This is a genomic window from Domibacillus mangrovi (assembly GCF_001906925.1).
GTDB lineage: Bacteria > Bacillota > Bacilli > Bacillales > Domibacillaceae > Domibacillus > Domibacillus mangrovi.
Window position 1 is genome coordinate 230,687 of the sequence record NZ_MRWQ01000005.1, and the last position, 115,343, is coordinate 346,029.

Below are 115,343 nucleotides of genomic sequence, written 5' to 3' on the forward strand. Positions count from 1 at the left end.
GAAGCTTTGTTGCAGCAGCTTGAATCCGCATCACCACGGGATATCGAAGAAATTCGCGAAGAACTCGCTGAAGAAGGTTACATTAAAGCACGTCATGTGAAAAAGAAAAAGAAACCTGAAAAACCAGTGATCGAAGAATATGTATCATCCGACGGTACACTCATACACGCTGGCAAAAATAATCGACAAAACGATTATTTAACGAATAAAGTGGCAAGACGTGATGATATATGGCTCCACACCAAAGACATTCCAGGCTCACACATCGTTATCCAATCAGCCGAACCGTCAGACGAAACTATTTTGGAAGCCGCAATCATTGCCGCCTACTACAGCAAAGCGAAAGAATCTTCTTCCGTGCCTGTTGATTATACGAAAGTGCGCCACGTCAAAAAACCATCCGGTGCTAAACCCGGCTTCGTTATTTACGATCAGCAGCACACCGTTTACGTGACACCTGACGAAGGTAAAGTGATGGAGATGAGGAAATAAACAAAAGGAACTTTCCACTCATTGTCGGAAAGTTCCTTTTGTTTTATCTTATTTTGTACCCCATGCATCAGGATTTTGTTTCCATTGTTTTAATGTTTCAATGTCGCTAGCTTCTACATATTCTTTTTCCGCTGCAACTTCAATCAGTGCATCATAGTCGCTCAGCGAAGCTGCTTGTATTCGAGCTTCCGCAAGTCGAGAATCTCCTTTTGGCAATCCATATGTAAAGATCGCTGCAACACCAAGCACATCACAACCTGCTTCACGCAACGCTTCTGCCGCTGTAATCGCACTGCCGCCTGTTGAGATTAAATCTTCAATAACGACAACTTTCGCACCTTCTGCAATTTTACCCTCAATTTGGTTGCCTTTTCCGTGTTCTTTCGCTTTGGAACGAACGTAACACATTGGCAAGTTTAACACGTCTGATACCCATGCAGCATGCGGGATACCAGCCGTTGCTGTTCCTGCGAGAATTTCCGCTTCTGGGTAGTTCTTCTTAATTAATTCGGCTAATCCTTTAGCAATTTTTTGACGCGTTTCTGGATAAGACAACGTCAAACGGTTATCGCAATATATTGGTGACTTCATGCCAGAAGACCATGTAAATGGATCATTGGGCTGCAAATATACCGCACGAATTTTCAATAATTCTTCTGCAATTTCTTTTTTCATGTTAAGATCGTCCCTCCCACAATGCTTTCACTTGATGATAGGCAGCGACTGGATCGTCTGCTTTCGTAATCGGACGGCCTACAACGATCATAGTGGAACCTATTTCGCGTGCTTCCCTTGGATCAGCAATTCGCTGCTGATCATCCACATTCCCATCTTTCAGGCGGATGCCCGGTGTTACTTTATAAAAACTTTCACCGCACGCATCTCGAATGGCTGATGCTTCAAGAACTGAGCAGACAACACCATCGCAGCCTGCTTCTTCCGCCTTTTTCGCATAATGAAGAACGGACTTATGGAGTGGTACAGAAATTAACTGATCAGCTTGCATGGCTTCTTCTGATGTAGAAGTCAACTGTGTCACTGCCAGCAAAACTGGACGTTTGCCGTTAATAGACCCTTCATCCAGTCCCGCACGCGCCGCCGCCATCATTTGAACACCTCCTGCTGCATGAACGTTAATCATGTCCACGCCGAGTGATGCAAGTCCTTTCATCGCCTGGTGTACTGTATTTGGAATATCATGCAATTTTAAATCAAGGAAAATACGATGATTCATTTCTTTTAATCGTTCAATAATAAACGGGCCATTTTGCAAATAAAGCTCCATACCGACTTTGACGTACAGTTGTTCTTGATCAAAAAGGGCAAGAAATTGTTCTGTTTGCTCCCATGAAGGGAAATCAAGTGCAATAATTGGTTCTTTCTCCATTACTTCCAGCTCCGCCCCTTCAGTTCGCTAATATGATCTACGTTATGTGCTTCTAAATATTGATCTAACTGCTCAATCAATTCCGGACATATAAACGGATTGACAAAGTTCGCTGTGCCAACTGCGACTGCATCTGCACCTGCAAAATAAAATTCAATTATATCTTCTACACTTGAAATACCGCCCATGCCGATAATCGGCAAATTTGTGTTTTGGCTTACTTCGTAGACCATCCGAACAGCGACCGGTTTTACAGCAGGACCCGATAATCCACCTGTACGATTTGATAATATTGGACGCGCCGTTTTTAAATCAATGCGCATACCGATTAATGTATTAATCATTGTAAGCCCATCTGCACCGCCATCTTCTACTGCCTTTGCCATTTCAACAATGTTCGTAACATTTGGCGAAAGCTTCACGTAAACAGGGACATCTGATACTTCCTTTACACGCTTCGTCAGCTCTTTCGCTGTTTCCGGGACGGTACCAAATGCGATGCCACCCGTTTTGACATTTGGACAGGATATGTTTAATTCAAGCGCATGAACATTATCCGCTTTGGAAATTTCTTTCGCGACCTGCACATAATCTTCCGTCTGTGATCCGGCTACGTTCGCAATAATCGGAACATCAAATTGTTTCAACCAATCAAGTTCATTTGCGATGACTTTTTCAAGACCCGGGTTTTGAAGACCGATCGCATTGAGCATGCCCGCCGGTGTTTCTGCGACACGCGGCGTTGCATTGCCGTAGCGTGGTTCTTCTGTTGTTGCTTTAATCATGATTGCGCCAAGAGAGCTTAAATCATATAGATGGCTGAATTCACGGCCAAATCCAAAGCAGCCTGATGCTGGCATAATGGGATTTTTTAACGAAAGACCGGGAAGCTCAATATTTAATCTGTTCAAAGCGCTACCTCCCCGGCTAAAAACACAGGGCCATCGCTGCAAACTTTCAAATATGCAGTTCCCGATTCATCTTCTTTCGGATGACACACACAAGCGAAGCAAGCACCAATCCCACAGCCCATTCGCTCTTCAAGCGAAATGTAACCGCTAGGGGCTGCATGAAGCTGCTCAACTGCTTTTAACATGACTGTTGGACCGCACGAATAAAAAATATCCGCTTTTAACCCGTGATTATTCACAATATCTGTGACAAATCCTTGCTCACCGAGTGAGCCGTCTACTGTGGATACATATGTATCGCCAAGTGATATAAATTGCTCTGTATAAAACGCTGCTTCTTTATTTTGAAAGCCAAGTACATGAATTGTTTTGACCCCATTTGCATTTAAACGGCGCGATAATTCATACAGAGGAGGAACACCGATACCTCCTCCAATTAAAAGCGCTGTTTGCCCTGGTTGTGCTTCCTCAACTGGAAAACCATGACCGAGTGGACCGAGTACGTCAACAAAGTCGCCTGTACGTTTTTTCGCAAGTGCCTTCGTACCTGTCCCCTCTGCCCGGTAAATCATCGTAAATTCCTGTTTTTCCTGTTCAATGCGGGCAATGCTAATTGGGCGACGCAAGAGCGGAATCATTTCTTCTCCTGCTTTCAAATGAACGAACTGACCTGGTTCGTTCATTTGATCAACAAGTGTACCTTGCAATGTCATTTCATAAATATTATGGGCGATTTCCGTTTGGTTTGTTACGGTCATCAACTCTTTTTGAATCATAAATCAGCCGCCTCCAATGCCGGTTTTGGCATTGCTTCCGCGTTAAAGATCATCGATTCAAGTACTTGTAAAATCGCATCGGCTGTATCCAGTGATGTTAAGCAAGGAATACCATTTTCAACCGTTTCACGGCGAATTCGGAAACCGTCACGCGCCGGTTGCTTGCCTCTTGTGAGCGTATTAATGATAAATTGTGCTTGTCCGCTGCGGATTAAATCGAGCATATCAGGACCTTTCGCGCCAATTTTCGATACCGTTTCAACCGGTACACCGGATTCACGCAAGTAGTTCGCCGTGCCATATGTCGCAAGCAGCTGAAAACCAATGTTGTGAAAGCGTTTTGCAAGTGCAAGTGCTTCGCCTTTGTCTTTATCCGCTACAGTTAACAGGACAGCGCCTTTTACTGGAATTTTCATACCAGATGCCACAAGGCCTTTGTACAAAGCTTTTTCAAGCGTATCATCTTTCCCCATTACTTCGCCTGTCGATTTCATTTCAGGACCGAGCGTTGTATCAACGCGGCGCAATTTAGCAAATGAGAATACCGGTACTTTCACATAGACGCCTTCTTTTTCAGGTACAAGACCTGTCTCATAGCCCATTTCTTTCAATGATTGTCCCATAATGGCTTTTGTAGCAACATTCGCCATTGGAACATTTGTAATTTTGCTCAAAAATGGAACAGTACGACTTGAGCGTGGGTTCACTTCGATAACAAATATATCGCCTTTAGAGATGACGTATTGAATATTTAATAGACCGATAATATTCAAACCTTTTGCGAGTCTCACTGTGTAATCAATGATTTGTGCTTTTTGATCTTCTGTTAATTTTTGTGGTGGATAGACTGCAATGGAGTCGCCTGAATGAACACCAGCACGCTCAATGTGCTCCATGATACCTGGAATGACAACATCTGTACCATCCGAGATTGCATCGACTTCGATTTCTTGACCTGTTAAATAACGATCAATCAATACTGGATGTTCCGGGTTAATCTTCACTGCATTTGTCATGTATTGAAGAAGTTCTGCTTCTTTATAGACGATTTCCATCGCACGTCCACCGAGTACATAAGATGGGCGGACAAGAACCGGATAGCCAATGTTGTTCGCGATTTCAACCGCTGTCTCAACAGAGAACGCCGTTTTACCGAGCGGCTGCCGCACATCAAGTTCCTGCAATGCTTGCTCAAATTTATCGCGGTTTTCAGCACGGTCTACGTCTTCTAGGCTCGTACCAAGAATTTTTACACCATGTTCAACTAACTTATCGGCAAGATTGATCGCTGTCTGTCCGCCGAATTGTACGATAACGCCTTCCGGTTTTTCATGATCGATAATGTGCATCACATCTTCAATTGTCAGCGGCTCAAAGTATAGTTTATCGGAAATACTGAAGTCCGTTGAGACCGTTTCTGGGTTATTGTTAACAATGATTGCTTCGTAACCCGCTTCTTTTAACGCCCATACAGAGTGAACAGTGGCATAATCAAATTCAACACCCTGACCAATACGGATTGGACCTGAACCAAGAACAACAACGGATTTACGTTCGGTCACGATTGATTCGTTTTCTTCTTCATACGTACCATAATAATACGGTGTTTCGGATTCAAATTCAGCGGCACACGTATCAACGGTTTTGAATACAGGCACGATGCCGTTTTCTTTGCGCCAGTCGTAAACTTCTTTCTCTGTTTTCGCCCACATTTTTGCGATTGTTTTGTCTGCAAAACCGAGCTCTTTCGCTTTTTTTGCCACAACGGCATCAAATGGATTCTTTTCTACCTCTTTTTCAAAACGAACGATGTTTTCAAATTTTTTCAAGAAAAACAGGTCAATCTGGCTCCATTCGTGAATGGTTTCAATCGTGATACCACGGCGTAATGCTTCACCTAGATAAAACAAACGCTCATCGCCTGCTTTACGAATACGTTTTTCAATAAAAGCATCCTCTTTATCTGCAAGTTCATCAAGTTCAAGATGAAAAACGCCGCTTTCAAGTGAACGTACTGCTTTTAACATGGATTCTTCAAAGGTACGACCGATGGCCATGACTTCGCCTGTTGCTTTCATTTGCGTGCCTAGTGTCCGGTTAGCATTTTCAAATTTATCAAATGGCCAGCGCGGAATTTTCGATACGATGTAATCAAGTGCAGGCTCAAAGCATGCGTACGTTTTTCCTGTAACTGGGTTCATCATTTCATCAAGTGTCAATCCGACCGCAATTTTTGCTGCAAGTTTGGCAATCGGATAGCCTGTTGCTTTTGACGCAAGAGCAGATGAACGGCTTACACGCGGATTCACTTCAATAATGTAATACTGAAAACTATATGGATCAAGTGCTAGCTGTACGTTACAGCCACCTTCAATACCTAGCGCACGAATGATTTTCAAAGACGTGTTACGAAGCATTTGATATTCACGGTCCGTCAATGTTTGGCTTGGCGCTACAACGATCGAGTCACCTGTATGAACGCCGACCGGATCGATGTTTTCCATGTTACATACAACAATGGCATTATCGCTTGAGTCACGCATCACTTCGTATTCAACTTCTTTAAAGCCGGCTATGCTTTTCTCAAGAAGACATTGCGTTACAGGGCTATGCTTCAATCCACTTGTAACAATTTCAATTAATTCTTCTTCGTTCTCGCAAATTCCCCCGCCTGTGCCACCGAGTGTATAAGCAGGGCGTACGATCACTGGATAGCCGACACGTTCAACAAATGTATATGCTTCTTCTAAATTATGAATGATATCACTGTCCGGTACTGGCTCATTTAAATCATTCATTAAGTTACGGAAAAGGTCTCGGTCTTCAGCTTGTTCAATCGCAGACAGTTTCGTCCCGAGTACTTCTACTTTATATTCTTCAAGCACGCCTGCATTTGCCAATTCAACCGCCATGTTCAAACCTGTCTGCCCGCCAAGTGTCGGCAAAATTGCGTCTGGACGTTCTTTTTGAATAATGCGGCTTACAAATTCAAGCGTGATTGGTTCGATATAGACAGCATCTGCAATTTCTGTATCCGTCATAATGGTTGCCGGATTCGAGTTAACAAGAATAACGCGATATCCTTCCTCTTTTAACGCAAGACATGCCTGCGTTCCTGCGTAGTCGAACTCTGCTGCCTGGCCGATTACAATTGGGCCGGAGCCAATGACAAGTATACTTTTAATATCTGTGCGTTTAGGCATTTTGTTTCTCCTTTGCAACGTTCTTTTTCATCATATCGATAAAACGGTCAAATAAAATATTGTCATCTTCCGGTCCCGGTGATGCTTCTGGATGATATTGAACCGTGAACGCTGGATATGTTTTATGAGCAAGTCCTTCAACTGTTCCATCGTTCAACGCAAGATGCGTCACTTTCAAGTCTGTGTTTTTAATCGTTTCTTCATCTACCGCATAGCCATGGTTTTGTGAAGTCAGCGCTGTTCGTCCCGTTTGTAAATCCTTAACCGGGTGGTTCGATCCGCGGTGACCAAATTTCATTTTAAATGTGTCCGCTCCTGATGCAAGCGCAAACAGCTGATGGCCTAGACAAATACCGAATACCGGCACTTTTCCGATCAAATATTTAACCGTTTCAATTGCATATGGCACATCTTTTGGATCACCAGGTCCGTTTGTCAACATAATACCATCTGGTTTGAACTGCATAATTTGTTCTCCTGTCGTATCATGCGGCACGACGGTGACATCACAGTCACGGTTGTTTAACTCGCGTAAAATGCCGTGCTTCATACCAAAATCAATGAGCACAACGCGGAATCCGCGGCCTGGACTTGGATAGGCAGATTTCGTTGACACCTGTGCCACCTGGTCTGTCGGCAATACAGTTGCCTGTAAACGGTGAACCACTTCTTCCGCATTTGCATCCGCAGAAACAATGGCACCTTTTAACGCACCATATTGACGAATAATACGTGTTAATTTACGTGTGTCGATGCCAGAAATGGCTGGAATGTCTTTCATTTTTAAATATTCATCAATTGAAAATTCACTTCTGAAATTAGAAGGAAAATCAGCTGCTTCTTTAACAACAAGTGCTTTTACCGCTGGTTGGATCGTTTCAAAATCGTCACGGTTTATGCCATAGTTTCCAATTAGCGGATATGTAAATGTGACAATTTGTCCGCAAAATGACGGATCAGATAATGTTTCCTGATAGCCTGTCATTCCTGTTGTAAAAACGACTTCGCCTGTAATATCTTTGTTGCTTCCAAACCCCTCACCAATAAATACTGTACCATCTTCTAAAATCAGCTGTTTTTTCATGATTGTTTCGTTCCTTCCTGCCATACAAGATTTCCTTCAAAAAATGTTGCTGTCGGCCACCCAGTTAACTTGCGGCCTGTAAATGGCGTGTTTTTCCCTTTAGATAAAAATGTTGCTGGATCTACTTCTTTTTCTGTCTCAAGGTCAATAACTGTAATATCTGCCACAGCCCCTACTTCTAAACGGCCAAATGGCAAATTAAATGTTTCAGATGGCTTGATCGTCATCCAATCAACAAGTTGTTTCAATGTCATCACATTTTTTTGCACTAGTTCTGTATATAGAAGCGGGAATGCTGTTTCAAACCCTGTAATGCCGAATGGTGCTTTTTGAATACCGGCTGCTTTTTCTTCTGCTGTATGAGGTGCATGATCCGTTGCGATGAAATCGATTGTCCCGTCAAGCAGTCCTCCGATTAACGCCTCTTTATCTGCGGATGAACGCAGTGGTGGATTCATTTTAAAATTGGGATCTTGACCTGGAATATCGAGATCTGTTAGCACGAGATGATGCGGTGATACTTCTCCTGTCACACGAATGCCAGCTTTTTTCGCATCGCGGATGACACGTACCGATTCTTTAGTGCTCACATGACAGACGTGATAGTGACAGTTTGCTGCTTCAGCAAGCAATACATCACGAGCAATTTGCACCGACTCACAGATCGCAGGAATACCTGGAATGCCTTCACGTTTCGAATATTCTCCTTCATGAACGGCACCACCATAGATTAAACTGTTATCTTCGCAGTGTGCAACGATCGCCATGTCAATCGCTGCTGCTTTTTTCATTGCTGCATGCATCATGCCTGCTTCTTGAACGCCCACGCCATCATCTGTATACGCAAATGCGCCGTTTTCTTTTAATGGGGAGAAGTCAACCAGTTCTTTTCCAGCTTGGCGAATCGTAATCGATGCATATGGTAATACGCGAATATGCGCTTTTTCGTCGATTAGGTTGTTCACTTTTTGGATGTTTTCTACTGTATCGGGCACAGGGCGTGTGTTTGGCATGGCAGCAATTGTCGTAAATCCGCCTTTTGCTGCGGCCATTGTACCTGAATCGATCGTTTCTTTATGCTCACCGCCCGGCTCCCGCAAATGAACGTGCAGATCAACAAGTCCTGGTGCAACGAGGCTGCCGCCTGCATCGATCACTTCTTCATTAGATGCTGTAAGAGCTGTTCCAATTTCAGCAATTTTACCGTCTTGAATACGAATATCCGCACTCAATAATTCACCAATTTCGTTTAAGATTTGTCCATTTTTAATTAACCAGCTCATCTGACAGTCTCCCTTCAAGTACTTCTTTTAATACGGCCATACGTACATATACCCCATTTTCCATCTGTTTAAATATACGCGATCGTTCGCATTCAACCAAGCTATCCGCAATTTCTGCGTCGCGGTTTACCGGTGCTGGATGCATAATAATACTTCCATCTTTCATGCGGCGCTCCCGCTCTTCTGTCAACCCAAAGCGAAGGTGATATTCTTCTTTCGTCATCGTAGACGCCACTTGATGCCGTTCATGCTGAATGCGCAAAAGCATAAGTACATCTACCTGCTCGATCAGTTTGTCGATTTCAACAAATCCGCTCGATTTCATAAACTCCTCTTCAAACCATTCCGGTGGTCCTGAAAATTTCACATTTGCGCCAAGTCTTTGCAATGCTTCTGCATTCGAACGAGCGACACGGCTATGACGTATGTCACCGACAATGCCAATGTTCAAACCTTCAAACGAACCAAATTCCTGTTGAATAGTGAGCAGGTCAAGTAAACATTGTGTCGGATGCTGACCGCAACCGTCGCCTGCGTTAATAACTGGAATGTTAATATGACCGACAAGTTCATCATAATACGCATCTTCTTCGTGACGGATAACAACTGCATTTACACCTATTGCTTCCATTGTGCGCACTGTATCATAGAGTGTTTCCCCTTTTAAAACGCTCGAGCTGCCGACATCAAATGGAATGACATTAAGCCCCATTTTTCGTTCTGCCATTTCAAAACTTGTTTTCGTTCTCGTACTTGCTTCAAAAAACAAATTTGCGACAAATAATTTTTCATTTGGCGACCATACTTCGCCTTCCGCAAATTTCTGTGCCTGCATTAATATTAACAAAATTTCATCTTTATGCAAATCTCTAATTGAAACTATATTTTTCATCATCGATTCCCGCCTCCGTTTTCATGAAAAAAACACCCTCAAGAACGGGGTGTTTTTTCGTCTTTACAGCATAACGAAGCTGTACTGCACAAATGTGCAGAACGATTTCACCCTTAAATGCCTCTCGTGCATTTTTAAAAGGTTGTCAATGTTCATAAAGCCTCTCAGGACTTTCATTTAACATTCATCTTTATTCATATATACTAATACGATCAAATTCATCTACTTCTTCAAGTGTAACGACAATACGTTCACTTTTTGCCGTCGGGATATTTTTACCGATGTAGTCGGCCCGAATCGGTAATTCCCGGTGACCTCTGTCAACAAGCGCCGCCATTTGAATATGCGATGGCCTTCCGATGTCCATAATGGCATCCATCGCCGCTCGTACGGTCCTTCCTGTATACAGCACATCATCCGCTAAAATAACGGTTTTACCATTGATATCAACTGGAATATCTGATCCTCTCACTTCTGGATCGTGACTTTTCATTTCATGCGTCAAGTCATCACGATAGAGCGTAATATCAAGCTCACCAACTGGAATGTGCAGCCCTTCTATTTGAAAAATACGTTCTGCCAGCCGCTTTGCAACATAAATACCTCTTGTTTTAATCCCGATTAATACACAGTTGTCAATGCCCTTATTCCGCTCAATGATCTCATGTGCAATTCTCGTCAATGCCCTATGAATTGCTTGCTGATCCAGCACTACTGCTTTTTCCACAAAAAAAGCCTCCTCACCCGTGATAGTGAGAAGGCATACTGATCCCATGATGCGGTATTACATATGCCGCATTTTATCCGATCCCTTCCCAGCCTCTCGGGACTGTTCTTAAAGGTTCTTATTCAACTGCATTTATTTTAACGATAATCGCACAGATTGTCAATTATTTTTCTTCAGTTCAATAAGAATGTCGTCAAATTCTTTTGGAGCAGGTGCTTCAAACTCCATATATTCACCTGTACGGGGATGAACAAACCCAAGAATACCAGCATGAAGCGCCTGTCCATCAAGGTCGAGCGTTTTTTTCGGTCCATATTTAGGATCACCTGCTAGGGGGAAACCAATATATTTCATATGTACGCGAATTTGATGTGTACGCCCTGTTTCAAGTTCACATTCAACGAGCGTAAAGTCTTCAAATCGCTCGATCACATGAAAGTGAGTGACCGCGGCTTTTCCCGTATCAACGACCGCCATTTTTTGACGATCTTTCGGGTCACGGCCGATTGGTGCTTCAATTGTGCCGAAATCATGTGGAATCACACCATGCACAACAGCTTTATATTTTCTTGTGACTGATTTGTCAACGAGTTGATTGACAAGCTTTTCATGCGCCATATCGTTTTTCGCGACCATTAATAGTCCGGACGTATCTTTATCAATCCGATGGACAATCCCTGGGCGCATAACACCATTGATGCCCGACAAATCTTTACAGTGAAACATTAACCCATTCACAAGCGTACCGCTCACATGGCCAGGTGCGGGATGGACAACCATGCCGCTCGGTTTATTCACAATAATAACATCCGCATCCTCATAATACACATCGAGGTGTAAATCTTCTGCTTCAATTTTCAATTCTGCTGGCTCCGGAATATGAATCGTCACTTCATCACCAGCGACGGCTTTATAGTTTGCTTTTACAGGCTTACCGTTGACGAGTACATACCCTTCCTTCAACCAATCCTGCACTTGTGTCCTTGAAAACTGTTCATCTTGTGCCGCGGCTAATTTATCAATCCGGCTGCCGCTTTCTTCTTCCATTACGGTAAAATTTATATTTCCCACTTTATTCCCTCTTCCTTTTTTGATCTTCAATAAACATAGCGCCAAATAATAAAAGGACACCTATCGTTAGTGCTGCATCCGCGATGTTAAAAATCGGAAAATGGTAGCCAAAAATAAACGTCTGTATGAAATCAACGACTTCACCGCGAAACAACCGGTCAATAAAATTACCAATCGCACCACCAAGCAAAATTGCGAGCGATGTTTTCATTAATGGTTTTCCTTTTGCCTCTGTCTGCATAAAATACACAAGTGCCACGACGACCACTGCGGTAATGATATAGAATAGCCAGAATTGGCCTTCAAGCATCCCCCATGCCGCACCTCGATTTCGATGAGATGTTATATGAAAGATATCGTTCATCACTTTTACACTTTCGCCCATTTCCATTGATGCAACAATAAGCCACTTCGTCCATTGATCTAATAAGATTACTAACAGTGTCAATACGTAATACATCTATACGTTCCTCCATCTGCCTGGATAACGGTGAAAAGAGGCTAGCGGTTGCTAACCTCTTTTTCTTATCCTTTAATTTAATTCTGGATAATGCTCATCTACAACCTTAGCACAGCGCAGGCAAAGTGTTGAATATGCTGAATCCTGTCCAACTTCTTCCGTCACCGTCCAACAGCGTTCACACGTTTCACCGGACGCTTTCTCAATGACAACAGATGCTGTATCAAGCTTCACTGCATCGTCTGGTGCCTCTGCTTTAGAACCGGCTACTTCAAATCCAGATACGATAAACAATTGTTTCAAATCTTCCTGAATAGATGCAAGAAGGTCCGTTACATCACTGTCAGCGTATAAACGTACGTGTGCTGTAAGTGATTTACCAATCACTTTCTCATTACGCGCTTTTTCCAGCGCTTTTAACACATCGTCACGTACATTCATAAATGCTGTCCATTTCACTGTTAAGCTTGCTGCATCCGCAATCTCTTGATACTCCGGCATATCTGTCAATTGAACATATTGTTCTGTTGCGCCCGGTACTTCTGCCCATACTTCATCTGCTGTATGCGGCAAAATTGGTGAAAGAAGTTTTGCAAGAGCTGTTAACGTTTCATAAAGAACCGTTTGAATTGCTCGGCGCTCCGATTGATTTTCCGCTTCGATATAAAGAACGTCTTTAGCAAAATCTAGATAGAACGAACTCATATCTACCGTAAAGAAATTATTAATTGCATGATAAATAGCTGCGAATTCATAGTTTTCATAATAGCTGCGGACATTTTTAATTAATTCATTTAATTTCACAAGCATAAATTGATCAACTTCACGCAAGTTTTCATACGAAACAGCATGCTGTGTGGGATCAAATCCATCAAGGTTTCCAAGCAGGAAACGGAATGTATTGCGGATCTTCCGATATACTTCTGTAACCTGTTTCAAAATGGCATCAGATACACGCACATCCGCCTGAAAGTCAACAGAAGCTACCCATAAACGTAAAATATCCGCCCCCAGCTGGTCCATCACTTTTGATGGGATCACCGTATTTCCTAGTGATTTGCTCATTTTACGGCCTTCGCCATCAAGCGCAAATCCGTGGCTAAGAACACCTTTATATGGCGCTTTTCCTGTTACAGCCACACCCGTAATGAGAGATGAATTAAACCATCCCCGATATTGATCTGATCCTTCCAAATAAAGATCGGCTGGACGCTGTGCATCATCGCGAAGTTCAAGAACAGCTTGATGAGATGAACCTGAGTCAAACCAAACATCCATAATATCATTTTCCTTCGTAAACTCACCATTCGGGCTGCCTGGATGTGTAAAACCTTCTGGCAATAAATCTTTTGTTTCACGCTTAAACCAGATGTTAGAGCCATGTTTACGGAACAGATCGGATACATGAGCGATTGTTTCATCTGTAATGATAGGATCACCGTTTTCTGCATAGAACACAGGTATTGGCACACCCCACGCGCGTTGGCGGGAAATACACCAGTCGCCTCGGTCACGGATCATATTAAATAGACGCGTTTCACCCCATGATGGTACCCATTTCGTTTCTTTAACAGCTTCTAATAATTCTGGACGGAATGCATCAATTGACGCAAACCATTGGGCTGTCGCACGGTAAATAACCGGTTTTTTCGTCCGCCAGTCATGTGGGTATGAATGTGTAATAAATTCCATGCTCAAAAGCGCACCAACTTCTGTAAGCTTTTCAGTGATCACTTTGTTTGCTTTGTCATAGAAAAGACCTTCAAAACCCGGTGCTTCTTCTGTCATCACACCGCGGTCATTCACTGGGCAAAGAACATCAAGACCGTATTTTTTACCAATGATAAAGTCATCTTCTCCATGTCCAGGTGCTGTATGAACGCATCCTGTACCGGAATCGGTTGTCACGTGTTCGCCGAGCATAACGAGTGAATCACGATCGTAAATCGGGTGAGCAGCCACAATGTTCTCCAACTCTTCCCCTTTGATCATTTTTTCCTTCGTGTAGGAGCTCCAGCCAATTTTCTCGGCTACTTCTTCAAGAAGAGCTTCCACCACGACAAAACGATCGCCGCCTGTGTTTACAACAGCATAAGACAAGTCCGGATGAACTGCGATTCCAAGGTTTGCTGGAATCGTCCACGGTGTTGTCGTCCAAATAATTATTTTCGTGCCTTCTTCAAGTACACCATTGCCTTGTTTTACGTTAAACGCCACATAAATGGATGCGGATTTTTTATCTTGGTATTCAATTTCAGCTTCAGCAAGTGCTGATTCAGATGAAGGTGACCAGTAAACAGGTTTCAGCCCTTTATAAATATAGCCTTTCTTCGCCATTTCACCGAATACTTTAATTTGCTGAGCTTCATATTCTGGCTTCAACGTAATGTATGGATTTTCCCAATCACCGCGAACGCCAAGACGTTTAAACTGTATACGTTGACTGTCAATTTGTTTATAAGCATAGTCTTCACAAAGTTGGCGGAACTGGGCCACTGTCATTTCTTTTCGATTCACACCCGAGTTTGTCAATGCCTGTTCAATTGGCAAACCATGTGTATCCCAGCCTGGAATATAAGGTGCATAATAACCGCTCATTGATTTAAAGCGGACAATAAAGTCTTTCAATATTTTATTCAGCGCATGTCCGATATGAATGTCGCCGTTTGCATAAGGAGGGCCATCATGTAAAACAAACATCGGACGGTCTTTCGTACGATCAAGCACTTGCTTGTAAATATCTGTTTCATTCCATGCTTTTTGCATATCTGGTTCACGTTTTGGCAAATTGCCTCGCATCGGGAATTCTGTTTTCGGCATTAGTAATGTCTCTTTATAATTCATATCCCATTCTCCTTTAAACTAAATGTAATAAATACAAAAAACCTTTTACATCCCCTAAATAAGGGACGAAAAAGGTTTCCGCGGTACCACCCTGATTGACAGCAACTACACTGTCCGCTCACCATCCGTAACGTGGATGAGCCGCTTGTCCGCTACTATTCGTTCACGAAAAGCACTCAAGGGTGATCTTCCGTCAACAATCAGCAGCCGGGCTTTCACCCTCCCCGGTTCGCTTCAACACTGATTTATGTAAACGTACTGTCCCCATCATCGTTTTTGCTTATATAGTTATTTGAATAAATCCATTATAGAAATGAAGCGGTCATCCGTCAAGTTTACATGTCGTCTTCGCTTAATTGCTCAATTTCATCCGTATCCACTTCAAAACCCATTAATGCATCCCAATCGTCGTTGCTCAATAAATCTAGCTGCGCTTCCATCAACATTTTAAATCGTGTCCGGAATACTTTTGACTGTTTTTTCAATTCTTCAATTTCAACTGCAATACGACGCGCCTTTGACAGAGACTCTTCAACAATACGATCCGCATTTTTTTCAGCTTCCCGCACGAGCAGTTTCGCTTCTTTTTGGGCATTGCGTTTCACATCTTCCGCTGTTTCCTGCGCAATGACAATCGATTTGTTTAATGTTTCTTCAATATTGGAAAAATAACTGAGCCGTTCCGTTTGTGAAGCAAGCTTTGTTTCCAATTCTTTTTTTTCACGAATAATGAGTTCATAATCTTTTATGATTTGGTTTAAATAATCATTCACTTCGTCCTCATCATATCCACGAAATGAACGTCCGAATTCTTTTTTATGTATGTCCAACGGCGTTAAGGGCATACAGTCACCTCCAAAGCGTTACATTAACAACTGTGTTTTATTATAAAGGTTTTTCCACTCTTTTGTATGGAAATTTCTTTATTTTCTTAATTTTATTTCAAAATGCCCAGTGTCAGGCGCCATTTTTCTTTTTTCGTTTGTCCATCAATCGATAATATTTTCATTCGTCCGCTACCACGCACAGACAATACATCTTGTTCTGCACATTCAAACGATGGATTGTCGACTGCTTTCCAATTTACCTTCACAGCACCGCTTTTAATTAGCTGCTGTGCTTTTTGCCTAGACATCGCAGGTAATGAAGCGATGACAGTATCTAAACGGATCGATGTGACCGTAACAGACTGTTCGTACCATCTTTCTATCGATTGAATGGCTTCCTGAAACAATTTTTCTTTCAACTTGACTGGTACTTTGCCAACATGTTCAAAATGCGTATCCATATAACTAGCTGTTTCTTTTACGACAAAAAGCTGAAAACGGCTGCCATCTGTCATAATGTCGCCAAACTTTTCCCGTTTCAATCCGAGCCCCATTAAACTGCCGAGAATCTGAGGATGGCTGATGGTTGAAAACTTTTCCGGATAATCAATTTCGTATAATACGACATCGTAATCCGTTACATCCGGCTCATAGTAATCCGGATGAATAAGAGCTCGCTTCCGTTCTGACGATTCCATACCACCAAAGAAAGATACTCGCACCTCTTCATCCGAACCGACTACAGACCGGATCATCTGCCTTTCACGCGGATCAAGAAATCCGGTCAACTTTGGTGCATACATTTCCGTCACTTGCTGTTTCCATTCTATCGCTTTATCAATAAACTCTTTTTCTTCCGGTCTGAAATGCTGATAAATTCCGCTCAATCTATTCTCTCCTTATACCCACTGTAACAGCTGCAACAGACCACTTTCCGCTAAACGCAGCACGATTAACGCAACGATAGGCGAAATGTCGAACATGCCAATAGCTGGGACAAAGCGGCGAAACGGTTCAAGATAAGGTTCACTGACCTTTGTTAAAAAGCGTCCGATAGCTGTATCACGTGCATTCGGAAACCACGACATCAAAATATAGGCGATCAACACCCATGAGTATAATTCTAGCGCTCTGTAAATAATAAAAATAATTGTATCCATTCGACTTATTGCCACCTCGTTTTATCATGATCGTTATTGTTAAATTGCGCAATACTTCCACTAATTTCAATGTTTTCAGGTGCGCAGAAAAAGATTTTTTCACCGATTTGCTGTATTTCTCCACCAATGGCATACACTGTACCGCCTAGAAAGTCAACAATACGGCGTGCCTGATCAGTTTGAATACGTTGCAAATTGACGATGACCGCTTTTTTCATTTTTAAATGATCAGCAATTTCCTGTGCTTCCGCGAAAATGCGCGGTTCAGCCATAATGACTTTTGCTGGCTTTTGCGCACTTTTCAAGCTGACAACATTCTTTTTCCCCGTTGTAGAATGCTCACGTTCTTCTTCGTATACATCTTCTTCCACCATGTCATAATCTTCTTCGTCTAAAAGAAAAAATGATTTAAATTTCGATTTCACTCCCACGGTTCCACCTCCGCTCTCATTCTTCACCAACAAGCGCTGTGCCAATCCGAACCATCGTTGCTCCTTCTTCAATTGCAATTTCAAAGTCGTTGCTCATACCCATTGAGAGCTCATTGCATGGTGCATATTCAAGTTGTAATGCCTGCACATGGCGTTTGCATTCCGCTAACCGGCGAAAACAGGCACGAAGTACTTCTCGATCTTCTGTAAGCGGTGCCATCGTCATCAATCCACACACACGCACATTTTTATATACAGCCAATGCTTCAATAAATGGAATAACCGCTTCCGGCTCTAAGCCATGTTTTGATTCTTCACCCGACACATTGACCTGTACAAAACAGTTTACCGTTTTATTCGTACGGCGGTCAATTTCTTTAGCGAGCGATTCACGGTCAAGCGAGTGAATATAGTCGACTTTATCAATGACTAATTTCACTTTTCTCGTTTGCAAAGAACCGATAAAATGCCACTTTGCTCGGTCACCGATCGCTTTATATTTCGCATTCAATCCTTCATCCCGGTTCTCACCAAGATCGATGATACCTGCTTCAACAGCTTCTTCTGCTCGTTTCACAGACACGTATTTCGTCACCGCAATGATTTTTATTTCATTAGGGTTCCGTCCCGCACGGTTTGCGGCCTTCTCAATACAATTTGTAATGGTTGCTAAATTTGCACTGACTCTCATCATTTCATTCCTTCCAGCCAATATAACTCATCATTCTGCCTGTATGACCTCCGTCACGCCGATAAGAAAAAAAATCGGGTGAACAGCTTGTACAAAGGCGTGTTATATAAATATTTTCTTCCAACACACCAGCTTTTAAAAAAATGTCCTTATTAAAGTTCTGCAATGAAAAATAAAATGTATCCGGTTCATCTGAATCGGGCAAAAATGACTTTATCTCATAATCGCTATACCATTTTTCCGCTTTATCTACGACCATCTTCCCCACTTTATAGCAATCTCCACAAATGGACGGCCCAATGACGACCTCGATATCTTCAAGTCTACTCCCTTGTTTTTCCCACTTTTCAATCATTGCAGAGCCAATGCCTCCAACTGATCCTTTCCAGCCAGCATGTGCTGAACCAATCCGTTTTGACGATTGGTCATAAAAATAAAGGGGCACACAGTCTGCATAGCAAAGCGTCAATAAAATGCCTTGGTCATTTGTATATAGACCATCTGTAGACGTAAGCGCACTATCATAATCAAGTGCGCCTCGTCCACCGTCTTCTTTTGATACTTGTTCAATATGCGTGCCATGTGTCTGATCACATCCGACCCACTGTCTTACCTGGATACCCATTTTATCTCCCATACGCATTCTATTCTGTTGAACAGCTAATGGGTCATCATTCACGTGAAATGCCATGTTTAATCCGTTAAAAGAACCTGAGCCCCCATGCTTTGATGTGAATCCGGCTGTTAATCCTGGGGACTTTTTCTCCCAACGTTCAATACGATACAGGCCATCTACTGATTTTTTAAAAGGTTCTACCATTATCTTCTCCTGCACATTTTCCTCTAGTGTACCACATCGGACCATTTTTCGTCATTGTTCATCTTCTCCTGTTGGTTTTTCACCATGACGAACTAAAATAACATCTCCACCAATTTTCACAATATTCATCCAAAAAATAGTGATTTCTTCTTCTTTACCGAATAAACCGAATTTTTTCCCACCTTGTTCAATAATCAAGGCAGAAATGGCTCCCGTGGCACTGTTTAATTCAATGTCTGAGAGCCTGCCGAGTTTTTTTCCATCTGTCACATTGACAATATCTTTTAATTGAAAATCAGAGATGCGCATGATCATGCCTCCTTTCTTTCATATGTATGTATCAAGACAAAGAAAAAAAACAGGAAGTGAAAATCTCCTGTTTTCAATTAGTCGTTTATTCTCTTTTTCATTTGTTTAATGGCCCCTTTTTCAAGACGGGACACCTGTGCCTGGGAAATACCAATTTCATCCGCAACTTCCATTTGGGTTCTCCCACTGAAAAATCGTCTTTCCACAATCATTTTTTCTCTCTCTGACAATCTGTCCAATTCATCGGTGACCGTCATGGAATCGACCCATTCTTTTTCACGATCTTTTCCATCACTTATTTGATCCATCATATAAATTGGATCGCCGCCATCTTGAAATACAGGTTCAAACAGCGATACAGGATCTTGAATAGCATCAAGTGCAAAGACCATCTCTTCTTTTGGCACATCAATCGCCCGGGCAATATCCTCAGCAGCCGGCTCTACAGATCGTTCTGCTGTCAATCTCTCTCTTGCCTGTAATGCTTTATACGCAATATCGCGAAGCGACCGCGAGACACGGATCGGATTATTATCTCGCAAATAGCGTCGTATTTCACCAATAATCATCGGCACCGCATACGTCGAAAAGCGGACATTATGACCTAAATCAAAGTTATCAATCGATTTCATTAAACCAATACATCCAACCTGAAATAAATCATCCGCCTGTTCATTGCGATGATTGAACCGTTGAATAACACTTAAAACAAGACGCAAATTCCCTGTAACAAGTTCTTCTCGCGCACTTTTGTCACCGCTTTGATATTTTATAAATAGAACTTTCATTTCAGGGTTTGTTAAAACAGGAAGCTTTGATGTATCGACGCCGCACAGTACAACTTTATTCCGGGCCATCACTGTTCCTCCTCATGATGTCTGTTTCTTAGAACAGTATTTCCGGCCCGAAAAATTTTATTCAGCGCAATTTATTCAATTCTTTCTTCAGTCGTCCAATGATTTTCTTTTCTAGACGTGAAATGTATGACTGTGAAATGCCAAGTAGATCAGCCACTTCTTTTTGCGTTTTTTCTTCTTGCCCATTTATCCCAAAACGCATTTCAATAATCTGCTTTTCACGGCCTTCTAGATCTTCAAGTGCTTCCGCCACTAAATGTTTGTCAACATCTTCTTCAATCCCTTTCGTAATAATGTCATTCTCTGTGCCAAGCACATCTGATAAAAGCAACTCATTTCCATCCCAGTCGACGTTTAATGGCTCGTCAAATGAAATTTCTGAGCGTATTTTATTGTTGCGGCGTAAATACATTAAAATTTCGTTTTCAATGCAGCGTGATGCATATGTTGCGAGTTTAATTTTCTTTTCAGGATTAAATGTGTTCACCGCTTTAATTAACCCAATTGCCCCGATGCTAATTAAGTCTTCAATATGGATACCGGTGTTTTCAAATTTACGAGCAATGTAGACAACAAGACGTAAATTACGTTCAATCAGCATCGCCCTAACCGCTTTATCACCGGATGGAAGCTTTGTAAGCAAGTGTGCTTCTTCATCACGAGACAGCGGCGGCGGCAGTGCTTCACTTCCACCAATATAGTAAATCGCTTTCGACTTCATTCCTGCTTTTTGAAGCACATTATACATCACATACATCCATTTTGTTTTGACAGGCCGCATATAAAATCACTCACCTTTCCATTCATTGTCGAACCATATTCGGATGCAAAATAAAATCAAATGATTGATCATCCGAGAGTATTGCTGTCGTAAATGTCACAAGCGCTTTCGGCGTTTGTATAGCTTTTCCGTCCATAAAAACTGTTAATTCATCTGTTCGAAAAGCAGGGAGCAGTTGTTTTTCAGCACCTAAGGAGCGAGCTGGTACCCAAATCATCTTTTCCGCCCATCGGTCCGGCAACCCTGATAACATCTCCTGTTCCCCGCTATGAACTGCAATTGGCCAGCTTTCACCTGCTCTAATTTGACAGACAGCCACTCCTTTTTTCGTAATCGGATCACATAATGAATTTCCCGTATCAATCAGTGCTATACCAGACCATTCCATTCCACAAATGGAAAATGTGACTGGTACTGTTTGTTTTTTTATATTCCGTTTCGTACTCAAGTTAAATAGACGGCGCTGAATAAAATAAAAAGCAGCTGAGATAGATACAATGAATAGCAAGACAATTGAAAACTGGCCAGAAGAATTTCCATTAAAAATAACAGACTGGAACCCGTATAACACACCGCCTGTTAAGAAAGTAACAAAATAAAAGGTGATAGCAGCAGATAAAAGGACAGCAATGCCGGTGATTTTAAAGGCAATAATAAGCATAAAAACAGGTGACAACATTTTAACAGCAAAATGATTAAGCCAGTCCCATCCTGTAATTAAATGCATGAACAGCGGGATCGTCCCGATCATCGAAGCAAGTAAAAGCCTTCGTGCCTGTAACCGTTTTCCCAACAAAATACCTGTCACAAGCAGCAGCAACCCATCCGCCGCAAAATTAAAAAGGACAATGACTTCTGCGTAACCGGTCAATTCACCCCTCCCTCTTTCCGGCTGCCTGTCCCATGATTATTAGTGTAGCGGATTTAGATTTCAATTTGTGTCGCAATGTGGGTGAATTTTTACAGCGATTTTTTCGAATTATGTCATTAACACAAAAAATCCTGCCACATATGTGGCAGGATCCATTCTATACTATTTATCTTCTTCTATTTCGGTTACGCAAAAATGTTGGAATATCAAGTGTATCTTCGTTACTTGGTTGTTGCTGTTGCTGACGAATTGGTTGTTCAGCTGGCTGCACAGCATCTTCACGTTTCACATCACGTGGTTGTTTTGACGGCTGCGGCGCTGCCTGCTGCTGAGGCTTCACCTGGCCAAGACCAGGACGAGATTGTCCACTTGGTCCACCGGGCTGAGACGGGAGTTCTTTAAATCCAGTCGCAATGACCGTGACAATTATTTCATCTTTTAAGTTCTCATTAATAACAGAACCGAAAATCATATTTACTTCTTGATCTGATGCAGAGGATACGATATCCGCCGCTTCCTGTACTTCATAAAGACTCAAGTTACTCCCGCCAGTAATATTCATTAACACACCTTGTGCGCCATCAATAGCTGTTTCAAGAAGCGGGCTGGAAATGGCTTTTTTCGCAGCTTCAACAGCGCGATTTTCACCGGATGCGACACCTATTCCCATCAAAGCAGAACCTTTATTAGACATGATTGTTTTCACGTCAGCAAAGTCAAGGTTAATCAAGCCAGGGACAGCAATTAAATCCGAAATACCCTGAACACCTTGTCTCAGAACGTTATCTGCTTCACGGAACGCTTCAAGCATTGGTGTGCTTTTATCAACAATTTCAAGCAAACGGTCATTTGGAATGACTATCAATGTGTCTACGGAAGCCTTCATTGATTCAATTCCGCCAGCTGCCTGTGTTGCACGTTTTCGCCCTTCAAACGTAAATGGACGTGTGACGACACCGACTGTCAGGGCTCCAAGATCTTTTGCGATTTGCGCAATAACTGGCGCTGCTCCTGTACCTGTTCCACCGCCCATGCCGGCTGTAACAAACACCATATCGGCACCTTTTAACACTTCTTCAATTTGCTCCTTACTTTCTTCTGCAGCTTTTTTGCCGACTTCCGGGTTCGCACCCGCGCCTAAACCGCGTGTCAATTTTGAACCAATTTGCATCTTTACTTCTGCTTTTGATAAATTTAGCGCCTGTGCATCCGTGTTAACCGCAATAAAGTCAACACCTTGTACACCGTGCTCTATCATTCGGTTTACGGCATTATTTCCGCCGCCGCCTACGCCGATTACTTTAATTGTTGCTAACGAATCTAAACTCGTATCAAATTCCAACATGGAAAATCCTCCTAATTCGTCATAATCTATTCAGCTTATTTATTCTTCAAAAAAATAGCCGAAAAGCCGTTTCATTTTCGATCCGACACCATCTTTTTGTTTGTCATTTTCTTTTTTGGACGGTTTAGCTTCCTTTTGCGCATCCTGTCGTTCTTTTCTTTCTTCTTTTTCCTTAGGCTGAACATCATTCGGCTCGCTTATTTTTCGACCGGTAAGACGGGCGGTTTTATACGCATATTTAATCAAACCGACGGCTGTCGTATATTGTGGCTCACGAACGCCAATATAATCCGGGATCGCTACACGAACACGATTTTGAAAAACATCCTGCGCGAGGTCCAGAATGCCATTCATGGCTGATGTGCCTCCAGTTAATACAAAACCGCCTGGTACATCATGGATACCTGTTTGGCGCAGATCTTCTACAATCATCATAAACAATTCTTCCATTCTAGCTTCAATAATTTCTGAAATTTCGAGCTGATTGAACTGGTCATGCTGATCACTTCCAATAACCGGAACACTAAAAACTTCCTCTTCAGATGCAAGATCATAAAATGCATGACCATGCTTTATTTTAATTTGTTCCGCTTCTTCTGTCGATGTACGAAGACCGATCGACAAATCTTTCGTAATATGTTCGCCCCCAACAGGTAATACTGTTGTTTGCTGAATATAACCATCTTTGAAAAATGATACGGTCGTCGAACCACCGCCAATATCCACTAACACTGTGCCAAGGTTTTTTTCATCGGTTGAAAGAGCAATTTCACCGCTTGCAAGCGGCTGAAGAACAATCTCATTAATTTCCAAGCCGGCACGTTCTACACAGCGCAATGTGTTATGTAAAAAAGTTCTTGAACCGGTAACGATAATTCCTTCCATTTCTAAACGGACACCTATCATACCACGCGGATCATTAATCTCATCAAACCCGTCCACAATAAATTGTTTCGCAATAACGTTTACAATTTCCCGATCAGGTGGGATAGACATAACCTGTGCCGCATCTTTTACACGAATGACATCTTCGCTCGTAATTTCACGATTTTCACTTGAAACGGCCACAACACCGTTGCAAGAATGAAGAACGGCATGATTGGCTGCAATGCCGACAATGACAGAGCTAATTTGAACACCTACCATACGCTCCGCCTGCTCAATTGCTTTTTTAATAGAATGGACCGTCTCGTCAATATCGACGACCGCACCTTTGCGAATCCCTTTTGACTTTACACTGCCGACACCGATAATATTTAAAGAATCATTAACCATTTCCCCAATGATCACCTTAATAGCGGATGTACCAATGTCAAGACTGACTAGTATTTCATTACTGTTCATGCTGAGGCACCTCCTTTACCATAAAAACCTGAATAATCGAACAACAATTCGCACCTATGTTCGTTAAAACATGTATAAAGAACGTTATTCGTCATATTCAATATATTTTCCTTTTTTTAGTTTAATATTTTTCTAATGTAATGTCTTTGAAACTCTCTCATACAAGTCTACACTAAGATAAGATGCTGGAAAAGGCTAAGTTGTCCCGTTTTCAAAAAGTTTATGGGCTTTCCGCCTCTTCCATGCCATCTCCTCCTTGCTGTTGCGAAGGATCATATGGTTCAAAATAAGAACCGACTTCAAGATTAATGATCCCCTTTACATTCGGGTCCAACTGGTTGGAAATGGACGGGTAATAGACCATCTTATCTGCAAATGTTGAAAGCGTCGCAGACACTTCAAATCCATCTGTCATAAATGCTTTTATATGAAGCGAATCATTTTTTTTCGGATCATAGTAAACTTCTGAAATGATGTTAACAACTTCATCCGGCAACATTTCAACGGCTTTTGCAAAGCGATTCAGCGCTTCGCCTTCTTTAAAATTATATAAAATAGGCAGCTGCGATGGTGCCCCTTGTATAGGGTCACTTAAAATTTTACCATTTTGTAAAATGGGGTATATCCCACCTTTGCGCGCTGCATAGGCAATTTCATTTTGTTCAATGATCTTTATCTTTAAGTCATTTGGAAAACCTATGGATATTGATGCCTCTTTAATACGATCATCTTTTAAGAGCCGCTCTTCCGCTTTATTTTTACCTGCTGCCCACATGCTTCGGCCAGCTTCAAGCCCACTTTGTTCAATAATTTCCCGCTCCATCATTAATTTATTGCCTTCTACATGAATTTGCGCCACTTTACTGAGCGGGGACTGCAAGTAAATTAAAAAAAGAGCAAGTAAGAAGAACATAGACAGGAGAATGAGAAGACGGCGGTTTGCTTTTCGTTTACGTATTTGCTTCAGCTTTGGAATACGCTCTTCTATTGAAATGATTTTTTGTTTATTCATGTACACACCTCTGTCCGTTTACGGACCAACAATCAGTTCAACCCCTATTATCTTCCTTCTGCAAGATCATTCATGACATTGTATAAACGATCTGCAGCATCTCGAATACCAAGTCGTTCTGCTTCATTTTTCATTTTGATTAATGATGATTCATTCATCAAAATCAAGTCGAGCTCCCGAACGAGAGTGTCGGCATTCAAATCTTTTTCCAAAAGAAGAATAGCTGCACCACGGTCAGTAAGAGTGCGCGCATTTTTCTCTTGATGATTATTTGTTACATATGGACTTGGTACAAGAATAGATGGAATACCGAGTGCTGTCAGTTCAGCAAGCGTTGTTGCACCTGCTCGCGAGACAACAAGATCAGAAGCTGCAAGCACTTCCGGCATATTATGAATAAATGGCACAATGGATACATTTGCCGGTTTTCCGGCTATTTCAAGCATCGATAAAACCTTTTCGTAATGAACGTCACCTGTTACGTACAACACTTGATAATCACGGCTCGACAAGTTCATTAAGGCACCAGTTACGGCATCATTAATCGGTTTTGCACCACGGCTTCCACCAAAAATAAGCACTGTTTTTTGTTCGCCTTGTAAATCGAATGTTTCCATTACACCTGCGCTGCTTGCTTCTATCACTTCAGAAGCACGTGGGTTTCCCGTTAAAATCGTTTTCTCAGCTGGGAAAAATTCTTTCGCTTCTTCAAAACAGACCGCAATTTTTTCAACATACTTACTTAAAAACTTGTTTGTTAAACCCGGTACGCTATTTTGTTCATGTATGATGGATGGAATACCCATTTTTGTTGCTGCATAAACGACCGGTCCGCATACGTAACCACCCGTACCGATCACAACATCCGGTTTAAATTCCTTTAGCATTTTTTTGCATTCATTTACGCCTTTTAAAAAACGCATAATTGTTTTCACATTTTCAAAGGAAACGGCTCGGCGAAAGCCTGTAATATCAATTGACCGAAAAGGAATGCCTTCCCGTGTAACGAGCTTAGACTCTAGTCCTTTTTCAGTTCCGATATATAAAAAAGATGTTTCCGGATGTTTCAATTTAATCATTCTAATAAGTGCGAGTGCCGGATAAATGTGCCCTCCAGTTCCCCCGCCGCTGATTACGATTTTCAATTAGGTTCACCTCAGTATTCATCTAGCAGCCTCGTGCTGTTTACACGGGCTGTCTAATGCATTCTCATCTTAAATCAATGCGTCACGAGAATCAAATATTATCTCGAAAAAGCAGAAAAATTCCTCCATTTTTACCCCTTTAAGCGGCTAATGCCTAGCACAATTCCGGCAGATGCCAGTGTCATCGTTAAAGAAGAACCGCCGTAGCTTAAAAATGGCAGTGTTACACCTGTCACAGGCATCAGCCCGATTACAACGCCTAGATTAATAAATGACTGCAGACTAATCATCGCTGTAATCCCACAAACAAGCAGCGCAGCAAATGGATCTTGGGTGCGCATACCAATATGAATGCCGCGCCAAATGAGTAGAAAAAAGAGAGTCATAATGAAGACCGCTCCGATCAAGCCCGTCTCCTCCGCCCAGATGGCAAAAATAAAATCTGTCTGTGGTTCCGGCAAATAATAATATTTTTGCCTGCTTTCTCCATATCCGTGTCCAAATAATCCACCCGGTCCAACTGCATAAAGCGACTGAATGATTTGAAAGCCGCTTCCGAGAGGGTCTGACCATGGATCAAGATACGCTGTTATCCGTTTCATCCGGTACGGCGCAGATGCAATTAAAATGACAAGTCCCCCTAAAGCAAATAAACCAGTCATAACAAAAAATCGAATCCTGGCGCCCGCGATAAACAACAGAAGAAAGGCCGTACCTCCCATTACTGCCGCCGTCCCAAGATCAGGCTGCAGCATAATGAGTCCAAATGCCATGACAAGAACGAAAAGTGGTGTAAATAGTCCTTTCCAGAATAAATGAATGACTTTTTTTCGTTCAGAAAGCAATACCGAAAAATAAAAAATGAGCGCAATTTTCATTAATTCTGATGGTTGAAACGAAAGTGATCCAACCCCAATCCAGCTTTGTGATCCATTTCTCACCATGCCAATCCCTGGAATGAGTACGGCTATTAATAAGAAGAAAGCGAGTAATAGCAATGGCTTGGCGATTTTTTTCCAGATTCGGTAATCAACAGTTGAAATACCAGCCATGATGATCAAGCCAATTGCAGCAAAGAATGCCTGTCTCTGGACAAAATAAAAAGGATTTTCATAGTTGAACTGCCCCCATACTTCTCCCGCACTTGCAACCATAAATAAACCTGAGCCGGTCAAAAGCAATACAAGCATCAAGAATACATAATCCGGCGCTTGTCTGAAAACGATTCTGCACTCCTTTCTAGGTACAAAGAATAAAAGCCGGAGCCTCATCCGGCTCCGGCTCTTCCTTATAGTCTATTCACACAATTAATAAATATGTCGCCGCGCTCTTCAAATGTTTTGTACTGATCCCAGCTCGCACATGACGGTGACAAAAGAACAACGTCGCCTTCTTCTGACAATGAAACAGCTTTTTCTACTGCATCATTCATATAATCAGCATTTTCAAATAATGAAATTCCCGCTTTTGCAGCTGTATTTTTCCATTTATCAGCAGTCTCTCCAAATGCAATAATTGCTTTTACTGATGTTAAATATGGAAGTAAATCATCAAATCCATTGCCGCGGTCCAGCCCTCCTGCAAGGAGAACGATGGGCGACTTGAAAGCTGTTAATGCACTTTTCGTCGCCAACGTATTTGTCGCTTTTGAATCATTGTAAAACTTCCTACCGTTCCATTCACGGACAAACTGCGTCCGATGGCGAACACCGGCAAATGTTTTTAGAACATGGCAAATTGCTTCTGTCGAAACACCGGACAGTTTTACAGCTGCAACCGCGGATAAAATATTTTCGAGATTATGATTACCCGGCAATGCAATATCCGCTGTATGCATAATTGCTTCCTCTTGAAAAAAAATAGTTCCCTCTTCAATATACGCTCCATTTTCCACTTTTTGATTCACTGAAAATGGAATAACCGCCGCTTGACTCGAGTCTGCCATCGACAGAAGTGCTTCCTGGTCGGCGTTAATAATCAAATAATCTTCTTCTGTTTGGTTTTTCGTAATATTCATTTTTGCACCGGCGTATTCTTCTTTTGAACTATGATAATCCAAGTGCGCATCATAAATATTTGTAATAATCGCGATATGAGGACGGAACGTTTGGATACCCATCAACTGAAATGAGGATAGTTCGATCACGACACAGTCGTCCTGTTTTGCCCTTTGCACAACTTCCGATGCGACTTCCCCAATATTTCCAGCTAGTACTGTCCCTTTTCCATCTTGTTTCATCATTTCATTAATTAATGTCGTCGTCGTCGTCTTTCCGTTCGTTCCAGTAATGCCAATGAAAGGCGCTTCTGAAATGAGTCCTGCGATTTCTATTTCTGTAATGACCGGAATGCCTTGCATCACTGCCGATGAAATAATGGGGTTCGAATACGGAATACCCGGGTTTTTAACGACGACTTCAAATCCTTCATCGAGAAGTTCAAGTGGATGGCTTCCACAAATGACATTGATCCCTTCTGCCTGAAGGGTCCGTGCCGCCTCATTTTCTTCAAGTGGCTTGCCGTCGTTAACGGTAACAACTGCTCCTAGTTTTTTCAATAGGGTCGCTGCCGCAAGTCCGCTTTTTGCAAGACCGAGTACGAGCACCTTTTTTCCATTAAACTGATTGATTTGCTTCATAAATTCCATACTCCAATCCAGACGCCTATCGCTGCGGCCACAACCCCGACAAACCAGAATGTGACGACAACACGCCATTCTGACCAGCCGCCCAGTTCAAAATGATGGTGCAGCGGGCTCATTCTAAAAATTCTTTTACCTCTTGTTTTAAAAGACCATACTTGTAAAATAACCGATAGCGTTTCTGCAACGAATACGATACCGATTAACAATAATAAAAATTCAAATTTCGTTAAAATAGATAATACTGCAATCGCACCACCGAGTGCCAGTGAACCTGTGTCACCCATAAAAACATGCGCTGGATAAGCATTGAATACAAAAAAGCCGATAACCGCGCCGACAACGGCAAAAGCAAAAATTGCTGTTTCTTCAAGCCCCTGACTCCATGCAATAACCGCGTATGCACCAAATGCAACGGATGCAGTGCCCGATACAAGGCCGTCTAGTCCATCCGTTAAATTGACAGCATTTGAAAAGCCGACAAGCCAAAACAAGACAAATAAGGCATATAAAATCCCAACATCAATCGAAAAGAAGCCAAATGACAGCTCTGTTGATAATCCATGTTGTACATAAATAATATAAAATATAATGGAAATGACAATTTGCCCGATTAATTTTTGTATAGATGTCAATCCAAGGTTTCGTTTCATGACAACTTTAATGAAATCATCAAGGAAGCCGAGTAGCCCGAAACCAATTGTGACAAGCAGCAATAAAATCGTTTCTGGGCCTACCGATCCAAACAACTGCACGAAAAACAATGTTGTGATTACGATGGAGAGTAAAAAAACGAGCCCCCCCATCGTCGGTGTCCCTGATTTTTGCTGATGCGACTCTGGCCCTTCTTCTCGAATACTCTGTCCAAATTTTAGCCGGCGTAAAAATGGAATAAATAACGGTGCAATGAGAACTGTTATAAAAAAGGAAACAGCGATGACGAATCCAATCTGCCATTCACTCATGCGAACCCTCCTTTCTTATCACTAAGTGCTTCTTTTGCGACTTCACGGTCATCAAAATGAATCACATCCTGACCAATAATTTGATATGTTTCATGTCCTTTGCCGGCAATCACAACAGCGTCACCCGGTTTTGCCATAGCGATAGCCTGGTGAATTGCTTCTTTCCTTTCATCAATGACCGTATACTGCTTTCCGATCACACCAGCTTCCATATCGGCTAAAATGGCCGCCGGATCTTCACTTCGAGGGTTGTCCGATGTAAAGATTGCTACATCTGCATACTGACAAGCTGCCTGTGCCATTAACGGCCGCTTCATTCTATCTCGATCGCCTCCGCATCCAATGATGACCATGACCCGCCCGGTCGTCAGTGGACGAACAGTTTGAAGCACGTTAACGAGACTGTCTGGTGTGTGAGCATAATCGACAATAACGGAAGTACCACTTTCGTTTGGCACCATTTCAAATCGGCCCGCTACACCATCTACTCGTTCAAGTGCCACTTTCATTGTTTCTGCTGCAACAGATGAAACAAAACCTGCTGCAAACGCTGCAAGCACATTATATACATTGAACAATCCCGCTAATTTCGACTGAATATCAATCGTTCCACCTGGATAATGAATAGTAAATGCCGTTCCTTCTGACGTAAGACGAATATCCTTCGCTTGAATATCCGCGGAGGATTTGACACCGTAAGTAACGACAGACGCGGCTGTCATCGCTTCATATACACATGATGCCTCGTCGTCTACATTGAGCACAGCGTAGGCTTGATTCTCTGCATGAAACGAATTGCCAAGACGTGCGAACAGAAGGCCTTTTGCTGTCCGATATTCTTCCATTGTCCGGTGAAAATCGAGATGGTCCTGTGTTAAATTTGTAAAGACCGCTACATTAAACTGTGTACCATTCGTACGGCCCTCCTGCAGTGCATGAGAGGACACTTCCATCACAGCAGATGAAACACCCGCCTTTTTCATCTTCGCAAACGTTTTTTGCAATGTTAAGCTTTCCGGTGTTGTGTTTTTTGTTTCAATCATTTCATCGCCAATTTTCATATACATTGTCCCTATTAAACCAGTTGTCTCGCCGTTGGCCCGAAGAATTTCTTCGATCAAATGACTCGTCGTCGTTTTTCCATTTGTACCGGTAATGGCAATGAGATGAAATGATTCAGTTGGATGTTCATAAAAATGCGCAGCCAGCTGTGCCATTACTCTTTTCGTACTGCGCACATAAATAACAGGTACCGGTACATCTACCGGCTGCTCGGCAATAATGGCTACCGCTCCTTTTGATACTGCTTCTTTTGCCAAACTATGGCCATCAAATGTATACCCTTTTATACAAATAAAAATCGACCCGTCAGAGACAAGACGGTGGTCGTTTTCAATCGATGTAACTGCCGGATTCCCCACTTTATCCTGACTGTAGAATGGAATGGCCGCGAGCAAAGTTGATAAGTCCACACTTTTCAATCCTTTCTATTAAAAAACAATATGTACAATTCCTGAGATTTCTATTGTAACGAAAAAAAGCCACCGAAGCGAATGCTTTTCAGCCTGTTTCGGTAATTTTCGGCGGCTTCGCTCAACTATTTTAATAAAACGCGCACTTTACTGCCTCTTTCTACTTTAACACCTGCTGATGGTGATTGCGATGCTGCTATTTCACCACTGCCTTCAATTTCAATATCAACATTAATTAATTGTTCTTTTAATTCTTGCTTCGTCAAACCAACAAGATTAGGTACTTCAATCATATCGGGATCACTCCACGTTTTTTCTTTTTCAATCTGATTTTTTTGCGGTTCCACGCCTAGCAGTGGCAGTACATCCGCCATCATCTTCCCGACAATCGGTGCGGCTACCGTTCCACCAAATTGTACTGTTCCTTTCGGGTTATCGATCGCTGTATAAATGACCACTTTCGGATCGTTAGACGGTGCCACAGCGATAAACGAAACGATATGATTATTTTCTAAATAACGTCCGTCTTTCGCTTTTTGCGCCGTTCCTGTTTTCCCGCCAATCCGGTAGCCTTCTACAAAGGCATTTCGACCGGTTCCTTTTGCGACGACACTTTCAAGTGCCCGACGAACTTCACTCGAAGTTTCCTCTGAAACGACACGTCTTACTTTTTTCGGCTCGTTTTCAATCATTACTTTCCCCGTTTTCGGATCCGTCCAGTTCATCGCTACATACGGACGATACAGTATACCACCGTTGACAGCTGCTGAAACCGCAGTAACCTGCTGGATAGGTGTGACCGCTACCCCCTGTCCAAAGGCCGTTGTTGCATCTTCAACAGGACCCGCTGACTGCTCCGTAAATAATATACCTGTTCCTTCCCCATATAAATCAATACCCGTTTTTTGTCCAAATCCAAATTTACGAATATATTGGAAAAGTGTTTTTTCACCGAGACGGCTCCCCATTTCAACGAAGCCCGGATTACATGAATTTTCAACGACTTCAAGAAACGTTTGATGACCATGCCCTTCTCGTTTCCAACAGCGCAGTCTCGTCCCATTGACGACTACATAGCCCGGATCATGAAAATGTTCTTGATCAAGATCAACTTTCTTTTCCTCTAGCGCCGCCGCCAGTGTAATAATTTTAAATGTTGAACCCGGTTCAAATGTGCTCCACACTGGCAAATTTCGGTTATACACATCCGGGTCATAATCCCCAAATGATGACGGATTGTACGACGGCCGAGATGACATGGCTAGTATTTCACCGCTGTTCGGATCCATCGCAATCGCCATTGCCCCTTCCGGCTTGTACATTTTTTCTGCGTTATCCAGTTCTCGCTCAACTACGGCTTGAATTTTTGCATCAATCGTTAGTTGCAAATCCATTCCGTCTTCAGGCGGTATATAGCTATCAGCCATACCTGGCATTTTTTCCCCTTTCGCGTCGGTGTACATTTGAACGGAACCCGCTGTTCCTGCTAACTTTTTATCGTAGTATGCTTCGATTCCTGCCAGTCCCTGATTATCTACACCGGTAAAACCAATAACGTGAGCAAGGCGTTCATTCAACACGTAATCCCGGATCGAATCTTCCCCAACCCATACACCTTTCAACTGCAATTTCGTTACTTTCCTGGCTGTTTCAACTGAAAGATTCCGACCTCTTGACTGAAGACGTTCAATCGATGAGCGCTTCGTCATTCTTTCCAATAAAACGGATTCTTTTTCATTCAAAATAGTGGCCAGCTTACGCGCTGCTGTTTGAGCATCTTCAATTTGTGCTGGAATCACGTAAACAGATGATGTATGTTTATTTCCAACAAGAACTGATCCATTTCGGTCTTTAATAAAACCACGCTCCGGCTGGGCAGGAATGCTTCTTCCCCATAGTTCTTCCGCTTTTTCGGTTAACTCACTGCCGATCGACAACTGAATATAGGCCGTCCGAACAATGAGAACTGTGAAGGCTATGAGTGAAACAGCAAGAAGCCAAAACATTCTATTGCGCAAAGATTCCCTCTCCTTTCTCCCTCCAAGACTATATGCAGAAGAAAAGAAAAATTGACAAAAACCATTATGGGATCCGTCATCCATAACGGTTTTTATCAATTAGCGGGATTGATCAGAATCTTGTTTTGCCTTTTCATTCACTTTTTTCACACTTCTTTGCTGTTCAAGCTGCACGATTAATTTTTGTCCTTCTTTCAATGCACTATCTGTCTTAATGTTTTGGGATATGACGTATCCTGTACCGGAATAGCTTAATTTCAGTCCAGCGATTTCGGTTATTTTCATAACATCACGAATCGCCCATCCTGTCATGTCAGGCATTGTCCAGTTATCCGCTGTAAGAAGCACCGCTTTTTCACCTTGTAACATCTTCTCTCCGGCTGCTGGCACCTGTTTGACAATTTCATTTCCTGTTCCAATAATGACAGGATCTACTCCATATTTTTCATATGCTTCGCGCGCTTTAAATGTTTTTTTACCTGTAAAATCTTTTAATTCCACTGTTTTGGAGACAATGTTTGCAGCTGGTTTTACATTCAAATATTGAAGGCTGTTCCGCATGACTGGATTGAATATCTTTGAAACAGGGGCAGAACCTGATTCATTTTCCAGCTTTGGCTGTGCGACTGCTACATAGACAATCAGCTCGGGGTCATCTTTTGGTGCTACGCCTATGAATGAAAATAAATAGTTGTTTGCTCCCGTTAAATATTTTCCATCTTTTCCAACAAGCTGTGCCGTTCCTGTTTTCCCTGCTACATCATAGCCTTCAATTTGATATGTTTTACCGGTTCCTTGTTCAGCAGTCAAAACGGTCTCAAGCACATCCAGTGTTTCGTCAGCCGTTTCTTTAGATATTGGTTCACCAACAACTTCTGGTTCTACGTTAACAATCGTGTCGCCAGTCTCATTATCAACAATTTTATCAATGACATACGGTTTCATCATTTTCCCATTATTTGCAATCGCCGTTGCACCTTGAATCATCTGCATAGCGGTCACCGTTGTTCCTTGACCGAATGAGGTTGTCACCTGCTCAAGCGGGAAATTATATAATATACTTCCTGACGCTTCATTCGGCAGTTCAATACCTGTTTTTTGCCCAAAATGAAAGTCTTCCAAGTATTGACGGAAAACACCCGGTGTCATTTTCTCTAGAAGTTTGGCCACTGCGACATTAGAAGACCGCTGTATTCCTTCCGCATAAGTGATTTCTCCCCATCCAGCGCCACCATTATGGTCTCGTATACGATTCGGACCAACTTGATAAGTGCCTGATGGATACGTTTCGTCTGCATCAAATACACCTTCTTCAATGGCTGCTGCAAGCGTAAATATTTTCATCGTTGAGCCCGGTTCAAATGAATATTCAACAGGATCATTCATCCAATTGATATCTAGCCCTTCACGTGTACCTGGATGAAATGTGGGCCGCTGACTCATCGCTAAAATCTTTCCTGTTTTCGCTTCCGCTACAATGGCAAATGCTTTTGATGGATCATATTGCGCCTCGACTTCATTTAATGCATCTTCAAGAAATGTTTGAATCTTAGAGTCAATGGTTAAGTAAATATCATTGCCGTCTTCTGGTTCAGCGACCATTTCATGACGGTCTGGCAATAAATATCCCCATAAATCGCTCGTATAGCGAATTTTGCCATCTTTCCCTTTTAAATATTTCTCATAAGACTTTTCAATGCCCATTTGTCCCTCTGTTTCAAACGTGATTTTACCGTCTTTCCCCGCTTCTTCTACTTGCTGCGTAAAGCCGATTAAGTGAGAAGCAAATTTACCATTTGGGTAAAATCGTTTTGCTTGGCGAATAAACGTGATACCCGGCAAATTTTCATCTTCAATTTTGCGTTTTAAGCTGTTAGACAAACCACGACCGGCGCTGCCAAACTCTACTTGAAACGGATCCCCCTCTTTTTTTAATCGTTTTAGTATTTCTACTTCTTCCATGTTTAGATATTTGGCAAGGACTTTCGCTGTTTTCTCCGGATCAGTCACATGATTAGGTTTATTTTGGTCCGTTGTCACAGAATCATCTAATATTGCCGCAATGGTAAACGATGATGTATCCTCTGCAATGACTTCACTATTCACGTCATATATTGTGCCTCGTTTAGCTTCTAATATATCCGTTCGTCTATACTTTTCGAGAGCTTCATTTTTCAGCTCATGTCCGTCAGCTTTACCAGTTGCTTGAATGAATAACACTCGCGAAAATAAGATAAAAAAGAGGAGGGCGAATCCAACAAAAAGGATCGCAGCTCCTATCTTTTGATTGTTTCTATTTTCAATCATTTCGGTTCAACAACCTTAATGTTTTTATCACTTAAATCAAGACCCATTGCTTTTGCACGTTCCCATATCTTTTCATATGTGCTTTCTTCACTAATTTGCATATTGAGGTCGCGATTCACTTTTTCTTGTTCTTGAATTTTTGCATTCGTGTCCTGTATTTGTTTATTCATTTCATAAATTGCAGCCTGTGTAGAAATGAGTTTGGCACACATAAAACAAACCGTCAGAACAAAAACAAGAAATAATACTTTTTCACCAGGAGTAAAGTAGTGCTTATTCATTTTGCGCTGCTTGACAGACGACGTTTTCGGTTGTTCAATGATTGGTTGTTTCGCTGTATTGTTCATCTTGATCCCCCCTAAACGTTTGCCTTTCTTTTTTCTGCAATGCGCAGTTTTGCAGATCGTGCCCGATTATTTTCTTCTAATTCTTCTTCTGCTGGTACAATTGGCTTTCTCGTCACAAGTTTTAAAACAGGCTCAAATTCATCAGGAATGATCGGTAATCCATGCGGCAGTTCCGGTCCTTTTGACGCTTCTTTAAACACGGTTTTACAAATACGGTCTTCAAGCGAATGAAATGTAATGACGCTAATACGCCCATTTATATTTAAAAGAGCTATCGCATCGTCAAGCGAGCGCTCAAACACCCCAAGTTCATCATTCACCGCAATACGGATCGCTTGGAAAACGCGTTTAGCGGGATGCCCGCCTTTTCGTCTAGCTGGTGCTGGAATAGCTTCTTTAATTAATTCTGTTAGCTCGCCAGTCGTTTCCACCGGTTTTTTTTCACGTGCTGCTTCAATTTTACGAGCAATTTGCTTCGAAAATTTTTCTTCGCCATATTTGAAAAAAATGCGAACAAGTTGCTCGAATGGCCAATCATTTATGACATCATAAGCAGACAATGCGGCACTTTTATCCATGCGCATATCAAGTGGTGCATCGTGATGATAGCTAAACCCTCGTTCCGGTGTATCCAACTGTGGTGATGAAACGCCAAGATCATATAAAATCCCATCTACACCCGTTATGTCGCGACTTTTCAGTTCACTTTTTATGTGTTCAAAATTGCTTTTGATAAAAACGACCCGGTCACCATACGTGGCGAGACGTTTTTTTGCATGTTCAATGGCTGTTTCATCTTGATCAAACGCATATAATTTTCCATTGGGACCAAGCTGAGACAACAAGTATTCACTGTGGCCTGCTCCACCGAGTGTACAGTCTACATAAATTCCATCTGGGCGAATATTAAGCCCATCGACCGTTTCACGCAATAGCACGGTCGTATGATTAAATTCCATTTCTATATCAGTCCAATCACATTTATAAATCAAAATCCGTTAAATTTTCAGCGATATTCGAGTATTCCATATCTCCATCCGGTTCGAGACGCCTACAATAACGCATTCTTTTTCAAACGTTGCATATTTCATAAGCAGGTCTAATAAATTAATGCAGCCCTGCTTATCCAATAGACAGTCATTGGCTCCTAAAAAAAGAACCGGGTAAAGGCCCGCGAATCTTTTTTCGTCAGCGGCAATGTTAACAGCTTCTCTTCAAGCACTTTCCATTCGCACGTCGGGTAGAAAAATAAGCATTTATCAAGGCCTCTCGTCACGATGATCGTTTTGTCAATATCCTCACGAAACTTTGCTTAGATAATGACACTTCCTTTTTCATCGATTGTATGACGGTATTCACCCATGAACATCGCTGCTTTCCCACTTTCTAACCTAACTTTACCACATCCCCCCACTTTGCACCACTATTTTCATTTCTTCATGCATCCTTTGTTTTCTTTGTATCTTTTTTCTTTTTCTTCCTTAAAAAAAGCCTGCCAAAAAGGCAGACTTTTGCTTCACATGTAGATAAGATAATGATCCCCGTTATGGTCAAATGACTGGTCCATTAACTTGTCAATAAACGATGGTCCATACGTATTCAAAAAGGAATAGATATTCCATATTCTCTCTTGCGGGCCGCCCGGATGCAACGCCGATTCAAGACGATCAAAACGCAGTAAAGTTGCCGCATGCGTTTGTTCAAGCACGGCATTACTTTTTTGAATTAAATATGCAATTTGTCGTTCATGATACGCTTTGTTTTTTTCAACGATCGGCATCAGCCCATTATGAAGCTTACTTGCCCGCTGTTCGATTTTCTCATAACTTGCAAAAAGATCTGCTTTCATTTCAGCTACCAGATCATGTAAATGATGATCACGGACCGATTCAATATACGCTTCTTTTTCCATTTTGACGCCTGACTGAATGATCTGTTCCATCGTCAAATCGATCTCAGCTGCAATTCCCGCAATAGAGCGTTCCACAATCGAAATATTGACACGCGGCACAATTAATGGCATTTTCATCTTGAAATAATGGAATGCGTGCTTCAGCTCTGCCCAGTAGGCAATTTCACCTGGACCTGCAATGAATGCAAGCGTCGGAAATAACCATTCCTGCATTAACGGACGGGTGACGACATTGTTGCTGAAGGCGTGCGGTGACAGTTCAAGCAGTTCAAGCAATTCGCTTTCTGAATAAGAACGCCCACTTTTACTTCGATATAGGTCGCCGTCCCTTTCAAGTAAATGACGTTCACCATCTTCAATTAAAAATAAGTTAGCTGGCTGCTTTCCCGTTTCAATCGCTAATGTGTATGTTGCTTTTTTGATTTCTTCTTGCGCTCCGGAAACGGATGCAGCCAGTTGTTTGTTTTCTGTAATTATTCGTTTGAAAAATGGAACTTCTAGTTGTCTTAACGTTGGATCCGCTGCATCAATAAGCAACAGGCCATACTTGCTAAACAGCGCTTGCATTAGCTGTGCAAAAAAAGCAGTCAGTGTATCGTGCTGTTGAACAGCATGAAGCACATCTTGCAAAAGCTGATTTGTATGATTTGTTTCTTGCATACAGGAAAAAATAGATGTAACCCACTTTTCCATCGTGCCCTTGTCGTAGATCGTTTCCGAAGCCATTTGTTTTTTTCCAAATCGTTCTGGATAGCCTATTTTATGCATTTGTCCTTCTTTTTCTACATAGACGTGATTAATTTCCAGAAGATCATGATCTTCACCGGCGATCCAAAAAACAGGCACAATGGGAAGACCTAATTTTTTTTCCTGATCGGCTGCGAGTTGAATAATTGATATGATTTTATGTATAGAATAAAGTGGGCCAGTTAAAAGTCCTGCTTGCTGTCCGCCGATGACGACAAGAGATTTCTCATCACGCAGTTTCGCAAGCGATCGTTCCGTTTCCTCTGTCAATTGAAATGGTTGCATATAATTGTAAATAATGTCCGCCAACTTCTGACGTTCATATTGCCTCGTTTGTATATCCGCCGCTCTGGCCACAAACTCCGCCTGATGGAACGGATGATAATCAAAATAAGGAGCGGTCTGTTCCTCTCCGCTTATATAGTCTTTTGCAAAACGATTTAAAGCGGGAACAGAAATGCATTCTTGTTCCATAAATGTACTTCCTTTCTGCACACAATTTTCTTGTTTGAGTATACCATCTGATAGAACGAAAGGAAAAACAATGTGCCTATTTTCTGAATATTATTTCAAAAAACCATTGACTTGATAATGATTATCATCATAATTTATTTGAAAGCATTGCTAATCATTTGAAAAAAAGAGCATTTCCTCTCATAACCATAAAGAAATTTGGCCTTTTATCTTTACCGTTCACACTCCTCTTTATGCTACTTGCAGCGTGCGGCCGGAATAGTGATGATGATGCTACGGAAATGGATGATCAAGAAGATGAAAAATCGATTGCCTACCATTTCATCGAGAACGGTCTTATTACAAAAACAGGAACGCTTGAACTTATTTTGACATCAAGTGAAACTTCATTCAGTGGGGTTTTCTTCATCTCCCACTGAATAAACAGGAACTCATGTAAAGAGCGCCGCGTCCTGCGGCAATACTTGAGGGACTAGGCTCTGCCTGGCCCGAACCAATCGGGCTTTTACGGGCAGTTGATCCTCCGCTTATCCTTTTTTTCTTTTCGAAGTCTTGATGCGGAGGTCTTACTGCCCTTTAATGCGGGATAAATCCAGGCTTATTTTCTTCTCCCTTGACCATATTATATAGAAGATGAAAAGAAGGCACATATCGACCCTTTTTTTCTGCTTCTTTTAACACGACACCAACGATCGCGTCGATTTCAGTAGGTCTCCCTGCTTTCATATCTTTTAGCATTGATGATTCATTGTCTGCTGTTTTATTACAAATAGAGAGTACCGATTGAAAGGTCTCTTCTTCCGATTTATACGGATAAACAGATGCAAATTCCTGACAAAGATTTTTCACAATCGAACGATACTGCTTATTGTCAGCAATTTCTCCATTCTTCACTCGAAGCACAGTCGTCAATGGGTTAATGATGGCATTCGCTGCCATTTTTTCAATGAGCATATGCTGAATATCTTCTCTCCATTCAAAAGGAAAAGATTTCATTTGAATGTCATCTATAATCGTTTCGGTTCCGCCTCGATACGTACCGATATTCGTTTTATTTCGCCCGTTTACTTGAATCGTTCGCTCATCTCTTTTGACAATGCCATGTTCAATTGATGCCACGTATACGTTCTTCTGTGGTAGCTCATTCATCAAATCCAAATGACTCATTCCGTTTTGAATAAATAGAATAGCATGCGCATTTGCGTTTTGTAACAATTTTACAATTTTTTGCATATGATATTGTTTAACGGCTACGACGATCAGATCCGCTTTTACAGTTCCAGTTATTTTTGAATCTACATGATCAACGGTTTCAATTCCATTTTCAATCACACATATTCCTTCTAATTGTATTCGTTCTGCCTGCTGCTTCGTTCTTGTCTGCAACGTCACAACATGATTGCCGCTCCACTGCGCGGCAAAAAATAAGCCGATCGCCCCACCGCCAATAATATGAATGTTCATATTTGACCTCCACTATATGTAAGCGTTATCAAAGTTTCGCTACATTTTTGATTATGTTTATTATATAATAGATGTAAACATATAGGTCAAGATTGAGGGCTGAGGAGGAAAATTGTATGGGACTAAATGTTGAAAATTTAAAAATGAATTTTAAAACGATTGAGGAATTCAAATCGTTTAAAGAGTATGGGCTTGAAGAGCTATCAATGCTTGAAGAATTACACATTTCAATGGTAGAAGATAATACAACATCTCCTTTTTATGGTATTTATTATGGCGACCGTCTTGCCGCACGTATGTGCTTATACGTACGGGAAGATAAGCTGAACCTAATTCCGACGAGCGAAAAATATTTGGAGATCTGGAAGCTTGAAGTTTTACCTGCATTCCAGCATAAAGGATTTGGCCTTATGCTTGTAGAGTTTGCCAAGTCGTTTCACTTGCCGATTATGACGAAACCACGCGTTAAATCACAATCTTTTTGGAAAAAAATGAACTTTGTTCCCGTATCAGAAACGAGTACACGCCTCATTTGGGATCCAAACGCGGTTGACACACAGATCATAAGCTGACTCTAAAAAAGCGTGCTGTCTCAAATCGGGGCAGCTTGCTTTTTATTGCTTATCTTTTGATAAAAATGATGCGACCGCTTCTTGATGAGCATCCTGTGCCCATAAAATCGCACATTCTTTTATTTCCATCTTCATTCGATTTCGTAAATCATTAGCTCCCCATTTCGCGATCAGCATTTTTTTATATGCGGTCAGAACCGACGTTTTTATTGACTGTTCATTTTTGAAAAAAGCTCTTGCTTCTGACAGTTCAGCCTGCTCGCTTATCTCGTCGATAAAACCGAATTGATCGAGTTGCTCTGCCCGAAAAACAGCTGCTTCTGACAACATTTTAAATGCATATCGAGGTTCGATCCGCTCCATTAAAAGCGTTCCGCCACCCCAGCCAGTTGTAATCGCCAGACTTCCTTGAATAAACCCCATTTTCACACCTGTACGGGCGATACGGTAATCACATGCTGCTGCAATTTCACACCCGCCCCCTACTGCTGGTCCATTCAATAGGGCGACTGTTGGCTTCGGCAATGTCGCCAATTGATATAAAACGTCACCCATCTTTGCTAGCATATCATACGCCTCTTTTTCTGTCCGTAGTTCATGAAATACGGACAGGTCTCCACCAGAACAAAAGGCTTGCTTTCCTTCTCCAGTAATTGCAAGCACTCGCACATCATCCTTCATTGCCCGCTCCACTGCTGCTTTTAAACCGTCCATCACCGCATAATTAACTGCATTTCTTTTTTCTTCCCGCTTAATCGTAAATAATAGGATGCCGCTCTGTTCATCCAATTCCACTCTGTAATCCATTAACAACTCCTCCCTTATACTCATTGTAGCGCTTTCATAATTTGAAAAATAAGTACAAAAAAGGCAGAGAGCCATGGTCTCTCTGCCTTTTTCGAAAGAATAAAAAGTCTTATTTGCTAACGACTTCTTTACCTTTATATGTTCCGCACTCTTTGCACACGCGGTGCGCAAGTTTCATTTCACCACAGTTCGGGCAAGAAACCATACCAGGCACTTGCAATTTGAAATGCGTACGGCGTTTGTTTTTGCGTGTAGTGGATGTTCTTCTAAAAGGTACTGCCATGTGATATACACCTCCTTAAAGGAATAAAAACTATATGAAGCCAGAATAGCTGTACTTCTCAATTACTCTTTATCAGACGTAAAGAAGTTTTGAAGTCCCGCCAGACGTGGATCGACAGCCGGCTTCTCTTTTTCCGGGAGCTCTTCTTCTTTTTCATAAAACGTCCAATCTTTTCCTGATTGCACAACATGTTTGTCTGCTTCTTCACTAAATATTTGCAACGGTACTTCCAGAATGACTGCTTCTTCTAAAATCGGCCGGAAATCAATGACATTTCCTTCCGGCAGATGAACATCATCTGTTTCATATGACTCGCCTTCTTCCGGTTTCAAAAGAAACCTTTCAGTAAGCGATATGCCAAATGAGTATGGGACGTCAACAAGAGTTCGTGAACAAGGGACAATCATTTCCCCTGTTGCTTTCACATTGAAAACAACTTGGTCATGTCTAATATCCACACGTCCTGTTACATGAACAGGAGAGATCCAGCGAATATCATTGTCAAGCGTTGTTAGTTCGGTTAAATCAACCTTTTCGTCGATTTCAAGACCGCGTTCGCGGTATTTTTGCAGTTGAATAATTGACCATTTCATTTAATCACCTCAAGGCAACAAAAGTAATTATAGCCCTCTCCTGATAGATTGTCAATATATTTTCTTTACAGTGAAATGCGGGTTTGACTTTTTTTTCATCATCTTTGAAAATGAAAGTACATTCTTATAAAGAAAGGATTTTTCCCATGAATGCAACTGGTATTGTCGTTGAATATAACCCATTTCATAACGGTCATTTTTATCATGTGAACGAAACGAAACGTAAAGCAGAATCAGACGTCATCATTGCCGTTATGAGCGGCTCTTTTTTACAACGCGGTGAACCGGCACTCGTCGATAAATGGACGCGGACAAAGATGGCTCTTTCCAATGGTGTCGACATCGTTGTTGAACTGCCCTATGCTTTTTCTACACAAAAAGCGGAAACATTTGCTACCGGTGCCATTCAAATTCTTAATCATATGAAATGCCGATCATTTTGTTTTGGTAGTGAAGAGGGCCAACTGGATCCATTTCTTCAAACCTCGGCTCGTCTCTATGAAGAAAAAGAAGCACTAGATGAATGTGTCCGATCCAGTATGAAAAAAGGGAATAGCTATCCTACAGCCCAGACACTGGCGAGAAAAACGATCTTTCGGGATCAGCCTTTGCCACTTGATTTATCCAAACCAAACAATATACTCGGTTTTCATTATGTAACAGCGAACAATGAACTGAATCACCCGATGGAGCCACTGACGATTTTACGTCAAGGAGCCGGTTATCATGATGAACAGGCATCTGGACATATCGCAAGCGCAACAGCAATCCGACATTTATTATTTGACAAAAAACAGGCAGATCATTTTTTGCCGCCTTCTGTCCTATCCATTTTAACAGAGCATAGGCAAAATGGGTTGATCCATTCATGGGAATTGTACTGGCCTCTTCTCCGCTATCGTCTTTTGTCCATTCATTTAGATGATCTGAATGCTATTTATGAAATTGAAGAAGGCATCGGTCCACGGCTCATTGACGCTGCTTTAAAAAGTAATACATTCCTCTCATTTATGGAACAGGTAAAAACAAAGCGATATACGTGGACAAGAATCCAACGTATGCTGACGCACGTGTTGACAAATACAACTAAAAAAGAAATGAATGACGCAGCAGCACACGCTTCTTTCGTCCGCCTGCTTGGGATGACAGAAAATGGTCGCAGCTACATTCGCTCGATCAAAAAAGAGATGACGGTACCACTTCTGTCTAGAACAGCTACGGATATAGATTTGCTTTCGCTCGATATTAAAGCATCACGTGTTTACGCTGCAGCCTCAACAGCACCTGCTCATTATACAGAAAAGCTTCTAGATCATGAGTTTTCTGCACCACCTATTTTACTTTGATACGGTAATATTAGCCAGGTAGTTAACAGCGTCTGAAAATGTTCGGACCGGTACAATTTTCATGTCGGTCTTTATGTCTTCAGCCGTTTTTTTTGCCTGCTCGTAATTGGTCGGCAAATCCCCCCCTTGTTCCGGTAGCTCATCATCTGGAGCAAAAAAGATTTCAGCGCCAGACCGATCAGCTGCAACCACTTTTTGATCGATTCCCCCGATCCGTCCAACTGTTCCATCTTTTGCAATCGTCCCCGTGCCTGCTACTCGAAGCCCTGCAGCAACATCCTCTGAAACAAGCTGATCATAAATTTCTAGACTAAACATGAGCCCCGCAGACGGACCCCCAATCTCTTCTGCTTTGAGTGTCACTTTCGGCTGACTTTTCAATGTCCGATCATCTGCCAAACTAATACCCAGTCCTGATTTTCCATCTAACTCCGGAAAAGCTCTCAATTCAATTTCCACTTCGTTTTCTTCCTCACCTCGCTCATACATCAACATCACCGTCTCACCCGGTTCTTTTGACTGTACATAATCAGTCATTTCTTTTGATTCTTTCAGCTTTTGTCCATCAATTGCTGTAATACGATCTCCTGCTTCAAGCTCTTTTTCTGCCGGCATGCCTGGGAACACGCCGAGCACAAAAATGCCGTTGTACGTCCAATCATACGTTTTACCGGCTTCATCAAATGCTACGGTAATCGCATTTTGTTGGGACGTATTCATTAAATAATATTGTCTTACATTGTATTCCTCATCCGACTCATATGGATAGCGTACGTCTTCTTTTGGTAAAATTTTTTCATAGTCACGAAATTTTGCCCATATATAGGAATAAATATTCGCCGGTCCCATACTAATTGTCGTCAACATTAACGTGCCTGTATCATCGTGATCACCACCATCGACGTGAACAATAGGATCAAGCTCGTGCGCACCGCCCGGCTTTGTCACGTAAAAAGGGAGAGGTATAAAGGCAGATGCAATAATGACAATCAATAAAATATAGATTATCGCTGTTCGTTTATTTTTCACAATTGTTCTTCCTTCCATGCCAAAATCAGCTGTTTAATCAGATCCACTTGTTCACGCGCTGCCTGTTCTCCAGCTGCAATAATATCTGGAATGTGTGTATATGCGCGGGAATTGTATGAATCGATAGACGGCCGGATCATCACATCCGACGCCATTGTTCTGCTTTCAATAACTTCAAGCTGCAAAATATCAATACTTTGCATGATAACATCAAAAATAGTGGTTATTTCAGCATTTTTCTTCACAGATGTGACATCGACACCTATGACGATATCAGCCCCCATCTCTTTCGCCACTGACACTGGTACGCGGTCGATCACGCCGCCATCGACAAGCAACCGCCCGTTTACTTTCTCTGGAACCAAAATACCTGGTATCGCAATACTTGCTCGTACTGCTTCCGCAATCGGCCCTTCCGTAAAAATAACTTTTTCTGCTGCCTGTATATCGGTCGCAACAATGGCCAATTGCACATTCAAGTCTTCAATTCGTTTCCCATGCGTAAAAAGGCGGATAAACTCTTTTATTTTGCGCCCCGCAATAAAACCCATTTTGGGGACAATCCAGTCAAGAAAGAATTTACGTTGAAAAGCAGAAGACAATTTGTACAACATCTCCATATTATGTCCAGCTCCGTACAACGCACCAACAAGAGCGCCCATACTGCTTCCTGCAATGATATGAACGGGTATATTTTCTTCCTGAAATACTTTCAAGATGCCAACGTGAGCAAATCCACGTGCTCCTCCTGATCCGAGTGCGAGGCCAATTTTCGGTTCAGCAGCCATGAAAACACCTCCTGTCACCTTACATCCATTCTATTCTTCTTTATACGGCATATCCTTTCGTACAAGCTATTTTTTATTGTACAAAAAATGATGCAAGAAAACTGTATTCATGCTCGGGAGGCTTTTTAAATGAACGATATTCCATGGAAAACGATTATCGCCGCTGTCTTTATGACCTTGTTGACAGCTACACTTCTTTTTTTTCCTGAAACGGGGGTATATGCAGCTCGGCAAGGAATGGATATGTGGTGGAAAACAGTTTTCCCCTCTCTTCTTCCTTTTTTCATTTTAACAGAAATGCTTCTCGGTCTCGGAGTCGTCGCTTTTTTTGGTGCACTTTCAGAAAATATCATGCGCATTCTTTTTCGTCTTCCTGGGCCCGCTGGTGTCGCCTGGATCCTATCACTCGCTTCAGGCTTTCCAACTGGAGCACGACTCGCAGCACAACTTCGGAACGATAATGCAATTACGCAAGTCGAAGCAGAACGTCTCGTTGCCTTTGCTCACTCATCCAATCCTCTGTTTATTTTAGGGGCTGTTGCAAGTGGCTTTCTTCACGATCCAAACGCTGGATTTTCACTTGCCGCAGCCCATTACAGTGGAGCTTTTTTTGTCGGTATCACAATGCGGTTCTACGGTGGACAGAAACCGGTTTCTCCTTCCGTATCAACACGTGCTTTTCAAGCATTTATGATGGCCCATAGACAAGATAGACGACCTTTTGGCACATTGATTGCTGATTCAGTCATTTCCTCCGTTCAAACACTTATGCTCGTCGGCGGGTTTATTATCTTTTTTTCCGTTATAACTGAATTATTGAAAACAAATGGAGGATTTTCTGCTTTTTCCTTTCTCTTCTCAAAGGCAGGTCTGAATACAGATATGGCTGCACCGCTCCTATCAGGATTGATTGAACTTACTGCCGGCACAAAACAAGCCGCCGAAATGAATGTTGAGCCCACCGTCTTACTCATGGTGATTAGCTTTATATTAGCCTTTAGCGGTTTTAGTGTTCATGCCCAGGTCGCAGCCATTCTCAGTAAAACAGATATTCGTTACGCACCCTTTTTCGCTGCTCGTGTGCTGCATAGTATATACGCCGTACTAATTACGTTTTTATTGACTTCCATTAAGCTAGGCGATTCACCCGTATCCGTTTCGATGATCTCACCTGAAAACGGGATCAGCATGACCGTTTTATGGATGACCATTGCTTCTATTTTGCTCTTTATTCAATATAAAAACAGCCGGCGCAAAAGAAATTGATTTCTTTCGTACCAGCTGTCCTTATACGTTCGGTCCTGCCAACCGTTTTTGATTCAATGCGGCTTCAACTTCTTTCGGCACTAGCTCAGAAATATCCGCACCATATTTCGCGACTTCTTTCACAATACTGGAGCTTAAAAATGAATATTGACTGTTTGTCATCATAAAGAACGTTTCCAATTGATCATCTAGAACGCGGTTCATTGACGTGACCTGCATTTCATATTCAAAATCGGATACGGCACGTAATCCACGCAAAATCGCGTTAGCTTTTATTTCCTTCGCATAATCAACAAGCAGACCTTGATAATGGTCCACTTCAACATTCGGTATATGCGCGGTCACTTTTCGAATTAATTCCGCACGCTCTTCTGTTGAGAATAACGGCTGTTTCGATGAATTATTCAATACAACGACATAGACTTTGTCAAATACTTTCGCTCCGCGCTGAATAATATCAAGATGCCCATTTGTAATCGGATCAAAACTGCCTGGACAGACTGCTATACTCGCCATTATTATCCCTCCCCATCATTCATCCAATAGTAAACAGAAACAGAAACAATTCCATATGTCTCATACCGTACACGTTCAAATGGTCCTGCCACATGTGGAAGATGGACGTCTGAGCCGTGTTCACACATAATAAATCCATCTGTTGAAAGCAATGACTGCTCGCCAATAAACTGAAGCATCGATTCAAGCTTTTGCTTTTTATAGGGTGGATCAAGAAATATACTATCAAAGACGATGCCACGCTTAACGATTGCTTTTAATGCTCGCTCTGCCTCATTTCTATACACTTCTGCTGCCTCTGTAAACCCGGTAGACCGAAGATTTTCTTTCACCGTTTGAATCGCTTTCATATCACGGTCAACAAAAATAACCTGATTAACTCCCCGGCTCAGTGCTTCGATGCCTAGCCCACCAGAACCTGCAAACAAATCAAGTGCAATACCGCCTTCAAAATAAGGCCCAATCATATTAAAAATCGATTCTTTTACTTTATCTGTCGTCGGCCGTGTATCTTTGCCTGGCACCGCTTTTAGCGGATGTCCTTTTTTCGTTCCAGAAATAACCCTCATTCTATTCAACCTGCCATTCATTTTTCTTCGTTTATGGTATCACAAACAAACAATTGAATCTACAACATAAAAAAGAAACCTTACACATGGTTGGCACGGTTTCTTTACAATTCATACGGCTGTAAATTAATTTCTTCCAGCTTTTCCTGAACTTCTATCAGAAAAATTTTCTGGAACCAAATTTTATCGACATGCATGGTTCCGTTTATATTTTGAATTGCTGTATCGTACAGCACGTAAGTATGCTCGTTAAATAAGACACGGTTTTCATTTAAATAAAAACGGTATGTCTCAAATTTTTTTTTCATAAGCCATTCCTGACCGGCAGATAACTCTTGAATCGTAAATCCGAGTGATTCGGCCGCTTCTTTCAATGGCACATAAAGAACTCCCTCTTTTTTGACCAGATGAAAAGCCGCTTCTTTCCCCTCGATTATCACCGGCCGACTATCGAAAAAGATAAGTGGCTGGACAACTGCATCGCTTTCTTTATTATTCGTAAAGAACTGGGTTTCTTCCCCTTTAATTGATCCGAGTAAGTCATCCAGCTTTTGTGCACTTACTTCTTTTCCTTTTAAATCCATTAATTCCTTCAACCATTCAGTCTGTTCTGTTTTGGTCAATTGAGCAGTTATTTTTTCTTTCATAACAGCCGCTTTTGGAAAAACGGGCTGTGAATCATATAAAGAGACGGCTATAAAAGATGCCAACCACTTTTCACTTTCCTGAAAAATGAAATGCTGTAATGCATAATTATGAATGACCTGATTGCGAATCGTCTTCAGCCCATCTAGATTTTGAACAAGCGTTAGTCCGCTTAATTCTACTGGCTTTACATTGGGGGCAATGACAACCGTTTGCGGAGCAATTTCATCTTCATCAAACGGGAGGACGAATGAAAAGGTAGTCGATTGGACACTTTCAACATTATATACGGTAATTTTGGGTGATAGTACACTTTTTACGAGCGGTGATTTTTGCCAATATAACGGTGCTTGTCCAGAATTCCCTTGAAACGAATAAAAGTCAATGAGCGACATTTGTTTCGCAGCAGTCTGTTCAAGAGACGATACCCATTCTCCACCCTGCTTTGTATGGTCTATGATCATGACCGTTGTGGCCGATATGTTGACGTCAGAGAATGAAGCATACCAGTTATTCAATGTAAAAGAAGCATCTATATTTGGAGCTGGCAATTGATAATGAATCGTCAGACTTTCTCCATTTATATCAACTGTACCCGCTTGACCTCCGATTTCACATACATCCCCCTTTGAACATGAGACTTGATCTGCATCCGCCGGGAGTTTGAAGTTCATTTTTTCATTTTCAGGCAATAACCGGATCGTTTGGTTTACAATCAAATGGTCTTTCTTTACATCAAGTTCGATTTCTTGTGCAGAAATAATCGTTTCAGACGCTTTTGATATTTTTTCATATCCAATCCATTGGATCGTTAATAGCCCCCCGGAGACAATAAGAAGTAATAAACTAAATAACAGGACTTTCTTCATGCATTTGTCGGCCTCCTATAGAATGATGATTCACTTTCATCATAACAAGTTTTTTGCGTTTTTAAAGATGCAATTTATTATAATCACGTGAACAGTTATTGTTTATTAAAAATAGAAACGGTACGATAGGTAAGAAAAGAATGGAGGCATTGAAATTGATTCAACGATTTATTGAACTTGGAGAAGGATATTCTGATTTGTACGAACTGATTGATGTGGCAAAAAGAGCTGAACAGCGCGTCCTACATTTTCTCGCATTGCACTCAAAAGTGAATGAACGGCATGTAACATCCTGTGCCGTTGTTCTAACGCCTACTACACTGGGCGATTTCCAACCAATATACATATGCCGAGAAGGCATTCCTTATCCGCATGAAAAGCCCAACGAGCGATATCGGATATTTGAAGAAACAGCACAGTCACTTCATAAAAACGTCATCGAGCTGGACGTCAAATCGTCTGTTGCTTTTGCAGAAACAGCACTTTACTATCAATATCTCATTGGTATTTTGCGGCTCAATCATCACATTCCATCGCTTCAATAAAAAAAGGGGGCTGCCATAATGCCAGCCCCCTTTTTTTAAACACCTATTTTATAATCATATTCTTTCGCTTTATCCGGCCGGGAATTTTCATAGTCTACTTTTAAAAATGGTTTCTCTGAAAATTCTACTTTTTTCACAAATGAAAATGTGTCAAGCTTTTCTGCAAGTACGGCTATTTCTGACTGGTCGCAGTACAACACGACATATTTCATTTTTTTTGATACGTAATGAACATTCCCATACTTACGTAATGATTTAGCCGGCTTAAGTGAATGAAGCCATACAATTAACGCCTGTCGTTCCGTTAACATATTTCGCCCTCCGGCACTATATTTTTGATCCTGCTTTAAAGGAGTAGTACAAACGCCCATTGATTAACGTTTCACTATGCGGAACATCCGCAAGAACTTCCGCTTTCGCCGCTTCCACAACTTCCACAAGCGCTCGAGAATACAGAACCTGCACCCGGTACTTTTACCTGATCAGAAACAGAACGGGCAATGAGCAAACTAACATCGTCAAGTAGTTGCTGAAGTTCTGTCTCTGCCCGTCTAAACGCGGCGACATGTTCATCCATGTCCATTTCACGCTTTGCCTGGCGTGTTTCCATCATAATTTTTTTATAATCAGGATGGTAGCGGCCAAACCGCTGCACATCTTCATACTGATCCTTTAATCGGCTGAACGCGAAAATTTTTCGTTTCACCGATTCATTTGTATAAAGCAATTTATAGCAGTTACGGTATTTAATAGCTGTTTCAGACTGGAGAATCATTTCTCCAAGTTCATCCGCCGCATCTGCTGCACTGATGAGTTCCATCGTTGTTGCAATCATGAAATACACCTCCATCGACTTATTTTACCATATAACTTTACTCTTCGGTAAAATTTTGTGTGTAGTGTTTCCGATAAGCGCCAGTACCTAGTGTAGAGAACGATTCACTAAGCATAATCTCCCTGTGCTCCTTTGAGTTGAGCCACCCTTCCACCGCTGCCGCAGCATCTACATAGTTTGCCGCAATATTTTCACCAGATGAATGATACATAACATTCGCACGCTCCAGACGATCTTCAAGGCCACCAAATTGTGGTGATTCATGATCGAAATAGCCTGATGCAAACATATCTTTGCTATGATTTTTAGCCGCAGCCGCAGCTCCAGTATTCCATTTAAGCAATGATAAACCATAACGGCTTCTCATCATATTTGTAATCTCATATATTTGCTGCTCATTGCCTCTCTCAATGTGAACCCATGCTGATCGCCCTGGCGACGATACTTCAGGCAGCTCTCCTTGATACACTAATTCATATGGCTTCATTTTTAGCAGCACATCCTTCGTCAGAAAACGAACGGCAGAAAGAGTTCCTGAAAATTGATCAATATATAACTGAGCATAATAATTTCCAATCGGTACAATCGGACGGAGGTTTAAATCTTCTTCAGACAGTTCAAATCGATAGTAACTATTGTTCGCATTAACAACGATCTCTGTTTCAGGGTAGCGTGATCGAAAAATTTCTTTCGATGAAATACCGAGTATAAAGGGCTCCGTATCCATATTGCCTGTCGCATATATCGTTACGATACGGTTGTTTTCTACACCTGCTAGAAAATACGCATTGCCTGTATGATACACCCACCAGTCATATCCATAGGCAGATGGTTCTTTCCGAACAGGGGGCCCATAAGCCGTCAATAACTTCTCTGTGGACTCTCCAATAAAGGAACCTGCGCCTGATTCCGGGATTTTTTCCGTTTCCATTTCCTTTGCCGGCTCCACTTGACCGCTATTAACAGGCGGCGGCCCCGGTGTTGTTTCTTCTTTACGTCCATTCTTCGATTTATCTGTATAAATGCCTGCAAGCATGATGATCAAAAAGATAATTAAGATTTTAAAAACGGATCGCAGAAAATCTCCTCCTTTGTAAACGGGCACATCCATATATCTTTATTAGTATATCATTCCGCATTCATGATTGAAAAAAACTTTCTATACTAATCTTTTCAAATTTGTCATAGACAATCAAATGAAGCACATTGCATGAAAGCAGAATTTCGACTATTATGGAAGAGGAAGCAAAAAAACATGACGGAAATACAGGAGGGAACTTTTTTCATGAAATTTGAAAATACTGGTTTAGAAAAAACACAAATTGATTTAAACCGCCTCACTTATATTATGGAAGAGCATGGAATGGTGCTCGCCGGTCAGTGGGATTATGAGCGTGTTACATACGATCGCAAATTTGAACTAAAAGAAGGCGTTTATTACTTGCGTGTACACGGCTTTGCCGTACAAGGCGATGTAGGTGCAGATGATTCTCTTATTGAATTATTGACGCCAATCCTTGGTAAACACTACTATCCACATGGTGTAGAATATGGTGATGATGAATATTATCCGGAATCACTCGTCAAAACATGCGAAAAACTGCTTGCTGATATTAAAGCCGATACGGTTCATTACGTCGGTTAAGAAAAAGCTTTCCTCCTTAAAATAGAGGAAAGCTTTTTTTATGAGCCAAGAATCGCTTTAAACACAGATGTTGTTGGACCGCCTGTGTAAAAAACATATAAAAGAAGATAAACAGCTACTCCTGTAATCCCTGTAAAAAACCAGATGATACTCGTATATGGACCAATTTTCCTGTGACGAATTAAATTGCTTTTCAATCCACTCACAATGGAAACAATTCCAAAAACGGCTCCTGTCGTAGCTAGACAAATATGAAAGATCAAAAAAATAGTGTAATATATTTTGATATGATCTGGTCCCCCGAAGGCGGTATTACCGATAAATAATGTTCTGCTCACGTAAATGATAAAAAAAGTAAGAGCAAAAACGCCCGCAAGCAGCATCGTTTTTTTATGTTGCTCCACTTTTCTTTGTTTAATTTGTACCCAGCCGATTGCAACAGTAATCGCACTAAGCACAATAAAGGCCGTACTGATAGTAGGCAAAATCGGTAAAGACATGAACATTCCTCACTTCCGTTATGTATAAAGCGAGGGGAACTAAGTCCCCTCGTTTCTTTTATCTTATTTCATTAAGACATTGGTTTATCATGATTTGCTAAAGCGGCTTCTATAATTTCATCCGCCTGATCGTTCTCTTTACGGAACCATTCAAAAAACACTTGCGCTAATACTACACCGTACACAATTTCTTGAATTATTTTCATAATCACACCGCCAAGTTGCTGATCTTCGACAACTGGCATATTTGAAAACAGTTCTGGACCGCTCAAATTAAGACCAGCTAGCGTTTCAACAGGTACACATAATTCCATCGCTTTTAGCCAGACAGAAGCATCTGAATAAGTCGCATAAAGCGGTGTTGCTGCGAAAATAATGAGCGCACATGCCGGTGTCAGCAGTATACCATCTGCAAAAATGTAGCCGACTTTTTTCAAACCGTGTAAAGATCTCCCTTCCCGCTGTTCATTTACGAGCGGCCACCACATGAAAATGGCGAAGATAAAGAGCATGAACGTATATAAACTATGAAGTGTATTACTCATTTTAATGAAATCAAAAATGAGCGGAATATGATAAAACGAGAATAAACCATTAAAGAAAATTAACGCGACTAGCGGACGTGTTCCAAATGAAAAAATAGGGCGAATGACTGGCAGTTCAATTATTGCTTTCCACACCCACCAAGGGATCGCTTTAATAAGCAACGGTGCCACGACAAGATATAAAATCGCCATTTGAATCATGTGATATGTCATCATAATGTGACCCATCAAATCGATTGGAGACCCTTTGACTACATAGAGGATAGCCATTGCTGTTAAAAAGAGAACAGTCTGTCTTTTTGTCAATGGCTCACTAACGCTGAAATCTTTTCTCCATTTCACAGTAATTAAGAAAAAGAGAACGGTTAAAAACAAAAGCACTACAATAAATAAAGGACTCCATAGAGCCGGAAAGCCAAATATTCCTATAGGCATCATTCTTATCACCTCAATATTTTTTAGATGCTCTATCCATTATAACCCGCTAAAAAGCTTCATACAACGCTATGTATTGACAAGTTCATGACAGAAAAAAAGTGTTCCCTTGAAAAAAGGAAACACTTTTTTTACTTACCACCAGATGATTGTCAAGAAGGCAAGGACTGTTACAAATCCAACAAGTACGCCAGAATACATAAAGAATTGTGGCACTTCATGACCTTTGTGACTCATATGCATGAAATAATAAAGCTGAAATATAACCTGTACGATAGCAAGAAGTAAAACAAATGGAAGGATAAACCATTTAGAGAATCCTGCTCCAACAGCTGCAAACGCAATAACCGTAAAGAAAATCATCATCGTGAATGTCACGACCTGCATTCTCATTTCTTCTGCACTTTTCTTACGACGGTATTCATAGTTAACTTTAGGCTCACCTGAATTCGTTTGTAAATTCGCCATCCGTTATCCCACCATTCCCATTAAGTATACAACCGTAAAGATAAACACCCATACGACATCAATGAAATGCCAGTAAAGACTTGCTAGGTAAAACTTCGGTGCATTGTACAGGTTCAATCCGCGCTTTGCATTACGGATCATAAGAGCAATAATCCATAAAAGACCGAACGTAACATGGGCTCCATGGAAACCGACTAGTGTATAAAACGCTGAACCGAATGCACTGCTTGTAAATGTATGTTCATATTCGTGAACATAATGATTGAACTCATAAATTTCACAGCCTAAGAATGCAAAACCAAGCATGACGGTAATGAACAGCCATGTTTGCATTTTTTTAAAGTTATAATTTTTCATATGATACATCGCAAAAACAGATGTTAATGAACTTGTCAAAAGAAGCATCGTCATCAAGAACACGAGCGGAAGTTCAAACAGATCTTTCGCAAGTGCGTGATCTGGACTTGGTACACTATCTTTCAACGCCAAATACGTAGCGAACAATGAGGCAAATAAAACCGTCTCACCGCCAAGGAAAAGCCAGAAACCTAAAAACTTGTTTTTCCCTTCCAGAGTTGCCTGTTCAGGCGATTCAGGCCACGTCTGCGGCGTGAATTTTTCTTCAGCTGCCATTATCGTGTCCCCCCCTTATTAGCATCATCAAGAAGTTCTTCTTTATGAATATGATAACCATGATCATCTTTAATTGACCTGTAAAGCATTGAACCGAATGTTACAACCAGACCGAAAATTAATACCGGGATGGCCCATCCTTTATCATCCACGTGATACATCGCACCAAAAGCTCCAATAAATAAACCTAATGAAACCATGAATGGTGTAAATGAATTGTTTGGCATATGAATGTCACCAATTGGTTCTGCTGGTGTCATCTCTGTTTTGCCTTCCAATTTCTCAATCCAGAATGGATCTAGACCACGTACAAGTGGAAGTTGTTTAAAGTTGTAAAATGGTGTTGGCGATGGAATTGCCCACTCAAGTGTACGTCCATCTTTCCATGGGTCCATTCCAACTTTCACATTTTTCACTTGTGTCACAACGACATTAATTAACAATACAATGACAGCGACAAACATAAACGCAGCACCAATTGAACTAATTAAGTTTCCAGTCTCTAACCCTTGCCCCGGTAAGAATGTCCAAACACGGCGTGGCATCCCCATAAGTCCAAGGAAATGCTGAATAAAGAATGTTAAATGGAAACCTATAAGGAAGAGTACAAATGTTACTTTCCCTAGTTTTTCACTTAACATTGTGCCGAACATTAGCGGCCAATAAAAGTGAACAGCGGCTAATAAACCAAACACAACGCCACCAACGATAACGTAGTGGAAGTGAGCAACGATAAAATAACTGTCATGGAACTGGTAATCGGCTGGAGCAGCTGCTTGCATAACCCCTGTTACCCCACCCATAACGAATGATGGAATAAATGCAATGGCATAAAGCATCGGCACTGTAAACTGAATACTTCCGCCCCACATCGTTAAAATCCAGTTAAAGATTTTAATCCCTGTTGGAACAGCAATCGCCATTGTAGCTACTGCAAAAATTGCATTTGCAACCGGGCCTAAACCAGTTGTAAACATATGGTGAGCCCACACCATGAAGCCAAGAAAACCGATTAACACAGTCGCGAATACCATTGAAGAGTATCCGAACAAACGTTTTCTTGAAAACGTTGGAATAACTTCAGAGAAAATACCGAACGCCGGTAAAATAAGAATGTACACTTCCGGGTGACCAAAAATCCAGAATAAATGCTCCCAGATGACTGTGTTACCACCCATGGCTACATCAAAAAAGCCCGCTCCGAACATACGATCAAATAACATCATGAACAAACCAACAGTAAGTGGTGGGAATGCAAAAAGAATAAGCGCTGATGCGACAAATGTTGTCCATGTGAAAAGCGGCATTCTCATGTATGTCATGCCCGGCGCACGCATATTGATAATGGTAACGAGGAAATTAATTCCCCCCATCAATGTACCGAAACCGGAAATTTGCAGACCAAGTACATAAAAGTCAATTCCATGCCCTTCTGATGCTAATGAAAGGGATGCATAAGATGTCCATCCTGCATCCGGTGCGCCACCTAAGAACCATGATAGGTTCAAGAATACGCCGCCGAAAAAGAACAGCCAAAATCCTAAAGCGTTAACAAATGGGAACGCAACGTCACGCGCACCAATTTGAAGTGGCATAACTGCATTCATAAATCCTAATAAAAGTGGCATTGCTGCCAAGAATATCATTGTCGTACCGTGCATTGTAATAATTTCATTAAAAAGACCGGCACTAACAAAATCATTGTTTGGTACAGCCAGCTGAATACGAATCATCATCGCTTCAATACCACCGACTAGGAAGAAGAGACCTCCAGCCAGTAAATAAAGAATAGCGATTTTTTTATGGTCAACTGTCGTTAAATAATCCCAAACTGTACCGGCAAATCCCCGTTTTTGCGTGTGTGCAATGGTACTCAACGGTTTTACCTCCTTTGTGATGTTTCAGTAATTATTTTTCTAGTTTCAGACCCATTAAATATGCTGCCAATTGATCAAGTTCTTGATCGGACAATTCGCCATATGTGCCTGTCATTTTATTTCCTGGTTTATAAGCTTCTGGATTAGCAATCCAGTTTTTCAATTCCTCTTCGTTGTGCTCTAAAATACCTGCAACACGTGTACGATCACCAAAATCTGCAAGATTCGGTGCCAGTCTTGCTGCTTCTGGACGTGCATCTGCTGGTGATACAGCGTGACAGCTCAAGCATTTTTGATTGAATATTTCCTGCCCTGCAGCTGCCTGTGGATCTTGCGGCGCAGCTTCTGCGTCAACTGTCTGCATCGCAGTTACCCACTGATCAAACTCATCTTGTGGAAGTGCCTGCACTTTAAAGTCCATCAATGCATGCGATGGTCCGCAAAGTTCAGTACATTTTCCATAGAAAAGATTATCCGCTTCCTTTGCTTTTTCATTATCAAATTCAAGCCACATTTTGTTGACGTTGTCCGTATTGGCATCAATTTTTCCACCCGCAGCCGGAATCCAGAACGAATGTTTAACATCTGACGCTTTTATATTAAAATACACTCTCTGATCCGTTGGAACGACAAGTTCCTGACTTGTAATGATTTTTTGATTCGGGTACTCAAATTCCCACCAATAAAGACTCGCGCGAACATTGACAACGAGAGCGTCGGTTGTACCATCTTCATTCTTTTTATCCATTGCTTTCGTATCCGCAAGTTCAAACGTAGTGATAACGGTCGGAACGGTAAGAATGATGAGTAAGAGAATCGGAATAACTGTCCAGACAATCTCTAAGACATGGCTTCCTTCCACTTGTTTTGGGATGGATTCGTCGCCTTTTTTACGTCGGAATTTAATGACTGCTACAGCAAACATAATCGATACAACGATGATAACACCGACCATAATCACAGTACTCAAGATCATGAGATCATATGCAATTTGACCCGCTTCTCCGGCTGGAATCAACGTTGAAAGAAATGGTTCACCACAGCCAGACAGAACAAGCGTCAGCAAGGCAAAAACGATCAAAAGACGCCCTTTTGTTAACTTCTGTTTCATAGCTTATTACTACCCCTCTTTCCTATAGATTTCTAAAAACAGTACATATATATGGATTTCTTAAAAGAAAGAATTCCCTCATTTAAATAACGGTTACAATGACCATCGCCACAAACATAATCGTTAAATACTGAAGTGAATAAACAAACATATTTTTCGCCCATTTCAAATCGTCTTTTGCCTTAAAACCAGTAATCGCAAGCGTTACCCATCCAATATTTAATATGGTAGCCAGAGTGAAAAACGCAAGGCCAAGATCCATCATAAAGAACGGAAGGGGCAACAGTAATAGTGTCCAGACGAACATATGGCGTTTTGTGACAGCAAATCCCTTCACTGTAGGCAGCATAGGAATGCCTGCTTTTCCGTATTCCTCGCTCCGTTTCATCGCCAACGCATAAAAATGCGGTGGCTGCCAGATGAACATAATTAAAAACAGCATCCATGCGAGTACATCAAGTGTCGGATCGACAGCTGCCCAGCCAATTAATGGTGGCATAGCACCTGATATACTTCCCACAACTGTATTGCTTACATGGCGGCGTTTTGACCACATGGAGTAGATGACAACATAGCTTAAAATACCGACAATGCCAATGACACCTGCTGTGAAGGTTGTCAAAAATAAAAGCGCTGATCCTATAATGACAAGCGCAAGTCCTAAGATCAATACTTTTGAATAACTGATTTTGCCTGTCACAGTCGGTCTTGATTTGGTCCGCTCCATAAGCGGATCAATGTCCCTGTCTATGTAATTATTTAAACTAGCCGAGCCAGCGATAATGAATGCCGAACCGAGCAATGTAAAGAATATGGTATCAAGGTTAGCCATGAACGGGACATCATTCATCACAAAGGCGAGCCACATACCAGTAAAAACCGTAATTAAATTGGAATTGACAATACCAATTTTTATGAGCGCCAAAAAATCTTTCATCGCTGTCGTTTCAGGCACATTTGTTTTATCCATCGTTGTTGCGGCACGCGACACATTTTTCTCCTCCTCTCTCGTACAACAGCTTCTTCCCCTACTATAAAGGATACAGCCGCACTTTTCTACACTATTTAAAAACATTTCCAAACAATACATGTTCTATTCCATATTACATCATATCCGTTCTGTTTTATGTGAACAGATGATGAACTAATTTTGTCGAATTTGTGACTCGTCAATGCGTTCTGTTTTCATTGTTTCATTTTTATAAGATAATATTAATGATTGCAGAGGCTAGTTGCAGAATTGCGTCTTTCTCTGTATGATCATGTACGGATACGTTCATATACAGAAGAAGGTGAATCTATTGCAGAGTTGGCTTAAATGGCTCGGCGTGCTGACAACATTCGTCATGTTAGTCGTGCTGATCGGCGGCGCACTTGTAACAAAAACAGATTCCGGACTTGGTTGCGGAAATGAATGGCCGCTTTGCCACGGACAGATTATTCCGGAAGACATTACGATGGAAACATTTATCGAACTTTCTCATCGAGCTGCCTCAGGAGCAGCTGGGTTGCTTGTTCTGAGTCTTTCAATCGGCTCATGGCGTGTAATTGGACATAAACGGGAAACGAAATTTTTAGCGTTAATTTCCTTTTTCTTTTTAATGGCACAGGCATTAATCGGGGCGGCTGCTGTATTATGGGGACAAAACGATTTTGTTCTGGCGCTTCATTTCGGTATCTCACTCATTTCTTTTGCCTCCGTTCTTTTATTAACATTGCTTATTTTTGAAGTAGACAAGCGCTTTGATGCATCAAACATCGTGATTGATAATCGAATGAAATGGCATACAATTGGTGTAACCCTTTATAGCTATATGGTTGTTTATACAGGGGCACTCGTACGCCACACAGAGGCAAGCATGGTTTGCGGTTCTTGGCCACTTTGCGGAAATAATTCTGTTCTTCCATCGAATATGTATCAATGGATTCAAATGGGCCACCGAGCTGCGGCAGGGCTAATTTTTATTTGGATCGCTTACATTACCTACATTGCCATTAAACATTATAAACAGCAGCGCGTGCTATATTGGGGTTGGCTTATCGCATTCGGTCTCGTGTTATTACAGGTAATTGCTGGCGCGTTTATTATTTGGACAAATTTAAATTTATATGTAGCACTTGCGCATGCTTTATTTATCTCTTGTTTATTCGGCCTTCTCTGCTACTTTATATTACTCATTTCAAGAAGCAATATAAACAGGCAGTAACAAACGGATTACGTAAACATAAAACGAGCCTTGGAAGCGATTCCGAAGGCTCATTTTATTTGTATTTGGAATGATGTAAAATTCAAAAAGATATGTTTGTCTTCACCTATTAATGAACATACTTTTTCCTTTTTCGCCATCGGACGGCCTATTCAAACTCAATCGTATCTCCACGCTGAATATAACCACCTTGAAGGACTTTAGCGTAGACACCAATCGCACCATTATTTTGTTTTACGGCCGTTCTCAGGACACTTGTATCTTTGGGCAGATCACCTTGAGGCAAGGTTGTCATGACACAACGTACTGTTGGCTGTTCAATTTGCAGACGTACCTCTTTCCCGATACGAAGAGTCTTGCCCACCCACTCATTTTCAATAAAGCCTTCTCCATCAGGTACTTCGACAACAAGATTCGGACGGAAGCGTCGTGCTTCAATCCTACTTTCTGGATTCAATTTTCGCATGTGATCAATGGTAGCTGTAGTGAGCAAATGAACCATCGCTGCATCAAAAAAAGTGCCTTGTGGAGATGCACAGCTAATGACTGAATTACGGTTATTCAATTCGTCCATATCTGGGATATACTCTTCAAATTGTACTTCGTTAGATGTTGGTGTGACGAGATGAACAGGACGATTCAAATTCTCTGAAAGTCGATCATTTAGCTTTTTTTCAGTACTCACCCCCGTCGAACCGTCGGGAAAGGTGATCCGAACGTCCCAAACAGAGTTAGAATTAGTAGGAGGCTCAACAAATGAAGCGCGATAATCAAACATGTTTGGCCACTTCCGTGGATTTTTCGCGTTAGCAAGCTTTCCCGTTGACATATCCATCAAAGCGTATGCACGGTCTCCTAGCAACCCGTTTAATGTCACATAGCATGCATTCATTTCTTCTCCCATCATTGACTTTACAGGATAACGCCAGACTGCGACTACTTTTGGATTTTCCATGAAATTTTGCTCCTTTATAAAGTTTTACATTTTATTCTTCAAATTCAATTATAACCCTTCCATCATATATTTGTCGGTATTAATCAAAATATTCAAAAAATATCTACTTTTGTATAGATTATTGTCTCTAGAGGCATCAAATCGATTATAAATGAGCTTTGACCAAAAAAATCCCCAAATAAGGAATTTTCAAGATTCCGTTATTTGGGGCCAGTTTCATTTATTTATTTTTCAAGCTCAACAAGTAAATCACCAGTAGCGATCGCTTCGCCGCTTTGGACGTAAACCGCTTTTACTGTTCCGTCAAACGGTGACTGCACTGTCGTTTCCATTTTCATCGCTTCCGTGATCATCAAATGATCCCCGCGTTTTACCTTATCACCTTTTTCAAGGATGACTTTAATCACCGTACCTGGCATCGTCGCACCGATATGACCTTCATTTTTCGGGTCTGCTTTTACTTTTGCATTGACAACTGATTTAATGCTTTCATCTTTAATGACTACATCACGCGGCTGCCCATTTAGTTCAAAGTTAACAATACGTGTTCCATCTGCCTGTGGGTGGCCAATTGAGATCAATTTCACAATCAGCGTTTTACCCGTTTCGATTTCGATTTCTTTTTCTTCACCTAGACGCATCCCATAAAGGTATGTAGGCGTATCCAAAACCGAAATATCGCCGAATTGAGCAACGACTTTTGTGTAATCCGTAAATACTTTAGGGTACAATGCATACGCAATGACTTCATGGTCTGTTGGATCTTCGTCGATTTCTTTCTTTAGTTCTTCACGTAACGCTTCAAAATCAACGTCTGCAAGCAGTTCGCCAGGACGCACTGTAATTGGAGCCTTTCCTTTCAGAATAACGTTTTGAAGCGCCTCAGGAAATCCGCCGACCGGCTGGCCAAGATAACCTTCAAACAGCTCTATCACCGAGTCCGGGAAGTCGATTTTGTCACCTCTGAGCAAGACTTCTTCTTCAGTCAAATCATTCTGTACCATGAATAATGCCATATCACCAACAACCTTAGAAGATGGCGTTACTTTAACAATATCACCGAACATTAAGTTCACACGGCGGTACATGTCTTTCACTTCATCCCAACGCTCGCCAAGACCGACTCCTTTTGCTTGCTGCTGAAGATTACTATACTGACCTCCTGGCATTTCGTGCTCATAAACTTCTGTATGAGGTGCGAGCATGCCGCTTTCAAATGGCGCATAGTATTTACGTACATCTTCCCAATAAGAAGACAATTTTTCAAGCGCATCGGTGCTAACAGAAGGTGCACGATCTGTTCCTTCAAGCGCATAGCGAAGTGTATTTGCACTTGGCTGTGATGTTAAACCAGCCATTGAGCTGAGTGCCGTATCCACAATATCAACACCGGCTTCAATCGCTTTCGTATACATGTAAATGCCGTTTCCGCTCGTATCATGTGTATGAAGATGAATCGGAATATTAATTGTTGCTTTTAATTCAGAAATAAGACGGTAAGCAGCTTGTGGTTTTAATAAGCCTGCCATATCTTTAATGGCAAGAATATGAGCACCCTGTGCCTCTAGTTCTTTCGCCATTTGTTTATAATATTCGACGTTGTATTTTGCACGGGATGGATCATCAATATCACCTGTATAGCAAATGGCTGCTTCGGCAATTTTGCCCGACTGGCGAACAGAATCAATGGCGACTTCCATTCCTTTTACCCAGTTTAAACTGTCAAATATACGGAAAACATCGACGCCAGATTCTGCTGACTGCTGAATGAATTCACGAATGACGTTATCTGAATAGTTTTTGTAACCGACCGCATTCGCTGAACGAAGAAGCATCTGAAACAATACATTCGGCACTTGCTTGCGAAGTATCTCAAGGCGTTTCCATGGATCTTCTTTCAAGAAACGATAAGCTACATCAAATGTCGCTCCGCCCCACATTTCCATTGAGAATAATTCGGGAAGTAAACGCGCCGTTGCCGGTGCAATATGCATTAAATCATTGGTCCGTACACGTGTAGCGAGAAGCGATTGATGGGCATCACGGAATGTCGTATCAGTAAGCAATACTTTATTCTGTTCTTTTACCCAATTGACAAGACCTTCTGCCCCTTGCTCATCCAAAATTTGTTTCGTGCCGCTTGCTGGTTTTTCAGACAGCTTCACTTTTGGAATGCGTGGTGTTTCAAAGACTGGTTTTTTCTTCTGTTCTACACCAGGGACACCGTTAATTGTGACTGTTCCAATGTAGTTAAGCATTTTTGTTGCACGGTCTTTCTTTTTAGGAAAATTAAAAAGTTCCGGGGTTGTGTCAATAAATGACGTATCGTAATTGCCCGCAATGAAATCTTCATGGCGCATGACGTTTTCAAGGAATGGAATATTGGTTTTGATGCCTCGAATACGAAATTCCTGCAAATTGCGCATCATTTTTGATGCTGCTTGTTCAAATGTCATCGCAAATGTGGACACTTTTACAAGTAAAGAATCATAATATGGTGTAATAACAGCACCTTGGAAACTATTCCCCGCATCTAAACGCACACCGAATCCGCCGCCCGAACGATACGCCATAATACGGCCTGTATCTGGCATAAAATCATTTTCCGGATCTTCCGTCGTAACACGTGACTGAATGGCATAACCCATTGTACGAATGTTTTCCTGCACTGGAATGGCCACTTTCGCACTATGCATAGAATGACCTTCTGCAACTAAAATTTGTGTTTGAACGATATCAATACCCGTGATCAATTCGGTAATTGTATGTTCTACCTGAATACGCGGGTTCACTTCAATAAAGTAGAAGTCGTCCCCTGCTGTTAAAAACTCAACCGTTCCGGCATTTAAATAGTTTACTTTTTTCATTAACTTAACAGCTGCTTCACAAATACGGTCACGCAAATCTTCTGAAATCGATACAGCTGGTGCAACTTCGACAACTTTTTGATGACGGCGCTGTACAGAGCAGTCTCGTTCATATAGATGAACGACATTGCCTTCGTGGTCACCGATAATTTGGACTTCAATATGCTTTGGATTTTGAACAAATTTTTCCACATACACTTCATCGTTTCCGAACGCTGCTTTCGCTTCGGATTTCGCACGATCGTATGATTCACGTACTTCTTCAACATTTTGTACAATCCTCATACCGCGGCCGCCGCCGCCAAGCGATGCTTTAATAATAATCGGAAATCCGTGCTGTTTACCAAACTCCACAACTTCTTCAAGGCTGTTAACTGGGCCGTCTGTACCCGGGATTACTGGAATATCCGCATTGATTGCCTGGGTACGCGCTTTTACTTTATCTCCAAACATATCCAGATGGCTTGATTTCGGCCCGATAAAGATAAGTCCTTCTTCTTCGCAACGTTTTGCGAATTCGATATTTTCAGATAAAAAACCATATCCAGGATGAATAGCATCAACATCTGCCTGCTTAGCAATTTCTATGATGCCTTCAATGTCAAGATATGCATCAATTGGCTTTTTTCCTTCCCCGACAATGTATGCTTCGTCTGCTTTATAACGATGATATGAACCGGAATCCTCCTTTGAATAGATAGCAACCGTACGGATATGTAATTCGGTGCAGGCTCGGAAAACACGAATTGCGATTTCTCCCCTGTTCGCCACCAGCACTTTGCTGATTTTTGTCATCTTCATCTCTCCCCTTGATATAATGATAATGTATATATAAAAAGGTTCAGCAAATTGAACCTTTTTATTTTAATGTTATGATTTGTAATTTTTTTCATATTTCGCATACATAGAGATGTTCACTAAAATGCCCATTGATATCGAAAGCAAAATGAGTGATGAACCGCCGTAACTAATAAATGGAAGTGGTACACCTGTAATCGGAATTACGCCTGATATACCGCCCAAATTAATAAACGACTGAATCCCAATCATAGATGAGATGCCAACTGCAAGCATAGCACCAAAAGGATCACTGCACTTAATAGATGTGATAAACCCCCTTAGTATGATAAAGGCTAGTCCACCTATTGTAATGATCACACCAAGCACGCCAAGCTCTTCAGCAATGACTGACATGATGAAATCTGTGTGCGGTTCTGGTAAATAGCCAAGTTTTTGAACACTTTGGCCCAGCCCCCGACCGGTTAGTCCGCCAGAGCCAATAGCAATGTACGAATTGACGAGATGATAGCCCGCGTCTTCTTCGTATCTAAATGGATCAAGGTAGCTTGTCAGACGGCTCATTTTTTCTTCTGTAAAAATATTCTCTTTTTGCCATATAAAGAGCGGTGATAGGATCACACCGAGTATGGCTAGAAGCAGTGCAAATTTTGCAAGCTTTTTCATTTTTATACCGGATGACAGCAAAATTGTCAACCCGATTAACAGAATAATGAATGCTGTTCCGAAATCCGGTTCAATTGCAACTAAGAAGACGAAAAGCAGCAGCAAAATAACCGGCGGTGCAATGCTGTCGTTCAATGAATTAATATTTTTTTGTTTTTTAGAAAACGCAGCTGCCATGTAAATAATAATAACAAGCTTTGAAAACTCGGATGGTTGAATAGAACGCGCACCGATCTGAAACCAGCTTTGTGCATTATTCGTAGCACTTCCGAATAGGAAAAGAAAAATGAGGGTTGTAAACATGCCAAGCGTAATCAAAAACACAAACCGCTTCGCTTTCAGCTTTTTATATGGAAAAATCGCCATTACACTAAAAGCTAAAAATGCGATAATAACATGAAGCTTTTGCTTGTCATAAAAAAAGCCACTTGCTACTTCATATTTTTGAACAGCAATAACAGAGCTTGCACTGTAGATCATCATTAATCCAAATAAACAAAGAATCAGAAAGGCGGCAATAAGCGAGTAATCATACGATTTTAACATTCTTTTCCACATATAAACCTTCCATTCGTGCGCTTACCAAAAAGCGGTACTCATTTTAAGTGTAAAAAAACTCAAACTTCCGTTTGAGTTTTTTGTCTGTTTACCGATTAATAGATGCTTCATGTAGAGCGGACAGTTCCTGCTCAAGCGAATCGATAAGCTTTTTACCGTCCGCTTCATCCACTAGTCCAAGACGTATCGCAAAATCTATTTCACGGGATAAACCGAACATTCGAGTGTCTAGCACTTCTTCATAAAGAGGACATTGCGGCATCGTCAAGTTATCCATTTGAACTTTGATGAGACGCAAAATCTTTTCCGCATCCTCCTGCAACAGAGAGTAGGCTTTTTCCCGATGATCTATTTTTAAATTAGATGCCATATTAAACTCCCCCCCTGTCCCAAGATTGAAATTACTTATATAATTAAAGATTTTATCGTTAATTCTGGCAATTTGCAAGGAATTTTAATACGTACACTGACAATCAGAAAAATTCACTGTATACTTACATTTGTACATAGCAAAATTAAAGGAGACTTATTCATGGAGAAAATTATTCCGTTTAAAGGGAAAGTCGCGTTTCCCATCACGCTTGATCCGAGTGTATGGATTTTTGATGACCGCCGGATCGACCTTGATTCTTATTTCGCAGAACCAAATCAACCGGAAGTAGATCCGAATGAAGAATATACGAAAACGGTATCAAAATTCTGGGAAAAAGAAATTCGTGAAGGCGCCATCCTCCCTCCAACAATTAAATCAGAAAAAAAATATGAAAAAGAAAAAGTGCTTAATGGCTCATTTGGTGTACCGCTGTCGCCATTTTTAAACAATGCAGAGCCTGCTGACGATGCATCCTGGCTTGTAATCGAAACGAAAAATGGCGATCATTCTTTTTCCATTGAAAATGCTGATTCACTCATTATGGCTTTTTCAAATAAAGGAAAACCATTTCTCGAAGATGGGCCTGTCCATATTTTATTAAAAGATGGCTCAAATCTCGATCAACCGATTACGCACGTGACGGCCATCCGCCTAGACTGAAAAACCTTTCTAATGTACGGAAGGTTTTTTCAATTTCCAGATAATGTTGTATCTGTTTCAGTAATAAACAGCGTTTGATCTGCAGTCATATCGACTTCATATGGATCCTGAACGTCTGTTCCGTTTTCCTCTAGAATCAACAGCAAGGGACGATCACTTATATACTCATTTTGCCTGGAGACCACTCCTTTTCGTCCATCGTTCAACCAGACCGTCAATCCTGTCGGATACATAACGATGGCCCGGCGAAACATTTCAACATAGTCTTTTTCAAACTGTGATCCTGACCCTGCATACAATATTTCCATTCCTTCATGCGGGAGCATCGCCCTTCTGTACACACGATTTGATGTAACAGCATCATATACGTCTGCAACACCGATCATTTTACCGTAAACATGAATTTCATTTCCTTTTAATCCTCTTGGGTAACCTGTACCATTAAGCCGTTCATGATGCTGCCATGCACAATGGGCCGATGTAAGCGGCAAACTGGATTCTTTACGCAATAGCTCAAAGCCATATTCCGTATGTTTTTTGACAAGTTCAAATTCTTCTTCTGTCAATCTAGAAGGTTTTTTTAATATGTGGGAAGGGATGATCATTTTGCCGACATCATGAAGCATAGCACCTATTCCAATTTCCTCCGTCTGCTTCGCGGTGAGATTCTTCATCTTCATGCTTAACGCCAGCGTATAAATCGTTACGTTAAGCGAATGACTAAACACATAATCATCATGTACATACAGGTGCGTAAGCAAATCGATCGCTTCTCTCCTATCGCGGATTTGAGCGATTATATCACGGACAACAGAATAAAATTTTTTTTCTATTTTATGGAATGAAAATCGAATAGATTCTGTTGCAAGATCCTGTTGTACTTGGCCAAAAGCTTCTGTCATAACCTGTATCGCTTCACGACGCGTTTCTTCTGTTAAAACAGGCTGGATCCAAATATCATCCGTACGCCCATCTTCAATATACACATACGTAATACCTAACATCTGCAGCCTGTTAAGAATGGATGTCGTCAAAGTGGCCCCCGTTTTCAACAAAACGTTCCCTTTGTTATTAAACACATTTTTCGCTAGTTTTACGTCTTCCTTTATAGATGATACAGCGACCAATCTCAACTTGCTCCCGTCTCCTTACGTAGTCAACACCCATTCTCGTTAACTGAAAATTTCTCTTTTCAACGAACTCATGACTTAACGGTCTAGCTTAAGAGCAGTTTATCTATCATACATTTTCTCAAAAACGGGCTCTTTTACAATTTGCGAACCGTAAAACATGACATTCGGCACTTCTGTAACTATGATTTCAATATACGTTCTACTGCAACACCAGCTTTTCCACTGATAGTATAATTCGTTTCGGCTACAAAAATTGCAACAGATACATATGATTTTTTATCAATATTTTCAATCATCTTTGACCAGCTATCGATAGCAATTCGAATCGTTTTTTCGTCTGGCAAAAAGATCAAGGAAACTGTATTCATGAATGGGGCACCTATCCGCATTTACCGTTGAAAACAGTGCAAATCGTTCCTTCTGCAACGCTCCAAATAAATCCAAGAGTAAGTATCCCTCACTTCGGCTAGCCAAAAATACCCCCTCCTTTAGCTTTTTATTCCATTATAACGGGAAAGATATTCCTTTTCTATAGAAAAGTAATCTGCCTTTATTCATGTTATACTATAAAAAAATAGTATGGGGGTGTGTCATGCGAGTAAAATGCATTATTTGCGATAAAATTGAAACGATTGAAGATAGTCTTCCTGCTGCAAAAAAACTGCGAAACCGTCCTATTCATACATACATGTGTGATGATTGTCGGATGCGTATCACTGAGAATACGACAAAGCGAGTCAACACGGGTCAGTTTTTTGTCTACCGATCAGGCAAACAAAAAGAATGGCTTCCATAAAATATACTTCATAAGCGGCCACCTTGTCCCGTCTTTATTTGTATTTTCTCTATCCGTTAATGCTGTAAAGGCTGCTGCCCCTGTGTCTACTTATCTCTACTCGATACTAAGACATATCTCAAGATCTTATATGCGCTCATATTGAGCTTTTATAACAACAAAAAAATATAAGCGGAAGGCTTAAACGCCTTCCGCTTTATTCGTTATGTTGTATTTTCTTCTTTTTGATGCTTTTTAAGCCTAAATTTATACGTACCTAAGATCAGTGCCGCAACAATCAGGCTTTCGACAACTGGCAATTGATATGACAGTATTAAAAGAAGCAACGAACCAACGGCAAGTGAAATATAAATAATGACGTTCTGCCACATTTTTAATTTTTTCGCAAACCCGAGATTGTAAACGAGAATGGAAAGGGCAACTAATATACCCCAATAAATGTAGACAGCTGCTTTAACACCGAACGCCTCAATGATTGCTCCTAGAAGCGGACTGACGTGTTCAAGTCCTTCCACACCTATCTCCTCCTGCTTATTTACTTATTATACTTTCTTTTTTGCTGCACGCTCGCGTTCACTCTTATCAAGTATTTTTTTACGAAGACGAATGGATTCTGGTGTTAATTCACAATACTCATCATCATTTAAATACTCAAGTGCTTCTTCAAGCGACATAATACGAGGTTTTTTCATCGTTGCTGTTTGGTCTTTATTTGCTGAACGGACGTTTGTCGCCTGCTTTGTTTTCGCAATGTTAACCGTCAAGTCATTATCACGTGTATGTTCGCCGACGATCATGCCTGCATAAATCTCCGTTCCTGCTTCAACAAAGATAATTCCACGGTCTTCAACACCCATGATACCATAAGTTGAAGCTTTTCCTGTTTCCTGGGAAACGAGGACACCTTGGCGACGTCCACCGATCCGGCCTTTTTGCATTGGCTGATAAGAATCAAATGTGTGGTTAATAATCCCATAACCGCGTGTCATTGTTAAGAATTCAGTTGTGTATCCAATCAAACCGCGTGCCGGCACCATGAAAATTAAGCGCACTTGACCATTTCCATTGTTCACCATATCTAGCATTTCGCCTTTACGTGTACCGAATGATTCGATAATTGAACCAGTGTATTCTTCTGGCACGTCAATTTGAACACGTTCTACCGGTTCGCATTTCACACCATCAATTTCACGAACAATTACTTGAGGTTTTGATACTTGAAGTTCGAACCCTTCACGGCGCATGTTCTCGATTAAGATCGACAAATGAAGTTCGCCGCGGCCCGATACGATCCATTCATCAGGTGACGATGTATTTTCAACACGCAGACTGACATCCGTTTCTAATTGCGCATGCAAACGTTCTTCAATTTTTCTAGACGTAACAAATTTTCCTTCGCGTCCTGCAAACGGACTGTTGTTCACTATGAAATTCATTTGAAGTGTCGGCTCGTCAATACGGAGAACTGGAAGTGCTTCCTGGTGCTCTGTCGGTGTTACCGTCTCACCTACGTTAATATCTTCCATTCCTGATACTGCAACCAAGTCGCCTGCTTTTGCTTTTTCAATTTCAATTCGTTTCAACCCGAGGAAACCGAACATTTTTGTAACACGGAATTGTTTTACCTTCCCATCCAGTTTCATAAGAGCAACAGATTGACCTACTTCCATTTCACCACGGAAAATACGGCCAATCCCAATACGGCCTAAATAATCGCTGTAATCAAGAAGAGCTACCTGGAATTGAAGCGGCTCATCACTATTATCAATTGGTGCTGGAATGTGTTCAATAATTGCCTCGTAAAGAGCTTCCATGTTTTCATCTTGCTTATCTGGTGTTTTGCTTGCTGTGCCATTAATACCGGAAGCATATATAACTGGAAATTCAAGTTGCTCGTCATTCGCATCAAGCTCAATGAACAATTCGATTACTTCATCGACTACTTCCGCTGGGCGGGCAAAATCACGGTCAATTTTATTGACAACGACGATCGGACGCAAATTTTGCTCCAACGCTTTTTTCAACACGAAACGGGTCTGCGGCATACATCCTTCATACGCATCAACAACTAAGAGAACACCATCAACCATTTTCATGATCCGTTCTACTTCACCGCCGAAATCCGCATGTCCTGGTGTATCGAGAATGTTGATTTTTGTGTCTTTATATTGAATCGCAGTATTTTTCGCCAAAATCGTAATGCCGCGCTCCCGTTCAATGTCATTTGAATCCATCGCACGCTCTTCCACATGTTCATTTGAACGAAAAATACCGGACTGCTTTAATAGCTGATCGACGAGTGTCGTTTTTCCGTGGTCAACATGGGCAATAATCGCGATGTTACGTAAATCGTTTCTTGTTTTCAAACTATTTCCTCCTGCTCTTTTCTAGAAACTTCTTCAACTACAGTTTCCATTAACTGCGTTATTATATCACACACTTTACAAGATGCCTATTTGAAAAAAAATGATCGTTGCAAAAAAAGAATGACTTATACTACAATAAAGAAAAGAAAAGGAGGCTTAGCATAGTGTCTAACATACAATGGCCGTTTCTTGGTTTTGCTGTTCTTGCCGCTGCTTGCATGATTGGCACAGGCGTCGCAATCGGTGAACATAGCTGGATTGGTGCCGTTCTTTCGATTTTGATTCTTATTGGTGTCATGGGTTTTGGTTTTTCATACAAAGCAAAATTGCGCCGCTTAGGCAAACTATAAAAAAGTCGGAAAGACAAATTACTGTCTTTCCGACTTTTATTTTAAATAGCCGGTTACTATTTGTTCATGCAGCCCCGGTGCAGAAGCGAGGAGCGGATTGATTGTCAGCATGTTGACATCGGACCCGTCCAGTTTGCTCACAACACCACCTGCTTCTTCCACAATTATTTTGCCACCTGCAAAATCCCACGGTGCGTTTCTCATCGTTATATAGGCACTCAACCGTCCTGAAGCTACATACGCCAGCTCAAGTGCCGCCGAACCGTATGAGCGGGTTCCACGCACTTCATTGGCCAATGCAATCAATTTGTTTTGATCGAAATGGCGGTTATTAATTAGCCAAGTTGAACTGATACCGATCATGGCTTTTTTTACAGGCACAGGTTTCAACTTTTCAAGCGGCACATCATTCATCCACGCGCCTTCCCCATGCCTCGCATGATACAACTCATCATGCACAATATCGTATATATATCCAAGCATGCCTTTTCCATTTTCATAAATACCAATTGAAATAGCGAAGTTGCGCTGCTGATGGACAAAATTCATCGTTCCGTCAATCGGATCGATAATCCAAATGATACCATTAAGTGACTGAACATGATCCCCTTGACCTTCCTCACCTAAAATAGCATGAGCAGGATAGTTCGTACGAATATTTTCAATAAAAAATCGTTCTGTTTCTTTATCCATATTTGTGACTAAATCATTTGGATTCGACTTCGACTGAATACTCAGTGAATGATGGAAGGATTCTCTAATTAACGCTCCTGCTTCTTGAATCCAGCGCTTTACCTCTCCATCTATTTCTGCCCAATTTGTCATATTTTATCCCCCCTGGCTCCACTCTGAATTCCAATTCAGTTTATTTTCACATTAAACTAATTTATAAAGGTTATCAAGTTTTTCCATTCAAAAGCACTGTGGTACTATGTATAATTATAGAAAAGTTGAAAGGAGTTTCACATGACAACACCGTTTTTCACAAAGGAAGATTTTCAAGTGTTTAAGATTGAAGGACTTCAAGAGAGAATGACTGCTATTCAAGAACAAATTCAACCGAAATTCAAAAAAGTCGGTGATGAACTCACAGATGATCTTTCAGCACTGCTTGGTCAGGAAATGTTTTTACATATTGCCAGGCATGCGCGTCGTAAAGTGAATCCGCCTAACGATACGTGGCTAGCGATCGCAGGCAACAAACGTGGGTACAAACAACACCCGCATTTTCAAATTGGCTTATTTGACGATCATGTTTTTATTTGGTTAGCGTTTATTTATGAACTTCCTCAAAAAACAGCCATCGCGAAAACATTTTTGAACAACATGGACATGATCAAAAAAACCATTCCATATAATTATGTCATTTCGTTAGATCATTTAAAAAAGGACGCTGTTTCATTGGCAGAAATCAATTTAACGGAAGCCCTTGAACGTTTTCACGACGTAAAGAAAGCTGAATTATTAATCGGCCGGCACATTGCATCAAAGGACCCCGTTTTAAAAGACGATACAGCATTTTACAAACTGGCGAAAGAAACGTTTGAAACGCTTATTCCATTGTATAAACTGTCGTATAAATAAAAGCAAGCCCGCATCGCTCGTGGGCGATGCGGGCTTCTTTACATACGAACATGCGCATTTTCATGTGCCTGCCTCATCTTTTGAACAGCACGATAGGCGGAATACTTGCTCACCTCTTCAAATTCATCGCAAATTCGCTTTTCATCTGCTTTGCCTGGAACAATAGCTTTAAACCGACGATAGCGGCCCATAAACTCTTCCCGATCCATTCCTCTCTCATATACATTCTCCACCGCTTCAAAAAAAGAAACGACGTCAATGACTTCTTCTGTTGACCAATCCGTCCTAAATGGATACGAATATTCCAATGCTCTCACCTCACTTTATTTTATTCGTTTCTCCTTCCGTATATCCTTTGTTTTTCTGTATGAAAAGCATGCAGTTTTTTCTTTGCAACGACCTTCCAAAGTGCTATAATGCTTTATGTTTTGAATTATTTAGAAAGAGGTGGATAATGCGTTGTCACAACATAATACACCATTATTTGACGGGCTTCTCCAGCATGCAAAGAAGAACCCGGTTCAGTTTCATATACCAGGCCATAAAAAAGGAAAAGGGATGGATCCTGTCTTCAGAGAGTTCATTGGTGAAAATGCCTTATCAATCGATTTAATTAACATTGCACCGCTTGATGATCTGCATCAGCCGCATGGAATTATTAAAGAAGCACAGCATCTTGCTGCAGAAGCATTTGGCGCTGATCACACATTTTTCTCCGTACAAGGAACGAGCGGAGCAATTATGACGATGATCATGTCTGTATGCGGTCCCGGAGAAAAAATTATCGTCCCGCGCAATGTTCATAAATCGATTATGACGGCGATTGTTTTTTCAGGCGCTGTACCGATTTTTATCCATCCGGAAATTGATAAAGACCTCGGGATTTCACATGGAATGACAACAGAATCAGTCAATCGCGCATTAACAGAGCACCCTGATGCAAAAGGTGTACTCGTTATTAACCCAACTTATTTCGGCATTGCCGGGGATTTGAAGCAGATTGTCGAGATAGCACATTCCTATTCCATACCCGTGCTTGTTGACGAAGCACACGGCGTCCATATTCACTTTCACGACGACCTGCCTATGTCAGCCATGCAGGCAGGGGCCGACATAGCTGCGACAAGCGTTCATAAGCTAGGTGGATCAATGACCCAGAGTTCTATTTTAAACGTTCGTGAAGGACTCGTATCCGTCAATCGTGTGCAGTCTATTCTTAGCATGTTAACGACGACATCGACGTCATACATTCTTCTCGCATCACTCGATACTGCACGAAAACATTTAGCCATAAATGGAACGACGATTATCGGAGAAGCCATTAAACTTGCTGAAAAAACACGTGAAAAAATTAACAAAATCGATCATTTTTATTGTGTAGGTTCTGAAATACTCGGTTCAAAAGCGACATATGACTACGATCCAACTAAACTGATTATTTCAGTGAAAAACCTTGGCATTAGTGGACATGATGCTGAAAAATGGCTTCGTGAACATTACAACATTGAAGTAGAATTAAGCGATTTATATAATATTTTGTGCCTAATAACTCCTGGGGATACAGAAGCAGAATGTTCGCTGCTCGTCAAAGCATTAACGGAAATGGCTGATACATTCAGCGACACTGTCCAATCTCGATATGCACACGTTATGCTGCCAGATATTCCTCTTCTTGCTTTGTCGCCTCGTGAAGCTTTTTATGCCGAGACAGAAACAGTCCCACTTGAAGAGTCAGCCGGTCGGATTATAGCAGAATTTATGATGGTCTATCCGCCAGGTATCCCTATTTTTATTCCTGGCGAAATTATTACTGAAGAAAATTTGCGCTATGTGCACGAAAACGTGGCTGCAGGTCTTCCTGTACAAGGTCCTGAAGATGAAGAATTAAAAACATTACGTGTTATTAGAGAACGCAAACCTATTTATTAACAAAAAAAGAGCTGGCCTGTTAATCGGGCCAGCTCTTTTTGTATATATTAATTATCGTTTTCTATGTCTGTTTCTTTTTCACAATCGCACCCACAGTGAGAGTAAAGAACTGTCACCCTATTTTCTTCAAAATACTCAATTGTTTTCAGGCAGTTTGTACAGATGATTGTTCCCATTTTCTATTACCTCCCATTGTTTTATTTATTTTGAAAACGCTTTATGCTTCTTAAATACATAATAATATAACACATTTGAGATTGCAAGCACAAATTGTATAACATAATTAATAATGGGACAAAAATCCCCCTATTTACTGTGTATGGTAAATAGGGGGATGCAGGCTCGTTATTCTATTATTTTACGATATGAATAGGTGTTCCAAGCGCAACTTCTGCCGCTTCCGCCGTCATTTCAGCGAGTGTTGGATGTGCATGTATAGTCATCGCAATATCTTCAAGTGTCATACCTGCTTCAATGGCAAGACCAAGCTCAGATACCATGTCTGATGCACCTGTACCAGCAATTTGAGCACCGATTACAAGGCCATCTTCTTTGCGTGATACAATTTTAACAAAACCATCTGTACTGTTAAGCGCAAGCGCACGTCCATTTGCTGCAAATGGAAACTTAGCCGCGGTTACATCAATGTTTTCTTCTTTCGCTTGGGTTTCTGTATAGCCGACTGTTGCCAACTCAGGTTCTGTAAAGCAGACAGCTGGAATCCCAATGTAATCGATTTCTGATTTTTCACCACTGATTGCTTCCGCTGCAATTTTACCTTCGTAAGATGCTTTGTGGGCAAGTGGGGGTCCCGCAATAATATCACCGATTGCGAAAATATTTTCAACGCTTGTACGGCACTGTTTATCTACCTCAATTACACCACGGTCTGTCATTTTAATACCGGCACCTTCAAGACCTAGCTCATCCGTGTTCGGACGGCGCCCTACTGTGACAAGCACATAATCAGCTTCAATAGTTTCTTCTTTACCGCCTGCTTCATATGTTACTTTTACGCCATTTTCTGTTTCTTCCGATGATTTCGCCATCGCTTTCGTTACAATTGTCACACCTTTTTTCTTCATACTACGTTTGACAAGAGCGGACATCTGCTTTTCAAAACCACCTAAAATTTCCGGAGTACCTTCAAGTATCGTTACTTCAGAACCGAAATTGGCAAATGCTGTCGACAATTCTGACCCGATATAGCCGCCGCCAATAACGATCAATTTTTTCGGAATTTCTTGAAGTGCAAGAGCACCTGTTGAGTCAAGAACACGTTTTGAAAATTTGAAATTCGGAATTTCAATTGGTCTTGATCCTGTTGCAATGATCGCGTTTTTAAATGTGTACGTTTGAGCAGAATCTTCCGTCATCACGCGAAGTGTATTTGAATCATTAAAGTAAGCTTCACCGCGTACAATTTCTACTTTGTTCCCTTTCAGCAAGCCTTCAACACCGCCTGTTAATTTCTTAACAACGCTGCCTTTCCACTTTTGGACTTTTTCAAAATTCACTGTCACATTTTCAGCGATAATACCGATATCATCTGAATGTTTTGCCTGTTCAAAACGATGACCTGCAGTTAAAAGAGCTTTTGATGGGATACAGCCTACGTTTAAACAAACCCCTCCAAGGTTTTCCTTTTCAACGATGGTCACTTTTTGACCAAGCTGTGCTGCACGAATTGCAGCTACATATCCACCAGGACCTGAACCAATAACTATCGTGTCTGTTTCAATTGGGAAATCTCCTACTACCATTTATTACGCCTCCATTAGTAAAAGTTCTGGGTCGTTTAACAACCGCTTAATATGATTCAATGCATGTTGTGCTGTCGCTCCATCAATCATCCGATGATCAAAGCTCAATGACAATGCTAACACAGGTGCTGCTATAATTTCACTATTTTTCACAATTGCTTTCTCAGCAATTCGTCCAATTCCTAATATTGCTACTTCCGGATGGTTAATAACCGGTGTAAACCACTGGCCTCCAGCTGACCCGATATTGGTAATTGTGCAAGATGCACCTTTCATTTCTGCTGGTGCAAGTTTACCGTCACGTGCTTTTACAGCTAGTTCATTAATTTCATTCGAAATCGTGAACATTGACTTACGGTCTGCGTTTTTCACGACTGGTACCATCAATCCTTTATCTGTGTCTGCTGCAATCCCGATGTTGTAGTAATGCTTATGAACGATTTCGCTTGTCGCATCATCAATGGATGTGTTCAAAGCAGGATATTCACGAAGCGCGCTTGTCAAAGCTTTCACAACGTATGGAAGGAATGTTAATTTCACTCCTTTTTCCGCCGCCACTTCTTTGAACTTTTTACGGTGAGCCCACAATTCTGTCACTTCAATTTCATCCATTAATGTAACGTGTGGTGCAGTCTGTTTGGAGTTAACCATCGCTTTGGCGATTGCTTTGCGGATGCCGCTCATTTTTTCGCGCGTTTCAGGGAATTCGCCTTCAGGAATGGCCGTCGCCGCAGCTGGTTTTGATTCATTTGCTGCCGCTTCTTTCGTTTCTTCCTGTTTCTGTGCTGGTTGTTCAGCTGCTTCTGGACCTTTTTGAAGGAATTGATCGATATCTTCTTTTACAATACGGCCATTTTTACCGCTACCTGATACAAGTGCAATATTGATCTCTTTTTCACGCGCATATTTACGTACAGATGGCATAGCAATAATCCGGCGATCCGGATTCACTTCTGACGTGTCGACGTGTGGATGGCTGTCTGCATCTGTCGTTTCAGCCAATGCTTGTTTTGTTTCTTCAGCAGGTACTTTATCTACATTTTGACCTGCTTCAGCTGTTGATTGAACTTGTTCTTCTGTTTCAGCAACCCCTTCTTCATCGCTGCCTTTAAACTTCAAGTCTTCATAACCCGGTGCGTCAAGTTTAATCAATGTATCGCCAACGATTGCCGTTGCGCCTTCATCAACAAGTATATCTTCTACTGTTCCAGCGACAGGTGACGGAATTTCAACCACCGCTTTATCATTTTGAACTTCGCAAAGTACGTCATCTTCCTGTACTTTATCGCCTGGCTTTACGAACCATTTGACGATTTCGCCTTCATGAATTCCTTCACCGATATCCGGTAGTTTAAATTCAAATGCCAATGTATTCATCCTCCTATATTGTCATTTTAGAATAGGAGGCACGTGGCCCCCGTTTCTAATTGTGATCTATTCATTAAAATTCAAGTACTTTTTTTGCTGTTTCAATGATATCTTTATAGTTGGGCAGCCATACAGTCTCCGCTTGTGAAAATGGGAAGACTGTATCTGGTGCAGCAACCCGAAGAACAGGCGCTTCAAGACTCAAGATCGCACGCTCATTAATTTCAGCGACAACATTTGCTGCAATACCTGCCTGCTTCTGTGCTTCTTGAACGACAATTGCACGACCTGTTTTTTCAACAGACGCAATAATTGTTTCGATATCTAGCGGTTGAATCGTACGAAGATCAATGACTTCAACAGAATGACCTTCTTTTTCAAGTGCTTCAGCTGCCTTCAATGATTCATGAACCATTGCACCATATGTAATGATCGACAAATCAGAACCTTCGCGTTTCACAGCCGCTTTGCCAAGAGGAATTATGTATTCTTCTTCTGGCACGTCTTCACGGAACGAACGGTACAATTTCATGTGTTCAAGAAAAATAACCGGGTCATTGTCGCGGATTGCAGAAATTAAAAGTCCTTTTGCATCGTACGGGGAGGAAGGAATAACGACTTTTAATCCTGGTTGCTGTGCCATTAAACCTTCTAAGCTATCCGCATGAAGTTCAGGTGTATGAACGCCGCCACCAAAAGGTGATCGGATTGTTACAGGAGCCGAATAAACACCGCCAGAGCGGTAGCGCATACGCGCAAGCTGCCCACTTACTGAATCCATTACTTCAAATACGAAACCGAAAAATTGAATTTCTGGTACAGGACGAAATCCTTCAAGAGCAAGACCGACAGCTAGACCACCGATTCCTGATTCCGCAAGCGGTGTATCAAATACGCGTTCTTCTCCAAATTCTTTTTGAAGACCTTCTGTCGCGCGAAATACCCCTCCGTTAACGCCTACATCTTCACCGAAGACAAGTACATTTTCGTCGTTTTTTAATTCTGTGCGCAAGGCATCAGTAATCGCTTGAATCATTGTCATTTGTGCCATGGCTTACTTCGACTCCTTTGCAGTATAAATTTCATATTGTTCTTGCAGATTAGCTGGCATTTCATCATACATGTTTGCCATCAAATCTGTTACTTTTTGTTTTGGTGTTTCATCTGCTTTTTTAATCGCATCTTTAATTTCTTCTTTTGCACGTTCGATTACTTCTGTTTCTTTCTCTTCGTTCCATAAGCCTTTTTCTTCAAGATATTTACGGAAACGAACAAGCGGATCTTTTTTCTCCCATTCCGTATCAAGGTCAGAAGTACGGTAGCGTGTCGGATCGTCACCAGCCATTGTATGCGGGCCATAACGGTAACACATTGTTTCAATCAATGTCGGACCGCCGCCATTGATTGCACGCTCGCGAGCTTCTTTTACGACTGTATATACAGCAAGTGGATCCATGCCATCAACAAGAACAAATGGGATACCTGCAGCAATTCCTTTTTGAGCGATCGTTTTCGCTGCGGTTTGCTTTTCACGCGGTGTTGAGATCGCAAATTGGTTGTTTTGCACGATAAAAATCGCCGGTGCATTGAATGCTCCTGCAAAGTTAATTCCTTCATAGAAATCCCCTTGTGAAGAACCGCCATCACCTGTATACGTTACAGCAACTGCTTTTTTGCCACGTTTTTTCAACCCAAGTGCCACACCTGCATTTTGAACATACTGTGCACCAATAATAATTTGCGGTGACAATACATTTACGCCTTCAGGTGCCTGGTTTCCGACGAAATGTCCACGTGAAAATAAAAACGCCTTCCAAAGCGGAAGTCCATGCCAAACGATTTGTGGTACATCACGGTAGCCTGGTAAAATCCAGTCTTCTTTTTCAAGCGCGTAATGAGAGGCGATTTGTGACGCTTCCTGCCCAGCAGTCGGGGCATAGAAACCTAATCGACCTTGACGATTAAGCGAAATAGAACGCTGATCCAGAACACGTGTATATACCATACGCGTCATTAACTCTTGAAGCTCTTCATCCGCCATCTTCGGCATAGCCTCTTCATTTACAATTTTTCCTTCTTCATTTAAAACTTGGATCATGTCAATTTGATTTTCAATGGATTCAAGTATTTGTTGTGGATTGAGCTGAGCAGTTTTCTTTGCACTCATGATCAACACCTATCCTTTCATTATTGGTTACACGACTTTTTTATAATTTCCTGTATCAGTTTTTTTTATAAATATACTGATACAACATAAAGCTATGATCAATAGTTTATATCATCATGTTTAATACGTCAATTTTAAATATTCCTCTTGTATATCCCTTAAAAAATAAAGACTGTATTAGTTCACAAACTAAAACTGTGTTATAAAAAGAAAGCGCTTTTAACATCTGTTATACATTACATTTTTCTAACCTACCCTTCTCTATTTTCCCTTTCTTTCCTTTTCAAAACATACAATATGCGGCATTAACATTTTGCACACTTTTTGATAAGATAAGTACACCAATCGGAAAAAAGGAAGGTATACAAATGATTAATATGAATGATATTGTGCGTGAAGGAGAACCTATCCTGCGCGAAAAAGCGAGCGACGTGATACTCCCTGCTTCACCGGAAGAGATAGAAATACTTGCTTCTTTAATAGAGTATGTGCAAAACAGCCAGAACCCAGATATCGCAGAAAAATATGGATTACGCCCCGGCATCGGCCTTGCAGCGCCGCAAATTGGCGTATCAAAACGAATGATTGCCATTCATGTAAAAGATGAAAAAGGCGTACTAATAAGTTATGCCCTTTTCAACCCTAAAATTGTCAGCCACTCAGTAGAAAAAGCATTTTTAACGAGTGGAGAAGGATGCTTGTCGGTTGACCGCGACGTACCAGGATACGTTCATCGCTATGCACGCGTCACCATCAAAGGAACGACACTTGCTGGCGATGAAGTTAAATTTCGTTTAAAAGGACTACCCGCCATCTGTATTCAGCATGAAATTGACCATTTGAACGGTGTCTTATTTTACGACTATATTGATCAAAATGACCCATTCCGTGTAGAAGATAATGCGCACCCTATTGAACGATAATATGTATAAACATTATTATTACAACGCATACTACGCATACCCATTTTTCTTTGCATAAAGCCATGTGTATGATAAAATGGCTTTAAGGAGTGATCCACAATGTTAAAAAAGCTTAAAAAAAAGCTTGTAAAACAGTGGAAAGATATGCTCAGAAGAAAAACAATCGCATAACATTGAATGGTTAAGCCCTTCCGAAACGAAGGGCTGTCTTTGTGTAAGAGACCGAAGATGTTCATTTTGTATAAAAACATCTTTTTTCTATATAATTAAAAAACATTAACATCCTGAGAAGAATCGCTTATATGCGATTTGTATATATTACTTCGGAAAAAGGAGAGAAGCTCATGATTTACAAAGTGTACTATCAAGAAGACTATTCAGAGGTACCCGTTCGCGAAAATACGAAATCGTTATACGCAGAAGCGGATTCAGAACGCACCGTTCGTCACGCATTAAAAAACCGCCCATATAATATCGAATTTGTTCAATTGGTAAACGAATCTCACCTCGAATATGAGAAGCAGTCGCCAAACTATAAAGTGGAGCAGCTGTAAAACATGAAATTCGTAAAAAATGATCAAACAGCTGTTTTTGCCCTCGGCGGTTTGGGTGAAATCGGTAAAAATACGTACGCTGTCCAATTTCAGGACGAAATTATTTTAATTGATGCCGGAATAAAATTTCCAGAAGATGAATTACTTGGAATCGATTATGTGATTCCAGACTATTCATACTTAGAAAAAAATGCAGATAAAATTAAAGGGTTGTTCGTCACACATGGTCATGAAGACCATATTGGTGGTATCCCTTACTTGCTGCGTGTTGTCAATGTACCTGTGTATGGCGGAAAACTCGCTCTCGGTCTGCTTCGCAATAAGCTAGACGAGCATGGACTTCTGCGCCGTACCCGCCTTCATGAAGTCGTGGAAGATGATGTGATTAAATTCCGGAAAACGTCTGTTTCTTTTTTCCGAACAACACACAGCATTCCGGATTCATATGGTGTTGTCGTTAAAACACCTCAAGGAAGCATCGTTCACACAGGTGATTTTAAATTTGATTTTACGCCAGTCGGTGAACCTGCAAACTTAACGCGAATGGCTGAGATTGGCAAAGAAGGCGTGCTATGTCTTCTCTCTGATAGCACGAACAGTGAAGTGCCTAACTTTACAATGTCAGAACGAAAAGTCGGTGAAAGTATCCGTAACATCTTCCGTAAAGTAGAGGGTCGGCTTATTTTCGCAACGTTCGCATCAAATATTCATCGATTGCAGCAAGTAGTCGAAGCAGCGGTTGAAGACGGACGAAAAGTCGGTGTATTTGGACGAAGTATGGACAATGCGATTACTCTCGGTCAACAGTTAGGATACATTCGCTGTCCTAAAGACACATTTGTCGATACACACCAATTGAATAAATTACCTGCCAACAAAGTCACGATTCTTTGTACAGGCAGCCAGGGAGAGCCTATGGCAGCTCTTTCCCGTATCGCAAATGGTTCCCATCGCCAGATTCAAATTCAGCCAAAAGATACGGTTGTCTTCTCATCCTCTCCCATTCCAGGGAACACGGTGAGTGTAAATAGAATTATTAATTCATTGTCACGTGCCGGCGCAGATGTCATCCACGGACCTCTTAATAACATCCATACATCTGGCCATGGAAGTCAAGAAGAGCAGAAATTAATGCTTAGTCTTATTAAACCCAAGTTTTTTATGCCTATTCACGGTGAATACCGGATGCAAAAAACACACTGCCAGCATGCGATCGACTGCGGTGTACCAAAAGAAAACTGCTTTATTATGGATAATGGAGATGTACTTGCCCTTTCAAAAGAGGAAGCACACGTTGCCGGTCGTATCCAATCCGGCTCTGTTTACATTGATGGAAGCGGCATTGGTGATATCGGCAACATCGTTTTACGTGACCGCCGCATTTTGTCCGAAGAAGGCCTTGTGATCGTCGTTGTGAGCATTAATAAAACAACAAATAGAATTGAAGCCGGTCCTGATATTATTTCACGTGGATTCGTGTACATGCGTGAATCTGGGGATTTAATCTACGAAGCACAATCGGTTTTAAACCGTCATATTAAACAATTGCTCATTAGTAACACAACTCAATGGTCCGACATTAAAAATGAAATTACCGATACGCTTTCACCGTTTCTTTACGAAAGAACGAAACGCCGTCCAATGATTTTACCAATCATTATGGAAGTGTAACATAAAAAAAGAGCTTTCCATTTACTTTGGAAAGCTCTTTTTGATTGGAGGTATCATGCATGATTCCCGTGAAAGGAAAATCGCAGTACGATGAGGATATAAACCCGAAGTTCAGATCTTCAGCATGCGGACCGGTCACTGTTTCAGTTATATTAAATTACTGGTTTAACGGGACTTATCCGCTTCACGTGAACGAATTGTATACATCACTTTCCACGACATCGATCGGCCTGTCTCGTTTTATGATGGTTTATAAGCTTCGCCGTCTTCTTGGCTCAGACTGGCTTGTAAAAAGGTCGAATCAAATTAATGAAGTAATAGATGAACTACAAAAAGGTCACCCTGTCGCAGCAAAATTCGATAAATATTTTACACTTCGCTTTTTTTCAAAATCGATGTATGCGTATCATTGGATTGTCATCATCGGCTATGAAATAAAAAATGGCGAAATCATTTTATTCTTTCAAGACAACGGAGCTCCTAATCGAGAAAGTAAACGAAGAAGCATGCTATACAGCGAGCAGGCTTCCATACTCCGCTTCGTCTTGATTGCACCGCTTGATTCATAAAAAACCCCACTTTAAAGTGAGGTTTTTTATTTAATCATTCATTTTTTTCTCAAAACGGGCAATGTCTTTATCCGCGCCGATAATAATTAAAATATCATTCACCATGATCGGTGCATCGGCCTGTGGTGACACGATAATTTCTTTTCCCCGCTTAATAGCAACAATGTTAATTCCATAACGGGCACGAATATCGAGATCGATTATTGTGTTTCCTGCAAGAACTTCATTTGCAATAATTTCTGTAATGGAATGCTCATCGGAAAGCTCTAGATAATCAAGCACATTATTTGACACAATATTATTTGCAATGCGCCGTCCCATATCCCGTTCTGGATGAACGACTTGATCGGCACCAATTTTTAATAATACTTTTTCATGGTAATCATTCTGCGCTTTTGCTGTTACTTTTTTAACGCCAACTTCTTTTAACATAAGCGTCGTTAAAATGCTTGATTGAATGTCATCACCAATTGCAACAATCACATGGTCAAAGTTACGAATTCCAAGACTTTTCAATACGGATTCATCTGTCGTATCAGCGACAACGGCATGAGACGCAATGGATGCGAATTCATTCACTCGGCCTTCGTCCCTATCAATCGCCATTACTTCCATCCCCTGCTCACTCAACTCTCTGCAAATGCTGCTGCCAAAGCGGCCAAGACCAATAACGACAAATTCTTTCTTCATATTCATTCCCCCGCTGTCAAAGCTAATAAGTGGATCTTGCTATGAAAGTTTACCACGAACCTAGCCAAATTTCCCTTATTTTTTTTTCCCTTTCACATAGTCTGCGTCAAAGAGGAAAAGTCTCATCAGTAAGATAAGTGACGGAATAAGCAAGAGCAAGCCAAGAATAAACGCAATAACGAGCGCCAATGCCATCGTTTCATTTGTTACACTTTCATGGACTGTAATATACGGATACAAAATGTATGGCAAATGAGAAGCCCCGTAGCCAAAAAAGGCGAAGAAAAATTGCATCATCACCATAATAAATGCTGTACCATATCTTTTCCCTGTATAAATAAACCAAGAAGCAATACCAAAGCAGAGGAGCGATAACCCGAACATCCACCAATACTCTGTTACGGCTTTATTATAATGTTCCGGATTGTGCATTTGCAGTGATATAAAGACGAGAAGGCTGGCTACAATTGTCGGCATGCTCCAGAACAGTGCAAACTGCCGGATCGTCCGGCGTGCTTGTCTATCATTCGCACGATCTGCATAATACGTTAAAAACGTGGCACTAATATACAAGACCGACACGATGGATAAAAGGACGACACTCCATGAAAAAGGGCTTGTGAACAATTCTTTAGCAAGAAAGGTCACTTTGTCATCTGTACTAACAGCCAAAAAGCCCCCTTCTGAGATCGTCAATACGGTTGACAACGAAGCAGGTATTAATAATCCGGTCGCTCCGTATAAGAAAAGGTATAGCATACTCTCACGCGATCCATAATTATTAAACGCATAAAACGAGCCTCGAATCGCCAGCAAAATAATTGCGACACTTGCTGGAATAAGAAGTGCTGTCCCAAAATAGTAAGCCGTAGCCGGAAAAAAACCGACAATACCGACGAAAAAGAAGACAAAAAAAACGTTTGTTACTTCCCATACAGGTGATAAGTAACGTGAAATAAGATCATTCATAATATGGTCTTTTTTCTTCCATCTCGCATAAAAAGCGAAGAAACCGGCACCAAAATCAATGGACGACACTATTAAATAACCATATAAAAATGTCCATAAAACCGTGATCCCGAGAAGTTCTAAATTCATGCGGATCCACCCCCATCTGGAAAGCGTTTTTCAAGTTCCGCTTCCGCCGGCGAATTTTTAAACATTTTAATCAACACAATCACTGTCATGACACCGAGTACTAGGTAAAGCAAAGCAAACATGATAAACGTAATGCCAACATCATCGCTCCTCGTTGCCGCTTCCGCTACTTTCATATAACCGCGTAAAATCCATGGCTGACGCCCGACTTCAGCTAAAATCCAGCCTGCTTCATACGCAATTAAAGATAGCGGTCCTGATGCAACAATCGCCCATAAAAGCGGCTTATTTAGTTCATTCCATTTTTTCACTTTGCTCATAATAACAAAGAGCGCCGTTATCGCCATGACGAACATACCAATGCTGACCATGATGTCAAACATATAATGAATCCAAAGCGGCGGCCGTTCATCTTCAGGTGTCTCATTTAACCCGATCACTTCCGTGTCAAACGAATTACCTGCAAGAAAGCTCAACAGTTTCGGTACACGAATTTCGTTTTCTATTTCTCCATCTTCATTAAGTGTTCCGAAGAAAATAATATCTGCTCCTTCTTCTGTTTCAAAATGCCACTCAGCAGCTGCTAATTTTTCCGGCTGCACTTCTGCTAAAAATTTGGCTGATACATCACCCGCAATGGCTGTCAGGACCGAGAATACTAACGCGCACGTAACCGTTAAACGAAGCGCTTTTTGCTCGTATTGACCGCGTTTTCCTTTTAAAATGGCAAATGCCACAATCGCTGCTAAAAGGGCAGCTGACGTCATATATGATGTGGAAACGACGTGAAACACTTTTGATGGTGTTGCTGGATTTAACATTGCTGCTATCGGGTCAATGTTGATCGCCTGACCTTCTTTTAAATCAAACCCTTGTGGTGTATTCATAAATGCATTCACAGTTGTAATAAACAAAGCAGACGCCGACGACCCTATCATAATTGGAATCGTTAAAAGCCAATGTGTCCATTTTCCTTTAAACCGGTCCCATGTGTACAAATAAATGCCAAGGAAGATCGCTTCGAAGAAAAATGCAAATGTTTCCATAAATAAAGGCAAAGCAATAATTTGCCCTGCTACTTCCATAAAACTTGGCCATAACAGTGACAACTGTAAACCAATTGCAGTTCCTGTTACAACACCTACAGCGACTGTAATTGTAAAGCCGCGCGCCCAGCGTCTTGCTAATAGTAAATAATGCGGATCGTTTTTCCTAATACCGATAAACTCAGCAATCGCAATCATCACCGGTACACCGACACCAATCATCGCAAAAATAATATGAAACATTAATGTCATCGTTGTTAGCATCCGACTGAGCATGACACTATCGAGTTCCATTTATATGACCTCCCGAGTGATTCAATTTAAATAAAATTATCATGCTACTCGTATTGTAAACTGAAAACAAAAACAATGCTATAAATGGGGTATGACTATTTTGTGACAAATTTCACAAACATATATAAAAAAACGTCATCTCTTCGTTTACCTTCTTTCATGTATAAAGATCGATCGAGACCTAACTTAGTTGTTAGGCCTCGATGAACATTCTTCTATATAAATCACTTATGTCCAAGGGCAATGAAATAGCGGGTAATAAACGAGATTGCTGTTTCAATAGCAGCTTCATCCGGGTTCAATTTGGCGTGATGAAGGCCGTATTCAGAACCAACGCCCAGCCAGAACATCATGCCCGGTATTTCTTTTAACATAAAGCCAAAATCTTCACCAGTCATCGCTTCACGTGAATGAATAAACTGAATATCGGTTTGCGCTTTGGCAAATTGAATAAATCGGTCCGTCACTTCTGGATCATTAAATACTTGATAGTAGCCGCTGCCATTATCAATTTCCGCCTCGCATTCAAAAGATGCTTCAATGCCTTTTAATAGCGATTGAACACGTGCTTTTGCCTTCCTCATTGCTTCCGGTGACAACGTACGGATCGTCCCCTCTAAACGCGCATGGTCTGCAATGACATTTTGCACCGTACCAGCTGTCATTTTACCAATTGTCACGACTGCACTGTCGAGCGGATCGACGTTTCTAGACACGATCGATTGAAGCTGTGTAACAAAGTATGACGCTGCAACAACCATATCTTTAGTTTCATGCGGATAAGCTGCATGGCCGCCCTTTCCTTTAAAATCAATAAATAACTCGGACGTATTCGCGAACAAAAGACCTTGCTTTGTTGCAATAGTGCCTGCGGGATGTTCCGGCGCAATATGTAGTGCATAAATTTCATCAGGCATCCATGCTTTTAATTCTTTAGATGCCATGAGCGGTTCTGCGCCGCCCGGCCCTTCTTCTGCCGGCTGAAAGATAAAAACAAGATCATCATTGATCGGATTTTCGGCGAAATACGTAACAACACCGAGAGCAATACTCATATGAAAGTCATGTCCACAGGCGTGCATCCGGCCTTCATGTAGCGATGAAAACGGGAGATCTGTTTTCTCCGTAATAGGCAAACCATCAATATCCGTACGCCAACCGATTGTTTTCGACGGGTTCAAGCCTTTTATTTTCACAATAATGCCGGTACGCCACTTTTTTAATTCCATTCGGTCCTGCGGCAATGTATGTAAATAGTTCAATAAATATTGCTGTGTTTTCTCCTCTTTAAAGCCTAGTTCGGGAATTTGATGGAGATCGCGGCGGATATTGACAAAATGGTTCATGTGTACAGTCCTCCTCTTTTTTAAAAAGAACGCGTAGGCAACTGCCCACGCGTTCTTCCCTTACCGCTCTTACAGTTTGCGGAGTTCTTGAATAATCTCTGTTTTTGATTTTGTTTTAGCATCAATTTGTTTAATAACGCGTGCTGGTGCTCCAACAGCAACCGAGAATGGAGGAATATCTTCTGTTACGATAGCACCTGCTGCGATAACGGAACCTTCACCAATACGGCAGCCTTCAAGAACGACAGCATTTGCACCAATTAATACGTTGTCTTCAAGCACAACCGGTGATGCGGATGGCGGCTCAATAACACCCGCTAGCACAGCTCCGGCGCCCACGTGGCAGTTTTTACCAACAGTTGCCCGACCGCCAAGTATTGCATTCATGTCAATCATCGTGCCTTCACCGATAACAGCGCCAATATTAATTGAAGCACCCATCATAATGACCGCATTGTCACCAATTTCAACTTGATCACGAATGATAGCACCTGGCTCAATACGCGCTGTAATATTTTTCATGTCGAGAAGCGGGATCGCTGAATTGCGGCGGTCGTTTTCAACAACGTAGTCCTTGACTTTATCTTTATTTTGCTCAAGAGCCTCTGATACTTCAGCCCACTCGCCAAATACGACAACGGATTTCCCTTCACCAAACACTTTCGCAGAAGCGCCAAAATTAATTCCTTCCACATCACCGTTTATATATACTTTAACTGGTGTTGATTTCGTACTGTTACTAATAAATGAAATGATTTCATGAGCATCCATTATTTTCATAATTATGTATCCCTCCCCGGACTGCTTATATTAAATTTTTTCTGCCTTTACTCTACCAAAGCAAAGCAATTTTCACAAGTAATTTTCATTCGATTGTTCCATAAACCGTTCAACTGTTTCAACAAATGCCTGCACTTGCCGGAGTTCAAATGCAGCATCATAGCCAAGCATCCACGTATCCCTCTGGATCGGTTCTCCATCGCGGTCTAGAAGCGGCGTTTTATACAAATTATTTTCTTGATTTGAAAGCGTGATCGCCGGTAAAATTGCATAGCCGATTCCATTAAACGCCATTTGCCGGCACGTTTCAATTTGATCAACAACAATAGAACGCTTTGGTGTCACCTGAAATCGATTATGCCACCATTCTTGAATTTCCTGATCGTAGTTTGAATCACTTTTAAATTGGATGAACGGTTTTTCTGTCGTTAACACTTCTTCTACATCCTGAATATCTTTATCGACTAAATAAAGCGGATCTTCGAACAAATGAATTTTCCTGCCTTTCCATTCAGGTGTGCCTCGAATGATCCCAATATGAACGTCACCCTCATACAGCTCTTTTAAGATTTCACTGCTCCAGCCCGTCATAAGTTGAATTTTCGCATACGGATATCGTTCAACAAAGAGTTTTAATACTTTTGGCAGCCAATTTTGACCGACAATACTTGCACAAGCAATTTTTAGAGTTCCATGTACGTGTGGTTCTAGTGATTGCAATTCTTCGAGCAATCGTTCTTTTTTCTCAAGTGTTTCTTTTGCATAATCAACAATAAGTTCACCTGCAGGCGTTAAAGACAGTCCTTTTGTTGAACGGTTAAATATTTTGTACGCCCATTCTTTTTCAATCGTTTGAAGGCGCTGAGAAAGTGCCGGTTGAGAGACAAAAAGACGCTCGGCCGCTTTTCTCATATTCATTTCTTCTGCAAGCACCGTTAACAAACGGAATTCTGAAAAGGACATTTTCTTATTCCCCTTTCTTCAAAAACAACAGCAATATGAACGAGACCACTGCAAATAAAAAGACAACCCAATATACGATGTGAAGGGATGTTGTCAACCCTTCACTTAAAATAAAACGGGCAGATTCACTCATCTGACCATTTTCTCCAAGAAGCTCATTAATGGAATCAATGGTTAAATTATCAGATGCATTCTGATTGTTTTGCAAGTAAGTAGTAAGACGGATGTTCAATACACCACCAAGAAGAGCAGCACCAATCGTATTGCCAATATTGCGCATAAATATATTTGATGCCGTTGCCGCTCCCCGTTCATGCCAGTCGACGGCGTTTTGAATGGAGACAATAAAGGCTGTTGAAGTCAGACCCATGCCAATACCTGTTACAAAGGATGAAGCTGCTGCCCACCATGGACCGTAAGATGGATCCATAAAAGCGAACATAAGTCCACCCGCAAGCAGCGCCGCACCACCAATCAATGTCGTCGTCCTGTAGCCAATAAACAAAAGAAGCCTTCCAGACAACGATGAAGCAATCGGCCAGCCTATAGACATAGCGGTTAATGTAAACCCTGCTACCGTTGCGCTTTTGCCCATTACGCTTTGCACATACATTGGTAAAAAGGTCGAAATGCCGATCAGCATAATCCCTGTCATCAATGATACAAGATTGGCAATTAAAATCGGACGCATTCTCCATAAATGAAATGGTATCATCGGCACAGGGGTCCGCTGCTCATGAAAAACAAAGAAAACGAGTGAAATCATACCGACAATGAGAAGAGGAATCATAAATTCGGTTTTCCCTGCCTCGACAAGAAGATACATAAAAGATGAAATACTTATTAAAAACAAAACCGTTCCGATGTAATCAATATTCGGTTTCTTTTTCTCTACTTGTTCATCTAAAAAAAGAAAAAGCATAATGATCGAAATAATGCCAATCGGCACGTTTATCCAGAACACCCAACGCCACGAAACAAATTCAACGAGCAATCCTCCCAGCGCGGGACCAGATACAGCAGAAATACCCCATACACTAGCTAAATAACCTTGTACTTTCGCTCGTTCTTCTTTCGTATAAATATCACCCACAATCGTTGCCGCCACCGGCATGACCGCTCCAGCACCTATTCCTTGTATAAACCTAAATAGAATCATTTGCTCCATCGATGCCGCAAAGCCGCATAAAACAGAGCCAATTAAAAAAATCGCGATCCCGACAAATAAAACCGGGCGGCGTCCAAAAATATCGGAAAATTTTCCGTATATTAAAACCGTCGCTGCATTCATTAACAAATAGGATGAAAATACCCAGCTGTATAATGAAAAACTACCAAGTTCAGCTACAATATCCGGCATGGCTGTCGCCACAATTGTCGCTTCAATCGCACCCATAAACATTGCCATCATCACAGCAACTAGTACGAGCGGCCGGTTCGTTTGTCTTTCTTTCATAGTTTGATCCTTCTTTCAACAAAAAAAGACCTGCCGATTCGGCAGATCCTCGTTAATTCAGCTGATCAATGTAATGATTCAACTGTTTTAATATGACCCGCCTTGTTAAAATCCCCTCAAAATAACCTTCTTCATCGGTCACACACAAAAAAGGATGATTTATTAACAGACCGAGTGCTTTTCGAAAATGATCATGAACTGTTAAATTTGGCTTATCCATTGCCATGACTTCTTCCACTTTCATATGTTCAAGCCGTTCGAATTCAACTCGTTCAAGACCCAGTATTGCTTCCGTGATCATCGGAATACTGATTAATCCTTCAAGACAGTACTTTGTGTCCAGTACAGGAATCGCCGTATAGCCACTTTTTGTCAAAATGAGAAGCGCATGCTCAAGGCTGTTACCCCGTTGAACGAATGCTACTTTCTCCCCTGGAATAATGTAATCCATTATATTTGTCTGTAATACATCTTTGTTTGTGAAGGAAATCATCTTGATTCTCCTTTTTCCTTTTGTAAGCGCTTAACTTATCTTTCATTATAGCAAACCGTATAAGCAATACGCCAGGCAGACGAGCCGTTCTTTTTAATTAAAAAGATTCGGCTCACAAATGGCAGCTGTCTTATGCCTGTTCCTGCTGTTTCGCCTCTTGAAGCAGTTCAAAAATTTCAATTGCGGTCATATCGATATCATCAAAAGGATATTTACTTCCTTTACCGTCTTTATCATATACTTCAAGTTCAAATGTATCTTTATTCGGGAAGTATTTCACCTGACAAAGCATTTTTCCGTTCAACTCAAAAAGGCGTTGTTGCACTTCGCCCTGCTCTCCGCCCTCCTGCAATGACTTTAAACGCTGCACAATTCCAACTAGTTGCGACATATATTGTCGACCCCTTTCGATTCGTAGTCCATTAAGTAAGCACAAGAAATATACCATACATCTATTTGATAATCCAACATTTTTTCTCTCTCTTTTTCATCGATTTCGCTCAAAAAGAGACGCCAAAATTAGCGCCCCTTAAGCCAAACGTTGAGTATAATACCTGCACAAATCACTGCAACGACCACGTACGTCCAGATAATTGGGTTGAGTGCATAAGGATGATTGCGTACGAGTAGGCCTGGTTCTTCATCCTTAACTTTCCCAGATGATGCTCGCCTCACGGCGGCCACTGTAGCGAAAAATCCAGCAAGCAAAATGATTAAACCAATTAGAAAAAATGCGATGATAGCCACCTTCTCATTCTTCGTGATATTTGCTAGTCTCCCCCGTTGCCCTTCTTCTTATACGCTAATACAAAAGCCCTTCCTGATCATATAAAAATTCATAAGGTATGTCGAAAAACAAATATTGATTATCTCCGATTGGGTACGAAAACGTACGAATCATTTCTCCCGTTTCAATGTCGCTATACAAATCAGAAATAAGCCCTCCACCCTTTTTCCGCATTCTTAATATATTTTCTAGAAAATAAGGACGCCAGCTCCAGTTTTTATCGAAATACTCCGGCTGAAACACCCACTCGCCTTCTTTTTTAAAATAGTTGGGTGTCAGTTCAAAACCATTTTCATCGCATATATAAAGGCGAAAACACATGTCATCAAAATGCTGCCCTATTTCTTCCAATAGTTTTTCTTTAGAAGCTGATTTTGATTTGGACAAAATCGTATCGAGCTCCATTTCAATTTTATCTGCTAATGTATATACACTGTTTAGTGCCTGTTTTTCATAGGAAATAAACTGACTGCATTTCTCCCGCAACATCGCTTTTAACTGATCTGGATTTAAAAATATAGGGGATGGTTCAGCAAGGTAAAACCCCTGATAATAGCGTCCGCCATTTTTCCATGCATATTGCAGTTGATATTCGACTTCTACTGTTTCAAATAAAAGGGATGCGCCAATTTTCCTTGCAAACATAGATAGAGAATAAACTATGTTTTTATATGTTTGATCTCCAGCATCTTTGCGGAGCGCCTGCAGACTTACTTTTAATATATCTGGGGAGTAACTAGCAAAGTGCCGAATATCGCCTTCTGCTTCGCCAAGATGATCTACTGCCAGACGGATGCCGAGCGTCTTGTAATAGCGCAAAACGTTATCCAGCGAAGCGCTGTATTCTGCTTCCGAAATTTCAAGTACAATTTTATCAAGCGTTATCCCTTTATCTGTATAGCTTTCGATGATCGCAAGAAACGATTCACCGTAGTCTTCGAGAAGTCCTGATACCTGCCGATTAATAAATAGAAACGACTTCTGTTTTTCAGTTGTATACGCATCAAGCGCTTTTTTTAAAATAACATCTTCCACTTCATGGCGGTATTCATCCGGTGTATCTTCATCATGAAAAAAGCCGCCAAGACTCTTTGCCGTCTCTCCATCCATATAACGGCCAAGTACTTCATAGCCAGCAATTTTATGTTCATCAGCGCTAAAGATCGGCTGATAATATGGGATAACTCGGTCAAGATTACTCATTATTTCCAGTGCGTCCATTGAAGGACCCCCTTTTTCCATCAAATCGCTTATTATTATACATGACTTTTCTCGATTATGCTTTCATGAGAAGACCCGGCCTAAATTAAGGCCGGGTCTTCCTATAGGGGGTAGACAAATTCAATAAGCGAACTGATTTCTATACGAAGCTTTTCTTTTTTTATCTCGCATTAACGGGCAGTAAGACCCCCGTTTCAAAACTTCGAAAAGAAAAGAAGGATAAACGGGGGATCAACTGTCCGTAAAAGCCCGATTGGTTCGGGCCGGCTGAAGCCGGTCACTCAAGTATTGCCGCAGGACGCGGCGCTCTTTACTTGAGTTCCTGTTTCACTTTATTCTTCGTCTTCTCTTACTCGATACGCAGCCGTTAACGATTCCATCTGGCTGTTAATGTATACATCGCCTTTATTACGTTCCACATAATGAAAATTCCCTTCACTATCTTGGTAACGTGCTTTTGCATTATCTGATAATTGTAATTGAAGGAAATTTGTTAAACGGTCTTTTAATTCATCTTCTATAATGGGGAATAAAATCTCCACTCGTTTAATCATATTACGTGTCATCATATCAGCGGATGATAAATACACCTTCCGCTTACCTGCATGATGAAAGTAATAAATGCGGCTATGTTCTAAAAAACGACCAATGATGCTAATGACGCGAATATTTTCACTCACGCCTTGTATCCCTGGCTTCATGCAGCATATACCACGGATAATGCAGTCTATTTGAACACCCGCATTTGACGCTTCATAAAATTTCATGATCAAACGTTTGTCTGTTAATGAGTTCATTTTCGCAATAATACGGCCGTTACCGTGTTTTTTATGAATCTCAATTTCTTCTTCAATCATTTTAATAAATGCTTCTTGAATGTCATATGGTGCGACGACAAGATGATTATATTTTGGCTTATCCATATAGCCGCTCAAATAGTTAAAGAAATTTGTTGCATCAATACCAAACTCTTTTTTCGACGTAATTAACCCGTGATCTGTGTATATTTTCGCCGTCGCATCATTATAGTTCCCCGTGCCAAGGTGAACGAATCGTTCAATTCGTCCCGCAAGCTTACGGACGACGAGCGTGATTTTACTATGTGTTTTCAAATTATGCATTCCATAAATAACATGGCATCCTGCCTTTTCGAGCTCTTTTGCCCATTGTACATTATTTTCTTCATCAAAACGTGCTTTTAATTCAACAAGTACCGTCACCTGTTTTCCTTTTTCCGCAGCTCGTTTCAGCGATTCAATAATCGGTGAATCGCCGCTAACGCGATACAATGTCATTTTAATCGCAAGTGCTGATGGGTCGTCCGCTGCCTGTGAAATAAAATCGACGACCGGTTCAAACGACTCGTACGGATGGTAAAACAGAATATCTTGCTGCAATGTCTTTTCAAACACATCTTCACGCGATGATAAATCTTCCGGAAGCTGTGGAATAAACGTTTCGTACGTTAATCCTTCCCTCAATAAACTTAATTTTTTCGTAAAAGGGAAGAATAAGGTTAAATCGACCGCAGCTTCAATTTCATATACGTCTCTATAATGGATTTCGAGTTCATCCAATAAATAATCAAGCACATGCTGATCGAAATCCTGTGACTTAATTTCAAGGCGGACCGCGGCTCCCCATTTCCGCTTTTTCAACTCTTTTTCAATTTCAAGAAGCAAATCGCGTGCGCCTTCTTCATGAATTTCCATATCTGCATTTCGCGTAATCCGGAACATGTTTACATTTTTCACTGTATATCCTTGGAAAATACGATCAATAAAATGAATAAGTACATTTTCTAAAAGGACATACGTTCCTCCTTTTGCATCAGAAGGTACTTCAATGACCCGCTCAAGGACACCTGGTACTTGAACGATTGCTACACGGTCTGCTTCTGCTTCAGGGTCATCATTTTCAAGCATAACAACTAAATTCAAACTTTTATTCAAAAGCATTGGAAACGGACGATACGCATCGATCGCCATCGGGGTCAACACTGGAAACACTTCATTATCAAAATAGTCTTGAAGGAACCTTTTTTGTTCAGCATTCAATTCGTTCGGTTTTACGAAATGAAACCCTTCTTCTTCAAGAGCCGGCAAAATTTCTTCTGTCAGGATACGGTTTTGTGTATGCACCAGTTCATGTGCTTTTTCACTAATCGCTTTTAACTGCTGTTTCGGTGTTAATCCTGCTTTGTTTTCCGGTTTATTGAAACCAGCTTTTACTTGATCCTTCAATCCGGCGACACGCACCATAAAAAATTCGTCCAGGTTGGAACTGAAAATAGCTAAAAATTTCATTCGCTCAAGAAGTGGATTATTTAAATCTGATGCTTCCTGCAATACACGCTCATTAAAATTAAGCCAGCTCAATTCACGATTGTTATAATAACTTGGATTCGCTAAGTCCTTTTCCACCTGTCCATTCACTGGACATCCCTCATTTCAATCATTTTTGTTTAAACTGTAACGTAATCTCTTTATGCAGCGCTTTTTCAAGTTGTCTTTTTTGCTTATCACTCTGGTAACGCTCCGCCATTTCATTGCCTTCACAATATACAGTAATAAGAATATTATTTTGCTTCTCTTTGACATCAAGATCCTGTACGACGCTTCGTTTTGAGCTATTTAAACTGTAGCATAGTTTCAACAGAGCACCGTATTCACGCATTTTTTGTATTTCCTCTTTAGTAAACCATCCGTTGAATTCTTCTAAATACTGCTTTAATGTCGAATTATTTGTGAAGGATGCAGTTAATGAAAGATACGCTTTTTCAGAGTGTGTAAACCCGTCAAATAATGAGTTAATTAACAAGTAAAATGTATGCCTGCTTTTAGAACTTGATGAGATATATTCCCCTAGATAAAATAACGCTGCTGACTGTTCAATTATAAATCGTTCTTGCTTTGTGACGTTTAGTAAACCTTCTTTTTCAAAACCATTCACCATTTTTTCCATCAATACCATCATTTGATGATGATGCTCATCGTCATGTCCGTACACTTTTAAAAGCCGTTTAATTCCGTTTCGCTTCACGTCTTCTGCTGTTTCATACTGTTCGCCTTTTATACGTTCAAGCATGATACCGTCGCGTAGCCCGCGTGAACTGACGATTAAGCCGTTTGCACTCGTATGTACGGCCAGCTGGTAAAATACTTCGATCGCTGGCAAAATCAAATCGGACCGTTCATTGGAAAGACCATCCACTTTCCCTAGTTCTGCATACGATAATGATGACAGTTCTTCGCGCAACCTATGAAGTGCATCTAACGTTAAATCATACCCATGAACACCAAGAGGAGGATAATTTTCTTTCAATTGCTGCACAACCGCAAGGTTCCTTGCACTTCCGCCAATGGCTGCAATAACACCATCCGGTGCTTTTTGCAACCATGTGTACCTTGACAGTTCACTTTGAATGTATTCCGCCATTCTTTTCTGCTCTTTAGGCTTCATCCGATCTTCTGCAATAAACAGCTGTTTAAGTGAAACAACACCAAATGGAAAGCTATATGAATATTTCAATTTTCTATTTTCAAACAGTGTAATTTCTGTACTTCCTCCGCCAATATCAATCGTCAAGCCATTGTCTGGAGTCATCGTTTTTAATACAGCTGATAAACCGTATAGTGCTTCTTCTTCACCGGATAAAAGCCGGATTTGAAAAGCGGTTTCTTCTTTCACTTTCCAAATGATTTCATCACTGTTTTTTGCCTGGCGGATTGCAGCAGTTGCCGTACACTCCACTTCTGTTACATCATAATAATCAAGTACTTCACGAAAGTTTTTCATTGCTTCAAGTAGTAGCGCTATTCCCTCATTACTCATCACGCTCGATTCATCTAGAAAACGATTTAATCTAAGCGGCGCTTTTACGTTACGGAATTCCTCAATTCCTACTCCTTGTTCTTTGTATATAACAAGACGAACTGTATTTGACCCTATATCAATAATTGCTGTTTTACTGTGCTCCATCGGCTTTCCTGCTTTCTTTTTTATTCATCTTTTCCACTTAAATATACCATGTAAACCATTATGATTGCTTTCAAATCCGGCTAAACAAGTGTATAATAAGAAGAAAATGAATGCGAAAGGAGTCACAATTTTGAGTAAATTATCTGAACCTTTCACCGAATCCCCATCTGATGATATCCTCGCCAAAGCGATCTTTACAGTTAACCGTCATGCAAAGACGGCTACAAATCCAAAGTATTTGTATCAGTTAAAGAAGCAAGCCCTCTTAAAAATGATTAAAGAAGGCAAAGCGAAAAAAAAAGGCCTTCACTTTTCCCGAAACCCAAAGCATAGCCGGCAGCAATCCGACGTCCTCGTTGAATGTGGTCACTACACATTCCATATACCGCCATGCAAAGAAGACTTCAATCTGCTTCCTCATCTAGGACGCCTCAATGAGGAATTTCGTAACCCGCGATGCTCGATGAGTTTGTCAAAAGCAAAAGGAGTGTTAGAAGCGTATACTGGGATGAAAGAAGATCAGCCAAAATATAACCCTCCAGGCAATAAAAAGTATACAAAGCCCGTTTTTAAACCGCTTGGACAGTCATATTAGAACGAAAAAGGACGCAGCCCGCCTGGCAAGCGTCCTTTTTCTCTTTTACAGTGCAAGTTCGTCAATATATTCCACAAGACGGGCAATTTCCGGTTTGCTGACCTGAGCATCTGCACCAACACCTTTTCCTTTATGGCGCAGCTCATCTGTAATGAGTGACGAGAAAATAATCACGGGCAATTTATTTAATTGCGGATGCTCTTTAATACGTTTCGTTAAATGATGGCCATCCATTTTTGGCATTTCAATATCCGTCACGACGAGTTGCACTTTTTCAAATGTATTTTCCTGTTCAATGGTGGACTCTAAATAATCGTATGCTAACTGACCATTTTCAAAAAACTCAACGTGATCATACCCAGCTTCAACTAGCGTATCGTGAATTAGTTTACGCAGCAGCGGCGAATCTTCTGCAACGATTAGCTTTTTCTCAGACCGTTCTCGTTTGCCAAGACTCTGAATTTGATCCATATGAATACCTGAATACGGGTTAATATCCACAACAATTTTTTCAAAATCAATCAACAAAATCATCGTTTCATTCATTTTGATCACACCGATAATTTGATTGTCAATGCCTTGATACATTTCAGAAGGTTTCTCGATATCTGTCCAGGAAATACGATGAATACGCGTTACATTTTGCACATGAAATACGACTTTTTGTTGGTTAAATTCTGTCACGATATATTTATCTGTCGCTTGATTGGCCGATGGAGGCATACCAAGCACTTTCGCCATATCGATGACTGGAAGCACTTCATCACGTAGTTGAATGATTCCTTCAATGTGTTCATGCGCATGTGGAATAAATGTGATCTGCATCGGTTGAATAATCTCTTTTACTTTCATGACATTAATACCATATTTGTTATCCTGTACTTCAAATTCAACGATTTCTAATTCATTCGTGCCTGATTCAAGTAAAATTCCATAATCATTTGTCATAAGCCATTAGACCCCTTACGCATTTTTATTTTACTATATCATGAAATAAAAAAATGCGTATGTTTAAAAAATTTAGATTTTCTTAACAATGTAAACATTACGTTTACATTATAATAACAATAGTACTTAATAAAGGTGGTTTACATAATGGAACATCGATTAAACGAACGTGTGAAAGAAATTGAAATATCCGGCATACGAAAGTTTTTCAATCTTGTCGGCACAACTGAAAACATGATTTCATTGACGATCGGGCAGCCAGACTTTCATACACCCGATCATGTAAAGGCAGCAGGTATACAAGCGATTGAACAAAACGCAACTGTCTACACGCCGAATGCTGGACTACCTGAGCTAAAAAAAGCAGCAACTGAATTTTATAAACAAAAATACGATGTTTCGTATAATGCAGAATCAGAAGTCATTGTTACAGTCGGAGCGAGCCAAGCGATTGATATCGCTCTTCGTACCATTTTGCAGCCTGGAGATGAAGTGATTGTACCCGGGCCCGTTTATCCAGGATATGAGCCTATTATTCATTTATGTGAAGCGAAAACGATCATGGTAGATACGACTAAAAATGACTTTCGCATGACGGCAGCCCTCATTGAACAGTCCTTGACGAGCCGAACGAAAGCAATCATTTTGCCTTATCCCTCTAATCCAACCGGTGTTAGTTTAATAGATTGTGAACTTCAGGACATCGCACAGCTCGCAAAAAAACATGAATTATTCATTCTGGCGGATGAAATTTATAGTGAAATTATTTATGAACGCCCACACGTATCAATTGCCTCTTATCTTCCCGATCAGACAATTGTCATTAATGGTTTGTCGAAATCGCATGCAATGACCGGCTGGCGAATTGGTCTTTTATTTGCACCTGAAATTATTACCCGTCACATATTAAAAGTACATCAATACAATACTTCATGCGCCTCTTCCGTTTCACAAAAAGCGGCAATTGCTGCGTTAACAGCGGGAATAAATGATGCGATCCCAATGAGAGACGAATATAAACTTCGCCGTGACAAAGCTTATGATAAAATTCAATCACTTGGATTGAAAACAGTGAAACCCGATGGTGCATTTTATTTCTTTGTCAAATTGCCAGATGATTTCAGCGGCTCGTCCTTTGACTTTTGCTTAACGCTTGCGAAAGAGTACAAAGTGGCTGTTGTGCCCGGCAGCGCTTTTTCTTCCGCTGGTGAAGGATGGTTCCGTCTTTCATACGCTTGCAGTATTGAAGACATTCAAGAAGGACTAACTCGAATTGAACAATACCTTGATCATTTAAAAAAGTAAAAAAACAGCAGGTTCTCAGTCAACTGAGAACCTGCTTTCCTTTACTTGCTATATGCTTTAATAAGTGCCTGCGTCCCATTTTCTGCTTCACCTTGCGCTGCCAGTTTTTCGTACATGTCTTTCGCCATTGACAGCCCCGGCAATTTCAAATCCATCCGTTCTGCTTCTTCAAGGGCAATTTTCATATCTTTAATAAAGTGTTTGATAAAAAAGCCTGGTGCAAAGTCCTCTTTCATCATACGGGGTGCAAGATTTGACAACGAATAGCTGCCCGCTGCACCGAACGCTATACTTTTTAGAACTGTTTCTACATCTAGTCCAGCTGTTTTCGCATAGGTAATCGCCTCGCACACACCAATCATGGTCGATGCAATTGCAATCTGGTTTGACATTTTTGTATGCTGCCCAGCTCCCGCTCTTCCTTGATACACAATATTTTCACCAAATGTGTTAAATAGCGGTTTCATGTCAGTAAAAATATGTTCATCGCCGCCAACCATGATCGATAGCTTTCCTGACTGTGCAAAAATATCTCCACCTGAAACAGGCGCATCGAGTACTGATATGTCTCTCTCTTTGCCTTTATTATATAGTTCTTGTGCAAGGCTCGGCTTCGATGTTGTCATATCAATAAAGACTTGTCCTGCATGACTTCCTTCAAATAGACCGTTTTTTCCTATGTATATTTGTTCTACATCTTTCGGTTCACCGATAATGGTAAATACAACATCTGTTTTAGATGCCAATTCAGACGGTGTTTCACACCAGGTTGCACCTGAATAGAGTAAATCAGCCGCTTTTGATTTTGTTCGTGTGTAGACAAACAACGGATAGCCTGCTTTTTGTAAATGAGAAGCCATATGTTTCCCCATTACACCCGTACCGATAAACCCAACTTTTTGTTCGTTCATCATTCTGCCTCCTCTATGTGTCCTTTCTATTGTCGCATATTTCATAATATTTTTGCACAAAAAAAGTTCAGACAACAGATTGTCTGAACAAAAGTGAGAGAAATGGAGAATAAAAACTGGTTACAGTCGTATTATTCCCCGTTTCTCTTTTTTTACACCTATTTTGTATTATTTTTTTGTGTACTTGCTTGAACACGTTCAACAACTTCTGCTGCTGTTGACAACGTAATTGCTTCAGCTGCCAAAGCTTCCATGTCTGATTTCGACAAATGCTTCAATTGTGCACGTGCTTTCAAAATGGATGTCGCACTCATCGAGAATTCATCAAGACCTAGGCCTAAAAGAAGCGGTATGGCTAATTCATCTCCAGCCATTTCGCCGCACATACCCGTCCATTTTCCTTCTTTATGCGCCGCTTCAATCACCATTTTCACGAGACGCAATATAGAAGGATTGTATGGCTGATACAAATAGGATACACGCTCGTTCATACGGTCAGCTGCCATCGTATATTGAATCAAGTCATTTGTGCCAATACTAAAGAAATCGACTTCTTTCGCAAATAAATCGGCAATAACAGCTGTTGATGGAATTTCAACCATAATCCCAAGCTCAATGTTTTCAGACAAGGCAGTACCTTCTGATTCAAGCTTTGCATGTTCTTCAAGAAGTACGGCTTTCGCTTCACGGAATTCATTCACTGTTGCAATCATCGGGAACATAATTTTCAAATTGCCATATACACTTGCCCGGAGCAATGCACGCAGCTGTGTACGGAAAATATCCTGTTCTTCAAGACAAAGGCGAATCGCCCGGAAACCAAGAAATGGATTCATTTCATGAGGCAAGTTTAAATACGGAAGTTCCTTATCGCCGCCAATATCAAGCGTACGAACGACAACAGGCTTGCCTTTCATTCCTTCAAGAACTGCTTTGTATGCTGTAAACTGCTCTTCTTCTGTTGGCAACGTGTCACGGCCCATATACAAAAATTCTGTCCGGTAAAGACCGATTCCTTCAGCCCCATTTGCTTTGACACCTTTTAGATCTTCAGGTGTACCGATGTTCGCAGCTAATTCTACATGGTGCCCGTCTGCTGTTACCGTTTGTTCATTTACAAGCTTTGCCCATTCTGCACGCTGATGCTGGTACGCTTCACTTCTCTTTTTATATTCCGCTAAAATTTCTTCTGTCGGATTAATATGCACTTCACCTTGAAGCCCATCAATAATAATTTCATCACCGTTTTGAATATCAGTAGTCGCGTTTTTCGTTCCAACCACTGCTGGTATTTCGAGTGAGCGTGCCATAATGGCCGAGTGAGAAGTACGTCCGCCAATGTCTGTTGTAAATCCCTTGACGAATTCACGGTTTAACTGTGCCGTCATTGATGGCGTTAAATCTTCAGCGACGACAACCACTTCTTCTGCAATCAGTGCTGGTGCAGGAAGTTCGACACCGAGAAGCGCTGCTAAAATGCGTTTTGTTACATCTTTAATGTCTGCAGCACGCTCTCGCATGTATTCATTTTCCATCGCTTCAAACATGCCAATAAACATATTCGACGTTTCTTCAAGGGCATATTCTGCATTCACATAATCACTTTTAATTTTTTCTTCAATAGGTCCTGTCAATTCCGGATCGTTCAATACGAGCAAATGCGCTTCAAAAATGGCCGCCTTGTCATCTCCGAGATCGCGACGCGCTTTCTCTTTAATGACTTCAAGTTCTGTTTCTGATTTTTTTAACGCAGCATGGAAACGTATTACTTCAGCTTCTGTATCTGATTCTGTCCGCTTTTCAACTGTGAGGTCTGGTTCCAATAAACGATATGCTTTTGCAAAAGCAATGCCGTCAGAAGCAGCAATCCCTTTTAATATACTTGCCATCAGTTTGCAAGACCTTCGCTTTTTAATAGCGTTTCAATGGATTCAAATGCCGCTGTTTCGTCACTACCATTTGCAGAAATGACAATTTCTGCCCCTTTGCCGATTCCAAGAGACATAACACCCATAATCGATTTTAAGTTCACTGTTTTCCCGTTATATTCAAGGTTGATATCACTTGAAAATTGGCTTGCTGTTTGTACGAGTAACGTTGCAGGACGTGCATGAATACCTGTACCCGCTATTACAGTATATGATTTTTTAGACATTAGTCAGTCTCTCCTTTATTCTTATTCTTTATTGAGGATAGCATGAATCTTTCCCCCACTCAATTATTGCATTTTCTCTTATTGCTCTTCCTGTTAACTTCTTCTAAAATAGACAATTATAAAGGAGGCATTTATCCATGTATTATAAAAGACAGGAAACGTTTCGGTACTCTTTCTCAGAACCCATTCCCACCATTTGTGAAGTGTATGTACATAAGGGCGGCGTAAAAGAAAAAGTACAGTCATTTCAATCATATATCCTGGATTTAAGCCCTAATGGAATGAAAATCGCTTCAAAAACAGATATTGAATTACGCGATGAATACATTCTCACCTGCCCTGTCCAACTGTCGGACACTCTTATTCATTTTACCGGAAAAATGATTCGAAAGCGATATGCAGGTACTTCATTTGAATATGGCATTCAAAGCGATGACCATGAAGAATTGAAAAAACAAATTATTGTTTCTTTAAAAACCTATTCAAAAGAACAAATGAAAAAACGGCGACATTATAATTGAGAAACTATTTGTTTATCAATGGCCGTTTTGTAGTGTATAAAGATAATGATACCTTTAGCTTCTAGGTATCTCTGTATATTCATAGTCTATATGTCCGCCATGTTGAGCAGTTCCCCTGAATTGTTTAAAATCCGGCTGTTTTATTAATTGAGAACGGAATGTTAAAAAGTCTTCCTTTTGAATACGGATGCGTTTTAATTCTCCATTTCTAAGGGACATTATCTCATTTTCAATTTCATCAATCGTCAAGCACCTAACCCCCTCATCAAAATAGTCAAAAAATTGTAATAACACAGTGTAAAACTCTTTACTATTTTCAAAAAATAAGGCAAACTTTACTTTAATACCTTCTCACCCTATCCACTGATTATAGAAGATTACATGAGAATATGGTATCGTCAATTGTCGAAAAGGAGCGTATTAGATGACTAAAGCAGAAGTCGGCAACATTATTGAATTTAAAGACGGTCTTCGTGGGATCGTCGAAAAAGTAAATGAAAACTCAGTAATCGTTGATTTAACAATCATGGAAAATTTCGATGAGCTTGAAGTGGAAGAAAAAACGGTCGTCAACCATAAAAATTATATCATTTTCCATGCATGAAAAAACAGAGCGGAAGTAGCGATCCGCTCTGTTTTTATTTAACTTCGATTAATTTCACTTTATGCTGATACAATGACAATGCTGCCTTCCTGCAATACAGCTTTTAATTTCGTTGTTTCTGGATAATCATATATAAAATCAGCGATGCCGTCTTCAATTTGTTGTTGAATGACGCGGCGAAGTGGTCTTGCACCGAATTGTGAGCTATATCCGAGATTGACTGCTTTCTCTTTTACTTCATCCGTTACATCGATCGTCATATTTTGTTCATGAAGCATATCGTTTACTTCATCAATCATTAATTCTACGATTCTCTTCAAATTCTCTTTTTCAAGTGACCGGAACTCAATGATCGAATCAAATCGGTTTAAAAATTCAGGTTTAAAGTAGTCTGAGAGAGATTCAAGAACAGAAGCTACACTTTCAGTCTGTCCTTTTTCAAATCCGACTGTCACATTCTTCTTGCCTGCTCCTGCGTTACTCGTCATAATGATGACAGACTCTTTAAAACTCACCGTGTGTCCTTGACTGTCTGTCAAACGTCCATCTTCCATAATCTGCAGGAACATGTGCTGGACATCAGGATTCGCTTTTTCAATCTCATCCAATAAAATAATGCTGTATGGATTACGGCGTACCTTTTCTGTCAACTGCCCTGCTTCTTCAAAACCAACATAACCAGGGGGTGAGCCTATTAATTTTGATACACTATGCTTTTCCATAAACTCACTCATATCAAGACGAATGAGCGCTTCTTTTGAGCCAAAAAGCTCTTCAGCCAATGTTTTCGCCAACTCTGTTTTCCCAACACCTGTTGGACCAACAAATAAAAAGGTACCAATTGGACGGTTTTTTGCTTTTAGCCCCGCCCGGCTGCGTCGGACGGCTTTCGCTACTTTTTTCACAGCCGCATCCTGTCCAATCACTTTTCTAGCAAGATTTTCTTCAATATCCTTCATCTTCTGTTGCTCATCCTGCTGTAATTTCCCGACCGGAATGCCTGTTTTACGCTCAATTAACGAATGAATCTGTTCTGCCGTTACGCTCGGTGCCGCATGTGCTGATTCTCCTTGTGCAAGTTTTGCTTCAAGCACCCCTTCTTCATCACGAAGTGCCGCTGCTTCTTCATATGCTTCTTTTTGCAGTGCAGCATCTTTTCTTTTGGCAAGCGCCGTCAATCTCTCTTGAATTGTTTGGATATCCGTTTCATCAATTGTCAAATTCAGCTTCGATCCTGCTTCATCTAGCAAATCAATCGCTTTATCTGGTAAAAAGCGATCCTGAATGTAGCGATGTGAAAGAGAAGCGCATGCATGAATGGCTTCATCTGTATAAGTAACTCGATGGAAATCTTCATAGAACTTTTGTAGTCCTTTTAAAATCTGAACTGTTTCTTCCACACTCGGTTCTGTCACCTGTATCGGCTGAAAACGCCGTTCAAGTGCCGCATCCTTTTCAATTCGACGATATTCTTTCAATGTGGTTGCACCAATTAACTGCAGCTGACCGCGTGCTAATGCTGGTTTCAAAATATTCCCGGCGTCCATAGAACCTTCTGCCGATCCTGCCCCAACGATTTGATGAATTTCATCAATGAACAGCAACACATTTTTGCGTTCCTGCAATTCGTTAATCAACTGTTTCATTCGCTCTTCAAACTGACCACGGATACCTGTTCCCGCAATAAGCGAAGCGACATCAAGCACATATACTTCTTTCGATTGCAATTTCACCGGTACACGTCCTTCTGCAATAAGAATCGCCAATCCTTCTGCAATGGCTGTTTTCCCGACACCTGGTTCACCGATTAATACAGGGTTATTTTTATTTCGTCTATTTAAAATTTCAATGACACGCGCCACTTCTTTTTCACGTCCAATAAGTGGATCAATAAGAGCCTCTCTTGCCATTTTTGAAAGATTGCGACCAAATTCGTCCAGCAGTCCAGCTCCTCCGCCATGACCCGCTGGCGGCGTTTGTGGCTGATTCATCTGCTGTTTTGACATATTTCTATTGTTCATAAATTCATCAAATGGAAAACCGAATGATTGAAAATTCATATTCATTCCTCCAATAGTCTTTTCTTCTGCTTTATAACAACTATTGCATAAATAATATTGATTTGATTGTCCATTGACATGGACAATCATTTGCACGTTTACTTCGTTTTGCTGGCATTTTTGGCACTTCATCCCTGTCATCCCCTTTTGTTTGACTTTGACTATCTTTGATTAATTATCATTATACTTTGACCTTCTTTGACTTTCAAGATTTTTGCTCAAAAAAAAGCGTCCTAAATCGGACGCTTTAGCCAAATGGTAAAAAAACAATGAGTAATAAATCAAAAATAAGATGAGATATAATGAGCATTGGAATGCTTTTTTTCCATATGTATAGTCCCCCCCAGAAGAGACCTGCACAAAAGGCTGCCATCATCCAAATCCACTGACCTGAATAAAGAAAGACAGATCCAAATAAAGCTGATGCAATCAAAGCTGATGCCCACTCATTCATATAATGACTTAATCGTTTTTGAACAAAACCGCGCCAAAATAACTCTTCCCCTGGGATAAAAATGAGGACGAGAACGATGTAATGCCAGACAAACTGTGGAGTAAATTGTGCATAAATCGCTGACACATGCGCCGACACGGACAATGGCGTCATACTTATCACCCAGAATCCTGCCGCAAATAACGCATAAAGAACAGCACCTGATAGTAGACCGTATGCCATAAAGCTGTTTGTTTTTTGTTGATCGTCAATCTTTTCATTAATAATCGATATGCTCATAAAAAATAAATTAGCGGCTGTGTATATATACCAAAATATGTCTTGATCCAAAAACGTTACAAATAATAGTACATGTGCAGCCGCAATACTAGCAATAAGTCGCCAGTCTTTCACAAAGCCGATTCGCATTTAGAGCCCCCTTTCATTACTGCCGCCGTTATCTTACCATACCAAATCAGCATGTTCCAAATAGATTACGACAAATCTTTCACTGACAGCCCGAGCTTTCGCAATATGTTTGTAGCCGATTCTACTTCTTCTTCCGATAGAACGCTGATCAAATTATGAATATTTTGTTCATGCTCCGGAAAGACACGCTCAATTAATTGGATGCCATCCTGTGTAATCGCAGCGTGAGTAATCCGGCGATCTTCCGGACAGGCAACTCGTCGGAGCAGCTGTTTCTTTTCTAATTTATCTACAACATACGTAATGCTTCCGCTTGCGAGCAATATTTTTCCGCCAATTTGCTGAAGCGGCTGTGGTCCTTTATGGTATAAAAGTTCCAATACGGCGAACTCCGTCGGATTAAGTCCGGTTTGTTGTATAGAACGATTTACCTGTTCGTTTACTACTTTATAGGCGCGTGAAAGCACGATAAATAACTTTAATGATTTTTGACTATCTTCCATTTATAATCCCTGCCTGTCTATTCATCTTTTTGATCCTTCATTAACGAGCAGCAAGACCCATTATGTGAAGTTGCACTTTACTATACGTTACACATTTTTCGCCTATTTTAAAAGGGTTTAAAGCTTAATTTTATGTTTTTACAAGATTTGATCAAATTTCTGCTATACTGTCGTGTATAATAACGTCATATATCTATCCTATCATACAGGTGATTATTACTGATGAAAAAACGTGATTATTATTTTGATAATGTCCGGCTTGTACTCATTTTCTTTGTCGTTTTCGGTCATTTGCTCCGTCCATATATTTATGAAAGGCCGCTTATTTACGCGTTGTATATGAGCATTTATTTATTTCATATGCCCGCTTTTATTTTTGTGTCTGGATTTTTTGCGAAAGGAATTATGCGTCCGGGCTACATAAAAAAAGTCACCGGTAAATTGCTCATTCCACTGCTCATTTTCCAGGTTATTTATTCTGTGTTTTACTTCTGGATTGAACATGAAGAAGCGTTATCCGTCAGTCTGCTTATTCCGGAATGGTCGCTCTGGTTTTTACTGAGTTTATTTTTTTGGAATATATTATTGCGGATCACAGTAAATTGGCTGAAACCCGCTATTGCTATCGCACTTGCTATAGCGGCAGGGCTTTTAAGCGGCATGATTGACGAACCACTTCAAGTGCTCAGCGTTGGCCGCACATTCGTCTTTTTCCCATTCTTTTTAATCGGCTATTATGCGAAAAAAGAATGGTTCGCGCCGCTTTTTACAGCACCGGCACGGATCATCCTTCTTTTCACAGCAGCCATTCTGTTTTTATTCTTTTATAAAAACACTGGTATTCAAATTGAGTGGCTGTTTGGATCGAAGTCATATGACGACCTAGAAGCAGGGCCTATGTCCGGTGTTGCATGGCGCTTGCTTGTTTATGTCCTCAATGTAATCATGATTGCGTTTATTTTATCTATTGTGACGCATAAGACGTTTTTCTTTACAACATGGGGACAAAATACTCTTTATGTGTACTTGCTTCACGGCTTTTTCGTCCAAGCATCAAGGCGCGTACATACACTTGAACTGCCGCCTTCCCTATTTGTTTTATTTTTAACTGCAGCGGCACTGACACTTCTTTTGTCATCACCACCCACTGCTGCTTTGTTCCGGCCATTTCTTGAACAAAAGCGGCCCAGCTTTTTAACCAAAAAAGGAGATTGAAAAACTTGAACATTACCGTTTGTACATTAAATGCAAAATACATCCATACGAATCTCGCCATCCGCTATTTAAAATCGTACTGCGAAGATGCATATAACATTCATATAGCGGAATATACGATTAAAGATCCCGCAATGAATATCGTGACGGATTTATACAGCAAAAAACCGGACGTGATCGGCTTCAGCTGCTACATCTGGAATATCGAAGAGACAATTCGTGTAGCGGGCATGATTAAAAAAGTATTGCCTGACTGCACCATTATATTCGGCGGTCCGGAAGTCACATATGACGTGCCATACTGGCTTGACCGTTTAACTGATGTCGATTTTCTGGTCATCGGTGAAGGTGAAGAAACATTTCGTACCCTTCTAGACGCATTGTCAGGCAGCCGTGATTTTTCAAAAATTGCTGGAATCGGTTATAAAAAGGACGGTAAGCATCATATTCACCCGCAAACGAATAAAATTGATTTACGCAAGCTACCGTCTCCGTTTCAATTTGAAGAGGATCTTCCGTTTCTCTCTAAACGAGTTACATACATCGAAACGAGCCGCGGCTGTCCGTTCCGCTGTCAATTTTGTCTCTCTTCCATTGAAACAGGTGTCCGATATTTTGACCGTGAAAAGGTGAAAGACGATATTCGCTTTTTAATGAAAAATGGGGCCAAAACGATTAAATTTGTGGACCGTACTTTTAACATTAGCCGCAGCTATGCGATGGAAATGTTTCAATTTTTAATTGATGAACATGTGCCAGGTACTGTTTTTCAATTTGAAATCACTGGCGATATTATGCGCCCAGAAGTCATCAATTTTTTAAATGAGCATGCACCTGCTGGACTGTTTCGCTTTGAAATTGGCGTCCAGTCAACAAATGATGATGTTAATGAACTGGTCATGCGGAAACAAAACTGGGAAAAACTTGTCCGGACGGTGACGATGGTCAAAGATGGTGGGAAAATCGATCAGCATCTCGATTTAATTGCCGGACTGCCTGAAGAAAATTACGATTCATTCCGCAACACATTTAACGATGTATTTGCGCTTCGTCCAGAAGAAATGCAGCTCGGCTTTTTAAAACTGCTGCGCGGGACGGGGCTACGTTTAAGTGCAGATCAATACGGCTATGAATACATGGATCAGTCGCCTTATGAAATGTTGTCAAACCGGGTATTGCCGTTTGATGATGTGATTCGTATTAAACAGACAGAAGATGTGTTGGAGAAATATTGGAACGACCACCGGACCGATGAAACGATTGAATTTATTGTGCAACATTTAGTCGAGACGCCGTTCGACTTTTTCCAAAACTTTGGTGCGTACTGGGAAAGGCAGGGCTGGGGACGAATTGGACACCAGCTGGAAGATTTATTTCATCGTTTATCTTCTTTTTTACAAGCCGCTTATCCGCAGAAAGCATCTTTAGTTGAAAGTACGATGAAATATGATTATTTGAACAACCAGCGCTATAAGCCACGGAAGCCATGGTGGAACGATCGTTTTGATAAAGCAGCTCGCTCGACTGTGTACCGCTCCCTTATTGAGCATCCTTCTATCGCTGGAACTGAATTTGCAGCACTCCATCTTCATGAAAAAGATTTGTATAAACATACAATGATTGAACCAATAAATATGATGAAACAGGACGGACAATGGATTAAAAAGGATGGCTATATGATTGCTTGGTTTGATCCATCCGGCAGCGGTTCCAGACTATTTTTCCTAAAAGAAGAAGAATTGCACCTTTTGCCAAAAAAAGCATAAAAACAAAAAAAACAGTGAATCCAAATTGGATTCACTGTTTTTTTCATTAAATATTTGTTTCTTCAATATCCTCTTCCGGGCCTTTACTGCGGGCAACTAAGTAACCGCCCACCGCGAGAGCAATTAAGACACCCCAGAAGACCGTTTTCCACGGTGTTGATTCCGGGAAGTGCTCATCGAGTACGGCAAGTGAAGGATGTGAAAGTGTAAAGACGGCAAGCTTTACCCCCACCCATCCAACGATTAGAAAAGCTGTTGTTTCCAGTGTCGGATATTTTTGCAGCAAGCGGACAAACCATGTTGCCGCAAAACGCATAATAACAACACCTACGAAACCACCAGCAAACATCACAAGGAATTGACCTGTGTCAATGCCGCCAATGTGCCCCCATCCTGTTTCAGGAAGCGTAACAGCGAGTGCTACCGCTGCAAGCATTGAATCAATCGCAAAAGCAATGTCCGCAATTTCAACTTTCAAGACCGTCATCCAGAAAGAAGAGCCTTTTCTTTCTTTTTCGATTCCATGGTCTTCAATGCTTTCATCTTCATCTTTTTCTTTCCACTTTTTATACAAGTGGTTAAAACAAATAAAGAACAAGTAAAGTGCGCCAATGGCTTGTACTTGCCACACTTTGACAAGAAATGAAATGAGGAACAAGGCACCAAGACGGAACACAAATGCCCCTAATAATCCGTAAAACAACGCTTTTTTCTGTTGTACTTTCGGTAAATGCTTCACCATCACAGCCATAACGATCGCATTATCAGCAGCTAAAATCCCCTCTAGAACAATGAGGACACCGAGTACCCAGGCGTATTCAAGTAATAATACTGTATCCATTTTCCCTCTCCTTCCGGTAATAACGTACCCATTTAAACTGAAATAAAAACGGGCATTAAAGAACACAAAAAGCGAGACCTTTGCCTTTTATTAGGCAAAGGTCTCGCTGAGCATGTCTCGTCTTCATGCCAACAAAGCCGGTGAATACAAATCCACGAATTGACGACTTTGTTTTAGGTTTACACCTAACGCTACTCCCCTTCGACTTTCGTCAAAAGAAAATTCAATTATATTACTTTTTTATTGTATCAATTTATCTTTCGTGTGTAAACCTTTTTCTCTCAGCAATGGCCGATCAAAAAAACTGAACACGACCGGGATAACGATTAATGTTAAAAAAGTGCTTGATAGTAAACCGCCAATAACAACAATGCCCATCGGCTGATTGATTTCCGTTCCATTACCGATGCCGGATGCGAGCGGTACAAGTCCTAAAATGGTCGTCAGTGCGGTCATTAAAACCGGACGAACGCGATCTTTCACTGATTGAACAATGGCATCCGTTCCCGAGTAGCCTTCCTGCTTTCGCTGTAAAATGTAATCAACGATGACAATCGCATTATTGACGACGATTCCGAGGAGAATTAATACACCGATCACAGCAGGTATGCTAAGCGGTAGCTGTGTAACGATGAGTGAAAGGGCAACGCCAATCATCATGAGTGGCACAGTAAACATAATAACGAACGGATATTTAAATGATTCATATTGCGCAGCCATCACGATATAAATAAGTACGACAGCCAGAATCATTGCCATGATCATATCATCCTTTGAATTATTCAAAAGCTCCTGATCCCCACTATAGGAAAGCTCTGTTTCATCAGGCAAGTTCAAGTCTGCTATTGCCTCACCCACTTTCGATGACACATCCCCAAGATTCGTTGTTGCTGCGTACTGTAACGTAAATTGCACAGCATCCTGTCCACCAATTCTTCGTACATTCACAGGACCGTCTTTTATTTCAATATCCGCTATCCTTTCAAGCGCAACGAAATTCCCGGATGGTGTTTTGACGAGCATACCGCGCAGCCCATTCAGATTTTCTGTCACATCTTCATCATATCGAACATAGACCGTTTTCACATTCGATGATGGTTCTTCAATAACTTGCGTCGCAAAGACACCGCGCGTTGCATCATTGACGATTTGCGCGACTTGCGCCGGCACGAATCCAGCTGCCTGCGCTTCGGAACGGTTCACTGTTATTTGAATCTCTTTCACCGTTTCATCACGGTTCGTTTGTACGTCCGTCACACCAGTAATATCCATCACTGCCGATTCAATAGCAGCTACCGCTTTATCAAGACGATCTTTATCTGTATCACGGACATTGAATGCCAATGTTTGCGGTGCCGTACCCGAGGCCGATTGCAAATTGAACGTGACTTCTGCTGTTTCATTAACTGAACGTGCAGCTTTTTCAGCTTTCGGTTTTACATCATCCACAAAGTTGAAAATCGAGCGGCTGCGCTCTTCCATCATTTTCACATACATTTCCGCTTCGTTCTCTTTGCCAGTTCCGCGGAACGAATCTTCCTGCGTAGTACCGATTAAACTGACATACACTTGCGTATCTTTTTCTTTTGCTAACACGTCTTCTACCGCTTTTACCACTTTATCTGTTTCTTCAAGCGATGTACCGTGTTCGGTTTCAACACGGACTGTGACAAAGCCTTCATCCGTCGGCGGTAAAAA

114 protein-coding genes, 1 pseudogene and 1 other annotated feature (2 of these 116 running past the window's edge) are annotated in these 115,343 nt (G+C 41.1%); of the genes and pseudogenes, 23 read left to right on the forward strand and 92 right to left on the reverse strand.

The window, feature by feature from the left end; translation table 11 throughout:
* Positions 1-492, forward strand: the end of a protein-coding gene (locus BLL40_RS06290) for an Rqc2 family fibronectin-binding protein (protein ID WP_073711062.1). It extends 1,212 nt beyond the left edge of the window; the window shows 492 of its 1,704 coding nt (coding positions 1,213-1,704); its start codon lies off the left edge, out of view; the stop codon is at positions 490-492.
* Between the two features lie 48 nt (positions 493-540).
* Here the strand turns inward: BLL40_RS06290 and pyrE are convergent, their stop codons facing one another.
* The 36 genes and pseudogenes from pyrE to bshC all read right to left on the reverse strand — a co-directional run bounded on the left by pyrE (position 541) and on the right by bshC (position 39,606).
* A complete protein-coding gene (gene pyrE, locus BLL40_RS06295) occupies positions 541-1,167 on the reverse strand; it encodes an orotate phosphoribosyltransferase (RefSeq protein WP_073711063.1) in 627 nt (208 codons plus the stop codon).
* A gap of 1 nt (position 1,168) precedes the next feature.
* The gene (pyrF, locus tag BLL40_RS06300; RefSeq protein ID WP_073711064.1) at positions 1,169-1,879 is read right to left on the reverse strand and encodes an orotidine-5'-phosphate decarboxylase; all 711 of its coding nucleotides are present in this window, start codon (positions 1,877-1,879) and stop codon (positions 1,169-1,171) included.
* Positions 1,879-2,790, reverse strand: coding sequence for a dihydroorotate dehydrogenase (locus BLL40_RS06305; RefSeq protein ID WP_073711065.1), 912 nt, complete (start codon positions 2,788-2,790; stop codon positions 1,879-1,881). Before BLL40_RS06305 ends, pyrF begins: the two co-directional genes overlap by 1 nt.
* The gene (locus BLL40_RS06310) at positions 2,787-3,566 is read right to left on the reverse strand and encodes a dihydroorotate dehydrogenase electron transfer subunit (protein WP_073711066.1); all 780 of its coding nucleotides are present in this window, start codon (positions 3,564-3,566) and stop codon (positions 2,787-2,789) included. The genes BLL40_RS06305 and BLL40_RS06310 overlap by 4 nt, the downstream gene beginning before the upstream one ends.
* On the reverse strand, positions 3,563-6,769 hold the full coding sequence (gene carB, locus BLL40_RS06315; protein ID WP_073711067.1) for a carbamoyl-phosphate synthase large subunit: 3,207 nt from the start codon (positions 6,767-6,769) through the stop codon (positions 3,563-3,565). Before carB ends, BLL40_RS06310 begins: the two co-directional genes overlap by 4 nt.
* Entirely contained in the window at positions 6,762-7,853 is a 1,092-nt protein-coding gene (locus BLL40_RS06320) for a carbamoyl phosphate synthase small subunit (protein WP_143180092.1), read from the reverse strand. The genes carB and BLL40_RS06320 overlap by 8 nt, the downstream gene beginning before the upstream one ends.
* A complete protein-coding gene (locus BLL40_RS06325; protein ID WP_073711068.1) occupies positions 7,850-9,136 on the reverse strand; it encodes a dihydroorotase in 1,287 nt (428 codons plus the stop codon). The genes BLL40_RS06320 and BLL40_RS06325 overlap by 4 nt, the downstream gene beginning before the upstream one ends.
* Positions 9,120-10,028: an aspartate carbamoyltransferase catalytic subunit gene (locus BLL40_RS06330; protein WP_073711258.1), complete on the reverse strand. Its 909-nt coding sequence runs from the start codon at positions 10,026-10,028 to the stop codon at positions 9,120-9,122. Before BLL40_RS06330 ends, BLL40_RS06325 begins: the two co-directional genes overlap by 17 nt.
* Positions 10,029-10,218: 190 nt before the next feature.
* Positions 10,219-10,755 (reverse strand): bifunctional pyr operon transcriptional regulator/uracil phosphoribosyltransferase PyrR, encoded by a 537-nt coding sequence (pyrR, locus tag BLL40_RS06335; protein WP_073711069.1) that lies wholly within the window; start codon positions 10,753-10,755, stop codon positions 10,219-10,221.
* Positions 10,756-10,914: 159 nt separating this feature from the next.
* Positions 10,915-11,802, reverse strand: a complete 888-nt coding sequence (locus tag BLL40_RS06340) for an RluA family pseudouridine synthase (protein WP_073711259.1) — start codon at positions 11,800-11,802, stop codon at positions 10,915-10,917.
* A 25-nt stretch (positions 11,803-11,827) separates the two neighbouring features.
* Positions 11,828-12,286 (reverse strand): signal peptidase II, encoded by a 459-nt coding sequence (lspA, locus tag BLL40_RS06345; RefSeq protein WP_073711070.1) that lies wholly within the window; start codon positions 12,284-12,286, stop codon positions 11,828-11,830.
* A 72-nt stretch (positions 12,287-12,358) separates the two neighbouring features.
* Entirely contained in the window at positions 12,359-15,130 is a 2,772-nt protein-coding gene (ileS, locus tag BLL40_RS06350) for an isoleucine--tRNA ligase (RefSeq protein ID WP_073711071.1), read from the reverse strand.
* 58 nt (positions 15,131-15,188) lie between these two features.
* Positions 15,189-15,410: a binding site (T-box leader), on the reverse strand.
* Between the two features lie 55 nt (positions 15,411-15,465).
* Complete coding sequence (locus BLL40_RS06355) at positions 15,466-15,975, reverse strand: DivIVA domain-containing protein (RefSeq protein WP_073711072.1); 510 nt, start codon at positions 15,973-15,975, stop codon at positions 15,466-15,468.
* Between the two features lie 92 nt (positions 15,976-16,067).
* Positions 16,068-16,844, reverse strand: a complete 777-nt coding sequence (locus BLL40_RS06360) for a YlmH family RNA-binding protein (RefSeq protein ID WP_073711073.1) — start codon at positions 16,842-16,844, stop codon at positions 16,068-16,070.
* A 12-nt stretch (positions 16,845-16,856) separates the two neighbouring features.
* Positions 16,857-17,117: a YggT family protein gene (locus tag BLL40_RS06365; protein WP_073711074.1), complete on the reverse strand. Its 261-nt coding sequence runs from the start codon at positions 17,115-17,117 to the stop codon at positions 16,857-16,859.
* Between the two features lie 5 nt (positions 17,118-17,122).
* Positions 17,123-17,548: a cell division protein SepF gene (locus BLL40_RS06370; RefSeq protein WP_073711075.1), complete on the reverse strand. Its 426-nt coding sequence runs from the start codon at positions 17,546-17,548 to the stop codon at positions 17,123-17,125.
* A gap of 16 nt (positions 17,549-17,564) precedes the next feature.
* Entirely contained in the window at positions 17,565-18,239 is a 675-nt protein-coding gene (locus BLL40_RS06375) for a YggS family pyridoxal phosphate-dependent enzyme (RefSeq protein ID WP_073711260.1), read from the reverse strand.
* Between the two features lie 4 nt (positions 18,240-18,243).
* Complete coding sequence (gene pgeF / locus BLL40_RS06380; protein WP_073711076.1) at positions 18,244-19,059, reverse strand: peptidoglycan editing factor PgeF; 816 nt, start codon at positions 19,057-19,059, stop codon at positions 18,244-18,246.
* 51 nt (positions 19,060-19,110) lie between these two features.
* The gene (locus tag BLL40_RS06385; RefSeq protein ID WP_245797912.1) at positions 19,111-19,371 is read right to left on the reverse strand and encodes a YlmC/YmxH family sporulation protein; all 261 of its coding nucleotides are present in this window, start codon (positions 19,369-19,371) and stop codon (positions 19,111-19,113) included.
* A gap of 74 nt (positions 19,372-19,445) precedes the next feature.
* Complete coding sequence (sigG, locus tag BLL40_RS06390; protein WP_073711078.1) at positions 19,446-20,225, reverse strand: RNA polymerase sporulation sigma factor SigG; 780 nt, start codon at positions 20,223-20,225, stop codon at positions 19,446-19,448.
* A gap of 61 nt (positions 20,226-20,286) precedes the next feature.
* Positions 20,287-21,006 (reverse strand): RNA polymerase sporulation sigma factor SigE, encoded by a 720-nt coding sequence (gene sigE / locus BLL40_RS06395; RefSeq protein ID WP_018392273.1) that lies wholly within the window; start codon positions 21,004-21,006, stop codon positions 20,287-20,289.
* Positions 21,007-21,028: 22 nt separating this feature from the next.
* Positions 21,029-21,877, reverse strand: a complete 849-nt coding sequence (locus BLL40_RS06400) for a sigma-E processing peptidase SpoIIGA (RefSeq protein ID WP_073711079.1) — start codon at positions 21,875-21,877, stop codon at positions 21,029-21,031.
* Positions 21,878-22,043: 166 nt separating this feature from the next.
* Positions 22,044-23,222 carry a cell division protein FtsZ gene (gene ftsZ, locus BLL40_RS06405; protein ID WP_073711080.1) on the reverse strand — a complete coding sequence of 393 codons (1,179 nt, stop codon included), beginning with the start codon at positions 23,220-23,222 and terminating at the stop codon, positions 22,044-22,046.
* A 39-nt stretch (positions 23,223-23,261) separates the two neighbouring features.
* Positions 23,262-24,566: a cell division protein FtsA gene (gene ftsA / locus BLL40_RS06410; RefSeq protein WP_073711081.1), complete on the reverse strand. Its 1,305-nt coding sequence runs from the start codon at positions 24,564-24,566 to the stop codon at positions 23,262-23,264.
* Positions 24,567-24,786: 220 nt separating this feature from the next.
* Complete coding sequence (locus BLL40_RS06415) at positions 24,787-25,578, reverse strand: cell division protein FtsQ/DivIB (RefSeq protein WP_073711082.1); 792 nt, start codon at positions 25,576-25,578, stop codon at positions 24,787-24,789.
* A gap of 47 nt (positions 25,579-25,625) precedes the next feature.
* On the reverse strand, positions 25,626-26,723 hold the full coding sequence (gene murG / locus BLL40_RS06420) for an undecaprenyldiphospho-muramoylpentapeptide beta-N-acetylglucosaminyltransferase (protein WP_073711083.1): 1,098 nt from the start codon (positions 26,721-26,723) through the stop codon (positions 25,626-25,628).
* Positions 26,724-26,854: 131 nt separating this feature from the next.
* Positions 26,855-27,916, reverse strand: a complete 1,062-nt coding sequence (ftsW, locus tag BLL40_RS06425) for a putative lipid II flippase FtsW (RefSeq protein WP_095532831.1) — start codon at positions 27,914-27,916, stop codon at positions 26,855-26,857.
* Positions 27,917-28,011: 95 nt separating this feature from the next.
* On the reverse strand, positions 28,012-29,361 hold the full coding sequence (murD, locus tag BLL40_RS06430; protein ID WP_073711084.1) for a UDP-N-acetylmuramoyl-L-alanine--D-glutamate ligase: 1,350 nt from the start codon (positions 29,359-29,361) through the stop codon (positions 28,012-28,014).
* Positions 29,358-30,329, reverse strand: a complete 972-nt coding sequence (gene mraY, locus BLL40_RS06435) for a phospho-N-acetylmuramoyl-pentapeptide-transferase (RefSeq protein ID WP_073711085.1) — start codon at positions 30,327-30,329, stop codon at positions 29,358-29,360. The genes murD and mraY overlap by 4 nt, the downstream gene beginning before the upstream one ends.
* Positions 30,326-31,801, reverse strand: coding sequence for a UDP-N-acetylmuramoyl-L-alanyl-D-glutamate--2,6-diaminopimelate ligase (locus tag BLL40_RS06440; protein ID WP_073711086.1), 1,476 nt, complete (start codon positions 31,799-31,801; stop codon positions 30,326-30,328). The genes mraY and BLL40_RS06440 overlap by 4 nt, the downstream gene beginning before the upstream one ends.
* A gap of 125 nt (positions 31,802-31,926) precedes the next feature.
* Positions 31,927-33,807, reverse strand: a complete 1,881-nt coding sequence (locus BLL40_RS06445) for a stage V sporulation protein D (RefSeq protein WP_073711262.1) — start codon at positions 33,805-33,807, stop codon at positions 31,927-31,929.
* Positions 33,808-33,918: 111 nt separating this feature from the next.
* Positions 33,919-36,126, reverse strand: coding sequence for a penicillin-binding protein (locus BLL40_RS06450; RefSeq protein ID WP_073711087.1), 2,208 nt, complete (start codon positions 36,124-36,126; stop codon positions 33,919-33,921).
* Positions 36,123-36,473 carry a cell division protein FtsL gene (gene ftsL / locus BLL40_RS06455; RefSeq protein WP_073711088.1) on the reverse strand — a complete coding sequence of 117 codons (351 nt, stop codon included), beginning with the start codon at positions 36,471-36,473 and terminating at the stop codon, positions 36,123-36,125. Before ftsL ends, BLL40_RS06450 begins: the two co-directional genes overlap by 4 nt.
* Positions 36,474-36,484: 11 nt before the next feature.
* Complete coding sequence (rsmH, locus tag BLL40_RS06460; protein WP_073711089.1) at positions 36,485-37,432, reverse strand: 16S rRNA (cytosine(1402)-N(4))-methyltransferase RsmH; 948 nt, start codon at positions 37,430-37,432, stop codon at positions 36,485-36,487.
* 63 nt (positions 37,433-37,495) lie between these two features.
* Positions 37,496-37,842 (reverse strand): annotated as a pseudogene (gene mraZ, locus BLL40_RS16775) (division/cell wall cluster transcriptional repressor MraZ); the annotation flags it as partial.
* Between the two features lie 147 nt (positions 37,843-37,989).
* Positions 37,990-39,606, reverse strand: coding sequence for a bacillithiol biosynthesis cysteine-adding enzyme BshC (bshC, locus tag BLL40_RS06475; RefSeq protein WP_073711090.1), 1,617 nt, complete (start codon positions 39,604-39,606; stop codon positions 37,990-37,992).
* A gap of 158 nt (positions 39,607-39,764) precedes the next feature.
* Between bshC and BLL40_RS17380 the strand changes: the two genes are divergently transcribed.
* On the forward strand, positions 39,765-40,025 hold the full coding sequence (locus BLL40_RS17380; RefSeq protein ID WP_073711091.1) for a hypothetical protein: 261 nt from the start codon (positions 39,765-39,767) through the stop codon (positions 40,023-40,025).
* A gap of 157 nt (positions 40,026-40,182) precedes the next feature.
* Here the strand turns inward: BLL40_RS17380 and BLL40_RS06485 are convergent, their stop codons facing one another.
* Entirely contained in the window at positions 40,183-41,070 is an 888-nt protein-coding gene (locus BLL40_RS06485; protein ID WP_073711092.1) for a 2-dehydropantoate 2-reductase, read from the reverse strand.
* 116 nt (positions 41,071-41,186) lie between these two features.
* On the opposite strand from BLL40_RS06485, the gene BLL40_RS06490 reads away from it, so the two are divergent.
* Entirely contained in the window at positions 41,187-41,642 is a 456-nt protein-coding gene (locus BLL40_RS06490; protein WP_073711093.1) for an N-acetyltransferase, read from the forward strand.
* Positions 41,643-41,684: 42 nt separating this feature from the next.
* Here BLL40_RS06490 and BLL40_RS06495 read toward each other — a convergent pair whose 3' ends face one another.
* From BLL40_RS06495 to BLL40_RS06505, 3 genes are all read right to left on the reverse strand, one after another.
* Entirely contained in the window at positions 41,685-42,449 is a 765-nt protein-coding gene (locus tag BLL40_RS06495; protein WP_073711094.1) for an enoyl-CoA hydratase/isomerase family protein, read from the reverse strand.
* 109 nt (positions 42,450-42,558) lie between these two features.
* A complete protein-coding gene (rpmF, locus tag BLL40_RS06500; RefSeq protein ID WP_073711095.1) occupies positions 42,559-42,732 on the reverse strand; it encodes a 50S ribosomal protein L32 in 174 nt (57 codons plus the stop codon).
* Positions 42,733-42,794: 62 nt separating this feature from the next.
* On the reverse strand, positions 42,795-43,325 hold the full coding sequence (locus tag BLL40_RS06505) for a YceD family protein (RefSeq protein ID WP_073711096.1): 531 nt from the start codon (positions 43,323-43,325) through the stop codon (positions 42,795-42,797).
* Positions 43,326-43,471: 146 nt separating this feature from the next.
* Between BLL40_RS06505 and BLL40_RS06510 the strand changes: the two genes are divergently transcribed.
* Positions 43,472-44,671: a nucleotidyltransferase gene (locus tag BLL40_RS06510; protein WP_083566369.1), complete on the forward strand. Its 1,200-nt coding sequence runs from the start codon at positions 43,472-43,474 to the stop codon at positions 44,669-44,671.
* On the opposite strand, the gene BLL40_RS06515 is transcribed toward BLL40_RS06510, so the two are convergent.
* Positions 44,663-45,700, reverse strand: a complete 1,038-nt coding sequence (locus BLL40_RS06515) for a SepM family pheromone-processing serine protease (RefSeq protein WP_073711097.1) — start codon at positions 45,698-45,700, stop codon at positions 44,663-44,665. The genes BLL40_RS06510 and BLL40_RS06515 overlap by 9 nt on opposite strands.
* Entirely contained in the window at positions 45,697-46,488 is a 792-nt protein-coding gene (locus BLL40_RS06520; protein WP_073711098.1) for a patatin-like phospholipase family protein, read from the reverse strand. The genes BLL40_RS06515 and BLL40_RS06520 overlap by 4 nt, the downstream gene beginning before the upstream one ends.
* 129 nt (positions 46,489-46,617) lie before the next feature.
* On the opposite strand from BLL40_RS06520, the gene ylbJ reads away from it, so the two are divergent.
* Positions 46,618-47,754 carry a sporulation integral membrane protein YlbJ gene (gene ylbJ / locus BLL40_RS06525; RefSeq protein WP_073711099.1) on the forward strand — a complete coding sequence of 379 codons (1,137 nt, stop codon included), beginning with the start codon at positions 46,618-46,620 and terminating at the stop codon, positions 47,752-47,754.
* A gap of 21 nt (positions 47,755-47,775) precedes the next feature.
* Here ylbJ and coaD read toward each other — a convergent pair whose 3' ends face one another.
* The 3 genes from coaD to BLL40_RS06540 all read right to left on the reverse strand — a co-directional run bounded on the left by coaD (position 47,776) and on the right by BLL40_RS06540 (position 50,353).
* Positions 47,776-48,270, reverse strand: coding sequence for a pantetheine-phosphate adenylyltransferase (coaD, locus tag BLL40_RS06530; protein WP_073711100.1), 495 nt, complete (start codon positions 48,268-48,270; stop codon positions 47,776-47,778).
* Between the two features lie 2 nt (positions 48,271-48,272).
* Positions 48,273-48,839, reverse strand: coding sequence for a 16S rRNA (guanine(966)-N(2))-methyltransferase RsmD (gene rsmD / locus BLL40_RS06535; RefSeq protein ID WP_073711101.1), 567 nt, complete (start codon positions 48,837-48,839; stop codon positions 48,273-48,275).
* A 104-nt stretch (positions 48,840-48,943) separates the two neighbouring features.
* Positions 48,944-50,353 carry a stalk domain-containing protein gene (locus BLL40_RS06540; RefSeq protein WP_073711102.1) on the reverse strand — a complete coding sequence of 470 codons (1,410 nt, stop codon included), beginning with the start codon at positions 50,351-50,353 and terminating at the stop codon, positions 48,944-48,946.
* 155 nt (positions 50,354-50,508) lie between these two features.
* Here BLL40_RS06540 and BLL40_RS06545 point away from each other — a divergent pair, with 155 nt between their 5' ends.
* Positions 50,509-50,898: a DUF7147 family protein gene (locus BLL40_RS06545; RefSeq protein ID WP_073711103.1), complete on the forward strand. Its 390-nt coding sequence runs from the start codon at positions 50,509-50,511 to the stop codon at positions 50,896-50,898.
* A 35-nt stretch (positions 50,899-50,933) separates the two neighbouring features.
* Here BLL40_RS06545 and BLL40_RS06550 read toward each other — a convergent pair whose 3' ends face one another.
* From BLL40_RS06550 to BLL40_RS06560, 3 genes are all read right to left on the reverse strand, one after another.
* Positions 50,934-51,209 (reverse strand): YlbG family protein, encoded by a 276-nt coding sequence (locus BLL40_RS06550; protein ID WP_073711104.1) that lies wholly within the window; start codon positions 51,207-51,209, stop codon positions 50,934-50,936.
* Between the two features lie 74 nt (positions 51,210-51,283).
* Complete coding sequence (locus BLL40_RS06555) at positions 51,284-51,733, reverse strand: YlbF/YmcA family competence regulator (RefSeq protein WP_073711105.1); 450 nt, start codon at positions 51,731-51,733, stop codon at positions 51,284-51,286.
* 37 nt (positions 51,734-51,770) lie between these two features.
* The gene (locus BLL40_RS06560) at positions 51,771-52,838 is read right to left on the reverse strand and encodes a CAP domain-containing protein (RefSeq protein ID WP_159434202.1); all 1,068 of its coding nucleotides are present in this window, start codon (positions 52,836-52,838) and stop codon (positions 51,771-51,773) included.
* A 180-nt stretch (positions 52,839-53,018) separates the two neighbouring features.
* Between BLL40_RS06560 and BLL40_RS06565 the strand changes: the two genes are divergently transcribed.
* Entirely contained in the window at positions 53,019-53,378 is a 360-nt protein-coding gene (locus BLL40_RS06565) for a YugN family protein (protein WP_073711106.1), read from the forward strand.
* Positions 53,379-53,416: 38 nt separating this feature from the next.
* Here the strand turns inward: BLL40_RS06565 and BLL40_RS06570 are convergent, their stop codons facing one another.
* The 7 genes from BLL40_RS06570 to cyoE form a co-directional block, all read right to left on the reverse strand.
* Positions 53,417-53,884, reverse strand: a complete 468-nt coding sequence (locus BLL40_RS06570; protein WP_073711107.1) for a DUF420 domain-containing protein — start codon at positions 53,882-53,884, stop codon at positions 53,417-53,419.
* 65 nt (positions 53,885-53,949) lie between these two features.
* Positions 53,950-54,858, reverse strand: a complete 909-nt coding sequence (gene ctaG / locus BLL40_RS06575; protein ID WP_073711108.1) for a cytochrome c oxidase assembly factor CtaG — start codon at positions 54,856-54,858, stop codon at positions 53,950-53,952.
* Between the two features lie 135 nt (positions 54,859-54,993).
* A complete protein-coding gene (ctaF, locus tag BLL40_RS06580) occupies positions 54,994-55,326 on the reverse strand; it encodes a cytochrome c oxidase subunit IVB (RefSeq protein ID WP_073711109.1) in 333 nt (110 codons plus the stop codon).
* A gap of 3 nt (positions 55,327-55,329) precedes the next feature.
* Entirely contained in the window at positions 55,330-55,959 is a 630-nt protein-coding gene (locus BLL40_RS06585) for a cytochrome (ubi)quinol oxidase subunit III (RefSeq protein ID WP_073711110.1), read from the reverse strand.
* Positions 55,959-57,836 (reverse strand): cytochrome c oxidase subunit I, encoded by a 1,878-nt coding sequence (gene ctaD / locus BLL40_RS06590; RefSeq protein ID WP_073711111.1) that lies wholly within the window; start codon positions 57,834-57,836, stop codon positions 55,959-55,961. Before ctaD ends, BLL40_RS06585 begins: the two co-directional genes overlap by 1 nt.
* 31 nt (positions 57,837-57,867) lie before the next feature.
* Positions 57,868-58,947: a cytochrome c oxidase subunit II gene (gene coxB / locus BLL40_RS06595; RefSeq protein WP_073711112.1), complete on the reverse strand. Its 1,080-nt coding sequence runs from the start codon at positions 58,945-58,947 to the stop codon at positions 57,868-57,870.
* 82 nt (positions 58,948-59,029) lie between these two features.
* Positions 59,030-59,917 (reverse strand): heme o synthase, encoded by an 888-nt coding sequence (cyoE, locus tag BLL40_RS06600; RefSeq protein ID WP_073711265.1) that lies wholly within the window; start codon positions 59,915-59,917, stop codon positions 59,030-59,032.
* Between the two features lie 331 nt (positions 59,918-60,248).
* Here cyoE and BLL40_RS06605 point away from each other — a divergent pair, with 331 nt between their 5' ends.
* On the forward strand, positions 60,249-61,154 hold the full coding sequence (locus BLL40_RS06605; RefSeq protein WP_073711113.1) for a COX15/CtaA family protein: 906 nt from the start codon (positions 60,249-60,251) through the stop codon (positions 61,152-61,154).
* 148 nt (positions 61,155-61,302) lie between these two features.
* On the opposite strand, the gene BLL40_RS06610 is transcribed toward BLL40_RS06605, so the two are convergent.
* From BLL40_RS06610 to BLL40_RS06625, 4 genes are all read right to left on the reverse strand, one after another.
* On the reverse strand, positions 61,303-62,109 hold the full coding sequence (locus BLL40_RS06610; RefSeq protein ID WP_073711114.1) for an MOSC domain-containing protein: 807 nt from the start codon (positions 62,107-62,109) through the stop codon (positions 61,303-61,305).
* A gap of 224 nt (positions 62,110-62,333) precedes the next feature.
* Positions 62,334-65,771 (reverse strand): pyruvate carboxylase, encoded by a 3,438-nt coding sequence (gene pyc, locus BLL40_RS06615; protein WP_173799901.1) that lies wholly within the window; start codon positions 65,769-65,771, stop codon positions 62,334-62,336.
* Between the two features lie 75 nt (positions 65,772-65,846).
* Positions 65,847-66,998, reverse strand: a complete 1,152-nt coding sequence (locus BLL40_RS06620) for an FtsW/RodA/SpoVE family cell cycle protein (protein WP_073711116.1) — start codon at positions 66,996-66,998, stop codon at positions 65,847-65,849.
* An 88-nt stretch (positions 66,999-67,086) separates the two neighbouring features.
* Complete coding sequence (locus tag BLL40_RS06625) at positions 67,087-67,368, reverse strand: Fpa/YlaN family protein (protein WP_073711117.1); 282 nt, start codon at positions 67,366-67,368, stop codon at positions 67,087-67,089.
* 162 nt (positions 67,369-67,530) lie between these two features.
* Between BLL40_RS06625 and BLL40_RS06630 the strand changes: the two genes are divergently transcribed.
* A complete protein-coding gene (locus BLL40_RS06630) occupies positions 67,531-68,031 on the forward strand; it encodes a hypothetical protein (RefSeq protein WP_073711118.1) in 501 nt (166 codons plus the stop codon).
* A gap of 29 nt (positions 68,032-68,060) precedes the next feature.
* On the opposite strand, the gene BLL40_RS06635 is transcribed toward BLL40_RS06630, so the two are convergent.
* Positions 68,061-69,158, reverse strand: coding sequence for an HD-GYP domain-containing protein (locus tag BLL40_RS06635; RefSeq protein WP_342743115.1), 1,098 nt, complete (start codon positions 69,156-69,158; stop codon positions 68,061-68,063).
* A 185-nt stretch (positions 69,159-69,343) separates the two neighbouring features.
* Positions 69,344-69,532 (reverse strand): PNPOx family protein, encoded by a 189-nt coding sequence (locus tag BLL40_RS16780; RefSeq protein ID WP_083566373.1) that lies wholly within the window; start codon positions 69,530-69,532, stop codon positions 69,344-69,346.
* A 224-nt stretch (positions 69,533-69,756) separates the two neighbouring features.
* Between BLL40_RS16780 and BLL40_RS06645 the strand changes: the two genes are divergently transcribed.
* The gene (locus tag BLL40_RS06645; RefSeq protein WP_073711120.1) at positions 69,757-69,960 is read left to right on the forward strand and encodes a YlaI family protein; all 204 of its coding nucleotides are present in this window, start codon (positions 69,757-69,759) and stop codon (positions 69,958-69,960) included.
* Positions 69,961-70,163: 203 nt separating this feature from the next.
* On the opposite strand, the gene BLL40_RS06650 is transcribed toward BLL40_RS06645, so the two are convergent.
* Both BLL40_RS06650 and typA read right to left on the reverse strand, forming a co-directional pair.
* Complete coding sequence (locus BLL40_RS06650; RefSeq protein WP_073711121.1) at positions 70,164-70,475, reverse strand: YlaH-like family protein; 312 nt, start codon at positions 70,473-70,475, stop codon at positions 70,164-70,166.
* A 27-nt stretch (positions 70,476-70,502) separates the two neighbouring features.
* Entirely contained in the window at positions 70,503-72,326 is a 1,824-nt protein-coding gene (gene typA / locus BLL40_RS06655) for a translational GTPase TypA (RefSeq protein WP_073711122.1), read from the reverse strand.
* Positions 72,327-72,490: 164 nt separating this feature from the next.
* On the opposite strand from typA, the gene BLL40_RS06660 reads away from it, so the two are divergent.
* Entirely contained in the window at positions 72,491-72,676 is a 186-nt protein-coding gene (locus BLL40_RS06660) for a YlaF family protein (RefSeq protein ID WP_073711123.1), read from the forward strand.
* A gap of 36 nt (positions 72,677-72,712) precedes the next feature.
* On the opposite strand, the gene BLL40_RS06665 is transcribed toward BLL40_RS06660, so the two are convergent.
* Positions 72,713-73,501, reverse strand: coding sequence for an inositol monophosphatase family protein (locus tag BLL40_RS06665; RefSeq protein WP_073711124.1), 789 nt, complete (start codon positions 73,499-73,501; stop codon positions 72,713-72,715).
* A 141-nt stretch (positions 73,502-73,642) separates the two neighbouring features.
* Here BLL40_RS06665 and BLL40_RS06670 point away from each other — a divergent pair, with 141 nt between their 5' ends.
* Positions 73,643-74,260, forward strand: a complete 618-nt coding sequence (locus tag BLL40_RS06670; RefSeq protein WP_073711125.1) for a YktB family protein — start codon at positions 73,643-73,645, stop codon at positions 74,258-74,260.
* Between the two features lie 38 nt (positions 74,261-74,298).
* Here the strand turns inward: BLL40_RS06670 and BLL40_RS06675 are convergent, their stop codons facing one another.
* On the reverse strand, positions 74,299-74,568 hold the full coding sequence (locus tag BLL40_RS06675) for a UPF0223 family protein (RefSeq protein WP_073711126.1): 270 nt from the start codon (positions 74,566-74,568) through the stop codon (positions 74,299-74,301).
* A 151-nt stretch (positions 74,569-74,719) separates the two neighbouring features.
* Here BLL40_RS06675 and BLL40_RS06680 point away from each other — a divergent pair, with 151 nt between their 5' ends.
* Positions 74,720-76,189, forward strand: a complete 1,470-nt coding sequence (locus BLL40_RS06680; RefSeq protein ID WP_073711127.1) for an aminotransferase class I/II-fold pyridoxal phosphate-dependent enzyme — start codon at positions 74,720-74,722, stop codon at positions 76,187-76,189.
* Positions 76,190-76,236: 47 nt separating this feature from the next.
* Here BLL40_RS06680 and BLL40_RS06685 read toward each other — a convergent pair whose 3' ends face one another.
* The 5 genes from BLL40_RS06685 to pdhA all read right to left on the reverse strand — a co-directional run bounded on the left by BLL40_RS06685 (position 76,237) and on the right by pdhA (position 81,487).
* Complete coding sequence (locus BLL40_RS06685) at positions 76,237-76,365, reverse strand: GapA-binding peptide SR1P (protein WP_073711128.1); 129 nt, start codon at positions 76,363-76,365, stop codon at positions 76,237-76,239.
* A gap of 177 nt (positions 76,366-76,542) precedes the next feature.
* Positions 76,543-77,952 carry a dihydrolipoyl dehydrogenase gene (gene lpdA, locus BLL40_RS06690; RefSeq protein WP_073711129.1) on the reverse strand — a complete coding sequence of 470 codons (1,410 nt, stop codon included), beginning with the start codon at positions 77,950-77,952 and terminating at the stop codon, positions 76,543-76,545.
* A 3-nt stretch (positions 77,953-77,955) separates the two neighbouring features.
* Positions 77,956-79,320, reverse strand: coding sequence for a dihydrolipoamide acetyltransferase family protein (locus BLL40_RS06695; RefSeq protein WP_073711130.1), 1,365 nt, complete (start codon positions 79,318-79,320; stop codon positions 77,956-77,958).
* Positions 79,321-79,393: 73 nt separating this feature from the next.
* Positions 79,394-80,371: an alpha-ketoacid dehydrogenase subunit beta gene (locus BLL40_RS06700; RefSeq protein WP_073711131.1), complete on the reverse strand. Its 978-nt coding sequence runs from the start codon at positions 80,369-80,371 to the stop codon at positions 79,394-79,396.
* A gap of 3 nt (positions 80,372-80,374) precedes the next feature.
* Complete coding sequence (gene pdhA / locus BLL40_RS06705; protein WP_173799902.1) at positions 80,375-81,487, reverse strand: pyruvate dehydrogenase (acetyl-transferring) E1 component subunit alpha; 1,113 nt, start codon at positions 81,485-81,487, stop codon at positions 80,375-80,377.
* Between the two features lie 368 nt (positions 81,488-81,855).
* On the opposite strand from pdhA, the gene def reads away from it, so the two are divergent.
* The 4 genes from def (at position 81,856) to BLL40_RS06725 (ending at position 85,204) form a co-directional block, all read left to right on the forward strand.
* Positions 81,856-82,410, forward strand: coding sequence for a peptide deformylase (gene def / locus BLL40_RS06710; RefSeq protein ID WP_073711132.1), 555 nt, complete (start codon positions 81,856-81,858; stop codon positions 82,408-82,410).
* A 344-nt stretch (positions 82,411-82,754) separates the two neighbouring features.
* Positions 82,755-82,964 carry a DNA-dependent RNA polymerase subunit epsilon gene (locus tag BLL40_RS06715; protein WP_073711133.1) on the forward strand — a complete coding sequence of 70 codons (210 nt, stop codon included), beginning with the start codon at positions 82,755-82,757 and terminating at the stop codon, positions 82,962-82,964.
* 3 nt (positions 82,965-82,967) lie between these two features.
* Positions 82,968-84,635 (forward strand): ribonuclease J1, encoded by a 1,668-nt coding sequence (gene rnjA / locus BLL40_RS06720; protein WP_073711134.1) that lies wholly within the window; start codon positions 82,968-82,970, stop codon positions 84,633-84,635.
* A gap of 59 nt (positions 84,636-84,694) precedes the next feature.
* Positions 84,695-85,204 (forward strand): C39 family peptidase, encoded by a 510-nt coding sequence (locus BLL40_RS06725; RefSeq protein WP_073711135.1) that lies wholly within the window; start codon positions 84,695-84,697, stop codon positions 85,202-85,204.
* Between the two features lie 30 nt (positions 85,205-85,234).
* Here BLL40_RS06725 and BLL40_RS06730 read toward each other — a convergent pair whose 3' ends face one another.
* From BLL40_RS06730 to BLL40_RS06790, 12 genes are all read right to left on the reverse strand, one after another.
* Positions 85,235-85,894, reverse strand: a complete 660-nt coding sequence (locus BLL40_RS06730) for a potassium channel family protein (RefSeq protein WP_073711136.1) — start codon at positions 85,892-85,894, stop codon at positions 85,235-85,237.
* Positions 85,895-85,969: 75 nt separating this feature from the next.
* Positions 85,970-86,992: a cytochrome d ubiquinol oxidase subunit II gene (locus BLL40_RS06735; protein WP_073711137.1), complete on the reverse strand. Its 1,023-nt coding sequence runs from the start codon at positions 86,990-86,992 to the stop codon at positions 85,970-85,972.
* Entirely contained in the window at positions 86,989-88,332 is a 1,344-nt protein-coding gene (locus BLL40_RS06740) for a cytochrome ubiquinol oxidase subunit I (protein WP_073711138.1), read from the reverse strand. Before BLL40_RS06740 ends, BLL40_RS06735 begins: the two co-directional genes overlap by 4 nt.
* 224 nt (positions 88,333-88,556) lie before the next feature.
* Positions 88,557-89,678, reverse strand: coding sequence for an N-acetyldiaminopimelate deacetylase (locus BLL40_RS06745; protein WP_073711139.1), 1,122 nt, complete (start codon positions 89,676-89,678; stop codon positions 88,557-88,559).
* Between the two features lie 69 nt (positions 89,679-89,747).
* Complete coding sequence (gene dapD, locus BLL40_RS06750; RefSeq protein ID WP_073711140.1) at positions 89,748-90,458, reverse strand: 2,3,4,5-tetrahydropyridine-2,6-dicarboxylate N-acetyltransferase; 711 nt, start codon at positions 90,456-90,458, stop codon at positions 89,748-89,750.
* Positions 90,459-90,530: 72 nt separating this feature from the next.
* Positions 90,531-91,421 (reverse strand): transcriptional regulator CcpC, encoded by an 891-nt coding sequence (locus BLL40_RS06755; protein ID WP_073711141.1) that lies wholly within the window; start codon positions 91,419-91,421, stop codon positions 90,531-90,533.
* Between the two features lie 4 nt (positions 91,422-91,425).
* Positions 91,426-92,877, reverse strand: a complete 1,452-nt coding sequence (locus BLL40_RS06760; protein ID WP_073711142.1) for an MDR family MFS transporter — start codon at positions 92,875-92,877, stop codon at positions 91,426-91,428.
* A 52-nt stretch (positions 92,878-92,929) separates the two neighbouring features.
* Entirely contained in the window at positions 92,930-93,370 is a 441-nt protein-coding gene (cbpB, locus tag BLL40_RS06765; protein ID WP_073711143.1) for a cyclic-di-AMP-binding protein CbpB, read from the reverse strand.
* A gap of 130 nt (positions 93,371-93,500) precedes the next feature.
* Complete coding sequence (locus BLL40_RS06770) at positions 93,501-93,761, reverse strand: YkuJ family protein (protein ID WP_018392199.1); 261 nt, start codon at positions 93,759-93,761, stop codon at positions 93,501-93,503.
* A gap of 411 nt (positions 93,762-94,172) precedes the next feature.
* Positions 94,173-95,378 carry an EAL domain-containing protein gene (locus tag BLL40_RS06780; RefSeq protein WP_073711145.1) on the reverse strand — a complete coding sequence of 402 codons (1,206 nt, stop codon included), beginning with the start codon at positions 95,376-95,378 and terminating at the stop codon, positions 94,173-94,175.
* A 332-nt stretch (positions 95,379-95,710) separates the two neighbouring features.
* Entirely contained in the window at positions 95,711-97,813 is a 2,103-nt protein-coding gene (locus BLL40_RS06785) for an RNA degradosome polyphosphate kinase (RefSeq protein ID WP_073711146.1), read from the reverse strand.
* A gap of 19 nt (positions 97,814-97,832) precedes the next feature.
* A complete protein-coding gene (locus BLL40_RS06790; protein ID WP_073711147.1) occupies positions 97,833-99,359 on the reverse strand; it encodes a Ppx/GppA family phosphatase in 1,527 nt (508 codons plus the stop codon).
* 106 nt (positions 99,360-99,465) lie between these two features.
* Between BLL40_RS06790 and BLL40_RS06795 the strand changes: the two genes are divergently transcribed.
* Entirely contained in the window at positions 99,466-99,954 is a 489-nt protein-coding gene (locus BLL40_RS06795) for a YkyB family protein (protein ID WP_073711148.1), read from the forward strand.
* A 45-nt stretch (positions 99,955-99,999) separates the two neighbouring features.
* Here the strand turns inward: BLL40_RS06795 and BLL40_RS06800 are convergent, their stop codons facing one another.
* The gene (locus BLL40_RS06800; RefSeq protein ID WP_073711149.1) at positions 100,000-100,902 is read right to left on the reverse strand and encodes a chemotaxis protein; all 903 of its coding nucleotides are present in this window, start codon (positions 100,900-100,902) and stop codon (positions 100,000-100,002) included.
* Positions 100,903-101,049: 147 nt separating this feature from the next.
* On the opposite strand from BLL40_RS06800, the gene BLL40_RS06805 reads away from it, so the two are divergent.
* Complete coding sequence (locus tag BLL40_RS06805) at positions 101,050-102,207, forward strand: aminotransferase A (protein WP_073711150.1); 1,158 nt, start codon at positions 101,050-101,052, stop codon at positions 102,205-102,207.
* Between the two features lie 41 nt (positions 102,208-102,248).
* Here BLL40_RS06805 and BLL40_RS06810 read toward each other — a convergent pair whose 3' ends face one another.
* The 3 genes from BLL40_RS06810 to BLL40_RS06820 all read right to left on the reverse strand — a co-directional run bounded on the left by BLL40_RS06810 (position 102,249) and on the right by BLL40_RS06820 (position 105,273).
* On the reverse strand, positions 102,249-103,163 hold the full coding sequence (locus tag BLL40_RS06810; RefSeq protein WP_073711151.1) for an NAD(P)-dependent oxidoreductase: 915 nt from the start codon (positions 103,161-103,163) through the stop codon (positions 102,249-102,251).
* A gap of 113 nt (positions 103,164-103,276) precedes the next feature.
* Positions 103,277-105,007: a phosphoenolpyruvate--protein phosphotransferase gene (gene ptsP / locus BLL40_RS06815; protein ID WP_073711152.1), complete on the reverse strand. Its 1,731-nt coding sequence runs from the start codon at positions 105,005-105,007 to the stop codon at positions 103,277-103,279.
* Positions 105,007-105,273 (reverse strand): phosphocarrier protein HPr, encoded by a 267-nt coding sequence (locus BLL40_RS06820; protein WP_073711153.1) that lies wholly within the window; start codon positions 105,271-105,273, stop codon positions 105,007-105,009. Before BLL40_RS06820 ends, ptsP begins: the two co-directional genes overlap by 1 nt.
* A gap of 137 nt (positions 105,274-105,410) precedes the next feature.
* On the opposite strand from BLL40_RS06820, the gene BLL40_RS06825 reads away from it, so the two are divergent.
* Positions 105,411-105,794, forward strand: a complete 384-nt coding sequence (locus BLL40_RS06825) for a PilZ domain-containing protein (protein ID WP_073711154.1) — start codon at positions 105,411-105,413, stop codon at positions 105,792-105,794.
* 54 nt (positions 105,795-105,848) lie between these two features.
* Here BLL40_RS06825 and BLL40_RS06830 read toward each other — a convergent pair whose 3' ends face one another.
* Positions 105,849-106,043 carry a hypothetical protein gene (locus BLL40_RS06830; protein ID WP_073711155.1) on the reverse strand — a complete coding sequence of 65 codons (195 nt, stop codon included), beginning with the start codon at positions 106,041-106,043 and terminating at the stop codon, positions 105,849-105,851.
* A 175-nt stretch (positions 106,044-106,218) separates the two neighbouring features.
* Between BLL40_RS06830 and BLL40_RS06835 the strand changes: the two genes are divergently transcribed.
* On the forward strand, positions 106,219-106,398 hold the full coding sequence (locus BLL40_RS06835; RefSeq protein ID WP_073711156.1) for a YkvS family protein: 180 nt from the start codon (positions 106,219-106,221) through the stop codon (positions 106,396-106,398).
* A gap of 59 nt (positions 106,399-106,457) precedes the next feature.
* On the opposite strand, the gene BLL40_RS06840 is transcribed toward BLL40_RS06835, so the two are convergent.
* The 3 genes from BLL40_RS06840 to BLL40_RS06850 form a co-directional block, all read right to left on the reverse strand.
* Positions 106,458-108,590, reverse strand: coding sequence for an ATP-dependent Clp protease ATP-binding subunit (locus BLL40_RS06840; protein WP_073711157.1), 2,133 nt, complete (start codon positions 108,588-108,590; stop codon positions 106,458-106,460).
* Positions 108,591-108,705: 115 nt separating this feature from the next.
* Positions 108,706-109,320: a CPBP family intramembrane glutamic endopeptidase gene (locus tag BLL40_RS06845; protein WP_073711158.1), complete on the reverse strand. Its 615-nt coding sequence runs from the start codon at positions 109,318-109,320 to the stop codon at positions 108,706-108,708.
* Between the two features lie 65 nt (positions 109,321-109,385).
* Positions 109,386-109,823, reverse strand: coding sequence for a MarR family winged helix-turn-helix transcriptional regulator (locus BLL40_RS06850; protein WP_073711159.1), 438 nt, complete (start codon positions 109,821-109,823; stop codon positions 109,386-109,388).
* Between the two features lie 222 nt (positions 109,824-110,045).
* Here BLL40_RS06850 and BLL40_RS06855 point away from each other — a divergent pair, with 222 nt between their 5' ends.
* Entirely contained in the window at positions 110,046-111,038 is a 993-nt protein-coding gene (locus tag BLL40_RS06855; RefSeq protein ID WP_073711160.1) for an acyltransferase family protein, read from the forward strand.
* Positions 111,039-111,043: 5 nt separating this feature from the next.
* Positions 111,044-112,804, forward strand: a complete 1,761-nt coding sequence (locus BLL40_RS06860) for a B12-binding domain-containing radical SAM protein (protein ID WP_073711161.1) — start codon at positions 111,044-111,046, stop codon at positions 112,802-112,804.
* A gap of 46 nt (positions 112,805-112,850) precedes the next feature.
* On the opposite strand, the gene BLL40_RS06865 is transcribed toward BLL40_RS06860, so the two are convergent.
* Both BLL40_RS06865 and BLL40_RS06870 read right to left on the reverse strand, forming a co-directional pair.
* Entirely contained in the window at positions 112,851-113,645 is a 795-nt protein-coding gene (locus tag BLL40_RS06865) for a TerC family protein (RefSeq protein WP_073711162.1), read from the reverse strand.
* 240 nt (positions 113,646-113,885) lie between these two features.
* Positions 113,886-115,343: the 3' end of an efflux RND transporter permease subunit gene (locus BLL40_RS06870; RefSeq protein WP_073711163.1), read on the reverse strand. The gene runs 1,626 nt beyond the window's last position; only the last 1,458 of its 3,084 coding nucleotides appear in the window; its start codon lies off the right edge, out of view — the gene reads right to left on this strand; the stop codon is at positions 113,886-113,888.

Bases quoted from the DNA above. Each gene is read 5' to 3' on its own strand.
- pyrE (WP_073711063.1), bottom strand. From the start codon at position 1,167: ATGAAAAAAGAAATTGCAGAAGAATTATTGAAAATTCGTGCGGTATAT.
- pyrF (WP_073711064.1), bottom strand. From the start codon at position 1,879: ATGGAGAAAGAACCAATTATTGCACTTGATTTCCCTTCATGGGAGCAA.
- BLL40_RS06310 (WP_073711066.1), bottom strand. From the start codon at position 3,566: ATGATTCAAAAAGAGTTGATGACCGTAACAAACCAAACGGAAATCGCC.
- carB (WP_073711067.1), bottom strand. From the start codon at position 6,769: ATGCCTAAACGCACAGATATTAAAAGTATACTTGTCATTGGCTCCGGC.
- BLL40_RS06320 (WP_143180092.1), bottom strand. From the start codon at position 7,853: ATGAAAAAACAGCTGATTTTAGAAGATGGTACAGTATTTATTGGTGAG.
- BLL40_RS06325 (WP_073711068.1), bottom strand. From the start codon at position 9,136: ATGAGCTGGTTAATTAAAAATGGACAAATCTTAAACGAAATTGGTGAA.
- BLL40_RS06330 (WP_073711258.1), bottom strand. From the start codon at position 10,028: ATGAAAAATATAGTTTCAATTAGAGATTTGCATAAAGATGAAATTTTG.
- BLL40_RS06340 (WP_073711259.1), bottom strand. From the start codon at position 11,802: ATGGAAGAAGAAAGCGGCAGCCGGATTGATAAATTAGCCGCGGCACAA.
- lspA (WP_073711070.1), bottom strand. From the start codon at position 12,286: ATGTATTACGTATTGACACTGTTAGTAATCTTATTAGATCAATGGACG.
- ileS (WP_073711071.1), bottom strand. From the start codon at position 15,130: ATGAATTATAAAGAGACATTACTAATGCCGAAAACAGAATTCCCGATG.
- BLL40_RS06355 (WP_073711072.1), bottom strand. From the start codon at position 15,975: ATGCCCTTAACGCCGTTGGACATACATAAAAAAGAATTCGGACGTTCA.
- BLL40_RS06365 (WP_073711074.1), bottom strand. From the start codon at position 17,117: ATGGATACAATTATTTTTATTATTTACAGAGCGCTAGAATTATACTCA.
- BLL40_RS06375 (WP_073711260.1), bottom strand. From the start codon at position 18,239: ATGAGAGTCAGTGCAAATTTAGCAACCATTACAAATTGTATTGAGAAG.
- pgeF (WP_073711076.1), bottom strand. From the start codon at position 19,059: ATGGTAGAACCTTTTAAAAAATCAGTAGATGGCCTGTATCGTATTGAA.
- sigG (WP_073711078.1), bottom strand. From the start codon at position 20,225: ATGGCCCGGAATAAAGTTGTACTGTGCGGCGTCGATACATCAAAGCTT.
- sigE (WP_018392273.1), bottom strand. From the start codon at position 21,006: ATGCGGCCTGTCAAAACAAAATGGATGTATGTGATGTATAATGTGCTT.
- ftsZ (WP_073711080.1), bottom strand. From the start codon at position 23,222: ATGTTGGAATTTGATACGAGTTTAGATTCGTTAGCAACAATTAAAGTA.
- ftsA (WP_073711081.1), bottom strand. From the start codon at position 24,566: ATGAACAGTAATGAAATACTAGTCAGTCTTGACATTGGTACATCCGCT.
- BLL40_RS06415 (WP_073711082.1), bottom strand. From the start codon at position 25,578: ATGAATAAACAAAAAATCATTTCAATAGAAGAGCGTATTCCAAAGCTG.
- murD (WP_073711084.1), bottom strand. From the start codon at position 29,361: ATGAAGCAAATCAATCAGTTTAATGGAAAAAAGGTGCTCGTACTCGGT.
- mraY (WP_073711085.1), bottom strand. From the start codon at position 30,329: ATGAGTGAATGGCAGATTGGATTCGTCATCGCTGTTTCCTTTTTTATA.
- BLL40_RS06445 (WP_073711262.1), bottom strand. From the start codon at position 33,807: ATGTTTTGGCTTCTTGCTGTTTCACTCATAGCCTTCACAGTTCTCATT.
- BLL40_RS06450 (WP_073711087.1), bottom strand. From the start codon at position 36,126: ATGATTGAAAATAGAAACAATCAAAAGATAGGAGCTGCGATCCTTTTT.
- ftsL (WP_073711088.1), bottom strand. From the start codon at position 36,473: ATGAACAATACAGCGAAACAACCAATCATTGAACAACCGAAAACGTCG.
- rsmH (WP_073711089.1), bottom strand. From the start codon at position 37,432: ATGGAATTTAATCATACGACCGTGCTATTGCGTGAAACGGTCGATGGG.
- bshC (WP_073711090.1), bottom strand. From the start codon at position 39,606: ATGGAACAAGAATGCATTTCTGTTCCCGCTTTAAATCGTTTTGCAAAA.
- BLL40_RS06485 (WP_073711092.1), bottom strand. From the start codon at position 41,070: ATGAACATTCATATTATTGGCGGTGGGGCGATCGGCTTATTTTTTGCC.
- BLL40_RS06490 (WP_073711093.1), top strand. From the start codon at position 41,187: ATGGGACTAAATGTTGAAAATTTAAAAATGAATTTTAAAACGATTGAG.
- BLL40_RS06495 (WP_073711094.1), bottom strand. From the start codon at position 42,449: ATGGATTACAGAGTGGAATTGGATGAACAGAGCGGCATCCTATTATTT.
- rpmF (WP_073711095.1), bottom strand. From the start codon at position 42,732: ATGGCAGTACCTTTTAGAAGAACATCCACTACACGCAAAAACAAACGC.
- BLL40_RS06505 (WP_073711096.1), bottom strand. From the start codon at position 43,325: ATGAAATGGTCAATTATTCAACTGCAAAAATACCGCGAACGCGGTCTT.
- BLL40_RS06510 (WP_083566369.1), top strand. From the start codon at position 43,472: ATGAATGCAACTGGTATTGTCGTTGAATATAACCCATTTCATAACGGT.
- BLL40_RS06520 (WP_073711098.1), bottom strand. From the start codon at position 46,488: ATGGCTGCTGAACCGAAAATTGGCCTCGCACTCGGATCAGGAGGAGCA.
- ylbJ (WP_073711099.1), top strand. From the start codon at position 46,618: ATGAACGATATTCCATGGAAAACGATTATCGCCGCTGTCTTTATGACC.
- coaD (WP_073711100.1), bottom strand. From the start codon at position 48,270: ATGGCGAGTATAGCAGTCTGTCCAGGCAGTTTTGATCCGATTACAAAT.
- rsmD (WP_073711101.1), bottom strand. From the start codon at position 48,839: ATGAGGGTTATTTCTGGAACGAAAAAAGGACATCCGCTAAAAGCGGTG.
- BLL40_RS06540 (WP_073711102.1), bottom strand. From the start codon at position 50,353: ATGAAGAAAGTCCTGTTATTTAGTTTATTACTTCTTATTGTCTCCGGG.
- BLL40_RS06550 (WP_073711104.1), bottom strand. From the start codon at position 51,209: ATGTTAACGGAACGACAGGCGTTAATTGTATGGCTTCATTCACTTAAG.
- BLL40_RS06555 (WP_073711105.1), bottom strand. From the start codon at position 51,733: ATGATTGCAACAACGATGGAACTCATCAGTGCAGCAGATGCGGCGGAT.
- BLL40_RS06565 (WP_073711106.1), top strand. From the start codon at position 53,019: ATGAAATTTGAAAATACTGGTTTAGAAAAAACACAAATTGATTTAAAC.
- BLL40_RS06570 (WP_073711107.1), bottom strand. From the start codon at position 53,884: ATGTTCATGTCTTTACCGATTTTGCCTACTATCAGTACGGCCTTTATT.
- ctaG (WP_073711108.1), bottom strand. From the start codon at position 54,858: ATGCCTATAGGAATATTTGGCTTTCCGGCTCTATGGAGTCCTTTATTT.
- ctaF (WP_073711109.1), bottom strand. From the start codon at position 55,326: ATGGCGAATTTACAAACGAATTCAGGTGAGCCTAAAGTTAACTATGAA.
- BLL40_RS06585 (WP_073711110.1), bottom strand. From the start codon at position 55,959: ATGGCAGCTGAAGAAAAATTCACGCCGCAGACGTGGCCTGAATCGCCT.
- coxB (WP_073711112.1), bottom strand. From the start codon at position 58,947: ATGAAACAGAAGTTAACAAAAGGGCGTCTTTTGATCGTTTTTGCCTTG.
- cyoE (WP_073711265.1), bottom strand. From the start codon at position 59,917: ATGGATAAAACAAATGTGCCTGAAACGACAGCGATGAAAGATTTTTTG.
- BLL40_RS06610 (WP_073711114.1), bottom strand. From the start codon at position 62,109: ATGGAAAATCCAAAAGTAGTCGCAGTCTGGCGTTATCCTGTAAAGTCA.
- pyc (WP_173799901.1), bottom strand. From the start codon at position 65,771: ATGACAAAAATCAGCAAAGTGCTGGTGGCGAACAGGGGAGAAATCGCA.
- BLL40_RS06620 (WP_073711116.1), bottom strand. From the start codon at position 66,998: ATGTGGAAAAGAATGTTAAAATCGTATGATTACTCGCTTATTGCCGCC.
- BLL40_RS06625 (WP_073711117.1), bottom strand. From the start codon at position 67,368: ATGGCATCTAATTTAAAAATAGATCATCGGGAAAAAGCCTACTCTCTG.
- BLL40_RS06630 (WP_073711118.1), top strand. From the start codon at position 67,531: ATGGAGAAAATTATTCCGTTTAAAGGGAAAGTCGCGTTTCCCATCACG.
- BLL40_RS16780 (WP_083566373.1), bottom strand. From the start codon at position 69,532: ATGAATACAGTTTCCTTGATCTTTTTGCCAGACGAAAAAACGATTCGA.
- BLL40_RS06645 (WP_073711120.1), top strand. From the start codon at position 69,757: ATGCGAGTAAAATGCATTATTTGCGATAAAATTGAAACGATTGAAGAT.
- BLL40_RS06665 (WP_073711124.1), bottom strand. From the start codon at position 73,501: ATGACAAATTGGGCAGAAATAGATGGAGAGGTAAAGCGCTGGATTCAA.
- BLL40_RS06670 (WP_073711125.1), top strand. From the start codon at position 73,643: ATGACAACACCGTTTTTCACAAAGGAAGATTTTCAAGTGTTTAAGATT.
- BLL40_RS06685 (WP_073711128.1), bottom strand. From the start codon at position 76,365: ATGGGAACAATCATCTGTACAAACTGCCTGAAAACAATTGAGTATTTT.
- lpdA (WP_073711129.1), bottom strand. From the start codon at position 77,952: ATGGTAGTAGGAGATTTCCCAATTGAAACAGACACGATAGTTATTGGT.
- BLL40_RS06700 (WP_073711131.1), bottom strand. From the start codon at position 80,371: ATGGCACAAATGACAATGATTCAAGCGATTACTGATGCCTTGCGCACA.
- pdhA (WP_173799902.1), bottom strand. From the start codon at position 81,487: ATGAGTGCAAAGAAAACTGCTCAGCTCAATCCACAACAAATACTTGAA.
- def (WP_073711132.1), top strand. From the start codon at position 81,856: ATGATTAATATGAATGATATTGTGCGTGAAGGAGAACCTATCCTGCGC.
- BLL40_RS06715 (WP_073711133.1), top strand. From the start codon at position 82,755: ATGATTTACAAAGTGTACTATCAAGAAGACTATTCAGAGGTACCCGTT.
- rnjA (WP_073711134.1), top strand. From the start codon at position 82,968: ATGAAATTCGTAAAAAATGATCAAACAGCTGTTTTTGCCCTCGGCGGT.
- BLL40_RS06725 (WP_073711135.1), top strand. From the start codon at position 84,695: ATGATTCCCGTGAAAGGAAAATCGCAGTACGATGAGGATATAAACCCG.
- BLL40_RS06730 (WP_073711136.1), bottom strand. From the start codon at position 85,894: ATGAAGAAAGAATTTGTCGTTATTGGTCTTGGCCGCTTTGGCAGCAGC.
- BLL40_RS06735 (WP_073711137.1), bottom strand. From the start codon at position 86,992: ATGAATTTAGAACTTCTCGGGATCACGGTTTTATGGACATTTTTATAT.
- BLL40_RS06740 (WP_073711138.1), bottom strand. From the start codon at position 88,332: ATGGAACTCGATAGTGTCATGCTCAGTCGGATGCTAACAACGATGACA.
- BLL40_RS06745 (WP_073711139.1), bottom strand. From the start codon at position 89,678: ATGAACCATTTTGTCAATATCCGCCGCGATCTCCATCAAATTCCCGAA.
- dapD (WP_073711140.1), bottom strand. From the start codon at position 90,458: ATGAAAATAATGGATGCTCATGAAATCATTTCATTTATTAGTAACAGT.
- BLL40_RS06755 (WP_073711141.1), bottom strand. From the start codon at position 91,421: ATGTCCTTTTCAGAATTCCGTTTGTTAACGGTGCTTGCAGAAGAAATG.
- BLL40_RS06760 (WP_073711142.1), bottom strand. From the start codon at position 92,877: ATGAAAGAAAGACAAACGAACCGGCCGCTCGTACTAGTTGCTGTGATG.
- cbpB (WP_073711143.1), bottom strand. From the start codon at position 93,370: ATGATTTCCTTCACAAACAAAGATGTATTACAGACAAATATAATGGAT.
- BLL40_RS06770 (WP_018392199.1), bottom strand. From the start codon at position 93,761: ATGTCGCAACTAGTTGGAATTGTGCAGCGTTTAAAGTCATTGCAGGAG.
- BLL40_RS06780 (WP_073711145.1), bottom strand. From the start codon at position 95,378: ATGGACGCACTGGAAATAATGAGTAATCTTGACCGAGTTATCCCATAT.
- BLL40_RS06790 (WP_073711147.1), bottom strand. From the start codon at position 99,359: ATGGAGCACAGTAAAACAGCAATTATTGATATAGGGTCAAATACAGTT.
- BLL40_RS06795 (WP_073711148.1), top strand. From the start codon at position 99,466: ATGAATGCGAAAGGAGTCACAATTTTGAGTAAATTATCTGAACCTTTC.
- BLL40_RS06800 (WP_073711149.1), bottom strand. From the start codon at position 100,902: ATGACAAATGATTATGGAATTTTACTTGAATCAGGCACGAATGAATTA.
- BLL40_RS06805 (WP_073711150.1), top strand. From the start codon at position 101,050: ATGGAACATCGATTAAACGAACGTGTGAAAGAAATTGAAATATCCGGC.
- BLL40_RS06810 (WP_073711151.1), bottom strand. From the start codon at position 103,163: ATGAAATATGCGACAATAGAAAGGACACATAGAGGAGGCAGAATGATG.
- ptsP (WP_073711152.1), bottom strand. From the start codon at position 105,007: ATGGCAAGTATATTAAAAGGGATTGCTGCTTCTGACGGCATTGCTTTT.
- BLL40_RS06820 (WP_073711153.1), bottom strand. From the start codon at position 105,273: ATGTCTAAAAAATCATATACTGTAATAGCGGGTACAGGTATTCATGCA.
- BLL40_RS06825 (WP_073711154.1), top strand. From the start codon at position 105,411: ATGTATTATAAAAGACAGGAAACGTTTCGGTACTCTTTCTCAGAACCC.
- BLL40_RS06835 (WP_073711156.1), top strand. From the start codon at position 106,219: ATGACTAAAGCAGAAGTCGGCAACATTATTGAATTTAAAGACGGTCTT.
- BLL40_RS06840 (WP_073711157.1), bottom strand. From the start codon at position 108,590: ATGAAGTGCCAAAAATGCCAGCAAAACGAAGTAAACGTGCAAATGATT.
- BLL40_RS06845 (WP_073711158.1), bottom strand. From the start codon at position 109,320: ATGCGAATCGGCTTTGTGAAAGACTGGCGACTTATTGCTAGTATTGCG.
- BLL40_RS06850 (WP_073711159.1), bottom strand. From the start codon at position 109,823: ATGGAAGATAGTCAAAAATCATTAAAGTTATTTATCGTGCTTTCACGC.
- BLL40_RS06855 (WP_073711160.1), top strand. From the start codon at position 110,046: ATGAAAAAACGTGATTATTATTTTGATAATGTCCGGCTTGTACTCATT.
- BLL40_RS06865 (WP_073711162.1), bottom strand. From the start codon at position 113,645: ATGGATACAGTATTATTACTTGAATACGCCTGGGTACTCGGTGTCCTC.